Origin of the sequence: Arthrobacter sp. CAN_A1 (assembly GCF_015751665.1) — a bacterium.
GTDB lineage: Bacteria > Actinomycetota > Actinomycetes > Actinomycetales > Micrococcaceae > Arthrobacter_D.
Map to the genome: position 1 here is coordinate 396,466 of NZ_JADOUR010000001.1, position 111,490 is coordinate 507,955.

The 111,490-nt window shown below is 64.8% G+C and carries 119 protein-coding genes, 2 pseudogenes and 1 riboswitch (2 of these 122 running past the window's edge); of the genes and pseudogenes, 69 read left to right on the forward strand and 52 right to left on the reverse strand.

Annotated features, from left to right (window positions below; translation table 11 throughout):
• A protein-coding gene (locus IWX62_RS01950; protein WP_196839661.1) for a formate--tetrahydrofolate ligase crosses the window boundary here: on the forward strand, positions 1–89 show its end. Its footprint begins 1,603 nt before the window's first position; 89 of the gene's 1,692 nt are visible here — the last part of the coding sequence; its start codon lies beyond the left edge, outside the window; the stop codon is at positions 87–89.
• Between the two features lie 79 nt (positions 90–168).
• Here IWX62_RS01950 and IWX62_RS01955 read toward each other — a convergent pair whose 3' ends face one another.
• A complete protein-coding gene (locus IWX62_RS01955; RefSeq protein ID WP_196839662.1) occupies positions 169–1,254 on the reverse strand; it encodes an inositol-3-phosphate synthase in 1,086 nt (361 codons plus the stop codon).
• A 179-nt stretch (positions 1,255–1,433) separates the two neighbouring features.
• Between IWX62_RS01955 and IWX62_RS01960 the strand changes: the two genes are divergently transcribed.
• From IWX62_RS01960 to IWX62_RS02010, 11 genes are all read left to right on the forward strand, one after another.
• Entirely contained in the window at positions 1,434–2,879 is a 1,446-nt protein-coding gene (locus tag IWX62_RS01960) for a glycosyltransferase family 87 protein (RefSeq protein ID WP_196839663.1), read from the forward strand.
• Positions 2,876–3,964, forward strand: a complete 1,089-nt coding sequence (locus IWX62_RS01965; protein WP_196839664.1) for a lipid II:glycine glycyltransferase FemX — start codon at positions 2,876–2,878, stop codon at positions 3,962–3,964. The genes IWX62_RS01960 and IWX62_RS01965 overlap by 4 nt, the downstream gene beginning before the upstream one ends.
• Complete coding sequence (locus IWX62_RS01970) at positions 3,957–5,405, forward strand: phytoene desaturase family protein (RefSeq protein ID WP_196839665.1); 1,449 nt, start codon at positions 3,957–3,959, stop codon at positions 5,403–5,405. The genes IWX62_RS01965 and IWX62_RS01970 overlap by 8 nt, the downstream gene beginning before the upstream one ends.
• Positions 5,406–5,509: 104 nt before the next feature.
• Positions 5,510–5,689 (forward strand): CsbD family protein, encoded by a 180-nt coding sequence (locus IWX62_RS01975; protein ID WP_196839666.1) that lies wholly within the window; start codon positions 5,510–5,512, stop codon positions 5,687–5,689.
• A gap of 197 nt (positions 5,690–5,886) precedes the next feature.
• A riboswitch (glycine riboswitch) is annotated at positions 5,887–5,989 on the forward strand.
• Positions 5,990–6,145: 156 nt separating this feature from the next.
• Entirely contained in the window at positions 6,146–8,983 is a 2,838-nt protein-coding gene (gene gcvP / locus IWX62_RS01980) for an aminomethyl-transferring glycine dehydrogenase (RefSeq protein WP_196839667.1), read from the forward strand.
• A gap of 65 nt (positions 8,984–9,048) precedes the next feature.
• Positions 9,049–10,155, forward strand: a complete 1,107-nt coding sequence (gcvT, locus tag IWX62_RS01985) for a glycine cleavage system aminomethyltransferase GcvT (protein WP_196839668.1) — start codon at positions 9,049–9,051, stop codon at positions 10,153–10,155.
• 35 nt (positions 10,156–10,190) lie between these two features.
• Positions 10,191–10,574 (forward strand): glycine cleavage system protein GcvH, encoded by a 384-nt coding sequence (gcvH, locus tag IWX62_RS01990; protein WP_196839669.1) that lies wholly within the window; start codon positions 10,191–10,193, stop codon positions 10,572–10,574.
• Positions 10,571–11,899: a serine hydroxymethyltransferase gene (gene glyA / locus IWX62_RS01995; protein WP_333483142.1), complete on the forward strand. Its 1,329-nt coding sequence runs from the start codon at positions 10,571–10,573 to the stop codon at positions 11,897–11,899. Before gcvH ends, glyA begins: the two co-directional genes overlap by 4 nt.
• A gap of 8 nt (positions 11,900–11,907) precedes the next feature.
• Complete coding sequence (locus IWX62_RS02000; RefSeq protein WP_196839670.1) at positions 11,908–13,281, forward strand: L-serine ammonia-lyase; 1,374 nt, start codon at positions 11,908–11,910, stop codon at positions 13,279–13,281.
• 3 nt (positions 13,282–13,284) lie between these two features.
• Positions 13,285–14,097: a methylenetetrahydrofolate reductase gene (locus IWX62_RS02005; RefSeq protein WP_196839671.1), complete on the forward strand. Its 813-nt coding sequence runs from the start codon at positions 13,285–13,287 to the stop codon at positions 14,095–14,097.
• 133 nt (positions 14,098–14,230) lie between these two features.
• Positions 14,231–15,811, forward strand: a complete 1,581-nt coding sequence (locus IWX62_RS02010; protein ID WP_333483143.1) for a glucoamylase family protein — start codon at positions 14,231–14,233, stop codon at positions 15,809–15,811.
• Positions 15,812–15,832: 21 nt separating this feature from the next.
• On the opposite strand, the gene IWX62_RS02015 is transcribed toward IWX62_RS02010, so the two are convergent.
• The gene (locus tag IWX62_RS02015; protein WP_196839672.1) at positions 15,833–16,438 is read right to left on the reverse strand and encodes a TetR/AcrR family transcriptional regulator; all 606 of its coding nucleotides are present in this window, start codon (positions 16,436–16,438) and stop codon (positions 15,833–15,835) included.
• Between the two features lie 135 nt (positions 16,439–16,573).
• Here IWX62_RS02015 and IWX62_RS02020 point away from each other — a divergent pair, with 135 nt between their 5' ends.
• Genes IWX62_RS02020 through IWX62_RS02035 form a run of 4 tightly spaced genes read left to right on the forward strand, consistent with a single transcriptional unit; the run spans position 16,574 to position 20,885 of the window.
• The gene (locus IWX62_RS02020) at positions 16,574–17,845 is read left to right on the forward strand and encodes a sugar ABC transporter substrate-binding protein (protein WP_196839673.1); all 1,272 of its coding nucleotides are present in this window, start codon (positions 16,574–16,576) and stop codon (positions 17,843–17,845) included.
• Positions 17,846–17,847: 2 nt separating this feature from the next.
• Positions 17,848–18,795 carry a carbohydrate ABC transporter permease gene (locus tag IWX62_RS02025; RefSeq protein ID WP_196839674.1) on the forward strand — a complete coding sequence of 316 codons (948 nt, stop codon included), beginning with the start codon at positions 17,848–17,850 and terminating at the stop codon, positions 18,793–18,795.
• A 1-nt stretch (position 18,796) separates the two neighbouring features.
• Entirely contained in the window at positions 18,797–19,678 is an 882-nt protein-coding gene (locus IWX62_RS02030; protein ID WP_196839675.1) for a carbohydrate ABC transporter permease, read from the forward strand.
• A gap of 31 nt (positions 19,679–19,709) precedes the next feature.
• Positions 19,710–20,885 (forward strand): glycoside hydrolase family 1 protein, encoded by a 1,176-nt coding sequence (locus IWX62_RS02035; protein ID WP_196839676.1) that lies wholly within the window; start codon positions 19,710–19,712, stop codon positions 20,883–20,885.
• 137 nt (positions 20,886–21,022) lie between these two features.
• Here IWX62_RS02035 and IWX62_RS02040 read toward each other — a convergent pair whose 3' ends face one another.
• Positions 21,023–21,532 (reverse strand): adenylate kinase, encoded by a 510-nt coding sequence (locus IWX62_RS02040; RefSeq protein ID WP_333483144.1) that lies wholly within the window; start codon positions 21,530–21,532, stop codon positions 21,023–21,025.
• A gap of 118 nt (positions 21,533–21,650) precedes the next feature.
• Between IWX62_RS02040 and IWX62_RS02045 the strand changes: the two genes are divergently transcribed.
• From IWX62_RS02045 to rplI, 15 genes are all read left to right on the forward strand, one after another.
• Positions 21,651–23,333: an ABC-F family ATP-binding cassette domain-containing protein gene (locus IWX62_RS02045; RefSeq protein ID WP_196839678.1), complete on the forward strand. Its 1,683-nt coding sequence runs from the start codon at positions 21,651–21,653 to the stop codon at positions 23,331–23,333.
• A gap of 101 nt (positions 23,334–23,434) precedes the next feature.
• Positions 23,435–24,607, forward strand: coding sequence for an MFS transporter (locus tag IWX62_RS02050; protein WP_196839852.1), 1,173 nt, complete (start codon positions 23,435–23,437; stop codon positions 24,605–24,607).
• A gap of 98 nt (positions 24,608–24,705) precedes the next feature.
• Positions 24,706–25,698, forward strand: a complete 993-nt coding sequence (locus IWX62_RS02055; protein ID WP_196839679.1) for an ATP-binding cassette domain-containing protein — start codon at positions 24,706–24,708, stop codon at positions 25,696–25,698.
• Complete coding sequence (locus tag IWX62_RS02060; RefSeq protein WP_196839680.1) at positions 25,695–26,528, forward strand: ABC transporter permease; 834 nt, start codon at positions 25,695–25,697, stop codon at positions 26,526–26,528. Before IWX62_RS02055 ends, IWX62_RS02060 begins: the two co-directional genes overlap by 4 nt.
• A 106-nt stretch (positions 26,529–26,634) precedes the next feature.
• Entirely contained in the window at positions 26,635–27,393 is a 759-nt protein-coding gene (locus tag IWX62_RS02065; protein ID WP_196839681.1) for an ABC transporter ATP-binding protein, read from the forward strand.
• The gene (locus tag IWX62_RS02070) at positions 27,390–28,145 is read left to right on the forward strand and encodes an ABC transporter permease (protein WP_196839682.1); all 756 of its coding nucleotides are present in this window, start codon (positions 27,390–27,392) and stop codon (positions 28,143–28,145) included. The genes IWX62_RS02065 and IWX62_RS02070 overlap by 4 nt, the downstream gene beginning before the upstream one ends.
• A gap of 145 nt (positions 28,146–28,290) precedes the next feature.
• On the forward strand, positions 28,291–29,238 hold the full coding sequence (locus tag IWX62_RS02075) for an ABC transporter ATP-binding protein (RefSeq protein ID WP_196839683.1): 948 nt from the start codon (positions 28,291–28,293) through the stop codon (positions 29,236–29,238).
• A 2-nt stretch (positions 29,239–29,240) separates the two neighbouring features.
• Complete coding sequence (locus IWX62_RS02080; protein WP_196839684.1) at positions 29,241–30,104, forward strand: ABC transporter permease subunit; 864 nt, start codon at positions 29,241–29,243, stop codon at positions 30,102–30,104.
• A gap of 35 nt (positions 30,105–30,139) precedes the next feature.
• Positions 30,140–31,414 carry a sensor histidine kinase gene (locus IWX62_RS02085; RefSeq protein WP_196839685.1) on the forward strand — a complete coding sequence of 425 codons (1,275 nt, stop codon included), beginning with the start codon at positions 30,140–30,142 and terminating at the stop codon, positions 31,412–31,414.
• 7 nt (positions 31,415–31,421) lie between these two features.
• Positions 31,422–32,141, forward strand: coding sequence for a response regulator transcription factor (locus IWX62_RS02090; protein ID WP_333483168.1), 720 nt, complete (start codon positions 31,422–31,424; stop codon positions 32,139–32,141).
• 18 nt (positions 32,142–32,159) lie between these two features.
• On the forward strand, positions 32,160–33,440 hold the full coding sequence (locus IWX62_RS02095; protein WP_196839687.1) for a M18 family aminopeptidase: 1,281 nt from the start codon (positions 32,160–32,162) through the stop codon (positions 33,438–33,440).
• 169 nt (positions 33,441–33,609) lie between these two features.
• Positions 33,610–33,915, forward strand: coding sequence for a 30S ribosomal protein S6 (gene rpsF, locus IWX62_RS02100; protein WP_196839688.1), 306 nt, complete (start codon positions 33,610–33,612; stop codon positions 33,913–33,915).
• Between the two features lie 65 nt (positions 33,916–33,980).
• The gene (locus IWX62_RS02105; RefSeq protein WP_196839689.1) at positions 33,981–34,565 is read left to right on the forward strand and encodes a single-stranded DNA-binding protein; all 585 of its coding nucleotides are present in this window, start codon (positions 33,981–33,983) and stop codon (positions 34,563–34,565) included.
• A gap of 109 nt (positions 34,566–34,674) precedes the next feature.
• Positions 34,675–34,914, forward strand: a complete 240-nt coding sequence (rpsR, locus tag IWX62_RS02110) for a 30S ribosomal protein S18 (protein WP_005273147.1) — start codon at positions 34,675–34,677, stop codon at positions 34,912–34,914.
• Between the two features lie 18 nt (positions 34,915–34,932).
• On the forward strand, positions 34,933–35,382 hold the full coding sequence (gene rplI, locus IWX62_RS02115; RefSeq protein ID WP_196839690.1) for a 50S ribosomal protein L9: 450 nt from the start codon (positions 34,933–34,935) through the stop codon (positions 35,380–35,382).
• A 40-nt stretch (positions 35,383–35,422) separates the two neighbouring features.
• Here the strand turns inward: rplI and IWX62_RS02120 are convergent, their stop codons facing one another.
• Complete coding sequence (locus tag IWX62_RS02120; protein ID WP_196839691.1) at positions 35,423–35,920, reverse strand: hypothetical protein; 498 nt, start codon at positions 35,918–35,920, stop codon at positions 35,423–35,425.
• 630 nt (positions 35,921–36,550) lie between these two features.
• Between IWX62_RS02120 and dnaB the strand changes: the two genes are divergently transcribed.
• A complete protein-coding gene (dnaB, locus tag IWX62_RS02125; protein WP_196839692.1) occupies positions 36,551–37,933 on the forward strand; it encodes a replicative DNA helicase in 1,383 nt (460 codons plus the stop codon).
• A 3-nt stretch (positions 37,934–37,936) separates the two neighbouring features.
• Here dnaB and IWX62_RS02130 read toward each other — a convergent pair whose 3' ends face one another.
• The 8 genes from IWX62_RS02130 to IWX62_RS02165 form a co-directional block, all read right to left on the reverse strand.
• Positions 37,937–39,349, reverse strand: coding sequence for a DUF2254 domain-containing protein (locus IWX62_RS02130; protein ID WP_196839693.1), 1,413 nt, complete (start codon positions 39,347–39,349; stop codon positions 37,937–37,939).
• Positions 39,350–39,433: 84 nt separating this feature from the next.
• On the reverse strand, positions 39,434–39,787 hold the full coding sequence (locus IWX62_RS02135) for an iron chaperone (protein WP_196839853.1): 354 nt from the start codon (positions 39,785–39,787) through the stop codon (positions 39,434–39,436).
• Positions 39,788–39,807: 20 nt separating this feature from the next.
• Positions 39,808–40,107: a MoaD/ThiS family protein gene (locus IWX62_RS02140; RefSeq protein WP_196839694.1), complete on the reverse strand. Its 300-nt coding sequence runs from the start codon at positions 40,105–40,107 to the stop codon at positions 39,808–39,810.
• Positions 40,108–41,196, reverse strand: coding sequence for a WD40/YVTN/BNR-like repeat-containing protein (locus tag IWX62_RS02145; RefSeq protein ID WP_196839695.1), 1,089 nt, complete (start codon positions 41,194–41,196; stop codon positions 40,108–40,110). It abuts the gene before it with no gap.
• Positions 41,197–41,303: 107 nt separating this feature from the next.
• The gene (locus IWX62_RS02150) at positions 41,304–42,137 is read right to left on the reverse strand and encodes an ABC transporter permease (protein WP_196839696.1); all 834 of its coding nucleotides are present in this window, start codon (positions 42,135–42,137) and stop codon (positions 41,304–41,306) included.
• Positions 42,134–43,078, reverse strand: coding sequence for an ATP-binding cassette domain-containing protein (locus tag IWX62_RS02155; RefSeq protein ID WP_196839697.1), 945 nt, complete (start codon positions 43,076–43,078; stop codon positions 42,134–42,136). The genes IWX62_RS02150 and IWX62_RS02155 overlap by 4 nt, the downstream gene beginning before the upstream one ends.
• Before the next feature lie 48 nt (positions 43,079–43,126).
• Entirely contained in the window at positions 43,127–43,972 is an 846-nt protein-coding gene (locus tag IWX62_RS02160; protein ID WP_196839698.1) for a DUF4097 family beta strand repeat-containing protein, read from the reverse strand.
• A 79-nt stretch (positions 43,973–44,051) separates the two neighbouring features.
• Complete coding sequence (locus IWX62_RS02165) at positions 44,052–44,540, reverse strand: histidine kinase (protein ID WP_196839699.1); 489 nt, start codon at positions 44,538–44,540, stop codon at positions 44,052–44,054.
• Between the two features lie 90 nt (positions 44,541–44,630).
• Here IWX62_RS02165 and IWX62_RS02170 point away from each other — a divergent pair, with 90 nt between their 5' ends.
• Together IWX62_RS02170 and IWX62_RS02175 are read left to right on the forward strand one after the other, a co-directional pair.
• Positions 44,631–45,527 (forward strand): DUF4031 domain-containing protein, encoded by an 897-nt coding sequence (locus tag IWX62_RS02170; RefSeq protein WP_196839700.1) that lies wholly within the window; start codon positions 44,631–44,633, stop codon positions 45,525–45,527.
• 51 nt (positions 45,528–45,578) lie between these two features.
• On the forward strand, positions 45,579–46,250 hold the full coding sequence (locus IWX62_RS02175; protein WP_196839701.1) for a TetR/AcrR family transcriptional regulator: 672 nt from the start codon (positions 45,579–45,581) through the stop codon (positions 46,248–46,250).
• Here IWX62_RS02175 and IWX62_RS02180 read toward each other — a convergent pair.
• Positions 46,247–46,603: a hypothetical protein gene (locus IWX62_RS02180; protein WP_196839702.1), complete on the reverse strand. Its 357-nt coding sequence runs from the start codon at positions 46,601–46,603 to the stop codon at positions 46,247–46,249. The two genes, IWX62_RS02175 and IWX62_RS02180, sit on opposite strands and share 4 nt — an antisense overlap.
• Before the next feature lie 91 nt (positions 46,604–46,694).
• Here IWX62_RS02180 and IWX62_RS02185 point away from each other — a divergent pair, with 91 nt between their 5' ends.
• From IWX62_RS02185 to IWX62_RS02195, 3 genes are all read left to right on the forward strand, one after another.
• On the forward strand, positions 46,695–48,035 hold the full coding sequence (locus IWX62_RS02185; protein ID WP_196839703.1) for an MATE family efflux transporter: 1,341 nt from the start codon (positions 46,695–46,697) through the stop codon (positions 48,033–48,035).
• 123 nt (positions 48,036–48,158) lie between these two features.
• Positions 48,159–48,773 carry a hypothetical protein gene (locus IWX62_RS02190; protein ID WP_196839704.1) on the forward strand — a complete coding sequence of 205 codons (615 nt, stop codon included), beginning with the start codon at positions 48,159–48,161 and terminating at the stop codon, positions 48,771–48,773.
• 63 nt (positions 48,774–48,836) lie between these two features.
• Entirely contained in the window at positions 48,837–49,169 is a 333-nt protein-coding gene (locus IWX62_RS02195) for a hypothetical protein (protein WP_196839705.1), read from the forward strand.
• A gap of 6 nt (positions 49,170–49,175) precedes the next feature.
• Here IWX62_RS02195 and IWX62_RS02200 read toward each other — a convergent pair.
• Positions 49,176–50,073, reverse strand: a pseudogene (locus IWX62_RS02200) (IS5 family transposase).
• 149 nt (positions 50,074–50,222) lie between these two features.
• Here IWX62_RS02200 and IWX62_RS02205 point away from each other — a divergent pair.
• Positions 50,223–50,651 carry a DUF1761 domain-containing protein gene (locus tag IWX62_RS02205; RefSeq protein WP_196839706.1) on the forward strand — a complete coding sequence of 143 codons (429 nt, stop codon included), beginning with the start codon at positions 50,223–50,225 and terminating at the stop codon, positions 50,649–50,651.
• 157 nt (positions 50,652–50,808) lie between these two features.
• Here IWX62_RS02205 and IWX62_RS02210 read toward each other — a convergent pair whose 3' ends face one another.
• Positions 50,809–51,354 (reverse strand): CGNR zinc finger domain-containing protein, encoded by a 546-nt coding sequence (locus IWX62_RS02210; protein WP_196839707.1) that lies wholly within the window; start codon positions 51,352–51,354, stop codon positions 50,809–50,811.
• A gap of 85 nt (positions 51,355–51,439) precedes the next feature.
• Between IWX62_RS02210 and IWX62_RS02215 the strand changes: the two genes are divergently transcribed.
• The gene (locus tag IWX62_RS02215; RefSeq protein WP_196839708.1) at positions 51,440–52,408 is read left to right on the forward strand and encodes an EamA family transporter; all 969 of its coding nucleotides are present in this window, start codon (positions 51,440–51,442) and stop codon (positions 52,406–52,408) included.
• Between the two features lie 2 nt (positions 52,409–52,410).
• On the opposite strand, the gene IWX62_RS02220 is transcribed toward IWX62_RS02215, so the two are convergent.
• Genes IWX62_RS02220 through IWX62_RS02230 form a run of 3 tightly spaced genes read right to left on the reverse strand, consistent with a single transcriptional unit; the run spans position 52,411 to position 55,319 of the window.
• Positions 52,411–54,702, reverse strand: coding sequence for a heavy metal translocating P-type ATPase (locus IWX62_RS02220; protein ID WP_196839709.1), 2,292 nt, complete (start codon positions 54,700–54,702; stop codon positions 52,411–52,413).
• A gap of 51 nt (positions 54,703–54,753) precedes the next feature.
• A complete protein-coding gene (locus tag IWX62_RS02225; protein ID WP_196839710.1) occupies positions 54,754–54,978 on the reverse strand; it encodes a heavy-metal-associated domain-containing protein in 225 nt (74 codons plus the stop codon).
• Between the two features lie 29 nt (positions 54,979–55,007).
• Positions 55,008–55,319: a metal-sensitive transcriptional regulator gene (locus tag IWX62_RS02230; protein WP_196839711.1), complete on the reverse strand. Its 312-nt coding sequence runs from the start codon at positions 55,317–55,319 to the stop codon at positions 55,008–55,010.
• Positions 55,320–55,470: 151 nt separating this feature from the next.
• On the opposite strand from IWX62_RS02230, the gene IWX62_RS02235 reads away from it, so the two are divergent.
• The gene (locus IWX62_RS02235) at positions 55,471–56,103 is read left to right on the forward strand and encodes a DUF305 domain-containing protein (RefSeq protein WP_196839712.1); all 633 of its coding nucleotides are present in this window, start codon (positions 55,471–55,473) and stop codon (positions 56,101–56,103) included.
• A 54-nt stretch (positions 56,104–56,157) separates the two neighbouring features.
• Positions 56,158–56,802, forward strand: coding sequence for a DUF3105 domain-containing protein (locus IWX62_RS02240; protein WP_196839713.1), 645 nt, complete (start codon positions 56,158–56,160; stop codon positions 56,800–56,802).
• A 54-nt stretch (positions 56,803–56,856) separates the two neighbouring features.
• Here IWX62_RS02240 and IWX62_RS02245 read toward each other — a convergent pair whose 3' ends face one another.
• A complete protein-coding gene (locus tag IWX62_RS02245; RefSeq protein WP_333483145.1) occupies positions 56,857–58,404 on the reverse strand; it encodes an MFS transporter in 1,548 nt (515 codons plus the stop codon).
• A 62-nt stretch (positions 58,405–58,466) separates the two neighbouring features.
• On the opposite strand from IWX62_RS02245, the gene IWX62_RS02250 reads away from it, so the two are divergent.
• A complete protein-coding gene (locus IWX62_RS02250; protein WP_196839714.1) occupies positions 58,467–59,015 on the forward strand; it encodes a TetR/AcrR family transcriptional regulator in 549 nt (182 codons plus the stop codon).
• Positions 59,016–59,021: 6 nt separating this feature from the next.
• Here the strand turns inward: IWX62_RS02250 and IWX62_RS02255 are convergent, their stop codons facing one another.
• The 4 genes from IWX62_RS02255 to arsB are packed head-to-tail and all read right to left on the reverse strand — an operon-like array spanning position 59,022 to position 62,561.
• Positions 59,022–59,669: an arsenate reductase ArsC gene (locus IWX62_RS02255; RefSeq protein WP_196839715.1), complete on the reverse strand. Its 648-nt coding sequence runs from the start codon at positions 59,667–59,669 to the stop codon at positions 59,022–59,024.
• Positions 59,670–59,693: 24 nt separating this feature from the next.
• Positions 59,694–61,058: an FAD-dependent oxidoreductase gene (locus tag IWX62_RS02260; RefSeq protein ID WP_196839716.1), complete on the reverse strand. Its 1,365-nt coding sequence runs from the start codon at positions 61,056–61,058 to the stop codon at positions 59,694–59,696.
• Entirely contained in the window at positions 61,055–61,468 is a 414-nt protein-coding gene (locus IWX62_RS02265; protein WP_196839717.1) for an arsenate reductase ArsC, read from the reverse strand. The genes IWX62_RS02260 and IWX62_RS02265 overlap by 4 nt, the downstream gene beginning before the upstream one ends.
• Complete coding sequence (arsB, locus tag IWX62_RS02270) at positions 61,461–62,561, reverse strand: ACR3 family arsenite efflux transporter (RefSeq protein ID WP_196839718.1); 1,101 nt, start codon at positions 62,559–62,561, stop codon at positions 61,461–61,463. The genes IWX62_RS02265 and arsB overlap by 8 nt, the downstream gene beginning before the upstream one ends.
• Before the next feature lie 104 nt (positions 62,562–62,665).
• On the opposite strand from arsB, the gene IWX62_RS02275 reads away from it, so the two are divergent.
• Together IWX62_RS02275 and IWX62_RS02280 are read left to right on the forward strand one after the other, a co-directional pair.
• The gene (locus IWX62_RS02275) at positions 62,666–63,019 is read left to right on the forward strand and encodes an ArsR/SmtB family transcription factor (RefSeq protein WP_196839719.1); all 354 of its coding nucleotides are present in this window, start codon (positions 62,666–62,668) and stop codon (positions 63,017–63,019) included.
• Positions 63,020–63,345: 326 nt separating this feature from the next.
• Positions 63,346–63,894, forward strand: coding sequence for a dihydrofolate reductase family protein (locus IWX62_RS02280; protein ID WP_333483146.1), 549 nt, complete (start codon positions 63,346–63,348; stop codon positions 63,892–63,894).
• A 114-nt stretch (positions 63,895–64,008) separates the two neighbouring features.
• On the opposite strand, the gene IWX62_RS02285 is transcribed toward IWX62_RS02280, so the two are convergent.
• Complete coding sequence (locus tag IWX62_RS02285; protein ID WP_196839720.1) at positions 64,009–65,064, reverse strand: lactonase family protein; 1,056 nt, start codon at positions 65,062–65,064, stop codon at positions 64,009–64,011.
• Positions 65,065–65,111: 47 nt separating this feature from the next.
• Here IWX62_RS02285 and IWX62_RS02290 point away from each other — a divergent pair, with 47 nt between their 5' ends.
• The 4 genes from IWX62_RS02290 to IWX62_RS02305 all read left to right on the forward strand — a co-directional run bounded on the left by IWX62_RS02290 (position 65,112) and on the right by IWX62_RS02305 (position 68,497).
• A complete protein-coding gene (locus IWX62_RS02290) occupies positions 65,112–66,614 on the forward strand; it encodes a cryptochrome/photolyase family protein (RefSeq protein ID WP_333483147.1) in 1,503 nt (500 codons plus the stop codon).
• A gap of 194 nt (positions 66,615–66,808) precedes the next feature.
• The gene (locus tag IWX62_RS02295) at positions 66,809–67,060 is read left to right on the forward strand and encodes a hypothetical protein (RefSeq protein WP_196839721.1); all 252 of its coding nucleotides are present in this window, start codon (positions 66,809–66,811) and stop codon (positions 67,058–67,060) included.
• Between the two features lie 3 nt (positions 67,061–67,063).
• Positions 67,064–67,978, forward strand: a complete 915-nt coding sequence (locus tag IWX62_RS02300) for an FHA domain-containing protein (protein ID WP_196839722.1) — start codon at positions 67,064–67,066, stop codon at positions 67,976–67,978.
• A 9-nt stretch (positions 67,979–67,987) separates the two neighbouring features.
• Entirely contained in the window at positions 67,988–68,497 is a 510-nt protein-coding gene (locus IWX62_RS02305) for a 2'-5' RNA ligase family protein (RefSeq protein ID WP_196839723.1), read from the forward strand.
• Between the two features lie 203 nt (positions 68,498–68,700).
• Here IWX62_RS02305 and purB read toward each other — a convergent pair whose 3' ends face one another.
• Entirely contained in the window at positions 68,701–70,125 is a 1,425-nt protein-coding gene (purB, locus tag IWX62_RS02310) for an adenylosuccinate lyase (RefSeq protein ID WP_196839724.1), read from the reverse strand.
• Between the two features lie 182 nt (positions 70,126–70,307).
• Between purB and IWX62_RS02315 the strand changes: the two genes are divergently transcribed.
• A complete protein-coding gene (locus tag IWX62_RS02315; RefSeq protein ID WP_333483148.1) occupies positions 70,308–70,613 on the forward strand; it encodes a hypothetical protein in 306 nt (101 codons plus the stop codon).
• The gene (locus IWX62_RS02320) at positions 70,610–71,902 is read left to right on the forward strand and encodes a hypothetical protein (RefSeq protein WP_196839726.1); all 1,293 of its coding nucleotides are present in this window, start codon (positions 70,610–70,612) and stop codon (positions 71,900–71,902) included. Before IWX62_RS02315 ends, IWX62_RS02320 begins: the two co-directional genes overlap by 4 nt.
• Before the next feature lie 5 nt (positions 71,903–71,907).
• On the opposite strand, the gene IWX62_RS02325 is transcribed toward IWX62_RS02320, so the two are convergent.
• Positions 71,908–72,300: a phage holin family protein gene (locus IWX62_RS02325; protein ID WP_196839727.1), complete on the reverse strand. Its 393-nt coding sequence runs from the start codon at positions 72,298–72,300 to the stop codon at positions 71,908–71,910.
• 51 nt (positions 72,301–72,351) lie between these two features.
• Here IWX62_RS02325 and IWX62_RS02330 point away from each other — a divergent pair, with 51 nt between their 5' ends.
• The 5 genes from IWX62_RS02330 to IWX62_RS02350 all read left to right on the forward strand — a co-directional run bounded on the left by IWX62_RS02330 (position 72,352) and on the right by IWX62_RS02350 (position 77,398).
• Positions 72,352–73,491: a histidinol-phosphate transaminase gene (locus IWX62_RS02330; protein ID WP_196839728.1), complete on the forward strand. Its 1,140-nt coding sequence runs from the start codon at positions 72,352–72,354 to the stop codon at positions 73,489–73,491.
• A 119-nt stretch (positions 73,492–73,610) separates the two neighbouring features.
• Positions 73,611–74,777 carry a thiamine pyrophosphate-dependent dehydrogenase E1 component subunit alpha gene (locus tag IWX62_RS02335; protein ID WP_196839729.1) on the forward strand — a complete coding sequence of 389 codons (1,167 nt, stop codon included), beginning with the start codon at positions 73,611–73,613 and terminating at the stop codon, positions 74,775–74,777.
• Positions 74,778–75,752: an alpha-ketoacid dehydrogenase subunit beta gene (locus tag IWX62_RS02340; protein ID WP_196839730.1), complete on the forward strand. Its 975-nt coding sequence runs from the start codon at positions 74,778–74,780 to the stop codon at positions 75,750–75,752.
• Between the two features lie 8 nt (positions 75,753–75,760).
• On the forward strand, positions 75,761–77,116 hold the full coding sequence (locus IWX62_RS02345; RefSeq protein WP_196839731.1) for a dihydrolipoamide acetyltransferase family protein: 1,356 nt from the start codon (positions 75,761–75,763) through the stop codon (positions 77,114–77,116).
• 24 nt (positions 77,117–77,140) lie between these two features.
• Positions 77,141–77,398, forward strand: coding sequence for a hypothetical protein (locus tag IWX62_RS02350; RefSeq protein WP_196839732.1), 258 nt, complete (start codon positions 77,141–77,143; stop codon positions 77,396–77,398).
• Positions 77,399–77,405: 7 nt separating this feature from the next.
• Here the strand turns inward: IWX62_RS02350 and IWX62_RS02355 are convergent, their stop codons facing one another.
• Both IWX62_RS02355 and IWX62_RS02360 read right to left on the reverse strand, forming a co-directional pair.
• Positions 77,406–78,668, reverse strand: a complete 1,263-nt coding sequence (locus IWX62_RS02355) for an aminotransferase-like domain-containing protein (RefSeq protein WP_196839857.1) — start codon at positions 78,666–78,668, stop codon at positions 77,406–77,408.
• 79 nt (positions 78,669–78,747) lie between these two features.
• Positions 78,748–79,716 (reverse strand): LuxR C-terminal-related transcriptional regulator, encoded by a 969-nt coding sequence (locus IWX62_RS02360; protein WP_196839733.1) that lies wholly within the window; start codon positions 79,714–79,716, stop codon positions 78,748–78,750.
• 381 nt (positions 79,717–80,097) lie between these two features.
• On the opposite strand from IWX62_RS02360, the gene IWX62_RS02365 reads away from it, so the two are divergent.
• From IWX62_RS02365 to IWX62_RS02380, 4 genes are all read left to right on the forward strand, one after another.
• Positions 80,098–80,235, forward strand: coding sequence for a hypothetical protein (locus IWX62_RS02365; protein WP_196839734.1), 138 nt, complete (start codon positions 80,098–80,100; stop codon positions 80,233–80,235).
• An 85-nt stretch (positions 80,236–80,320) separates the two neighbouring features.
• Complete coding sequence (locus IWX62_RS02370; RefSeq protein WP_196839735.1) at positions 80,321–81,337, forward strand: lantibiotic dehydratase C-terminal domain-containing protein; 1,017 nt, start codon at positions 80,321–80,323, stop codon at positions 81,335–81,337.
• Positions 81,338–81,385: 48 nt separating this feature from the next.
• Positions 81,386–81,577, forward strand: coding sequence for a hypothetical protein (locus IWX62_RS02375; protein WP_196839736.1), 192 nt, complete (start codon positions 81,386–81,388; stop codon positions 81,575–81,577).
• Between the two features lie 100 nt (positions 81,578–81,677).
• Positions 81,678–82,697: a Gfo/Idh/MocA family protein gene (locus tag IWX62_RS02380; protein ID WP_196839737.1), complete on the forward strand. Its 1,020-nt coding sequence runs from the start codon at positions 81,678–81,680 to the stop codon at positions 82,695–82,697.
• On the opposite strand, the gene ald is transcribed toward IWX62_RS02380, so the two are convergent.
• Positions 82,698–83,807: an alanine dehydrogenase gene (gene ald, locus IWX62_RS02385; RefSeq protein WP_196839738.1), complete on the reverse strand. Its 1,110-nt coding sequence runs from the start codon at positions 83,805–83,807 to the stop codon at positions 82,698–82,700.
• A gap of 276 nt (positions 83,808–84,083) precedes the next feature.
• Here ald and IWX62_RS02390 point away from each other — a divergent pair, with 276 nt between their 5' ends.
• Entirely contained in the window at positions 84,084–85,295 is a 1,212-nt protein-coding gene (locus tag IWX62_RS02390) for a PucR family transcriptional regulator (RefSeq protein ID WP_196839739.1), read from the forward strand.
• 9 nt (positions 85,296–85,304) lie between these two features.
• Here the strand turns inward: IWX62_RS02390 and IWX62_RS02395 are convergent, their stop codons facing one another.
• A complete protein-coding gene (locus tag IWX62_RS02395; protein WP_196839740.1) occupies positions 85,305–85,706 on the reverse strand; it encodes a helix-turn-helix domain-containing protein in 402 nt (133 codons plus the stop codon).
• Between the two features lie 167 nt (positions 85,707–85,873).
• Between IWX62_RS02395 and IWX62_RS02400 the strand changes: the two genes are divergently transcribed.
• Positions 85,874–86,140, forward strand: coding sequence for a hypothetical protein (locus IWX62_RS02400; protein WP_196839741.1), 267 nt, complete (start codon positions 85,874–85,876; stop codon positions 86,138–86,140).
• A gap of 122 nt (positions 86,141–86,262) precedes the next feature.
• Here IWX62_RS02400 and IWX62_RS02405 read toward each other — a convergent pair whose 3' ends face one another.
• The 3 genes from IWX62_RS02405 to IWX62_RS02415 form a co-directional block, all read right to left on the reverse strand.
• A complete protein-coding gene (locus IWX62_RS02405; RefSeq protein WP_196839858.1) occupies positions 86,263–87,027 on the reverse strand; it encodes an SDR family oxidoreductase in 765 nt (254 codons plus the stop codon).
• Positions 87,028–87,073: 46 nt separating this feature from the next.
• Positions 87,074–88,090 (reverse strand): PHP domain-containing protein, encoded by a 1,017-nt coding sequence (locus tag IWX62_RS02410; protein WP_196839742.1) that lies wholly within the window; start codon positions 88,088–88,090, stop codon positions 87,074–87,076.
• 226 nt (positions 88,091–88,316) lie between these two features.
• On the reverse strand, positions 88,317–89,078 hold the full coding sequence (locus IWX62_RS02415) for an IclR family transcriptional regulator (RefSeq protein WP_196839743.1): 762 nt from the start codon (positions 89,076–89,078) through the stop codon (positions 88,317–88,319).
• A 208-nt stretch (positions 89,079–89,286) separates the two neighbouring features.
• On the opposite strand from IWX62_RS02415, the pseudogene IWX62_RS02420 reads away from it, so the two are divergent.
• Positions 89,287–89,765, forward strand: a pseudogene (locus IWX62_RS02420) (malate synthase A); the annotation flags it as partial.
• A gap of 75 nt (positions 89,766–89,840) precedes the next feature.
• Here IWX62_RS02420 and IWX62_RS02425 read toward each other — a convergent pair.
• The 7 genes from IWX62_RS02425 to IWX62_RS02455 all read right to left on the reverse strand — a co-directional run bounded on the left by IWX62_RS02425 (position 89,841) and on the right by IWX62_RS02455 (position 94,679).
• The gene (locus IWX62_RS02425) at positions 89,841–90,704 is read right to left on the reverse strand and encodes an ABC transporter permease (RefSeq protein WP_442859223.1); all 864 of its coding nucleotides are present in this window, start codon (positions 90,702–90,704) and stop codon (positions 89,841–89,843) included.
• A complete protein-coding gene (locus tag IWX62_RS02430) occupies positions 90,688–91,665 on the reverse strand; it encodes an ABC transporter ATP-binding protein (RefSeq protein ID WP_196839745.1) in 978 nt (325 codons plus the stop codon). The genes IWX62_RS02425 and IWX62_RS02430 overlap by 17 nt, the downstream gene beginning before the upstream one ends.
• Positions 91,662–92,813, reverse strand: a complete 1,152-nt coding sequence (locus IWX62_RS02435; protein WP_333483149.1) for a LolA family protein — start codon at positions 92,811–92,813, stop codon at positions 91,662–91,664. Before IWX62_RS02435 ends, IWX62_RS02430 begins: the two co-directional genes overlap by 4 nt.
• 290 nt (positions 92,814–93,103) lie before the next feature.
• Entirely contained in the window at positions 93,104–93,364 is a 261-nt protein-coding gene (locus IWX62_RS02440) for a hypothetical protein (protein WP_196839746.1), read from the reverse strand.
• Complete coding sequence (locus IWX62_RS02445; protein WP_196839747.1) at positions 93,354–93,650, reverse strand: hypothetical protein; 297 nt, start codon at positions 93,648–93,650, stop codon at positions 93,354–93,356. The genes IWX62_RS02440 and IWX62_RS02445 overlap by 11 nt, the downstream gene beginning before the upstream one ends.
• On the reverse strand, positions 93,647–93,949 hold the full coding sequence (locus tag IWX62_RS02450) for a hypothetical protein (RefSeq protein ID WP_196839748.1): 303 nt from the start codon (positions 93,947–93,949) through the stop codon (positions 93,647–93,649). The genes IWX62_RS02445 and IWX62_RS02450 overlap by 4 nt, the downstream gene beginning before the upstream one ends.
• Before the next feature lie 88 nt (positions 93,950–94,037).
• Complete coding sequence (locus IWX62_RS02455; protein ID WP_196839749.1) at positions 94,038–94,679, reverse strand: NUDIX hydrolase; 642 nt, start codon at positions 94,677–94,679, stop codon at positions 94,038–94,040.
• 60 nt (positions 94,680–94,739) lie between these two features.
• On the opposite strand from IWX62_RS02455, the gene IWX62_RS02460 reads away from it, so the two are divergent.
• Positions 94,740–95,540 (forward strand): MBL fold metallo-hydrolase, encoded by an 801-nt coding sequence (locus IWX62_RS02460; RefSeq protein ID WP_196839750.1) that lies wholly within the window; start codon positions 94,740–94,742, stop codon positions 95,538–95,540.
• Positions 95,541–95,556: 16 nt separating this feature from the next.
• Here the strand turns inward: IWX62_RS02460 and IWX62_RS02465 are convergent, their stop codons facing one another.
• Positions 95,557–96,018, reverse strand: coding sequence for a hypothetical protein (locus tag IWX62_RS02465; RefSeq protein WP_196839751.1), 462 nt, complete (start codon positions 96,016–96,018; stop codon positions 95,557–95,559).
• A gap of 796 nt (positions 96,019–96,814) precedes the next feature.
• Between IWX62_RS02465 and IWX62_RS02470 the strand changes: the two genes are divergently transcribed.
• Positions 96,815–97,645, forward strand: a complete 831-nt coding sequence (locus IWX62_RS02470; protein WP_196839752.1) for a DUF1206 domain-containing protein — start codon at positions 96,815–96,817, stop codon at positions 97,643–97,645.
• A 3-nt stretch (positions 97,646–97,648) separates the two neighbouring features.
• Here the strand turns inward: IWX62_RS02470 and IWX62_RS02475 are convergent, their stop codons facing one another.
• Together IWX62_RS02475 and IWX62_RS02480 are read right to left on the reverse strand one after the other, a co-directional pair.
• A complete protein-coding gene (locus tag IWX62_RS02475; RefSeq protein WP_196839753.1) occupies positions 97,649–98,410 on the reverse strand; it encodes an SDR family NAD(P)-dependent oxidoreductase in 762 nt (253 codons plus the stop codon).
• A gap of 8 nt (positions 98,411–98,418) precedes the next feature.
• Complete coding sequence (locus IWX62_RS02480; protein WP_196839754.1) at positions 98,419–99,417, reverse strand: acetamidase/formamidase family protein; 999 nt, start codon at positions 99,415–99,417, stop codon at positions 98,419–98,421.
• A gap of 103 nt (positions 99,418–99,520) precedes the next feature.
• On the opposite strand from IWX62_RS02480, the gene IWX62_RS02485 reads away from it, so the two are divergent.
• Positions 99,521–100,018 (forward strand): GNAT family N-acetyltransferase, encoded by a 498-nt coding sequence (locus IWX62_RS02485; RefSeq protein ID WP_196839755.1) that lies wholly within the window; start codon positions 99,521–99,523, stop codon positions 100,016–100,018.
• Positions 100,019–100,038: 20 nt separating this feature from the next.
• On the opposite strand, the gene IWX62_RS02490 is transcribed toward IWX62_RS02485, so the two are convergent.
• The 3 genes from IWX62_RS02490 to IWX62_RS02500 all read right to left on the reverse strand — a co-directional run bounded on the left by IWX62_RS02490 (position 100,039) and on the right by IWX62_RS02500 (position 103,977).
• Positions 100,039–102,090 (reverse strand): beta-galactosidase, encoded by a 2,052-nt coding sequence (locus IWX62_RS02490; protein WP_442859224.1) that lies wholly within the window; start codon positions 102,088–102,090, stop codon positions 100,039–100,041.
• 262 nt (positions 102,091–102,352) lie between these two features.
• Positions 102,353–102,991: an alpha/beta hydrolase gene (locus IWX62_RS02495; protein ID WP_196839756.1), complete on the reverse strand. Its 639-nt coding sequence runs from the start codon at positions 102,989–102,991 to the stop codon at positions 102,353–102,355.
• Positions 102,992–102,999: 8 nt separating this feature from the next.
• Complete coding sequence (locus IWX62_RS02500; protein WP_196839757.1) at positions 103,000–103,977, reverse strand: ring-cleaving dioxygenase; 978 nt, start codon at positions 103,975–103,977, stop codon at positions 103,000–103,002.
• A gap of 558 nt (positions 103,978–104,535) precedes the next feature.
• On the opposite strand from IWX62_RS02500, the gene IWX62_RS02505 reads away from it, so the two are divergent.
• The 3 genes from IWX62_RS02505 to IWX62_RS02515 all read left to right on the forward strand — a co-directional run bounded on the left by IWX62_RS02505 (position 104,536) and on the right by IWX62_RS02515 (position 107,950).
• On the forward strand, positions 104,536–105,333 hold the full coding sequence (locus tag IWX62_RS02505; RefSeq protein ID WP_196839758.1) for a hydroxypyruvate isomerase family protein: 798 nt from the start codon (positions 104,536–104,538) through the stop codon (positions 105,331–105,333).
• Between the two features lie 508 nt (positions 105,334–105,841).
• Positions 105,842–106,987, forward strand: coding sequence for a glycerate kinase (locus tag IWX62_RS02510; RefSeq protein ID WP_196839759.1), 1,146 nt, complete (start codon positions 105,842–105,844; stop codon positions 106,985–106,987).
• Positions 106,988–107,104: 117 nt separating this feature from the next.
• Entirely contained in the window at positions 107,105–107,950 is an 846-nt protein-coding gene (locus tag IWX62_RS02515; RefSeq protein ID WP_196839760.1) for an HpcH/HpaI aldolase/citrate lyase family protein, read from the forward strand.
• Between the two features lie 95 nt (positions 107,951–108,045).
• On the opposite strand, the gene IWX62_RS02520 is transcribed toward IWX62_RS02515, so the two are convergent.
• The 4 genes from IWX62_RS02520 to IWX62_RS02535 all read right to left on the reverse strand — a co-directional run bounded on the left by IWX62_RS02520 (position 108,046) and on the right by IWX62_RS02535 (position 110,251).
• A complete protein-coding gene (locus IWX62_RS02520; protein WP_333483150.1) occupies positions 108,046–109,128 on the reverse strand; it encodes a fatty acid desaturase family protein in 1,083 nt (360 codons plus the stop codon).
• A gap of 146 nt (positions 109,129–109,274) precedes the next feature.
• Positions 109,275–109,703, reverse strand: a complete 429-nt coding sequence (locus tag IWX62_RS02525) for a hypothetical protein (protein ID WP_196839761.1) — start codon at positions 109,701–109,703, stop codon at positions 109,275–109,277.
• The gene (locus IWX62_RS02530) at positions 109,693–109,884 is read right to left on the reverse strand and encodes a helix-turn-helix transcriptional regulator (RefSeq protein WP_196839762.1); all 192 of its coding nucleotides are present in this window, start codon (positions 109,882–109,884) and stop codon (positions 109,693–109,695) included. Before IWX62_RS02530 ends, IWX62_RS02525 begins: the two co-directional genes overlap by 11 nt.
• A 64-nt stretch (positions 109,885–109,948) precedes the next feature.
• Positions 109,949–110,251, reverse strand: a complete 303-nt coding sequence (locus tag IWX62_RS02535) for a hypothetical protein (RefSeq protein ID WP_442859225.1) — start codon at positions 110,249–110,251, stop codon at positions 109,949–109,951.
• Here IWX62_RS02535 and IWX62_RS02540 point away from each other — a divergent pair.
• Positions 110,244–110,393: a hypothetical protein gene (locus IWX62_RS02540; RefSeq protein ID WP_196839869.1), complete on the forward strand. Its 150-nt coding sequence runs from the start codon at positions 110,244–110,246 to the stop codon at positions 110,391–110,393. The two genes, IWX62_RS02535 and IWX62_RS02540, sit on opposite strands and share 8 nt — an antisense overlap.
• A 41-nt stretch (positions 110,394–110,434) precedes the next feature.
• On the opposite strand, the gene IWX62_RS02545 is transcribed toward IWX62_RS02540, so the two are convergent.
• Positions 110,435–111,049, reverse strand: a complete 615-nt coding sequence (locus tag IWX62_RS02545; protein ID WP_196839764.1) for a flavin reductase family protein — start codon at positions 111,047–111,049, stop codon at positions 110,435–110,437.
• Between the two features lie 9 nt (positions 111,050–111,058).
• Positions 111,059–111,490: the 3' portion of an SDR family oxidoreductase gene (locus IWX62_RS02550; RefSeq protein ID WP_196839765.1), read on the reverse strand. The gene runs 411 nt beyond the window's last position; 432 of the gene's 843 nt are visible here — the last part of the coding sequence; its start codon lies off the right edge, out of view; the stop codon is at positions 111,059–111,061.

The window sequence follows — 111,490 nt, forward strand, 5'->3', positions numbered from 1 at the left end:
CGGTCATGACTATGCCGGGCCTGCCCAAGGAACCTGCCGCGATGCGGATGGATGTCGACGACGACGGCGGCGCGGTAGGCCTGTTCTGACCGGCTTAACCACACCTGAGGGCCGACCGTGTGTGATGCACGGTCGGCCCTCAGGGCGGTGCGGAAGATTAGGCCGGTGTTAGCGGTCGAGTTCCCCGCGAATAAAGGCCTCCACCTTTTCGTGGGCAATATCGTCCGCGAACTGTTCCGGCGGTGACTTCATGAAGTAGCTGGATGCGGACAGCAGCGGTCCACCAATGCCGCGGTCCATGGCGATCTTCGCGGCGCGGATGGCGTCGATAATCACGCCCGCCGAGTTCGGGGAGTCCCAGACCTCAAGCTTGTACTCAAGGGAAACGGGCGCGTCGCCGAAGTTGCGCCCTTCCAGACGGACGAACGCCCATTTGCGGTCATCGAGCCAGGCGACATAGTCGGAGGGGCCGATGTGGACGTTGCGTTCGCCAAGGTCGGCCTGCACGTTGGAGGTCACGGCCTGCGTCTTGGAAACCTTCTTGGACTCAAGACGGTCTCGCTCCAGCATGTTCTTGAAGTCCATGTTTCCACCAACGTTGAGCTGGTAGGTGCGGTCCAGTGTGACCCCGCGGTCTTCGAAAAGCTTGGCCATCACGCGGTGGGTGATGGTCGCACCGATCTGGCTCTTGATATCGTCGCCGACGATCGGCACCCCGGCCGCAGTGAACTTGTCGGCCCACTCCTTGGTGCCGGCGATGAACACAGGCAGGGCGTTGACAAACGCGACCTTGGCGTCGATGGCGCACTGGGCGTAGAAGCGGGCCGCGTCTTCCGACCCGACGGGCAGGTAGCACACCATGACATCGACGTTGTTGGCCTTGAGCTCGGCGACGACGTCGACGGGCTCAGCGTCGGATTCCACGATGGTCTCGCGGTAGTACTTGCCCAGGCCATCGAGGGTGTGGCCCCGCTGAACCTTGATGCCGGTGGGGGGTACATCGGCAATCTTGATGGTGTTGTTCTCGCTGGCGCCGATGGCGTCCGCGAGGTCCAGGCCCACCTTCTTGCCGTCGACGTCGAATGCGGCAACAAACTCAACGTCATTGACGTGATACTTGCCGAACTCAACGTGCATCAGACCGGGGATTGACGCGGTGGCATCAGCATCCCGGTAGTAACGTACGCCCTGCACCAGTGACGCCGCGCAATTGCCGACACCAACGATTGCCACCCTAATGGGGTTAGTTCCCACTGTTCTCCTCTTGAATCACTTCTTATTGTCGACCCGCCGGATTTCTCCCGTAACGGACCGAGCAGCTAATCCAGTCTACTTCTTATTCTCAACACACGATTTTCCCGAAGCATTCCAGCTCGCTGATATATCGGCGAAATTCGGTGTCCACCCCCGTCGCTGATCGGTAGGCTTCAGGGATGGGAACCGGTCAGTCCCGGCGTCGGCCGGTACGCATTTCAGTGCCGTCGCGCGCTGACGCGTTGCTCCGGAACTTCACTGAACTGATCGGCGGACCCCTCGGGCGACGCACCAGTCCGGGCAGGATCGACCCTGGAACGTTCACCGTGGAGCGGGTGCTGGTCCTCCTGACCACCATCGCTGGGGCACTCTCCGTCCTCATCAAGAACCCGTGCAGGATTGAGGGATGGGCTGGCCCCGACCAGTACTACATGGCGTGCCACTCGCAGTGGCCCGAGGCCTTCAGCCAGCTGGGTGCGGGGACTTCCTTCCTCCAGTTGGGACACTCGGCGCTGACCGGTGCGTTTGCCGGCGCGACGGCGAACCTGGTCCCGGTGGGAAGCAGCCTGCGCTACTACGACCTCCACTCGGTGCTGGCTGTGGCAGCGTGGCTCATCACTGTGTGCGCGACCGTACGCATGAGCAATCGAAGGCCGTGGGACGCCGCCATGGTTGCGGTGGCGCCGATCATCATCGTCGCCGCATTTATCGGCTGGGACCTTTGGGCAGTAATGCTCGCGGCCCTCGGTATGCTGGCCTTCGCCCGCACCCGGTTCGCAGCAGCCGGTGCCTTTCTTGGCCTGGGCACCGCGATCGCCGGCTACCCGGTGCTGATCTTCGCAGCTGTGGCAGTCCTGGCGGTGCGCACCCGCGAAACCAGTGGTGCGATCATGACCGGGGCGGTGCTGGCTGCGACCTGGCTGGCTGTCAACCTTCCTTTCGCGTTGTCAGACCCTCAGGCGTGGGTGGCCCAGTTCGCTGGCCTCCCGAACCAGGGGGCGGACCACTCGTCCGTGTGGTCTGCCTACAATGCCCTGGCAGCCCGTGCCGGTGGCGTTGAACTGGACGCTGCGACCACCTCGGTGGTGTCAGCCCTGGTGTTCTCTCTCGCCTGCGCCGGCATCGCCGTCCTCGCACTATTGGCGCCCCGCCGGCCCCGGCTCGCCCCACTGGCGGTCCTCCTGGTAGGTGCGCTGAGCCTCACCGGCCAGGGATACTCCCCGCAGCACGCGATCTGGATGGTTCCGCTGGTGGCCCTGGCCTACCCGAAGTGGCGAACCTTCGTCACCTGGCAACTCTTCGAAGTGGCTCACTGGTGGGCGTTGATGGTCTACCTGGGCCGGGAGGCGAGCGGCGGGGCAGCCCAGAACAACATTGACCTTCCGTACTATCTATTGGCCGTGTTCGGACATATGTTGGCAACGGCATATATCATGTATCGAGTTGTGGAGGGCATCCTTGAGCCTGGGCAGGACCCGGTGCGGCGCCTCGATATCGACGACCCGCAAGGAGGCCCGTTTGACCGTGCCGCCGACCGCCGCGTCCCCAGCCGCCGCCACCTCGCCGCGACACGGCCTCGGGTACGCTTGAGCCGTCCCGCCACTGAACTGAAAGATCACCCGTGACCGCAGTCGCCCTTCGCTTTGAAAAAATCAGTACTGAAGATTTCGAGGCGCTGTCAGCTGCCCATCCGACGGTGGTGATCCCCCTGGAACAGACGCCCCAGTGGGCGGCTTTCGAGGCCAGCCGCGGTCGCACGCCGTACGGCATCTGGTCCTACTACGACGGGGCGACCCTGATTGCCGTCGCCAGTTTCCTGTGGAGCACGAGGCGATTCAGGAATTCACTGATCGTCGTCAACGGACCCGTCTGGTTCGCCGACTGTACCCCCGCTGCCGAAGCACGGCTGATGAGGACCATCCGGGGGCAATTCAATGCTGACCCCGGCATCAGCCCGCTGTACATCCGGCAGCAGGTACAACATCCGCAGGACCTCGCCACCGGGCCGCTTGAGCACGGGTGGTACGAGCGGGAGATCGTCGTCGACCTCACCCCCAGCGAAGCCGACATCTACAAGGCGTTCCGCCCCAACGCCCGCAACAGTATCCGCAGGGCGGAACGTGCCGGGGTCGAGATCCGCAGCATCGACCGGTCCGACTGGCGTGCTGTCTTCAGGAGCGACCTCTTCCCCATCCTTGAGGAGACTGCCGCGCGGGACGGGTTTACCAGCTTCGAATCCGCCTACTACGAGCAGCTGCTGGAACAGCTGGGCGACCACCTCCGGCTACTGGTGGCCTACCTTGATGGAAAGGCCATCAGCTGGCTCATCACCACCGAATACCGCGGGTATTCGGTCTACTACTTCGCGGCGAGTACCCAGGCCGCGAGGAAAATCTTCGCTCCCTACCTGCTGCTCTGGTGCGCCTTCAAGGAACTCAAGGCGGCCGGTAACCACAGCTGCGGGCTGACGGGCATAGTGAGCGAGAACTACCCGCAGCTCATCAACGTGACCACCTTCAAGCGAAACTTCTCCAGGAATGTGGTGGAAGTGCCCACCACCTACGACATTCCACTGAACCCACTGCGCTACCGGGCGGTCTCCGCCGCACTCAAGGCGCGGCGCACGCTGCCAACGATGGCCCGGTCAGCGGTCGCCTCAACCAGGGCTCGTGCCGCGTCACTGGTGCGACGGCGGAGCCTGGGTGACTGACGCAGCGGTAGTCGGAGCGGGGCCCAACGGGCTGGCCGCCGCCGTCGTTCTGGCCCGGGCGGGCCTCAGCGTCAGGGTTTACGAGGCGGCGCCCACTATCGGCGGCGGAGCCCGCACAGCGGAACTCGTTCCGGAGCATCTGCACGACCTCTGCTCAGCAGTTCACCCGATGGCTGTTGCATCGCCGTTCTTCTCCCAATTCGAGCTGAAACGGCGCATCGACTTTGCTGTTCCCGAAGTCTCCTACGCCCACCCGCTCGACGGCGGGCAGGCAGGCTTGGCCTACCGCGACCTTGACCGCACCGTGTCCGGCCTCGGTCAGGACGGCCCCGCCTACCGCCGACTGATGGAACCGCTGGTGCGGAACATCGAGGGCACCCTCGACGTTGCGTTGAACCACCTGCTGCGGGTTCCCCGTCATCCGGTGGCCGCGTTGAGATTTGGCGCGGCGGCGCTGGACCAGGGGACCCCCCTATGGAATCGACGGTTCAGCACCGACACCGCGGCCGCACTGTTCACCGGCGTCGCTGCGCACCCGGTGGGCCGCCTCCCGTCCCTCCCCTCGGCAGGGGCGGGACTGGCGTTGGGTGCGCTGGCCCACGCCGGCGGGTGGCCCATCCCGGTGGGCGGGTCGCAGTCAATCGCCAACGCGATGGCCGACGACATCCGTGCGCATGGAGGCGAGATTGTCACCGACCACACGGTCCGGTCGCTGTCCGACCTCAGCGGCGTGCCAACGGTTCTGCTCGATGTGGCGCCGCCCGCGTTCCTGGAGTTGGCCGAAGGCAGGCTGCCACACACCTATGAACGGGCGCTGCAGCGTTTCCGGTTCGGCGACGGTGCCTGCACGGTCGCGTTTATCCTCTCCGGGCCCGTGCCGTGGAGCAATCCCGGGGTGGCACGCGCCGGAACCGTTCACCTGGGAGGCACGCGGGCCGAGATCGCGGCCTCGGAGGCTCAGGTAGCTGCAGGGAAACACCCGGAAAGCCCCTACGTGTTGCTGTCCCAACCCTCACTGTTCGACCCGTCACGTGCCCCCGCCGGGCGTCACATCCTGTGGACCTACTGCCACGTGCCGAGCGGGTCGACCCGCAACATGGCCGACGCCGTCACCGCCCAGATCGAACGGTTCGCCCCCGGGTTCCGCGACGTCGTCGTGAGTTCCTTCACGACGACCGCGGCCGAGCTGGCACGCTCGAACGCCAACTATGTGGGCGGCGACTTCGGCGGCGGCGCCGTGACCCTCGGGCAGATGCTCGCACGCCCCGTGCTGTCCCCCTCGCCGTGGCGGACTCCCCTCAACGGGGTGTACCTCTGCTCAGCGTCCACCCCGCCCGGGCCAGGAGTGCACGGAATGAGCGGATTTCATGCAGCCCGGCTGGCCCTGCGCCAGGTGTTTGGGCTGTCCGTTCCAGCGCTTGGACTGTCACCCGGAAAATAGTCGGCAGCTTGACCGTGAGGAATCCGTGCTGGCGGCGTCTTAGAGGTGTCGGCACCGGGACCCCGTGCCGACCCAGCACTACCCACAGCAGAGAGAAGGACCTCATGAGCTTCATTGACAAGGCAAAGAACAAGGCCGAAGAGCTAGCCGGCAAGGCCAAGGAAGCCGTCGGCGACGCCACCGACAACCAGGACCTCAAGCGTGAGGGACAGGTTGACCAGGGCTCGGCCCACACCAAGCAGGCCGGCGAGAACGTCAAGGACGTTTTCAAGGGCGACAAGTAGTCCCTCGACTCAGGGGATCGGCCGCCACCGGCCGGTCCTTTGGTGATTAAGGCGCCGGAAGGGTCAACCAGGACCTCTCGGGTTACGATATCCACCCCGCCGGTCCAGGTTGCTCACCGAACACGGGGACGCAGTTTTTGGCGCTCGCACGCACCGCCTAGTAAGCTAGGTCACGATTCTCATAACTTCATAGCCCTTGATCTGCAGCGGGAGAGTACTTCCGTAGACACACACTCCGGCAGGCGCCGTAGGAGCAAATCCTCCCCAGGAATCTCTCAGGCCCAGTACCGCTGCGGCTAGGCAACTCTGGAAAGCAGGCGGACGGATCCTCGTCCTTCTCACCGACGGTGCAAGCAGGCGTGTAGTCCTGCGGAATCTCTCAGGTCCCATACAGAGCGGGGAGGAACTCACCACCGTCCGGGCGGACACCGCCCGGGCCCCATCAAGGGAGTTCCCATGACCGTTCAACCCCTCACCGAATCGACCTTCGCCGACCGCCACATCGGCCCCCGCTCGACCGACGCCGCCCAGATGCTCACCACGCTGGGCTACCCCAGCCTCGACAAGCTGGTCGAGGTCGCGGTCCCCGCGAACATCCGCTCCGTCGAACCCCTGAACCTCCCCGCCGCCCTGAGCGAGTCGCAGGTCCTCGCGCAGCTGCGCGCCATTGCCGGCAGGAACACGACAGCCGTCCAGATGATCGGCCAGGGCTATTACGACACCGTGACACCACCGGTGATCCGCCGCAACGTCCTTGAGGCCCCCGCCTGGTACACCGCCTACACTCCGTACCAGCCGGAGATTTCGCAGGGCCGCCTCGAAGCCCTCCTGAACTTCCAGACCATGGTCCAGGACCTCACCGCCCTCCCGATCGCCAACGCCTCCCTGCTCGACGAAGCGTCAGCCGTTGCCGAGGCCGCGCTCCTGATGCGCCGGTCCGGCAAGAACAAAGGCAAGACGGTGCTTGACGCTGACTGTCTCCCGCAGACAATCGCCGTCGTCCGTGGCCGTGCCGAAGCCCTCGGCTTCGAGGTCGAGGTGGCAGACCTCACCCAGGGACTGCCCGACGGCGACATCAACGGCATCATCCTCCAACAGCCCGGAGCCTCTGGTGCCCTTCGCGACCACCGCTCGCTGATCACGGCGGCACACGACGGCGGCGCCCTCGTCACCGTCGCCGCCGACCTGCTGGCGCTGACCCTGATCACCCCGCCGGGCGAGCAGGGAGCCGACATCGCCGTCGGCTCCGCCCAGCGGTTCGGCGTTCCCCTCTTTTTCGGAGGCCCCCACGCAGCGTACATGGCAGTCCGCAAGGGCCTTGAGCGGATGCTTCCCGGCCGGCTGGTCGGAGTGTCGAAGGACGCCGACGGCGCACCCGCCTACCGCCTCGCCCTGCAGACCCGCGAGCAGCACATCAGGCGTGAAAAGGCGACGTCAAACATCTGTACCGCCCAGGCACTGCTCGCCATTGTCGCCAGCATGTACGCGGTCTACCACGGCCCCGACGGCCTGAAAGCCATCGCCGAGCGGGTGCACTCGCACGCGGCCCGGCTGGCAGCCACGCTTGCCGACGCCGTCGCCGTCGTTCACGCCGACTTCTTCGACACGATCCTCATCAATGTTCCCGGCAAGGCCCAGGAGTTCCTGGCCAAGGCTGAGGCCGCAGGCATCAACCTGCGCCTGGTCGACGAGGATCACCTGGGCGTCTCCTGCGACGAGACCACCACCGAGGAGCACCTCGCCACCCTCGCCGAGGTGTTCGGTGTCGACCAGGTTGCCGAGCTGCCCGGCCCGGCAGCGGTCCCAGCCGACCTGGTCCGCTCCTCGACCTACCTGACCCACCCGGTGTTCGCGAGCCACCGCTCGGAAACCCAACTGCTGCGGTACCTGCGCCGGCTCTCCGACAAGGACCTGGCACTGGACCGCACCATGATCCCGCTGGGCTCGTGCACCATGAAGTTGAACGCCACAGTGGAGATGGAGCCCATCTCCTGGCCTGAGTTCGCCACTATCCACCCGTTCGCCCCCGCTCACCAGACCGAAGGTTGGCGCTGGCTGATCGAGGATCTTGAGGACAAACTCGCGGAAATCACCGGTTATGCCAAGGTTTCCATCCAGCCCAACGCCGGCTCGCAGGGCGAACTGGCCGGTCTGCTCGCCATCCGCGGCTACCATCTGTCCCGCGGTGACCAGGACCGCAACGTCTGCCTGATCCCCTCCTCCGCGCACGGCACCAACGCTGCGTCAGCAGTGCTCGCCGGGATGAAGGTCGTGGTGGTCAAAACCGCTGACAACGGCAACATCGACCATGATGACCTCTTGGCGAAGATCGCCCAGCACGCCGAGCAACTCTCAGCCATCATGATCACCTACCCCTCCACGCACGGCGTGTTCGAAGAAGACGTCCGCTGGGTCTGCGGTCAGGTGCACGACGCCGGCGGCCAGGTCTACATTGACGGCGCCAACCTGAATGCGCTGGTGGGCCTGGCGAAGCCGGGAGAGTTCGGCGGCGATGTATCGCACCTAAACCTGCACAAGACGTTCTGCATCCCTCACGGCGGTGGCGGACCGGGTGTGGGCCCGGTTGCGGTTGCCGGGCACCTCGCGCCGTTCCTGCCCGGCGACGCCGCCGCACCCGAGACCGGGGAAGCGGGAGTTCCTATCTCCGCCTCACGCTACGGCTCCGCTGGTGTTCTCCCGATCTCCTGGGCCTATGTGGCCCTGATGGGGGCGGAGGGGCTCACCTCGGCCACCGGCCATGCGCTGTTGGCCGCCAACTATGTGGCGGCCCGGCTGACCGAACACTTCCCGGTCCTCTACTCGGGCGAGAAGGGCCTGGTCGCGCACGAGTGCATCCTGGATCTGCGGCCGCTGACCGCTGCGACCGGAGTGACCGCCGAGGACGTCGCTAAACGACTCATTGACTACGGGTTCCACGCTCCGACACTGAGCTTCCCCGTGGCCGGGACCCTGATGGTGGAGCCCACTGAGTCTGAGGACATCGGTGAATTGGACCGGTTCATCGAAGCGATGATCGCCATCAAGGGCGAGATCGACCAGGTGCAGGCGGGCAAGTACACGCTGGAGCAGAGCCCGCTCCGGCAGGCACCGCACACGGCCCACGCTCTGATCAGTGACACGTGGGACCAGGCGTACCCCCGTGAACTGGCCGCCTACCCGGTCCGCACGCTCAAGCACAACAAGTACTTCCCGCCGGTCCGACGCATTGACGGCGCTCACGGCGACCGCAACCTGGTGTGCTCCTGCCCGCCCATCGAGGACTTCGAAGACTGAAGCTCGTCCCCGCGCGGCCGCCGGCCGCGCGGGTTGACCCTGGATACTCGATCGGAAGGATCACCATGACCAAGCAGACCGCCCTGTACGCCGAACATGAATTGCTCGGAGCCAGCTTCACCGACTTCGGCGGCTGGCAGATGCCCCTGAAGTACCGCAGTGAACTCGAAGAACACCACACGGTCCGCCGCGCAGCGGGACTCTTCGACCTGTCCCACATGGGCGAGGTGTGGGTCACCGGTACCCAGGCCGCCGAGTTCCTGAACTATGCGCTGGTGGGCAACCTTGCAGCGATCGCCGTCGGGAAGGCCAAGTACTCGCTGATCTGCACCGAGGACGGAGGGGTGATCGATGACCTGATCGTCTACCGTCGCGCCGACGAGCGTTTCCTCGTAGTCCCCAATGCCAGCAACGCCGACACCGTTGCGGCGGCCCTGCAGGAGCGCGCCGCCACCTTTGATGTGACGGTGGAGGACGAGTCGGAGAGCACCGCCCTGATCGCCGTCCAGGGTCCGTCCGCCGAGGCTATTCTGCTGGAGATCGCCGCTACTGGGTCACGTCAGCTCATCACCGACCTGTTGTACTACGCCGCCGTGGAGGTGGAACTCGCCGGACTGCAGGTCCTGCTGGCCCGCACCGGGTACACGGGCGAGGACGGCTTTGAGCTGTTCATCGGCAACACTGAAGCGGTGCAGTTGTGGAAAGCCGTCGCCGCGGCCGGAGCGCAGCACCAGCTCGCGCCCTGCGGGCTCGCTTCCCGGGACTCGCTCCGCCTGGAAGCGGGGATGCCGCTGTACGGCAACGAGCTCGGGCTGGACACCAACCCCTTTGAGGCAGGGCTCGGTGGGGTGGTCAGTCTGAAGAAGACCGACAACTTTGTGGGCCGGTCGGTGTTGGAGCCCCTCAAGGAAGCGCAGCTGAGGCGGAAATTGGTCGGATTGCAGAGTGCCGGACGCCGGTCGGCGCGCGCCGGGTATGACGTCGTCGTCGACGGATCAGTGGTCGGAACGGTGACATCGGGGCTTCCCAGTCCCACCCTCGGCTACCCCGTAGCAATGGCCTATGTTCAGGCCGAGCTCGCTGAGCCCGGCACCGAGGTGCAGGTTGACCTCCGTGGGAAGCCAGAGCCGTTTACGGTTGTCGCCACGCCGTTCTACCGCCGCCAGAAATAGCCAGACTTTACATACCCCGAAAGGTATATACCCACGTGAGCATCATTAAATCAGGACTCCGCTACTCCGCCGAGCACGAATGGATTGACACCCCGGCAGCCGGGGCAGCAACAGTCGGCGTGTCAGCCATCGCCGCCGATGCCCTCGGCGACGTCGTCTACGTCAGCCTTCCCGAGGTGGGCGACACGGTGACTGCCGGCGAAAGCTGCGGCGAGGTCGAGTCAACCAAATCAGTCTCCGACCTGTACGCCCCCGTCACCGGTGAGGTCACCGAGATCAACCAGGACGCCGTTGATAACCCCGGCATCCTCAACGAGGATCCCTATGGAGCAGGCTGGCTGTTCAAGGTCGACGTCGCCAGTGAAGGCCCCTTGCTTTCCGCCGAGGAATACGCCACGAAGAACGGGATCGGCGCATGAGCACCCAGACCCAGCTCGACACTATCGGGCACCTGAACGCCACCCTCGCAGACCTGGACCCCGAGGTGGCGCGCAGCATCGACGCCGAGCTCACCCGGCAGCGCAACGGACTCGAAATGATCGCCTCCGAGAACCACACGCCGGTGGCCGTCATGCAGGCGCAAGGATCGGTGCTGACCAACAAATACGCCGAAGGCTACCCGGGCCGTCGCTACTACGGTGGCTGCGAGCACGTTGACGTGCTGGAGCAGCTAGCGATCGACCGCGTCAAATCACTCTTCGGCGCGGGGTTCGCCAACGTCCAGCCCCACTCCGGAGCACAGGCGAACGCTGCCGTCATGCACGCCCTGATCAAACCCGGGGACACCATCATGGGTTTGAACCTCGCCCACGGCGGTCACCTGACCCACGGCATGCGGATTAACTTCTCCGGCCGGCTCTACAACGTGATTCCCTACCAGGTGCGACCCGACGATTACCGGGTGGACATGGACGACGTCGAACGCCTTGCCCGCGAGCACAAGCCGCAGCTCATCGTTGCGGGCTGGTCCGCCTACGCCCGGCAGCTCGACTTTGAGCGGTTCAGGAGTATCGCCGACGAAGTGGGCGCCTACCTGATGGTCGACATGGCACACTTCGCCGGTCTGGTCGCCGCAGGGCTGCACCCCAGCCCGGTGCAGCACGCCCACGTCACCACCTCCACCACGCATAAGACTCTTGCCGGTCCGCGCGGCGGGATCATCCTCAGCAACGACGCCGCGATTGCCAAGAAGATCAACTCAGCAGTGTTCCCGGGCCAGCAGGGCGGACCGCTTGAGCATGTCATCGCCGGCAAGGCAGTCGCCTTCAAGATTGCTGCCTCGACCGAGTTCAAGGAACGCCAGCAGCGGATCCTGGATGGCGCGCGGATCCTTGCGGACCGGCTCACCCAGCCGGACGTCGCCGAGCACGGCATTTCTGTGGTGAGCGGAGGCACCGACGTACACCTGGTCCTCGTGGACCTCCGCGACTGCGAACTCGACGGTCAACAGGCCGAAGACAGGTTGGCGCAGATCGACATCACCGTGAACCGCAACGCTGTGCCCTTCGACCCCCGTCCGCCCATGGTCACCTCGGGACTACGGATCGGTACGCCGGCTTTGGCCAGCCGTGGATTCGAAGCCACAGCCTTCACCGAGGTGGCCGACATCATTGCCGAGGCCCTCATCGCTCCGGCCGATGCCGACCTGACGTCACTCGCCCAGCGGGTTTCGGCGCTGGCAGCAGAGCACCCGCTGTACGCCGACGTCGTGCCATTCGGCGCGGGCACCCGGAACAACGGCTAAGGAACTCCATGCCCATCAGTGCGTTCGACCTGTTCAAAATAGGGATCGGTCCCTCCAGCTCCCACACCGGGGGGCCGATGACCGCCGCGTTCCTGTACACGGAGCTGGTGGAGCAGCGGGGCCTGGTGGAGGCGGTGCACCGGGTGGAGGTGGAGCTGTTCGGCTCGCTGGGGGTGACCGGTCACGGTCATGGCACCGTCAAGGCGGTCATCCTGGGGCTTGAGGGCGAGCGGCCGCAACTGGTCGACCCGGTGGCCGCCGGTCCCCGCGTCGATGAGGTGGCGCAGACCCGCCGGCTGCGGTTCGCCGGTCGCCGGGAGATCGACTTCGATCCTGAGGTAGACCTGATCATGCACCGGCGGAAGCGGCTCGACTTCCATACCAACGGGATGCGGTTCCACTCCTACGACGCCGACGGCGGGGAACTGCTGGTCCGGGACTACTTCTCCGTGGGCGGCGGATTCGTGCTGGATGAGGACCAGATTGGCGCTGACCCCGCCGCCGAGGCGACCGTCCCGGTGCAGCACCCCTTCAATACGGGCGAGCAGCTGCTGGAGGTGTGTGCCGCAAACGGGAAATCGTTCTCGGAGATCGTGATGGCCAACGAGCTGTCCTGGCGCACCGAGGCTGAAGTCCGCTCCGGCCTGCTCGACATCTGGGACGTCATGCAGGACACCATCCACCGCGGATCCACCACCGACGGAATACTTCCGGGCGGACTGGGGGTGCGACGTCGGGCAGCCACCCAGCTCCGGTTGCAGCAGAAGGCCGAAGATCCCAACGACAAGCTGAGCACCATGGAATGGGTGACCCTCTTTGCCCTCGCCGTCAACGAGGAAAACGCCGCCGGGGGCCGCGTGGTCACAGCACCCACCAACGGTGCCGCGGGGATCATCCCGGCAGTCCTGAAATATTATGTCGACTTCGTCCCGGGAGCCAACGACGACGGCGTCGTCCGCTTCCTCCTCGCGGCCACGGCCATCGGAGCACTGTTCAAGCAGAACGCCTCCATTTCCGGTGCCGAGGTCGGGTGCCAGGGAGAGGTGGGGTCTGCGTGCGCCATGGCAGCCGGGGCGCTCGCCGAAGTACTCGGCGGGACTCCCGAGCAGGTGGAGAACGCTGCTGAAATCGGGATCGAGCACAATCTGGGACTGACCTGCGACCCCGTCGGCGGGCTGGTGCAGATCCCCTGCATCGAACGGAACGCCGTCGGCGCCATGAAGGCGATCACCGCCGCCCGGATGGCCGTCCGGGGCGACGGGATACACCACGTCTCGCTCGATGTCGCCATCAAAACCATGCGGGACACCGGTGCGGACATGATGGACAAGTACAAGGAAACCGCCCGCGGGGGGCTGGCGCTCAACGTGGTTGAGTGCTGAGCGATGGCTGAGCGTGGCGGGCCAGTCCCGCTCCGGGTGGAAATCATTCCCGGTGCGGGAATTGTCGCGGCGCTGCAGCAGCACTTGCCGGCACCCGCCGTCGTCACCATCACCTGCCTCCCCCATCACGGAGCCGAGGAGACCATTGACCTTGCGGTCCGCCTGGCAGACCTCGGGTATCAGGCGGTGCCGCACCTGGCGGCCCGGTCCCTGACATCCCGCGGGCAACTCGCCGGTTTCCTCAGCCGGCTTGGGGCCGCTGGGGTCACCGACATCTTCGCGATTGCCGGCGACGACAGCTCAGCTGCCGGACCCTATGCGTGGAGCGGGGCGCTGATGGAGGATATCTCGTCGGTGGGTGCGGGTTCCTTCGCGCTGGGAACGGCCGCCTACCCGGAGGGCAGGCCCGGAGCGTCGGCTGCCGAACTCACCGACCTGCTCCTGGCCAAACAGGACCTGTGCTCCTGGGCGGTCACCCAGCTCTGCTTCTCCGGCCCGGTTCTGGACGCCTACGTGACCGGGTTGCGCGCCGCCGGCGTGACGCTGCCGGTCTGGGCCGGTGTGCCGGGTACCGTGCGCCGGACCAAGCTGATTTCCCTCGCCGCGCGCATTGGGGTGGGCCCGTCCCTGAAATTTGCCCAGCGGTCGTTGACCGGGGCCGGAGGTGGCTCGCTGGTGCGCAGTGTGCTGGCGCCGTCGTCGTACGACCCGGATCCGCTGATCCGATCGGTCCTCGACTCGGAACGCTTCGCCGGAATCCACGTGTACAGCTTTAACGACCTGGAACCGCTCGCCAGGACCTTCCCCCACCGTTGAGTCAACCCTTATGACCGGTTTTGGGCGCAAAAGTGGTCATATGTGGTGACTCGACGGGAGGGGGTTGGTTAAAAACCTTGTATGCGTAAGGTTTCTATGGAACCCTGAAGTTCATCCGAACAAAGGAGTTCCCATGAGGTTGCCCAACCTTCGAGATGTCCAGAGTGCACGGCCGGGAGGTCGACGTCGGACAGCCCTCGCGCTTGGAGCGGCCGCAGCAGTGGTTGCGCTGATCGCGCCCACGGCCGCGATCGCCGAACCCGGTGGCAAGAAGTCCGATCCGCTGAAGCAGTACGCTGCCGACACTTGGGCGTCGCTCGACGCAATGACCGACGAGACCACCGGCCTGCCCGCCGATAACATCGAGGGCGACCTCAGCACGCCCAGCGAGTACACGAGCCCGACCAACATTGGGGGCTACCTGTGGTCAACCATTGCGGCCCGAGACCTGAAGATCATCGACCGCAAAGAGGCAAGCGCCCGCCTGGCCACCACCCTCGACACCCTCGAAACCCTCGAGGTGCACGAGCCCAGCGGCATGTTCTACAACTGGTACTCGCCCACCGATGGCAGCAAGCTGACCATCTGGCCGGAAAGCGGCGACGTCGTCCACCCGTTTCTGAGCACCGTTGATAACGGGTGGCTTGCTGCGGCACTCAGGGTGGTGGCCGAGGCCGAGCCGCGGCTCGCCAAGCAGGCTGACGCGCTCTACGACACCATGGACTTCGGGTGGTACCACGACCTCAATGCGCGGGAGGGAGTGAGCCTCAACCGCGGCGGATTCTGGGATGCGCCGCCGGGGGACGGCTGTGCTGTCCCCGGCAACTACGGTGACGAGGGCCCCGACGTCTACTACACCTGCCACTGGTACGACACATCGGTGAGCGAGGCGCGGATCGCGACCTACCTCGGCATCGCCAATGGACAGATCCCGGCGTCCGCCTACTACGGGACCTACCGGACCATGCCTGACCGGGGCTGCGAATTCGGCTGGCAGGAGCAGAAGCCGACCGGTGAAACCCGCGAGTACCTGGGGGTCAGTGTCTTCGAGGGCGTCTATGAGTACCGCGGGATGAAGCTGGTCCCGGCCTGGGGCGGCAGCATGTTTGAGGCCCTGATGCCTGACCTATTCGTTCCCGAAGCCGAGTGGGGCAAGCGCTCGTGGGCGCCGAACCATGAGGCGACCGTCCGGTCTCACATCGAGCACGGCATGGACGAGGCGGAATATGGCTACTGGGGTTTCTCCCCGGCCAGCGACCCCTTCGCCTCCTACCGCGAGTATGGCGTGGAGGAGATTGGCATCAACAGCACCGGCTACGCGAGCGACGTCGAGAGTACCGACGTCGACAAGGGGTACGACGGCTGCCGCGAGGCCGCCAATCCTGATCCTGAGTTCGGCGACGGCGTCGTCACCCCGCACGCAGCGTTCCTTGCGCTGCCCTACGACCGCGAGGCGGTTCTGGACAACCTTGAGGGCATCAAGAACGATCTCGGCGCCTACGGGCCGGGTGGGTTTTACGACTCGGTGGCAGTGGGGAGCGGGACCATCGCCGAGCGGTACCTCAGCCTGGATCAGTCGATGATCATGGGTGCCATCCTCAACGAACAGAAGAAGGACAAGCTGAAGGACTACTTCGTGGACCGCGGGTTCGAGAAAGCAGTCCGTCCCCTGGTCGAGGCGCAGGTGTTCGGCACCGATCTCGGCGGAAAATAGGTTCGTCCTGGTTCCCGGCCCCTAACGGGCGTCGGGAACCAGGAAGTACCCACGGACAAACTCGTCGAAGACTCCGGTCATATCCACTGACTCGTCAAGCAGCCACTGTTGCTGTAGTCCGTCCATGACCGCGGCGATCAGCCGGGAGGCGTGGTGGACATCCAGGTCGCTGCGCACCAGGCCATCACGCTGCGCGTCGGCGAGAATTTTCGCTGTCTGCTCCGCCCGATCGGCATAGCGGGCGGCGAAGTACTCGTGGGCCGGGTGATCGCCGTTGGTGGCCTCGGCCGCTATCACCGTGTAGAGCGAGGTCAGCCCGGGCGTGGTCTGGTTGTAGGAGACCACGCGCCGCATCTGCTGCAGGAGGGTGTCTTCGGCGACATCGCCGGCCGCCTCCTTCACCCGCTCATCCCGCTGTCGGAGGACTTCGGTGAAGAGCTCTTCCTTGCTGGCGAAGTGATGCATCAGCCCGGCGGGGGTCAGGGCAACGCGCTTGGCGATCTCCCGCAGGGATCCGCTGTGGAAGCCGCTCCGCCCGAAGACCACCAGCGCGGCATCCAGAATCTCCTGCCGCTTGGCCTGGCCTTTGGCGTAGCTGCCGCGTTTCCGGTCCGGGGAGATAGTCATGAACAAAAACCTATCGCATGAGCGGAAATAAAAACCTTCCGCATGTAAGGTTTTTATGGTAGCTTTGCAACGAACTCCGGCAGCGAACCCCCTAATTCGTGCGGAGCTTTCCACACCACCACTGGAGGCAACACTATGAATCAATGGCGATCATGGAGCGCGGTAGCTGTTATCGGCGCGCTCGCACTGACAGGATGCGGACGCGAGGAGGGCGGCGACGCCGCCGCCGAAGCGGGGGCCGCAATAGATGACGCCCCCGCCACCGGGGAAGTGACCATCTGGGCGATGGGCAACGAAGGTGAAGTGCTCGACCAGCTGGCGTCCCAGTTTGAGGACGAGAACCCCGATGTCACCATCAACGTGACCCCCGTCCCGTGGGAAAGCGCCCACGACCGCATCGCAACGTCGATCGCCGGCGGAGAAACCCCTGATATCTCGATGCTGGGAACCACCTGGGTGGGCGAGTTCGCCGCCACAGGAGCACTGGAGCCGACCCCCGAGGGCCTGGTCGAGGAATCCGATTTCTTCGAAGGGTCCTGGGGTACGGCAGTGGTCGACGACGTCGCCTACGGTATCCCCTGGTACGTGGACACCCGCGCCATGTACTACCGCACCGATATGGCCGAGGCCGCAGGTGTGGAACCCCCCACCACCTGGGACGAATTCAAGACCTTCACCGAGGGACTGCAGTCCGAAGGTGCTGAGGTTGGCGTGTCACTGCCGCCCGGTGGGTTTGATTCCTGGCAGTACGTTGCACCCTTCGTCTGGCAGCAGGGTGGCGACATCATGAATGAGGACGGCACCGAATTCACTTTCGAGACCCCCGAGTGGAAAGAAGCCTTCGAGTACTACGCGAGCTTCTTCGAAGACGGGATTTCCGACCCAGTGCGTCTTGAAACCGGCGAAATCGAGCAGAAGTTCATTTCCGGTGAGGTGGGCTCATTCTTCAGTGGCCCGTTCCACGTCGGTCTCCTGGAGGAGCAGGGCGGAGAGGAATTTGCCGACATGTTCGACGTCGCCATGGTTCCCGGCGCCGCGTCACAGACCAGCTTCACCGGTGGTGGCAACCTGGCCGTGTTCAACGACAGCGAAAACCGGGATGCCAGCTGGAAGTTCGTGAGGTGGCTCGGCGAACCCGAGACACAGCTGGAGTGGTACGGCATTTCGACCACCCTTCCCAGTGTGCAGGCAGCCTACGAGGACCCAACTTTCGCCGATGACCCCAACCTGAGCGTCTTCGCGGCCCAGCTGGAAGATTCGAAGGCCCCACCGGCCATCCCCACGTGGGCACAGGTCTCTGCAGTGATCGACCAGGAACTCGAAAAGGTTACCCGCGGGGACACCACGGTTGATGAGGCGCTGGCCGCCATCCAGAGCCAGGCCGAAAGCATCGGGACGGGCCTCTAACAGTGGCTTCCGCCCCATCGGCAACGGCTGGCGACGCTCCGGCGCGAGAGCGTAAGCCAGCGCGCAAACCGCGCTCGCGCCGGAACCGCCAGACGCTCATCGCCTGGGGCTTCGCAGCCCCCTTCCTGATCCTCTTCATCATTTTCATGGCGGGCCCGATCCTGGCCTCGCTGGCGATGAGTTTCACCGATCTCACCACCCGGGATCTCCGCAACCCCTTCGGCGTGAACTTTGTGGGGCTCGAGAACTACATTGGGCTGTTCAACGACCCCCGGTTCGTTCGATCACTGGTGAATACTGCGGTATTTGTGCTGGTCGGTGTTCCGCTGACCATGGCCCTGGCGTTGCTGGTGGCCCTCGCCCTCAACAGCGGGATCGCCCGGTTCCGCACCATCTTCAGGGTGGGCTACTACGCTCCCGTTGTGACGAGCATTGTTGCTGTGGCCATCGTCTGGCGCTTCATCCTGCAACCCGATGGTTTATTAAATGGGTTTCTCGATGTCTTTGGAATCGCCGGGCCGAACTGGCTTGAGGACGAATTCTGGGCGCTGCCATCCCTGATCGCCATGGCGGTTTGGCGGAATATCGGCACCCTGATGGTAATTTTCCTGGCCGGCCTGCAGGGAGTTCCGCGGGAGCATCATGAGGCGGCAATGGTCGACGGCGCCAGTTCCATCCAGCGGTTCTGGAACATCACGCTGCCGGCCATGCGCCCTCCAATCCTTTTCGCTGCGGTGATCACGGGAATCGGATACCTGCAGTTCTTCGAGGAGGCCTACGTGATGACCAGCGGCGGACCGCTGGACGCTACCCTGTCCACCGCCATGTACACCTATGACCAGTTCGGGTTCGGCAACTACTCCTACGCTTCGGCGGCCAGTTACGTGTTGTTCCTGGCGATCGTCGTGTTGTCGCTGATCCAGTTCCGGCTGCTCGGAAAGAAGGATTGACATGGCAGTTTCAACTGTCCCGCCGATCGCGCTGGTCACCAAAACGCGGCCCCGCCGGTCGCCCATGCGGCAGCGGCCCAAGGTGTGGCTGTACGTGGTGCTTGTACTCGGCATGATCGCGATGATCCTGCCCTTCGTGTGGATGATCCTCGGATCCTTCAAGACGAATGCCGAGATCCGCCAGTATCCGCTGAACTTCTGGCCGCTTGAGCCCACCCTGGACAACTACACCGAACTGTTCGTGCGGCTGGATTTTGCCACTTTCTTCGCCAACAGTCTGGTGGTGGCTATTTTCGTCACCGCCGGGAACATCGTCTTCTCTTCAATGGTGGGGTACGCCCTGGCGAAGCTTGAGTTCGCAGGCAAGAAGGTTCTCTTCATCCTGGTCCTGGGAACCCTGATGGTGCCCGGAGTGGTGACCTTTGTGCCGCTCTTCGTCCTCACGGCGAACCTGGGGCTGGTGAATTCCTACCCCGGGCTGATCCTGCCCTTCCTGATCGCACCGCTGGGTGTGTTCCTGATGCGGCAGTTCATGCTGAGCCTGCCCGACGAGCTCATCGAGGCGGCACGCATTGACGGGGCCAGCGAGTGGAGGATCTTCCTCCGGGTCATCATGCCCCTGTGCGGGCCAGCGGTGGCCACCCTCACGATCCTTACCTTCCTGGCGTCCTGGAACAACTTCCTCTGGCCACTGGTCGTGGCCACCAGCGAGGACCGTTACACGCTCCCCGTCGCACTGGCCCTCTACTCGGTCGGTCAGAACGCCGCCGAGTACGGGCTGATGATGGCGGGCGCCGTCGTCGTCGTTCTCCCCATCCTTCTCATCTTCGTGCTGCTGCAGAAGTACTTTGTGCAGGGCATCGCGCTGACAGGCATCAAATAGCCGGCTGACGCCGGCGGAAAGTAGTCAACCTATGAACTTCCCAAACGGGTTTCTGTGGGGTGCGTCCACAGCGGCGCACCAGATCGAAGGCGGCAACGTCAACTCCGATTGGTGGCAGCGCGAGCATGGCCACCTCCCGGGTGCGCCGGTCGAGGCGCCGAGCGGGGACGCCGCTGACAGCTACCACCGGTACCGCGAGGACATGACTCTGCTGGCCGACGCTGGCCTGACGTCGTATCGCTTCAGCATCGAATGGGCGCGGATTGAACCCGAGGAAGGGTTCGTGTCCCGGGCGGCACTGGACCACTACCGCCGGATGGTGGCTACCGCCCTCGAACTCGGCCTCACCCCCATGGTGACCCTTCACCACTTCACCAACCCGATCTGGTTCGCCCGCGCCGGCGGCTGGAAGGATTCCGGGTCGGTGGAGCGCTTTGCACGGTATGTGGAGCATGCGCTGCCCGTGCTGGAGGGTGTGGACCTGGTCTGCACCATCAACGAGCCAAATATGGTGTCCGTACTGGCCGATCCTGAGCAGGGATTCCCGTCCGTGGGGCTCCCGGCTGGCAACCCCGAGGTCACCGCGAACCTCATAGCCGCCCACCGCCGGGCCGTAGAGATTCTCCAGGGCGCGGGCAAGCAGGCGGGCTGGTCGGTTGCCACCCAGGCGTATCAGGCGGAGCCCGGTGCTGACGGCGTCACCGAGGAGTACGGTCGCTCACGCGAGCATGTCTTCCTGGAAGCTTCGACCGGCGATGACTGGGTGGGGGTCCAGGCCTACACCCGGACGAAGGTCGGCGCTGACGGGCCACTGCCGATCGACGACGACGCCGAGCGCACGCTGACGGGCTGGGAATATTACCCGTCAGCTATCGAATACGGCATCCGCAACTCCTGGGAACGCAACGGTGTGCCCATCTACATCACCGAAAATGGCATAGCGACCGGCGACGACTCCCGCCGGATCGACTACACGCGGGGCGCCCTGGAAGGCGTGGCCCGCACCATCGCCGACGGTATCGAGGTACGCGGCTACCTGCACTGGAGCGCCCTGGACAACTACGAATGGGGTAGCTTCAAGCCAACCTTCGGCCTGATCGGCTGGGACGCCGAGACTTTCGAGCGTCATCCCAAGCCGAGCCTCGGCTGGCTGGGACGGGTGGCGCAGGCCAACTCGCTCGTCGAGTCCGCTCCGGTGTCCTCCTAGCCCTTCTCAGGTTCCCCCACCCCGTCCCACTTTGGGTTGAGTCAACACATATGACGTGTTTTCGCCGTGAAACCTGTCATATGTGTTGACTCAACCCTGGTGGTGGGGGTGGGGCAGAGTGGTTGGAGGAGCAGGCGTCAGTGGGAGTTGGAGGTGCTCTCGACCTGTCGGAGCCACCGTTCCAGGTCCCGTGGGCGGGTGAAGCGCAGCACCGGCACGTCGCCGTCGTCGATAAACTTCCGGATCCGCGCCCGCTTTCGGGGGAAGCTCTTGAAGTGCCACACCAGAATGGAGTCCCGGGCTACAGTCCTGCGCGCCGACTCCCGATTGCCGTTGCAGACCTCCGCCCCGCGGACCACCCGGCGAAGCGTGCGCCGGACCAGCCGCGACAGCGACACCCACCGGGCGTAGTCCAGGGCGACGATCAGTTCTGCGCGGGGGAGCACCTGGCCCGACCACTTCGCATAGGCGGTGTCGAGGACCCAGCGCTCGCCGGCTGTCAGGCTGCTCGCCAGCCGGGCCTGATCCTCCGGATCGCGTTCGGTCCACCCGGGCAGCCACCCGATCTGGTCATCAGCCGACAGCTCGGGGAGGCCCGTCGCCGTCGCGTACCGGTGGGCGACGGTGGACTTCCCTGCCCCAGTCACCCCATAAAAGAGGACTCTTTGTGGCCGAACTGGAGTAGCAGCACTGGTCATCGGTTCATCCTGCCACGGCCGTGGGGTGGGTGGGGGCGGGTTTGCCCCCGGATGACAGACTTAAGCCGTGGCTCATCTAGATGTTTCCAACATTGACTACTTTCTCTCCGACGGACGGCAACTGCTGAACGCCGTCGGCTTCAAGGTGGGCGACGGGCACAAAACGGCCCTGATCGGCCCCAACGGCACCGGAAAGACCACCCTGCTGCGCATCATCGCCGGGGATATCACCGCCGACGAGGGTGCAGTCACCCGCTCCGGCAACATGGGCATCATGCGTCAGTTCGTGGGGCAGGTCCGGGATGAAACAACGGTCCGGGATCTCCTCGTGTCTGCCGCACCGCCGGTGCTCGCCAAGGCCGCGAAAGCGGTCGACGACGCCGAACTCGCGATGATGGAGAACGACGACGAACCCACCCAAATGCGCTACGCCCACGCGATCACCGAGTGGGGTGATGCCGGCGGGTACGAGCTGGAAACCACGTGGGACGAAGTCACCATGGCGGCACTCGGCGTGCCCTACGCCCGGGCGCAGTACCGTGCGTCTTCGTCGTTGTCAGGCGGTGAGCAGAAACGGTTGGTGCTCGAGGCATTGTTTTCCGGGCCGGATGAGCTGCTCCTCCTCGACGAACCGGACAACTACCTCGACGTCCCCGGCAAGCGCTGGCTTGAGGCGAAGCTCAACGAATCCAAAAAGTCAGTCCTGTTCGTCAGCCACGACCGGGAACTCCTGGCGAACGCGGCCACCCGCATCATCACCCTGGAGCCGGGGGCGCTCGGCGCGTCGAGCTGGATCCACGGGGGCGGTTTCGAGAGCTACCTGCAGGCCCGCACCGACCGGAACCTGAGGTTTGAGGAACTTCGCCGGCGCTGGGACGAGGAGCACCTCAAGCTCAAAGAGCTCGTCAATATGTACAAGAACAAGGCAGCGTTCCGGTCCGACATGGCCAACCGGTACCACGCGGCCCAGACCCGGCTGGCAAAGTTCCTCGAAGCAGGTCCGCCCGAGGCGATTCCGATCGAGCAGAACGTCACCATGCGGCTCAAAGGCGGACGTACGGCCAAACGTGCCGTCGTCGCGCAGAAGCTTGAACTCACCGGGCTGATGAAGCCATTCAGCACGGAGATCTGGTTCGGTGACCGGGTCGGAGTGCTCGGTTCCAACGGCTCGGGCAAGTCCCACTTCCTGCGACTGCTGGCCAGCGGCGGCACCGACCCGGAGAAGGAACACGAACCCGTCTCCGAGGTCAGCATCGCTCCCGTGCCCCATGAAGGGACGGTGAAGCTCGGCGCCAGGATCAGACCAGGGTTTTTCGCGCAGACCCACGTCCGGCCCGACCTGCTGGGCCGCACCCTCCTGGACATCCTGCACCGCGGCGACGACCACCGGTCGGGACTGCCGCGGGAGGCGGCGTCGGGCGTCCTGGACCGCTATGGCCTGGCCGGACAGGCCGAGCAACTCTACGACTCCCTGTCCGGCGGGCAGCAGGCCCGGCTGCAGATCCTGTTGCTGGAACTCTCGGGCGCGACACTGCTGCTACTCGACGAACCCACGGACAACCTCGACCTGCACTCAGCCGAGGCCCTCGAGAAGGCCATCGACGCCTTCGAGGGGACCGTGCTGGCCGTCACCCACGACCGGTGGTTCGCCCGCAGCTTCGACCGGTTCATGGTCTTCGGATCCGACGGCAAAGTGTACGAAACAGAGGAACCGGTCTGGGACGAGGGCCGGGTGCAGCGGGACCGCTGAACCCGTCCCGCCCACCTGTGTCCAAGGCAAAGTGACCGCTGTAGACCGTCCGCGGCGATTGCGCATACGGTTTACTGGTGCAAACTAATGTGACTCCTGCAATGTGGGCGACGTTCGCCGTCTTCGGGCTCAACGGCCTGGTCTTCGCCAGCTGGGCGGCCCGCATCCCGGCGGCGTCCTCGACGCTCAGCCTCAGCGACGGCCAAACCGGGGCACTCCTGTTGGCCGCGGCGGCTGGATCGGTGCTCGCCCTTCCCCTCGCGGGAAGCGTCGCCGGCCGGGTAGGAGTTGCCAACACGGTCCGGATCGGGGGCGTCGTGTCGGCTCTGGCTGCCATGACCATCGCCGCTGGATTGACGACGACGTCGGTCCCCCTCACCGCGGCCGGCCTCTTCCTCTTCGGGATCGGCGTGGCCCTGTGGGACGTGGCGCAGAACATTGAGGGTGCCGACGTCGAACACCGCCTGCGCCGAACCATCATGCCCAAGTTTCACGCGGCATTCAGCGGCGGAGCTTTTGTCGGAGCGATGGTGGGCGCCGGACTGTCGCTGCTCGGCGTCGACCTGTCCTACCACCTGCTGGGAGTGACGGCAGTGGTGCTGGTGGTGGCCCTTTGGGTGCCCCGCTACTTCCTGCCGGAAATCTCCCACGCGGAGGCGCACCCCGACAGTCCCCAGCCCGGCCGGTTTGGCGCCTGGCTGGAACCACGGACCTTGCTGATCGGGCTCGTGGTGCTGGGTGCGGCGCTCACCGAGGGTGCAGCGAACGACTGGGTCGCCAAAGCAACCGTTGACGGGCTGGGATCCAGTGAGGCCACCGGCGCCGTGATGTTCGGCGTGTTTGTAGCGGCAATGACTCTCTTCCGGTTTGTGGGCGGCGGCCTGATTGACCGCTACGGTCGGGTCAGGGTGCTACAGATCAGCCTCGGATCGTCGCTGGTCGGTCTGCTGCTCTTCGTCTTCGCCCCCACCGTTCCACTCGCTGGCGTCGGCGCAGTGCTCTGGGGGGCGGGTGCAGCACTGGGCTTCCCGATGGGCATGTCTGCGGCGGCCGATGAGCCACGGCACGCGGCCGCCCGGGTGTCAGTGGTTTCCACCATTGGTTATATGGCCTTCCTCGCCGGCCCGCCCCTGCTTGGGTTCCTCGGAGACATCGTGGGAATCCGCAATGCACTGCTGGTGGTGGGGGTGGCGGTGCTCGCCTCGTTCCTGGTGGCGCCGGCCGCCGCCGAGCGCCGCATCGAAGTGGATCACCCGGGAACCCCTGTCAGCTGAGCCCGAGTCGGGTAAACGGCGACGTTCAGGACTAGATCAGGTCAAAAGCTGTCCTCGATTGTTACCTGCCGTCATTGCCGAACCATAAGCTTGGTCGCATGACAATTATTGAGGCCAGGGGTCTGAAAAAGACCTATAAGTCGAAGAGCGGCCCCGTCCATGCGCTGGACGGGTTGGACCTGCTGGTGCCCCAGGGCACCGTCAAGGCGCTGCTCGGTCCCAACGGTGCAGGCAAGACCACCGTTGTGAAGGTCCTGACCACGCTGATTCAGCCCACCGAGGGTACGGCGTTTGTCGACGGCATCGATGTGCTCTCAAACCCCCGGGCCGCCCGTCGCATCATTGGGGCGTCAGGGCAGTATGCCGCGGTCGACGAGAACCTCACCGGATTCGAAAACCTAGAAATGGTGGGCCGGTTGTACCACCTCGGCGCCAAGACGGCGAGGCGTCGCGCCCAGGAGTTGATCGACCAGTTTGAGCTCACCGAGGCCGGCAACCGCCCGGTCAAGGGTTTTTCCGGCGGTATGCGCCGCCGGATCGACCTCGCCGGCGCGCTGGTCATTAACCCCAAGATCCTCTTCCTCGACGAGCCCACCACGGGCCTCGATCCGCGGAGCCGGCTGGCTCTCTGGCAAATCATCAAGAACCTGGTCAATGACGGCACCACCCTGCTGCTCACCACCCAGTATCTCGAGGAGGCCGATCACCTCGCCGACGATATTGCGGTCATCGACGGCGGCAAAGTCATTGCCGAGGGCACCTCCGATCAGTTGAAGGCGCAGATCGGTGGGCATCGCGTGGTTGTGGCACTTATTGACGAGGCGGACGCCGGCACCGCCAGCGAGATTCTTGCCCGCCACGGTGAGGGCGAAGCCCGGGTGTCCAGCGACCGCCGTAGCGTTGAAGTAGCCGTCACTGACGGTCCCCGCGCCCTGCAGTACGTGCTCGCGGATCTCGGACAGGCAGGTATTGGGCTGCACGACGCCGGGATGCGTCGTCCCACCCTCGACGATGTGTTCCTTAAGCTGACGGGTCACACCGCCGAACAAGAGCAGGACGCCGACGCAGCCGAAATGGAGAAAGCCAAATGAGTGTCCTCACCAAGCAGACCTACGAGAGCATCGGTACTCCGGCCGGTCAACTGCTTTCCGATGGGTGGATTGCCACCCGCCGGAACCTGATCAAGATCAAACGGGTACCCGAGATCCTGGTCTTCACCATCCTGCAGCCGATCATGTTCGTGTTGCTGTTCAGCCAGGTGTACGGCGGGGCAATGAATGTCTCTGACTACACCAACTTCCTGATGGCGGGTATTTTTGCGCAGACGGTCATCTTCGGGTCAACATTTTCCGGAGCCGCCATGGCACAGGACCTCAAGGATGGCATCATCGACCGGTTCCGCACGCTGCCCATGAGCCCCGCTGCGGTGCTGATCGGCCGCACCAACGGTGACCTCGTCATCAACAGCATCTCGATGCTGATCATGATGGGCACCGGCTGGATCGTCGGCTGGCGGGTCACCACCTCGGTCTGGGGATTCCTCGGCGGCGTGGCAATTCTGCTCCTCTTCAGCTACTCGTTCAGCTGGGTGATGGCTTTGCTGGGCATGAGCGTGCGTAGCCCCGAGGTCATCAACAACGCGTCCTTCATGATCCTGTTCCCGCTGACCTTCATCTCCAACGCGTTCGTTCCCATCCACACCATGCCGGAGGTGCTCAAGAACATTGCGGAGTGGAATCCGGTCTCCGCCCTGGTGGAGTCGGCACGGCAACTGTTCGGCAACACCAATCCGGACTTCCCGCCGCCCACCGCCTGGACGTTGGAGAACCCGTTCATCACCATCTTTGTGGGGATTGCGCTGATGCTGCTGATCTTCGTGCCGCTGTGCATCAGGAAGTTTGAGTCAATCAGCTCCCGGTAAGGGCTGAAAGCTCCAGAAACGGCCCCCAGGGTCAGGATTGCCGGTTCTGCCCGGCCATCCTGACCCTCCGGGCAGTTTCTGGGCCAGATGAAGGTCAGGAGCCATCATGGCACCGCAGCAGACCGGTCGGCGCAGCGCCGTCGAGGTTTCAGCCCTGACCGTGACGCGCGCCAAACGTGATGTCCTGAAGGACGTCAACTTTAGCGTTCCCGCAGGCCGGATCACCGGATTGCTCGGGCCCTCGGGCAGTGGGAAGACCACGCTGATGCGGACCATCGTCGGCGTGCAGCGCATCACCTTCGGCACCGTGTCGGTCCTGGACCGGCCCGCCGGCGACCCAACCCTCCGCCGCGAGGTGGGCTACATGACCCAGGCCCCCAGCGTGTATGCCGACCTCACCGTCGAGGCCAATGTCAGCTACTTCGGGGCCATGCACGGCAGGAAGCGCACCGATACTACCGAAGCGCTCGCCGCCGTCGGATTGACCGAGCTCGCACGACGCAAGGCATCGGACCTTTCTGGCGGCCAGTTCAGCCGCGTCTCCCTGGCCTGCGCCCTGGTGGCAGCGCCACGTCTGCTCATCCTCGACGAGCCGACCGTGGGCCTGGACCCGGTCCTCAGGGTCGACCTATGGCAGCGTTTCGCCGACCTCGCCGCCCATGGCACCACCCTGTTGGTCTCCAGCCATTCGATGGAGGAAGCCGCGCGCTGCGATATCCTCAGCCTCCTCCGCGGCGGCCGCCTCCTCGCGCACCTCACCCCCGATGACCTGCGACGACAGGCGGAGACCGACGATCTTGAGGCAGCTTTCCTGCGGCTCATCCGTGACGCCGAATCCGACTCCAGTGCAGGGGGCGCGGCGTGAATCCCCGGAGTCTGCTCGCCACCGCCCAGAGGGTGCTCCGACAGCTCCGGCACGACCCGCGCAGCGTCGCGCTCATTCTGGTGGTGCCGGGCCTCCTGCTCGCCCTGGTGTATTTCCTGTTCCAGAACGAGACTGTTCCGGCCGGGGCGCCGAGGACCTTCGACCGGGTTGGCCTGATGATGCTGGCCATTTTTCCCTTCGTGGTCATGTTCCTGGTCACCTCCATCACCATGCTCAGGGAACGCACCTCGGGAACCCTCGAACGGCTGCTGACCACCCCGATGCACAAGGCTGACCTGCTGTTCGGCTACGCCCTTGCCTTCTCGCTGATGGCAGCCCTGCAGGCGATGGTTGCCACCGGGGTGGCCTACTGGATTTTCGACCTGGACATCGCTGGCAGCCCCGCGTTGGTGGTGCTGGTGGCTGTGGTCAATGCAGTGCTCGGGGTTGCCCTGGGCCTACTCTGCTCTGCGTTTGCCCGCACCGAGTTCCAGGCAGTGCAATTCATGCCGGTGGTGGTGGTGCCGCAGATCCTGTTGTGCGGGTTGTTCGTGGCCCGCGACCGGATGAACGAGGTGCTTGAGGCGGTCTCCAACGTGCTCCCGCTGACCTTCTCAGTCGATGCGCTGCTGGAAATCGCCGCCCATACCGACGCCACCCAGGCCATGTGGAATGACGTCCTGGCCCTCGCGGTCATCGTGCTTGCTGTGCTGACCCTCGCCTCGTTTACCCTGCGCCGCAACACGGCGTAGACGGAGGAATCCGGCTGGTCCTCATCCGAAAGGTGTACCGGGAGGAGCCAAACATCATCCCAAGGAGCGGCGACCGGGCGGACAGCAGTCCGTAGGGTAGAGGAAGGCCCAGCAACGGGCACCACGCAATTTTAAGGACGTAGCCATGATTGAGGCACAAGGCCTGGCGAAGCGCTATGGCTCCAAGACAGCAGTGGACCATGTGTCATTCACAGTCCACCCCGGCAAGGTCACCGGTTTCCTCGGCCCCAATGGTGCCGGCAAGTCGACCACCATGCGGATGATCGTCGGACTGGACAACCCTTCCGCCGGGAACGTGACCGTCAATGGCAGGCGTTACTCCGAACACCGGGCGCCACTGCGTGAAGTGGGCGCCCTCCTCGACGCGAAAGCCGTCCACACCAAACGCACCGCCTACAGCCACCTGCGCGCCATGGCGGCAACCCATGGCATTCCCAACAGCCGGGTCAAGGAAGTCATCGAAATGACCGGGCTGGGCCCCGTCGCCAAGAAGCGCGTCGGTGGGTATTCCCTCGGTATGGGCCAACGCCTCGGCATTGCGTGTGCCCTGCTGGGCGACCCCCACACGGTGATCCTGGACGAGCCGGTCAACGGACTTGACCCCGAGGGCGTCCAGTGGGTCCGCCACCTCGCCAAAGGCCTCGCCGCCGAAGGGCGCACCGTGTTCCTGTCGTCCCACCTGATGTCGGAAATGGCACTGACCGCCGACCACCTGATTGTGATTGGGCGCGGGCGGATCATCGCTGACGCTCCCATTGAGCAGATCATCTCCGATCAGGGCCAGACCCGCACCAGGGTCCGCACCGACAACCCAAGTGAATTGATCCGCGCGCTCGCCGGCGACGGCGTGACGTCGAAGCAGCTGGAACCCGAACTACTTGAGGTCACCGGAGCGGATTCCCACCGGATCGCCCGCACAGCACTTGACCACCGGGTGCTGGTTTACGAACTGACCCCCTTGCAGGCGTCCCTCGAAGAGGCGTACATGCAGCTCACCAACGACTCAGTCGAGTACCACTCGCATGACCTCCCGCAGACAGCTCAGGCCGCCGGCGTCGGGGAAGGAAAGTAGCCATGTCTCACACAGCAGTCACAGCGCCGCCGCGCCGTACCACCCAGGGCAGTGGCGTGAACTTCATGCGGGTCCTGAAGTCGGAATGGATCAAACTCGTCACCGTCCCGTCCACAGTCATCATGCTGTCCATCACGGTGGTGGTGATGATTGGGCTCGCCGCCCTCTTCGCCTGGCAGACCACGGTGCTGCTGGATCTTCAGGGGGACCCGGAGATGGCCGCGCAAATGCAGGGAGCGCCGGACGCCACCTCAATCACCAACACCATCCCAGGCTCCGGGCTGATCTTCGGACAGCTACTCATCGGTTCGCTCGGGGTGGTCCTGATCGCCTCCGAGTGGGGCACGGGAATGATTCGCTCCACGATGGTCGCCGTCCCCAAACGTATTCCTGCCCTCCTCGCGAAGCAGCTGGTGTTCGCCGTCGTGGCCTTCGTCGTCGGCGCCGGCTCCGCACTGGTCAGCTACCTCATCGCACAGCCCATCCTTACCCCCTCGGAACTCGAGTTCGGGCTGGCTGACGAGGGAGTGTTGATGCACATCATCAACACCGGGTCGGTGCTCGCACTGATGGCCGTGATCGCCATGTCGATCGGCACCCTGCTCCGCAACACGGCTGGCGGCGTCGTCACGACCATCGGCTTGCTCCTGATCCTCCCGATCCTCGTCGCCACCCTCCTGGCGGGCATCGCCGACTGGGTCCCCGACGCCGCCCGTTTCCTTCCCAGCAGCGCCGGTGAACAGATGGTCGCCATCACCATCGCAGACGGCGCACTCGACCAGTGGCAGGGTGCACTGGTGCTCGGCGCATGGGCCCTGGTGATGCTGGCGGTTTCCCTGCTGGTCACCAAGAAGCGGGACGTATAACCAGCCCGTCCATACCGGACAGATAAGCTCACTCCATGAGTGAAAAAGCCTTGGTGGAGGGGGCGGTGGAGCGAACGGCCGCCGTCTCCTTCACTGAGATCAACGCGAGACGGCTCGGTCCGTTCCGCCGCTATTTCCGCAGCCACCCCCGGGTGACCGACGCCCTGGTGGTCCTGGTCTATCTCGCCACCAGCTTGCCGCAGGCGATCGTCGCCACCGTCATGTTCGATCAGTGGTTGGCCCTGATCCCGGTCGTCACGGCGGGGGTGGTCCTCTTCTGGCGCCGGGATCGCCCGTTGATTGTCCTGGGTGTCCTCGTGGGTCTGGAATGGATCAGCCTCTTCACCTCGGAGGGCCAGGCCAGCGTGGGGATCGGTGTGTGGTTTGCGCTCTACGCGGTGGCGGTACGGCATCCCTTCCGCATTGCCCTCTGGGCCCTCGCCGGAGCGGCATTGTTCTCCATCGCCCCCCTCTGGTTTGTCGACGCATTGTTCGTCGAAGAGGCGCCCTACCTCATCTGGATCGTTATGGGCTTCGTCCTGATGTGGTACTTCCTCGCGATCGGGTTCGGGGTCACCACCCGCCGGGACCGCCAGCATGAGACGGCCCTGCGCGACTGGGCCATCCGCAACGCCGAACTGGCGTCAGCGACCGAACGCAACCGGATCGCCCGGGAGATGCACGACGTCGTCGCGCACTCCCTGTCCGTGATGATCGCGCTTTCCGACGGGGCCGCCGTCGTGATGAAGCGGGACCAGGACCGCGCCCGGGAGGTGCTTGACGAACTTTCGACCAGCGGACGGACGGCGCTCGCCGACATGCGCCGGGTGCTCGGGGTGCTGCGCGAAAGCCCCGACGCCGCACCCCGCGAGCCCCTCCCGGCCGCCGGGTCGCTGTCAGCTCTCCTCGACGGGTTCCGGGTGGCCGGGTTACCCATCCGCCTGGGGCTCACCGGCCCGGGCCTGCCCGACGACCCTGCCTTCCACCTCACCGTGTACCGCATCATCCAGGAATCCCTGACCAATGTGCTGCGCTACGGCAAGAGCGTCACCACCGTCAACGTGGCGATCACCCGTACCGGCACCCTGGTCAGGGTACGGGTGTCCGACGACGGCCGCGGCAGTATGGGCCCGGTGGTCTCCGTCGGTTCGGGGCAGGGAATTGCCGGAATGCAGGAGCGGGCCTCCATCTACGGCGGGACTGTTACCAGCGGTCCGGGACCCGAGGGTGGGTGGGTGGTTGACGCACGCTTGATGATCCCCGAGGACCAATCCACCACCAGGGGAGCGCCATATGTCCGAAGTGCCTGATCAGCTGATGGCCGATGAGCCTACCGCCGGCGAGCCGCCGACCAGCGACCCCATCAGAATCCTCCTCGTCGACGACCAGCCCTTGCTGCGCATGGGGTTCCGGCTCATCCTCGAGGGTGAAGACGGCGTCGAAATCGTCGGCGAAGCATCCAACGGCGCCGAAGGGGTGCGGCTCGCGGCGTCACTCACGCCGGACGTCGTGTTGATGGACGTCAGGATGCCCATCATGGACGGAATCGAAGCGACCCGGCTCATCACCGGGTCGGGATCCTGCGCGCGTATCATCATCCTGACCACCTTCGACCTTGACGAGTATGCGTTCGCGGGACTTCAGGCTGGTGCGTCAGCCTTCCTCCTCAAGGATGTGGGCCCGGATGAGCTGGTTCACGCGGTACGGGTGGTTGCCAGCGGTGACGCTGTCGTGGCTCCGCGGGTGACCCGCCGGCTGCTGGAAACCTACGTGCGGTCGCTGCCACCCCAGGCGGCCCCACCGCCGCCCGATCCGCTGCTGGAGGACCTGACTCCCCGGGAACGGGAGGTCCTGGGGGCCATCGCTGAAGGGCTCTCCAACGCTGAACTGGCCCACAAGTTCTTCCTCTCCGAAGCCACGGTGAAAACCCATGTGCGGCGGATCTTCACCAAGCTGCACCTGCGGGACCGGGTGCAGGCGGTGGTCTACGCCTACGAATCGGGCCTGGTGGTCCCCAGCCAGGGGCAGGACTACTGAGGTTGTAGGCTCGATTCCATGACCGCCCTTCAGCACATCACCGACCTCGGTGCCTACATCGGCTCCTCACCGTCCAGTTTCCACGCCGCAGCCGAAGGCGCCGCCCGGCTGGAGGCCGCCGGTTTTGTCCGGTTGGACGAAGCCGACGCGTGGGCCGCGGGGGCGGGCAAATTCCTGGTGGTTCGCGACGGCGCGCTCATCGCCTGGGTGACTCCTGCTAACGCCTCACCTCTCACGGGGTTCCACATCCTGGGAGCGCATACCGATTCGCCCGGGTTCAAACTAAAGCCGAAGCCGACCACCGGCCGGCATGGCTGGCTGCAGGCCGGCGTCGAGATCTACGGCGGCCCACTGCTTAACTCGTGGCTCGACCGGGAACTGGCGCTCGCCGGCCGGTTGGTGACCCACGACGGCGTCGAACACCTCGTGTCCACAGCACCCCTCCTGCGGTTCCCCCAGCTTGCCATCCACCTCGACCGCGCGGTCAACGACGGTCTCACCCTGGACAAACAGCAGCACATGAACCCTGTCTGGGGGGTCGGCAATCCCCGGGACGAGGACCTCCTGGAGCTGTTGGCAGCCTCGGCAGGGATTGCTGCGGGCGACGTCGGTGGGTACGACGTCGTCGTCGCTGACACGCAGGAGGGTCGAGTTTTCGGCGCCGATGGGGCGTTCTTCGCTGCTGGCCGGCTCGACAACCTGTCCTCAGTGCATGCCGGATTGGTTGCGTTGATCGCCGCGGGCGCAGCACCGGGCACTGATGGGCCGATCGCCGTGCTGTCCGCGTTTGACCATGAGGAGGTGGGAAGCGCTTCGCGGTCCGGGGCCAGCGGTCCGTTCCTGGAGGACGTACTGCACCGCATCTCGGGTGGGCTGGGCGCGGACGCCGAAGAACGCCGACGGGCACTGGCCGTCTCCTTCTGCGTTTCAGCCGACGCCGGCCACGCGGTGCACCCCAACTACGCTGAACGGCACGATCCGGCGAACCGCCCCATCCTCGGCGGCGGTCCGCTGCTGAAGATCAATGCCAACCAGCGGTACACCACCGACGCTCCCGGTGCAGCGTATTGGGCGCGGCTGTGCAGCGAAGCTCAGGTGCCGTACCAGGAATTCGTTTCCAGCAATGTCATGCCCTGCGGTTCCACCATCGGCCCGCTGACCGCGACCCGGCTCGGAATCAGGACCATCGACGTCGGCACCCCCCTGCTCTCCATGCACTCGGCTCGTGAACTGTGCGGCGTTGAGGACCCCCACTGGTTGGCTCGTGCCGCCGAACTGTTCTTCACGTCCCCCGCGTAGCAGGTTATCCACACGGTTCGGCCGGGCCCGGAATCTCCGGTAACATTGGTAAGTCTGCGCTGACACTGGTGCCCGGAAGGGGAACCAGGGGTCAGGCAGGCCAACGCAAACAGAACCTCCTGTTACGGAAAGACCGTGACCGTTTAGCCCAGAGGAGGTGGGTTCACAAATGCGTGCATATGAATTGATGGTAATCATCGACCCCGATGTCGAGGAACGTACCGTTGAGCCTTCGCTCGACAAGTTCCTGAATGTCGTCCGCAATGGCGGCGGCACCGTAGACAAGGTAGACCTGTGGGGACGTCGTCGCCTGGCCTACGAAATCAAGAAGAAGGCTGAAGGTTTCTACGCTGTAGTCAACTTCACCGCAACGCCGGCGATCGCTGCCGAGCTTGACCGCCAGCTGAGCCTCAACGAGACGATCATGCGTACCAAGATCATCCGTCCCGAGGAGCAGAAGGTCTCGGCCGAATAGTTTCGGCCTAGCTTCACAGTTTAGGACCAGGCCCACCACAGTGGGCTGTGACAGTAGGAGGCACCATGGCAGGCGAGACTCTCATTACGGTCGTCGGTAATCTCACCAGCGATCCCGAACTTCGTTTCACCCCGTCAGGCTCGGCCGTGGCCAATTTCACCATTGCGTCGACGCCGCGGACCTTCGACCGCCAGTCCAACGAGTGGAAGGACGGCGAAACGCTGTTCCTTCGCGCGTCGGTATGGCGTGAAGCGGCAGAGAACGTCGCGGAAACCCTGACCAAGGGAACCCGCGTCGTCGCTCAGGGTCGTCTCAAGTCACGCTCGTATGACACCAAAGAAGGCGAAAAGCGCACCGTCATGGAACTTGAGGTGGACGAGATCGGTCCATCCCTGCGCTACGCGTCAGCCAAGGTCACCCGCACCCAGCGCTCAGGCGGTGGCGGCGGTAGTGGTTTCGGCGGCAACAGTGGCGGTAACAGTGGCGGCGGAAACAACTCCAACTCAGGTTGGGGTGGCGGCCAGCAGGGTGGTCAGCAGGCGCAGCAGCCGGCTGACGATCCGTGGGGCGCACCCGCGGGAGGCAACTCCTCCGGGGGTAATTCCTCCGGCTGGGGCAACGGCCCGGACTCGTCCGAGCCTCCCTTCTAACCCTTCTTTACCGGCAGGACCGCTCCGCTTTCGGCAGCGGCAACCCGTCAAGTAGTTCCCATCCCGCAGAATCGTTCTGCGGGCTCCACCAGACATAAGGAGCACCACGATGGCTAAGGCTGAACTTCGTAAGCCCAAACCAAAGTCCAATCCCCTGAAGGCCGCTGACGTCACAGTCATCGACTACAAGGACGTAGCGTTGCTGCGTAAGTTCATTTCCGATCGCGGAAAGATCCGTGCCCGCCGCGTCACCGGTGTCACAGTGCAGGAACAGCGCAAAATTGCGCAGGCAATCAAGAATGCCCGTGAAGTTGCCCTCCTGCCGTACTCCGGCGCAGGCCGCGGTTAAGGAAAGGAACCCAACCCAATGGCAAAGCTCATTCTGACCCATGAAGTAACTGGTCTTGGTGCTGCAGGCGACATTGTCGAGGTCAAGAACGGTTACGCACGTAACTTCCTTCTTCCTCGCGGCTTCGCGCTCACCTGGACCAAGGGCGGCGAGAAGCAGGTCGAGTCGATCAAGGCCGCCCGTGTCGCCCGCGAGCACGCAACGCTCGAGGACGCACAGAAGCAGGCAGCTGCTCTTTCCGCCAAGCCGGTCCAGTTGACCGTCAAGGCCGGGGAGTCCGGACGCCTGTTCGGCACCGTCAAGGCCGAAGACGTGGCGAAGGCCGTTGAGGCTGCTGGCCTCGGCACCATCGACAAGCGCAAGGTAGAACTGCCCGCCCACATCAAGTCGGTCGGCACCTACCAGGCAAACGTCCGCCTGCACGACGACGTCTCAGCAGTTATTGACCTGAACGTCGTCGCCAACTAGTTTCGGCGCGCGCTTCACGTACGGCTCAAGGGACTCCCGCCTAGCGCGGGGGTCCCTTTTTGCTGTCCGCGGGCTTCTCCTGGTCCGCTTCCTGTGCCGGCCGGTCCAGCTGCTCCGCCAGGTGGAGAGCGAACCCCGGGCTGGTCATCAGCGCCTGGACGCGATCCAGTGTGCTCTGCTGCGGATCCCGCATTGCAAGCTGATTGGCGCGGAGAGCCTCGCTCGCGGCGTCGGCGCCCTCCTGCGTCGGGGAGGGGTGCGGGCGGCTTGGCGGCGGTGCAGGAGCCTCCTGCGTGGCGCTGGCCGGCGCCTGCTGCGATGCAACAGCTGGTGAGGTCCCGGTAGCGGTTTGCGGCGATGATCGAGCGGTCGTTGGCCCTGGCGGCGTGGGCAGAACTGGCTGCGCCGTGTGAGGGACCAGCGGGGCCATTGGGGCGCCGTCCCGTGGTCCCCGGTCCCGGCGAGAGATATAGCTCAGCGCGCCGCCTGCCAGTAGCACGCCGGACAGCACTCCCACGGCAAGAAGCTGCAGGTCCATACGATCGCCTCGGTTCGTGGTCGTCCGCCCAAGGTTGGTTGGCCACCAGTATCTCACCGCCCTACGTCGCTCTGGAATTGTTCTCCGGCTGAGCGAAACGGAGCCGCCCGAACATTCCTGGTCGCGCATACATCGATCGGAGGGGCCAATGAGGGTGCAGTCGTCGGTATATAGGCCGGTCGGAGGGCCCAGAGGCAGGTGCGGTGCGTGACGGATTGGGCGCTCAGGCTGTGGATAGCAGGTGAATAACTCGCCCCGTAGGCCTTCATGGAGCATCTGTCAACACACAAGTAGAGCATGAACGTTGGGTGGCCGAAACATTTACTCCACAGGTCTTTGAGGGTATATGTGCAGGTCAGGGCTGTATTGGCTGGATAAGTATTTCGTTATCCACACCCTTGTCCCCATCCTGTGCACAAGACACGCCGCGTTATCAACAGCCAATCCACAGGGCCTGTGGATTACGCGCTTGGCAGGATGCAGCTTCGGCACTACCGTGGCGGAGTATCCCAGACGCTAAAACTGTCAGAGCCCGGTGATAAACCTCAGTTATCAGGCCGGATACGACCAACCACGACGATCTGTCGGAGCTGGTTCCCGGGGTAGGTAACTGGAAGAGAGAGTGCAGCGGTGTTCCTCACGCATGCAGATTCAAAAGAGGACACCCGGTCCCCGGAGTTCACCCGAACCCCGCCGCAGGACTTGGTCGCCGAACAGTCAGTGCTCGGCGGAATGATGCTCTCCAAGGATGCCATCGCCGACTGCGTCGAGGTGTTGCGGGGCGTAGACTTTTACCGTCCCGCCCATGAAAGCATCTACGAGGCCGTCATCGACCTCTATGGCCGCGGAGAACCTGCCGACGCCGTCACTGTGTCCGATGAACTCACCAAACGGGGAGAAATTTCACGGATCGGTGGTCCGGCCTACCTTCATACCCTGATCCAATCCGTGCCGACGGCCGCGAACGCCGGGTTCTATGCCGAGATTGTCCGCGAGCGAGCGGTGTTGCGCCGTCTCGTGAATGCTGGCACCAAGATTGTTCAGCTGGGCTACTCGAATGACGGCGAGGTGGACGACATCGTCAATGCCGCCCAGGCCGAGGTGTACGCGGTAGCCGAACGTCGCAGCGCCGAGGACTACGTTGCGCTGAAGGACATCATTGAGAGCACCGTCGACGAGATCGAATCGGCGGGTCACCGGGGCGAGGGCATGACCGGCGTGCCCACCGGCTTCTTCGAACTCGACGAACTGACCCAGGGCCTCCACGGCGGACAGATGATTGTTGTGGCAGCACGACCAGCGATGGGTAAGTCGACCTTCGCCCTGGACTGGGCCCGATCGGCAGCGATCAAACACAACCTGACCACCGTGTTCTTTTCCCTGGAAATGGGCCGCAACGAGATTGCGATGCGCCTGCTGTCCGCCGAGGCGACGATTGGGCTGCAGGATCTGCGTAAGGGCACCATCAAGGACGAACAGTGGGGCAAGATCGCCACCACCATGGGGCGGATGAACGATGCGCCCCTGTTCATTGACGACAGCCCCAATATGTCCCTGATGGAGATCAGGGCCAAATGCCGGCGGCTGAAGCAACGCCACGACCTCAAATTGGTGGTGCTGGATTACCTGCAGCTGATGTCCTCGGGCAAGCGCGTCGAGTCCCGTCAGCAGGAAGTTTCGGAGTTCTCCCGTGCGTTGAAGCTGCTGGCGAAGGAGCTCAACGTGCCGGTGGTTGCTCTCTCGCAGCTCAACCGTGGGTCCGAGCAGCGGACCGACAAACGCCCGATGGTCTCCGACCTTCGCGAGAGTGGTTCGATCGAGCAGGACGCCGACATGGTGATCCTCCTGCACCGGGACGACGTCTACGACAAGGAATCTCCGCGGGCCGGCGAAGCTGACGTGATTGTGGCCAAGCACCGTAACGGTCCCACCAAGACCATCGTCGTTGGGTTCCAGGGCCATTACTCCCGGTTCAACAACATGGCTGTCGACGGCGGCGGCGGCGGGTTCTAACCGCTAACTGGCTGCCGGCGGCTCTGTGTGACTACTGGTGACTGAAGCCCTGGGCGACCACACGCCTTCCAGGGCCCGCTCGACCTCTCCAGCTCGCCGGCGGAGATGACTCGTCACTGCTGGCGGATGGGACTCCTGCTGGACTGCCGAGGCGACCCGATGAAGCTGCTCGCGAACGGCAGGCTTATCTTCCTTATCGGCGGTCCAGGCAACCTCCTGCAGCAGGCTGAGAATCCGATCAATCACCGCCGGATCGGAACTTCCGTAGAGCACTGGCTGATCGAGAGTGAGGTTCAGGAGGGTGGCAAAATCCGGTCGGTGAAGGATTACCCGAACCTGCCCGTCGTCGTCGCGCAGTACCCGCGTTCCAAGTTCGCGTTGGGTGAGATCGCATAGCAGGGCTGAGGTGTGGCCGAGCACGTGGATCGCTGTGGTTGGATCGTTGATGCCAGGGGACAACGCCTTGGCCGCGACATCGATGAGCTGCCGGAATCCGAAGGCAACATCCTGTACAGCGGTCCGTTCGAATCCGGTGGTGAAAGTGGATGATACGTCCTTGAGGAACTCTTCCAATGCCTCATCGTCCATGCGTGGCGCTCCGCTTCGGACCCAGCCCACGGCGGTAGGAATGCCCTTCACCAGCGACGAGCCGACGGAGGAGTCCACTCTCACGATCGCCTGGTGCTTCACTGCCGCGTTGAGTAGGCGTTCCTCATCGATCCCGGTCAGAAACCCTGATCGGGCGGCGCCCACGAACACAGCGGAGTCGGGGGCGATAGGAAGCACAGGGCCTGGGGAGCCCCGTTGATCTGGGAAGACCCGACTGATAGTCGCCGCCGTCTCTCCGTGGACCTTGCGCATGATGGTCTCCGCCCTAATTTCCCGGGCCAGGTGAGCGAGGAAGAACACCAGCCCGATGATGCTCGCAATCGCGAGTAGGAAAGCAAGCGTCACCGCCAGATGAGGGACAAATGGTTCTTCATTGTCGTACCCCGAGCGAACCGTCCTCAGAACGGTCAGCGCGTAAGCGAAGGTTCCGAGGAACAGGGCCAGCGTGGCGTGCACCACTCGATCGCCTGTGAAGGTTCGCAGGAGGCGGGGGGAAAACTGGCTGCTGGCCAGTTGAAGGGTAACGACCGTGAGGGAGAAGGTCAGCGAGGTTGCGGTAATCAGTGAGCCAGCGGTCGCCTCGAGAATGGCCCGCGCAGCATCGGGGCCACCGCCAATCAGGAGATTGGACACAGGCTCCGGCAGGTCGTCACCTACGGAAGCGTCCACCATCGGCAACCAGACCCCTAAGCCGATCGCTACCAGCACCGCAAAGGCTGGCAGGGGCCACAGCTGCGTCCGTAGCGTGTCACTGGCGGCCCGCAGGCTGCCGCCAATCCTGCCAGCTGGGCTCGAAGGCTTGCTCATCGTTGGTACGGCTCCTTGCTGGTGTGAGGGGATACCAGCTCAGCCTAACCAGACTGGACCGCCGAATCGGTGTACCCGGGGCCATTATTCGGCGAATCCGTAAATTTCGGCCAACCGCGCCCCCACGATCTGCTTCACGACCTGGTCTGGCAGGGGACGCTCCGGCGTGAGGCGGACGGTTCCCTTGGACACCGAAAACCCTTCGAGGTCGCTTCGGACCAGGGTGATCGCCGCCGGTGAAAACGGGTGGACCGACAGGTGCCTGGCGCTGGCAGTGACGCCGATCAGCGGTTTACCGTCGACCTTCAGTACGGGCATTCCGTAGCTGACCCCCGCTACCGCGTGGGGAGCTTCCGCCCGGGCCAGGGCGATGACCCGCTCAAGGCAGGAACGCTCAGGCTCGCTGACCGCTGCAAGAGCTACATCGACAGCATCCAGGTCAGCACCTCACCTTCCAGCTACCCGCCGGCGACCGACTGCACGATCATCACCTCAGCGCCGGGCGGGACCGGCGTCGAGAGCCCCGCCAACTGCCGCACATCCTCCCCGTCGACGTACACGTTGACGTATCGACGGAGGGCACCCGTCTCGTCGCGGATGCGGCGGGCGAATACCGGATACCCGTGGTGCAGATTGTCGAGGAGTGTCGCCAGCGGTAGCGGGGCCGCCGTCGCAAGGGGCACCCGAGACCGGTCCCCGATCAACGGCCGCAGCAGGGCGGGGATCAGGACTGTCACCGTGTCTGCGGGGGCTTCCATCTAGGAGCCGACGACGGCGGCGGCGCGGACGCACAAAACGTCCGGTAGGTGGGAGGCGACCTCGGCAAACGTGGCGCCTTCATCGGCGCTCGCGTAGACGGTTCCGCCCCGGGTGCCGAAGTACACACCGGCCGGTTCGAGCGTATCCACGCCTGCCGCATCCCGGAGCACAGCGTTGTACTCGCCCTCGGGGAGACCCTGATCGAGGCGGGTCCAGGAGGCTCCGGCGTCGTCGGTGCGGTGCACGGCCAGCTTCGCGTCGGGTGGGATGCGTTCACCGTCGGCCTTCAGCGGGATAACCCAGGCCGTGCCGGTGCGGTTCGGGTGGGCGAGCATCACGAAACCGAAATCGGCGGGCAGCCCCTCGGCAATGGATTCCCAGGTTTCGGCACCGTTGTCCGACCGGTAGACCCCGTGATGGTTCTGCGCGTACAACCGCTTCGGTTCAACCGAGTCCCGCGCGATCTTGTGGACACATTGACCGAATTCGGGGTTCGGGTCGGGCATGAAGTAGGCCGAAATGCCCTTGTTCCTCGGCGCCCAGGAGGTACCGCCATCGTCGGACCGGTACACGCCCCCGGTGCTCATTGCCACATGGACCGTGTCGTCCGCGGGGCTCGGAACCACCGAGTGGGCTGCTGCGCCGCCGAAACCCGCACCCCATTCGGAGCGGTGCGGGTGATCCCACAACCCACGATTCAGTTCAAAATGCCCTCCGTAGTCGGTCGACCTCCAGACGGAGATGGGTTCGCAGCCCGCCCAGACGACGCCGGGGCGCCCAGCGGAATCCGGTTGGAGCTGCCAGATCCGCTCGACGACGGCTCCGTCGCCTTCGGAAAACTTGATAGCGCCCTCCTCGGGTTCGGACCAGGTGGCGCCCAGATCGTCGGAGTAGACCACTGTGGGACCCCAATGAAAGGACAGGACCCCTACCAGGATCCTGGTGCGTCCCTCACGGGTATCGATTCCCACGCTGGCCACTTCCTGCATCAGGAAGTGCGGTTCGGACAGCGTCCAGGACTGCCGGTCGGTGCTGGTCGCGAGCCACAGGCCTTTTTTGGTGCCAATGGCCAGGAGTGTTGTCGTCATAGGGTCCTCGGTTCAGGGGAGAACTGATGTGAACACTGTAAACAATGGCACAGCCGCGAAATCCTGTATATAGACGGTAGGTCGCGGCCGGGGTTGCCGGCTGCGACCTAGCGCACCGACTTCCGCTCGTAGATTGCCATCGCCCAGGCATACCCGGCGGCGGTGATCACGGCGCACCAGCCGAGGGCCAGGCCAAGGTTCCAGCCCAACTCAGTGCCGAGCAACAGGCCCCGAAGAGCCTCAAGGAACGGGGTGAACGGCTGGTATTGGGCAAACCACTGCATCCAGTCGGGCATCGAGGCGGTGGGGACGAAGCCGCTGCCCAGGAAGGGCAGGAAGGTCAACAGCAGGGGCCAGTTGCTGGCCGTCTCGACCGACTTCGCCTGAATGCCCATCGCCACGCCCAACCAGCTGACCGCGAAGCTGATCAGTGCGATTACCCCGGCGGCGGTAGCCCACTCAAGGGGACTGGCGGTGGGGCGGAAGCCAATCAGTAGCCCGACGCCGAGCACCAGCGCGACGGCGATGATCGCCTGCAGGGTGTTGCCGAGCACGTGACCCGCGAGGACGGCGGCCCGTGGGATCGCCATGGTACGGAACCGGGCGGTAATCCCCTCGGTCATGTCCATGGCGACGGTGGTCGCTGTGCCACCGGCGCTGCCCGCGATCGTCAGCAATAGGATGCCGGGCAGGACATAGGAGACATAGGCTTCCCTCCCGCTTGCCGGATCAACCCCGGGCAGGCCTGCTCCGAGGGTCCCGCCGAATACGAACACGAAGAACAGCAGAAGCACCACCGGTCCAACGATGGTAAACACCGACAGGCCGGGGTAGCGCACCATGTGCAGGAGGTTGCGGCGCAGCATGGTGATTGCGTCAGCGACGACATGGGACTGTCGCCTGACCTGCTGGCGCGCCGGTGGGTGAAGGGTGGTGCTCATGGGGTGGATCCTTTCGTCTCTACCCGGGAGGTGAGGGCGAAAAACACGTCGTCAAGGTCCGGGGTGTGGATGGTGAGGTCGTCGACCTCGAAGTTGGCCTCGGCGAGGCGGTTCAGGAGCACGCGGAGGGCGCCAGGACCGCCGTCGCTCGGCACGGTAAGGGTGAGCCCGGGCTCGTCGCTGAGCGATCCGTTGAGCATGAGGGCGGCAGAATGCAGGGTAGTGGAGTCAGCGAAGCGGAGCCGGACGTGCCCGCCCGGGACAAGCCGTTTGAGTTCGTCCGGTGTCCCTTCGGCGACGGCGCGGCCACCGTCGAGTACCGCGATCCGGTGGGCAAGCCGATCCGCCTCCTCCAAGTGCTGGGTGGTGAGCAGGACGGTGGTGCCCTCGGCCACCAGGGTGCGGACGATGTCCCACATGGTGTGCCGGCTGCGCGGGTCCAGCCCGGTGGTGGGCTCGTCGAGGAAGATGACCCTCGGCGTTGCCACCAGGGTCATCGCCAGATCGAGGCGACGCCGCATACCACCGGAGTAGGTGGCAAGGGGTTTGCGGGCTGATTCGACCAGGTCGAACTGCTCGAGGAGTTCGGCTACCCGGGCTCGCGCCCGCTTGGCGCCAAGGTGCCGCAACCGCGCCATCAGGTGGAGGTTCTCCTCGCCGGTAAGCAGGCTATCTACGGCAGAGAACTGGCCTGTCAGACCAATGGCGGCGCGTACGCCGTCGGGATCCCCAACGACGTCGCACCCCGCGACCGACGCTGTGCCGGCGTCCGGGCGGATCAGGGTGGAGAGGATGTGAATGGTGGTGGTCTTGCCGGCACCGTTCGGGCCGAGCAGAGCGGTGACGGTGCCCTCGGTGACACGGAGCGTGAAGTCGTCGAGGACGACCTTGTCGCCATAGGATTTCCGCAGGCTATCGATGGAGATTGCTGGAGTCTTCATGAGTAGTTTCCTCATCGTCGACGGGCACCCCGGCTGGAGGCGCCCGGGTTATCGGGCGCGCTGGATGGAAATGTTGCCGCCGTCGAGCCGGGCTCGGACGGCGACGGTCGGCTCTGAGGGGGCGGGTGCCCGGTCGCCGGAGAGCTCATTGCGGACGTGGCCCCGTTTCGATGCCAGATCGAGCCAGGTGGCGACCCCAGCCCGCACCCCGATGGTGACCTGCCCGAAGGCGCTCTCCACCGCGACGTTGCCGGTCGAAATCTCGCCCAGGGTGATGCTGCCGTAAGCGGTCTTGGCGGTCACCGAGCCGAGAGCGCGGGTGAGGTCGAGGTCCCCATAGGAGAGCTTCGCGTCCAGTTCACCGCCCGACTCTCCGACGGTGATCGCTCCATGGGAGGCCTTGAGGATCGAATCTCCGCTGATGGTGCCGACCCGGATCTGGCCGTGGTCGGCTGTGATCTCGGCTCCGCCATCGACGGTTCCGATCACCGCATTGCCGTGCCCGGCGCGGAGCCACAGGTCGCCGGTGGCATCGAGGTCGACGGGGCCCATCGAGTTTTTGATCCGGGTGGCGCCGAGCCGGCCGATGGTGCAGACACCGCCCATCGCCACTTTGGCGGTGAGCCTGGACCCGGCCGGCAGCTCGATCAGCAGGTCGACCGATTCATTGGACCCGATCACGCTGAAGCGGGGCTTCGGGCCGTTGACTGTGAGGCGGGCGCCGTCGAAGTCGACGGTGGTCTCCTCGGCGCCCCGGCGGTCCACCGCCTTGTCCGGGTTGGTCGCCGACACGGTAACCACGGTGTCGGCACGGTCGCTGGCTACGACGTCGAGCAGCCCGATCTGCAGGTTGATGGCGAGGTCGATCGCGGAGGGGGTGGAGTAGGTAGGCATGCTGGTGTGCTCCCGGTGGTGGGCGTGGTTGAGTTACCCCGCGGGTGCGCGTGGTTGATGAAGGTGGTGGGCTGCGAGGCTAGCGCGCCCAGCCAGCGAAGTTGTCGCCGGTGCGCAGGACGCGCTGCGCTGACCGACGTTGCTTGGGTTGGAGCGCGGCCGCAACGGCGCGCACCAACCAGGTGTTGACTGACAACCCATCGGCCGCTGCAGCGTCATCGACCCGCGCTTTAAGGGCGTCAGGTAACCGAAGGGTGGTGCGGGAGGTGCTCGCGTCATCCTGTTCCACGGCAACGGCGGGCGAGTCGTCCGCCTCGACGTCGACGGTGGGCAGGGTGATGACAAACTCGACCTCGCGGCCTCGAAGCCGAAGGTCAACGGACCCCGGGGCCAGGTCCCGGGTGATCTCGCTGGCCGCCGCCGACAAGGCGTCCAGCAACACGAGCCGTGTTGCTGCATCAAGTCCGGCAGCGAGCCGTTCGGCCACCGCGCGGGTGTCCTCGGAGCCGCTCTCCGAGGCGTCCGCAAGGTGGCGTTGCAGGTCGCTGACGTACTGTCCCAATTCCATACCACCATAGTGACACCATTGTGGTGTCACGTCAAGAAAAAGTGGTGTCATCTCCGTGGGTGGTCGATTGTCCACCGGTAGGCTGGAAGGATGGCCATCTACATCGACCCCCCGCTCTGGCCTGCGCATGGGACCGTATTTTCCCATCTGATCTCCGACCTGTCGGTCGCTGAACTTCACGCCTTCGCCGCGGCGGCGGGGATTCCCGAGCGGGCGTTCGACGGCGACCACTATGACGTCCCCGCCCGCCGCTACGACACCCTGGTGGCCCTTGGTGCTCAGGAAGTGGACGGCGGAACCCTGGTCCGCATCCTGATCGGCAGCGGCCTGCGGATTCCAGCCCGGCATCGGACGCAGCGGCTGCGTTGGACCCTTCTCGCCCGGTGGAATGTGGTGCTACCCGCCGAACCCGTGTTGAGCGAACAGCTGATGGACCGATGGTCTGAGACTCACCGAAATTACCACACGCCCATCCATCTTCTCGAGGTTCTCGAGGCGCTCGATCTCCTCTTCGCGCCGGACGACGCCGCCGACCTCCGGCGACAGGTCCGGCTCGCCGCCTGGTTTCATGACGCCGTCTATGAGGGTGCCGCCGGTGCGGATGAACGGGCTTCGGCCGCCCTGGCCGAGGAGTTGCTGGCGGGTCTGGTGCCCGAACCCGAGGTGTCCGAGGTGGTGCGGCTGATCCTGCTCACCGCATCGCACCGTCCTGAGCCGGGGGACCGGGCAGGAGATCTCCTGTGCGACGCGGACCTGGCCGTTCTGGGACGGCCGATGCTCGGATATGGGCAGTATGTGGCTGCCGTGCGGAAGGAATACTCCCACGTATCGGATGGTGACTTTGCGGCTGGCCGCGCCGACGTCGTCCGCCGCCTGCTGTCGATGGACCCGCTGTTCCGCACTGAGACAGCGCAGCTCCGTTGGCTGGACGCGGCCCGCACCAATCTGACGAATGAGCTGCACTCTCACGCCCAGCCCACCCCATGACACACTTGTGTACAGTGTTCACTTTCGTCGTTGAGGAGAGGCCAGGACCCCGTGACCGAGCAGCCAGCCCCCCGCACCACGTACCGCCATGGTGACCTGCGGCGGGCACTGGTTGAGGCCGGAACCGAGCTGGCGCGTGAGGGTGGGCCGGCCGCGGTTGTCCTCCGCGAGGTGACCCGCCGGGCCGGGGTGACGCCGAACGCTGCCTACCGCCACTTTGCTGACAAGGGCGCACTGCTGCGGGCTGTCTCGTTGGCCGCGCAATCCCGGCTGGCGGCGGCCATGGAGGAGGAGCAGTCAGCCCTCCCCGATCGCGACGACGGCGCTGGCGGTGCTGACGACGACGCCCCCCACAGCGCTGCGGCACTCGCTCAGGCGAAGCTGCGCGCAGTGGGCGCCGGTTATCTTCGATTCGCCCAGGGCGAGCCGGGACTGTTCAGGACGGCGTTCGCGAATCACGTGGATCTGCGGGATGCAGCCGTCGAAGAGTCGGCGGGGCCCCACGGCAGGACGCCGTTCCAACTGCTGTCCGATGCCCTCGACGACCTGGTGGACAGCGGGGTGTTGGAGGCCAGCCGGCGCCCGGGGGCCGAGCTTGTTGCCTGGTCCGCCGTGCATGGGCTGGCCATGCTGGTGATCGACGGCCCGCTGCGGGGACTCGACGCCGCAGCGCGGCTCAACGCAGCACGGCGCTTGCTGGAGATGGTGGAGCAGGGAATCTAATCCCGCTTGTGGCCGGTGTTGTTTCCCATGTGGTTGGGTGGGCGGTCCATCCACTCCTGGCGGTTGGTGTACCCCTGGGTGGGCCGCTGCCGGGTAATTTCATCAGGGTCGTCGCTGCCATAAGTTCGGGTGGTGTTGAGGCTCTTGCGCCGGATCACGTAGCCGCTCGCCAGCAAGGCGATCGCAACCACGACCAGCAGGGCACCGATGCCAAGGGTCAGTCCGGCACCGGAGGGGACCGGATTATCGAGGGCGGCGGCCCGCGCGAAATCCGAGATGCCCTGCGGGATGAAGAGGGTACTCAGGAAGAAGGAGAGAAGACCCCCGATATAGAACCAGATTTCCTTTTTCATGTGTGCTCCCTGTGCGCCGTCGTGCCTCACTCTTCAGCCTAGCGGACGTCCACGATGGCCCGCGGACTGTCGGGAGCAGGCATAGGCTGGCATGGTGAGCAGCACCCTTCCCGATACCCGCGAGCTGAGCCGGCGCATCCTTCACCTCGCTGTGCCGGCGCTTGGCGCCCTGATCGCTGAACCCCTGTTCCTGCTCGCCGACTCGGCCATCGTGGGGCATCTGGGTGTCGACGAGCTGGCAGGGGTGGGGCTGGCGTCCACAGTGCTGCACACCGCCGTCGGGCTCATGGTTTTCCTCGCCTACTCCACCACCCCCGCTGTGGCGCGGTTCCTCGGTGCCGGACGTATCCAGGACGCGGTGGCTGCGGGCCGCGACGGTATCGGTCTGGCGCTGGTCCTGGGAGTGGCGCTCTCCACTGCGGGGTGGATTCTCGCGCCCGGGCTGGCCTCGCTGATGGGCGCGGACGGGGAGGTCCATACGTTCGCCGTTGACTATCTGCGCTACTCCATGCCGGGGCTCACCGCCATGCTGGTGGTGCTCGCCGCCACCGGGGTGCTGCGTGGACTGCAGGACACCAAGACGCCGCTTCTGGTGGCCGGCGTCGGGTTTGCCGTGAATATTGGGCTGAATTTCTTACTGGTCTATGGGCTGGGGCTGTCGGTCGCAGGATCGGCCCTGGGTACCAGCATCACCCAGTGGGGGATGGCAGCCGTCTACCTCGTCATCGTCCTCCGACTCTCCCGCAGGAACCGGGTGCCCCTCCGGCTGTCCTGGCAGGGGTTGCGGGCGACGGCGCGGGTGGGCTCCTGGCTGATGCTGCGGACCATGAGCCTGCGGGTCGCCATCCTGGCTACTGTGTATGTTGCGACGGCGCAGGGTTCGGTTTCCCTTGCGGCGCACCAACTGGTGATGACCATTTTCATCTTCCTCGCCTTCGCTCTCGACGCCCTGGCCATCGCCGCGCAGGCGTTGATCGGTAAGGAGCTCGGTGCCGGGGACAAGCCGTTGGCGCAGGCGCTGACTCGGCGGATGATCCGGTGGGGCCTGGGGTTCGGTGTGATGACCGGCGCCCTCCTGGCCTTGGCGGCCCCGTTTGTCGGCTGGATCTTCACCACCGATCAGGACGTGCAGGCTGCGCTCGCGGCCGGGCTGTTTGTTCTTGCAGTGTCCCAACCCGTGTGCGGTCTGGTGTTTGTCCTGGACGGCGTCCTCATCGGCGCTGGCGACGCCCGCTACCTGGCGATCGCCGGCGTCGTGAACCTCCTCCTGTACCTGCCGCTGCTGGCCTGGGTCTTCACTGCCGACCTGGCCGGTCCGGCCGGCATCGTCTGGCTCTGGCTGGCGTTCGGCGTCGGCTACATGGCCGCGCGGGCTCTGACCCTGGCATGGCGGGTACGCAATGATCGCTGGATGGTGATTGGCGCTCACTAGGGTCGGGCGGGACGTCGGCCCCAGGGTCCCCGGGTTGTACAGCTGTCCCTCTTTTGTCGCGGGGATAAACTGGGAGTTCTGGACTGACGTGACCAGACCGTTTCGAACCGGAGGTTTTGCGCAATGGGTGCCGCACCACACGATGTGACGGTCCAGCCGCCTCATAACCCGCTGGACCAGGCCGCGGCCGTCTGGCCGCCGCTGCTGTTTCGGGCCGTCGTGGCTGCAGCGTATGGCGCACTGACCATCTTCTGGACGCAACCGTCAGTGCAGGTGGCATCGATAGCGGGCGGACTGTACCTGCTCGGGCTTGCCGCCTCGGCGGTCTGGATGGAACGGGCGATCGGCCTGCGCGATAGTGCTGACCGGTGGGTCGTGTGGATTGCGCCCGGCTTCCTGCTGTCAGGTGCCGTTCTCAACCTCTGGATCCACACCGATGCCATGTTCGCCCAGGTAGGGGCTCTCGTCCTGGTGATCGCCGGCGCGGTGGACCTCTATGTGGGAATCCGGCAACGCCGCACCACCGTCGTCGGGAGGGATCTGATCGCCGTCGGTGCAGTGAGTGTCGCCACCGGGCTGCTGCTGCCCCTCTTCGAGGGTGCGGGGGCTCACGCCCTGCTGGGGGTCACCGGCGGTGGCGCGGTGATCACCGCAGTCGTCCTTGCAATCGCTGCATTCGGGTATCGCCATGACGTGCGTCACTCTGCCCCAGCTGGCCCCGCCGACCCCGTAAACTAGGAGCGGCAGTATTTCTACCCCTCGTAGAAAAATCTGCAGCTGCAATTTTCCCAAGGAGTAACAGTGTCCAAATCGGCCAGGGGCGTCAAAGGCCCCCTCATCTTCTCAGCCGCCCTTGCGGCAGTAGCCGGCATCGTGGCGATGGTCGTCTCCACCGGCGGCGGCACCCGGGAACTGCGGGTTGACCTTGGCATCACCGCGGCAGGGATCGCCTTCATCGCGTCGCTGGTGGTATGCGCAATGCTCATGATGACCGAGAAGCCGAACGCAGACCATCTCGGCAAAGGGACCGGAATTAACCGGTCGTCGTCAAAGATCCCCGGCGGCGCAGGCAACGTTGACAAAGACGGGAAACCCAAAGGGTCGCCCCGCGGCGGCCAAGACAGCACCCACTAATCAGGACTAGGGCGTGTCTCCTAATTCGTTGAGCCAGATGGTTATCGCGCGGAGCACGACTCCTCCGCGGTAGGTGAGTGCGAGTTTGTCGTAGCGGGTCGCGAGACCGCGCCATTGCTTGAATGTGTTGAATGAACGTTCAACGACGTTTCGGCGCTTGTACGCCTCTTTGTCGAGGCCGATGGGTCTGCCGCCGCTGCGGCCACGGCGTTTCCGGTTTGCTTCCTGGTCGGAGCGTTCCGGGATCACTGCCTGGATACCACGGCTGCGCAGCAGTTCCCGGTTCGCCTTGGAGGAGTATGCTTTATCGCCCAGCGCGCGGTCCGGCCGCGAGCGGGCTCTGCCCGGGCCGATCCGGGGAACATGGAGTGAATCGAGCAGGTGCAAGAACATCGGGGAATCACCGCCCTGCCCCGGCCCGATCAGCATGACCAGTGGCCGCATTTTCCCATCGCACAGGTGGTGGATCTTCGTGGTCAGTCCGCCTCTGGAGCGCCCGACCGCATGGTCAGGGGGTTCGTCGAGCAGATTCGTGTAATTCGATAGCTCCCCCTGTGGTGCGGGGAAGGTTGGTTCCGTGCTGGTGGGCGCGGTTCACCGTGGAGTCCACGGAGACCTCCCAATCGATCATCCCGGCCGCGTCGGCCTCGGCCAGAAGCCGGGTGTGGATCTTGTCCCAAGTGCCATCGCCGCTGAAGCGGCGGTGCCGCTTCCATACTGTTTTCCACGGTCCGAAACACGCGGGCAGATCCCGCCAGGGCACCCCGACACGAAACCGGTAGATGATGCCCTCAACGATCAGCCGGTGGTCACCGAACGGTCGCCCGCGGCATCCATCCGAACTCGGCATCAAGGGTTCAATCCGAGCCCATTGGGCATCGGTCAACGTGGCTGTGCGCGACATCCCTCCAGCATTCCAAAAAGATCAGAAACCATTTGGGAGACACGCCCTAGGTCGCCCGCAATCCCCACTTCCCGCGGTGACAGCGGATTTCTGCAGTGACGGTCTACACTTTCAGCTGACCGAATACTTCAGCCAGGAAGAGGCGCAGCATGATTCCGGAGATCAACATCTGGGCGGTGCTCGTCGCTACCCTGTCCACCATGGTGGTTGGAACCATCTGGTACACGCCCAAGGTATTCGGCAACTACTGGATGAGGGTCGCCAAGGTTGACGTCAGCGGCGACTCCCGGGACGCCGTCAAACCTATCCTCATCACCGTGGTGGTCAGCCTGATCAGTGCCTGGGTGCTGGCCGGCAGCGCCGCGATCGCCCAGGATTTCTACGGCGGAAACTTCCTGGTCAATACGCTGATCACCGCGGTCATCCTCTGGGCGGGTTTCACTGCCTCCCGGTTCATCACTCACGACGCGTTCGAGGGCCGGCCGGCCGGGTTGACCCTCCTGAACTGTGCCCATGAACTGGTCACCTATCTGGTGATGGCGCTCATCATCGGACTGTTTGGCATCAGCGGGGCCTGAGTCCGGGCTGCCAGGTTCTCCCGGCCCCCAACCCCGGGCTGGCTGGACCTCTTGCGGCCAAGAAAAGTGGTTTGACCGCACGCACACTGTTGGGTAACAACTAACGTGCGGGTGCCCCACTATGCTGCGCCGGTGTGGGCCGGTCGGGTGAGTTGGTCTAGCCGCGCACCGCTTTCCGGGCGCGATACGCCTTGACGTGCGCCCGGTTCGCGCAGTTCCCGGTATCGCAGTACCGCTTGGAGCGGTTGCGGCTCAGGTCCAGCACGACGGCGCTGCAGTCGTCCGCCGCGCAGATCCGCAGGCGGACCATTTCGTGGGTCCTGATGACGTCAACCAAAGCCATCGCCGCCTCGGTGGCCATCCGGTCTTCGAGAGGAGCATCGGGGTCGGTGGCGTGCAGGTGCCAGTCCCAGTGATCGTGGCGGACCAGGCGGGGGAGGGCGCTCGCGTCGCTCAGGATCCGGTTGACGTGCGCGACGGCGTCGTCCTCGGATGACGTCCAGACCTCCTCCAACTCTGCCCTCAGCCGCACCACGGCGGCCAGTTCGGCGGAGGTCCGGGCACGCGACCCGGAAAAGTCCTGTTCGATGAGGAAGCGGTCGAGGTCTGCCAGGGTGCTCATCTGATCCGGTTCCTCTTTCCCCGTGTTGATGAGCGCGGCAGCGGAGATCAGTGCAACTTCTGTGTCATAGGCAAAGGCCATGTTGACTCCTGACGATATTCGGGTCTACTGTCACTACCATAATCTTATTTTGGTCATGACACTAACGCGCGCAGAGGAGCACGGCATGAAGAATGGTGCGGCAGCGGGCCTGTGGTTCGCGGTCATCTCGGCGGCGGCGTTTGGCGTATCGGGCCCATTCGCCAAGTCCCTGCTGGAGATCGGGTGGAGCCCCGGTGCAGCCGTGGGCGTGCGCATCGGCGGGGCCGCTCTCGTGTTGCTGATTCCGGTGCTGATCGCCCTGCGCGGGCGCTGGACAGCTCTGCGCGGGAGTGCGCTGACCCTGATCATTTACGGTGTGACAGCGATCGCGCTCTGTCAGTTCTTCTACTTCAGCGCAGTGCAGCGGATGTCCGTCGGAGTTTCCCTGCTCCTGGAATACCTGGCGCCGGTGCTGATTGTCGGCTGGCTCTGGGCTCGCAGCCGTCACGCCCCACGCCGCCTCACCGCCGCCGGCTCGGTAACGGCCATGGTGGGGCTGCTGCTGGTGCTGGACCTGACCTCGGACGAACGGCTCGACCCGATCGGCGTCCTCTACGGACTGGCCGCCGCGGTCTGCCTTGCGGTGTTCTTCCTGATGTCCGCCCGCGCCAACGACGCCCTTCCGCCCCTGGTGATGGCGGGCGGCGGCATGGTGGTGGGCGCAGCAGCCATCGGGGTGATGGGACTGGTGGGCATCATGCCCTTCACTTTCGAATTGCGCGATGTGACCCTGGCCGGATGGGAGACCAGCTGGCTGGTGCCCGTGCTGGGACTGGTGCTGATCTCCACGGTGGTGTCCTACTTCACGGGCATCCTCGCTGCCCGCCAGCTTGGCTCAAAGGTGGCCTCTTTCGTGGGACTCACCGAGGTGATGTTCGCAGTCCTGGCCTCCTGGCTCATGCTCGGCGAGCTACCCGGCCCGATCCAGCTCCTCGGCGGACTACTGATCGTCGGAGGAGTGGTGATGGTCCGCGTTGACGAGTTGCGCGCACCGGCGGACGGGACCCCGCCGCTGAACCGGGCCAACGACGTCGAACCCGTCCCCCTGCCGTAGCTCTAGCGGCCGAATCGACGCAGCCGCAGCGAGTTAGCCACCACGAGCACTGAACTGGCGGCCATAGCTGCACCCGCGACCATCGGGTTGAGGAACCCCAGTGCGGCCACCGGGATGCCGATGGTGTTGTAGAAGAACGCCCAGAACAGGTTGGTCTTGATTGTGCTGAGGGTCTTCCGTGACAGCTCTATGGCCTGCGCCACCTGCTCCAGGCTGTTCCCCATCACCGTCAGATCGGCTGCCTCGATGGCAACATCGGTGCCTGAGCCCATGGCGATCCCCAGATCCGCCTGGGCCAGGGCGGCAGCGTCGTTGACTCCGTCGCCAGCCATCGCCACCGTGGCCCCCTCGGCCTGCAGCTTTCGAACGGCTTCCACTTTGCCCGCCGGAAGCACTCCAGCAAGCACATCATCAGGAGCAATTCCCACTTGGGCCGCCACGAGGTGCGCCACCGAGGCGTTGTCGCCGGTCAGCAGGATGGGCCGCAGCCCTAGTTCCTTGAGTCGAGCGATGGCAGCGGCCGAGGAGTCCTTTACCGTATCCTTCAGCGACACCAGCCCTGCTATGCGGCCGTCCACGGCCACCCAGACGGCGGTGGCCCCGGAATGCTGTTGATCCTGCAGTGCTGACAAGTGTGCGTCGGTGACAGTGACCCCGTTCTCCTGCAGCCAGCCGGACTGTCCGGCGAGTACTGTGACTGGCAGCCCGCCGTCGTCGACGATGCCACGCACTCCACCACCGGCGGAGCTGCTGAACCCGGTCACCGCGGGGTGGCCTGGGGCTGCTGCGGCGATCGCCTGGGCAATCGGGTGCTCGCTGGCGGCCTCAACCGCGCCGGCCAGGGACAGGATGTGGTCCCGATCCAGTGCATCGAATGCGACGACGTCGGTGACCGCGAGCTTGCCGGTAGTCACGGTGCCGGTCTTGTCCAGCACAATGGTGTCGACCGTGCGGGTGTCCTCCAGGACCTGCGGTCCACGGATCAGGATGCCCAGCTGGGCGCCACGCCCCGAACCGGTGAGGAGCGCCGTCGGTGTGGCGAGCCCAAGCGCGCACGGGCACGCGATCACCAGGACGGCGACGGCGGCGGTGAACGCCGATTGCAGGTCCCCGGTCAGGATCATCCACGCCACGAAGGTCAGGACGGCGATGGCCAGCACGATCGGCACGAAGACGGCGCTGATTCGATCCGCCAACCGGGCGATAGGGGCCTTGCCGCTTTGCGCCTGGCTGACGAGCCGCCCCATCTGGGCCAGTGTGGTTTCGCTGCCTATCCGTGTGGCGCGGATCACCAGGCGTCCCGAGGTGTTGATGGTGGCACCGGTGACGACGTCGTCGATTCCCACCTCCACCGGCATGGATTCGCCGGTGAGCAGAGACGTGTCGACGGTGCTGGCGCCGTCGACCACCACCCCATCGGTAGCAATCTTCTCGCCCGGCCGCACCACAAACTCATCCCCATGGACCAGCGATTCGGCGGGCACCTTAACCTCCACCCGGCGCCCGTCCTGGTCGCGGAGAACCGTTGCATCCTTCGCGCCAAGGCTCAGCAAGGCCTTGAGGGCCTCGCCAGCCCGCTGTTTGGCATTCGCCTCAAGGTAACGCCCCAACAGCAGGAAAGTGACCACCACTGCTGCCACCTCGAAGTACAGCGCGTGGTCACTCATGGCCATGCCCGCGTGTTCGGTGATGGTCGGGTCGCTGAACAGTTGCCAGGCCGAGAAGAGGAACGCGGCGGTGACGCCGATGGACACCAGTGTATCCATCGTCGACGCGAGGTGGCGGGCGTTGATGGCGGCGGCCCGGTGGAACGACCACGCGGACCAGGTGACCACCGGAAGAGCCAGGGCGAAGACGACCCAGCCCCAGTGCGGGAACTGCGCGGCGGGGACCATGGAGATGACCGCGACCGGCACAGTGAGCAACGCTGCGACGATGAGCCGTGGCCGTAGCTTTGCAGCGGATCCGCCGTGCGCCATGTGGTCGGAGCCGCCCGGATGGGCGCCTTCGAGGGCTGGATCACCCGACGCCGAATCCGGGGTGCTGTGCGCCTGATGCTTGAGCTGTGCGGTGTAGCCTGTCGCCTGCACGGTGTCCACCAGGTCCTGGTCCGAAATGTGTTCCGGAGCCCTGACGGTGGCGGTTTCGAGAGGCAGGTTCACGCTGGCTTCGACGCCGTCGAGTTTCCCCAACTTGCGTTCCACCCGTCCGACGCAGGACGCGCAGGTCATGCCCTGGATGTCGAGTTCGACAATCCGGGTGGCGGGGGTGGTTTTCAACTGGTCGGTGCTCATCGCATGTCCTTGGGGGGGGGGGTACTAAGGGGTGGGGCCGGGTGGCTCTGCTCAGGCGTCGGCGGCGACAACCAGGTAGCCGGCCTCGGCTACGGCCTCGCCGATCTGCTCGGGGTCAAGGTCCGACGCCGACGTGACGGTGGCGGTGGAGACGCCGCCCTTGTTGAGGTCGACTGAGACGTTCTGGACGCCGTCAAGGGTCAGGATTTCTTCGGTGACGGAGTCGACGCAGTGGCCGCAGGTCATGCCCGAGATGTTGATGATAGTGGTGCTCATGGTGGTACTCCTTGGGGTGAAGGGACGGGTTATCTCAGCAGGCGGCTGATGGCCGCCGAGGCTTCCTGGACTTTTTCCTGGACAATGTCTGGGTTGCCGGTGAGCTGGGATTCGTTGGCAGCTCCCACGACGCAGTGGGAAATGTGTTCCTCGAGCAGGCCGATGCTGACCGCATGCAGCGCCTTGTTGATCGCTGATACCTGGGTGAGGACATCAATGCAGTATTTGTCCTCCTCGATCATCCGGGCGATTCCGCGCACCTGACCTTCAATGCGTCGCAGGCGCCGGAGATAGGCATCCTTATCGGCCGTGTAGCCGTGTTCGGTCATGGTGTCGGTCATCGGGTCCTCCTCGTTCTCCCTCGAACATATACCCCCCACCCGTATAATACAAGTACCCTAGGGGGGTATCTTCCGGGTCACACAGGGAACGCTGAGGCTGATGCAATACGTTAGAGATGTTGAAATGACCGAAGAACAGGAAAACAGGTAGATGACGCTGCACCTCGAGACGTGGCAGAAGCGCGTGCTCATCGGCCTGGCCGGAGCGCTGGTCGTCTGCCTTTTTGTTCTGACCTTCGTGGCTGGTCGAATCGGCACCGGCCCACAATACCCGGCCACCACCAGTGCTGATGCTGGATTCGCCCGCGACATGCAGGTGCACCATGCCCAGGCAGTGGAAATGTCACGACTGGTCCGTGACCGCACCGAGGATGAGGTGGTCCGGACCATTGCCTACGACATTGCGATGACCCAGCAGCACCAGATCGGCCAGATGTACGCCTGGCTGGAAGAGTGGGGTCTCCCGCTAAGTTCAGCCGCTCCCAGCATGGCCTGGATGGCGGGATCCATGGACCACCACGACGGCGGGACGCTGCGCGATAACGGGTTGATGCCCGGGATGGCCACACCGGAGCAGATAGCTGATCTGACAGCTGCCTCAGGCGTTGAGGCGGAACGCCTGTACTTGACCCTGATGATCACCCACCACGAGGCCGGCGCCGAGATGGCGCAGGCGGGCACTGAACTGGTCCAGGAGCCGCGGGTCAGGGTGGCCGCAGAAAAAATGGTGGCTGCCCAGGTGGCTGAAATAACCGCCATGGAAGACATGCTGGATGAGCTGTAGCACCACCGACGGTACATTGGTTTCAATCACACTTACTGAAAAAGGATTCACGCGTTGAACAAGAAGCGAGCCCAGGACAATGCCGACCGCCAGGCGCGGCTGAAGGCCATCCAGTCCAAGCAGCGGGCCGGTGACCGCCGGCGCACCACGTTGATCCTCGGCGGAATCGGTGCTGTTGTGATCGCCATCATCGTTGCCGTGACCATTGTTATTGTCGGTCAGGTGCAGGAAAACCAGCGGATTGAAGCGCTCGCCAGCCAGCCGATCGAGGGTGTGCAGGAATTCGAGGATCTCTCCTTCAACCACACCGAAGCTCCGGTCGAATATGAACAGTCACCTCCCGTAGGTGGCGATCACAACCCCATCTGGACCAACTGTGGCGTGTACACCTCCGAGATCCCCAACGAGAACACCGTGCACTCAATGGAGCACGGTGCCGTCTGGATCACCTACCAGCCCGATCTTCCGCAGGGCGAGATTGACACCCTCACCGACCTGGTCGGCTCGAGCGGCTATGTGGTGCTCAGCCCCTACGCCGATCAGGAATCTCCGATCATGGTGAGTGCTTGGGGCTTGCAGCTTGGCGTCGATTCAGCCGCTGATACCCGGCTTCCGGTGTTCCTTGAGCGATACATCCAGGGTGAGCAGACCCGCGAGCCGGGCGCCGCCTGCACCGGCGGAATCACCCCCGCAGCCTAGTCGTCCCGGAACGGGACGGACCGAGCCTGCGGCGTGCGGGATCCGTAAGGATTCTCACGCGCGTCGCAGGCTCCACAGGGCCAGCGCTGACGCGAACACCATGAGTGCGGCGCCAATCCCTGAAGTGAGCACCACACCGCTATCGAAGGCGTGGTACGCCGACTCCAGTAGCTGACTGCCGCCGTCGCCGGGCAACTGCGCGGCCATGTTAACGGCGCCGCCCAGCGTTTCAGTTGCGGTGGCGGCCTGCTCCGGGCTGAGCCCGTCCGGCAGCACCAGGTTGCGCTGGTAGGAGGCGAGCAGCACGCTGCCCAGCAGCGCCGTGCCGAACACTGAACCGACCTCGTAGGCGGTCTCGGACACCGCCGACGCGGCGCCCGCCTTCTCCGCGGGCACGGTCGAAAGAATCAGGTCGTTCGAGACCGTCTCCGACGCTCCGACACCGATGCCGAGCAGCATGAACGCGACCAGCAGGATGCCGGCGGATCCACCCTCTCCGGTGACCGCAACGAAGGCATACGCCGACGCCGACAGGAGCAGTGCGATCGGCACCACGGTGCGCGGGGGAACCCGACGCACAATCGGGACCACCGCCAGACCAGCGATGATGGTCATCACCAGCCCGGGCACCAGAACCAGTCCGGCGTTCAGGGGGCTGAGCCCCAGCACCAGCTGCAGATGCTGTGAAACGAAGTAGATGAACCCGACCAGCGAGAAGATGGCGAGCAGGTTCACCAGCACCGCACCGGTGAATGCGCGCACCGTGAACAGTCGTACGTCCAGCATGGGGTTGGACCGCCCCAGTTGGCGTCGGGTAAAGGCAGTCCCTGCGGCCAGGCCGATGACGACGGCGGCAACCGTCACCAGCACTGAATCGCCCTTGGCGAAGTTCTTGATCGCGAAAACGATGGGCAGCATGGTGGAGACCGACAGGACGATGCTCAGGTAATCCACGCGCCCGGGGTTGGGGTCCTTCGATTCCGGAACCAGCACGGGGGTCAGTGCAAGCATCAGGATGAGGACCGGTACGGCCAGCAGGAACACCGAGCCCCACCAGAAGTGCTCGAGCAGCGCTCCGCCAACGAGCGGTCCCATGGCGGCACCCGCGGAGAAGCCGGCGGCCCAGATAGCGATCGCGAGGCGGCGCTGATTGCGGTCCGTGAAGATGTTGCGAAGGAGGGAGAGCGTGGAGGGCATCAGCATGGCGCCGAACACGCCGAGCCCCACCCGTGAGGCGACCAACAGCTCGGCGGTCGGCGAATAGGCAGCGGCAATCGAAAAGACAGCGAACCCTATCGCGCCGATGATGAGCAGCCGACGGCGGCCAAAGCGGTCGCCTAAACTCCCCATGGCGACCAGGAGCCCGGCGAGCACCAGGGGGTAGCTGTCAATAATCCACAGCAGTGTTGTGCCGCTGGTGTTGAACGCCAGGGAGATGGCGGGGGTGGCAAAAGCGAGCACTGTGTTATCAACGGCCACCAGGAGAACGGGCAGCATCAGGACGGCGAGTGCCGTCCATTCACGCCGGCCGGCCCGGGTGGGCACGGGGTCGAGGGCTGGCGCTCCGGTAGGTGGGCCGAGAACGTACGTCGAGTTGCTCATGGCTCCCAGACTATACCGTCCAGCCGGTACAGTAAAGTAGGATGCACCGTTACGATGAACACATGGCTAGTTCCAAAGAGCGCATCCTCGACAGTTTCGAGAACATCCTCATCAACGACGGCGAACGGGCCGCCACCATGGAGGCGATTGCTGCGGCCGCCGACGTCTCCAAGGGGGGTTTGCTGTATCACTTCCCGTCGAAGGAAGCGCTGGTGGATGCTTTGGGGGAGCGGCTCCTCACCCTCTCGGCAGTCGATCGCGAGTTGATGACCGCTGACCCCGAAGGGCCGGCCCGCTATTACGTCAGGACCTCGGTCTATGAGGACAGCGCGCTGGATCGGGCGCTCGTGGCGATGGCACGCCTGGCTCAGCAGGGCCACCCGAAAGCACAGCAGAACTTTGCACAGATCCAGGCTCTGTGGCTGGGTGCGCTCGAGTCGTCGTTGGGAAGCCGCTCGGTGGCCAGAGCCGTGAAGCTGATGGGTGACGGGCTGTACTATGACGCGGCATTCTTTGCCGGCAGCGGCGCCAACCAGGAGTTCGGCAACGAGATGGAACAGCTGCTGGAGTTGGTGGACCTCCTGCAGGAGCCTCGCCGCAGAGGAGCCTAGTCCCCCTTAGCGGTCCAGTAACTCGGCGGCCAGCTTGCGGATTCGTCCGTCCAGGTCGATCCGTACCCGTTCAACCCCGGCCGGATCGAGATCAGCTGGGTCTTCGACCTGCCAGTCCTCGTATCGCTTCCCCGGGTAGATGGGGCAGGTGTCTCCACACCCCATGGTGATGACGACATCGGCCGCACGCACCACGTCATCGGTCAGCGGCTTGGGGAAGTCGGCATCGAGATCAATCCCGATTTCCTTCATGGAGTCGACCACATGGGCGTTGAGGTGTTCTGCCGGCATTGAGCCTGCGGAACGGACATTGATGCGACCCTCGCTGTAGTGCTTGAGCAGCCCAGCGGCCATCTGTGAGCGGCCTGCGTTCTGTACGCACACGAACAGCACTTCGGCTTTGCCGCTGGGACGGATGCCCTGTGCGTGGGCGAGCGCGTTGAGCCGGTCCTCAGCGAAGTGCTTGGTGATCGAGGCCAGGTAGGTTTTGATTTTCGCGGTCCGGGCGAGCGCTGTGTACGACTCAAAGACGTACCGATCCACCATCTCCGGGGTGAATACGCCGTCGAATCTGCTGGCCAGTTCACCGCTGATCCGGTGTAGAACGTGTTCGTCGTTGATCAATCCGGGCATTGGGGTGGGTCGGGTGGCCATCTTTACTCCTGGGTGGTCGCTTGTTTAGTAGCCGGGATCGTTGGAGCGGCCATGCACCGTTCCGGTCGGGACGCCGATGGTCACCAGCTGGGGCGTGCCGCAGCAGCTATCCGCCTCGTCTGTGAGGTCGGGTGCTGGCGCGTCACAGGAGCCACCCAGGTCGGTGCTGCAGACTCCGGTCTCCGGGAGTTCCAGCCGCACGTCCGCGGCCGCGGCAGTATCGCCAGCTATCGCCGCGACCACCGACCGCACCTGTTCGTAGCCGGTGGCCATCAGGAAGGTGGGCGCACGGCCGTAACTCTTCATCCCGACCAGGTAGAAGTCCTTATCGGGGTGGGCGAGTTCTTTCGCTCCGTGCGCCTGGACTGTTCCGCAGCTGTGGAACTCAGGGTCGATAAGCGGTCCGAGCGCGCGCGGCGCCTCGACCGCTGGGTCCAGTTCCAGGCGGATTTCGCGCAGGATGCCAAGATCCGGACGGAAACCCGTGGCTGGGATCAGGACGTCGACGTCAACCGAGCCGTCGGCGGTGTGGACTGTCAGCGCGTCTCCGGCAGTGAACCCGGTGATCGTGAACGAGGTCCTCAGCTCCACGATGCCGTCTTCAACCAGTTTGCGCAGCCGGGAGCCGAGCTGGCCCCGGGCTGGTAGGCCGTCAAGGTCTCCTCCTCCGTAGAGGCGGTCCGCGGAACCGGTACCGCGAACGGCCCAAATAATGGTCGTATCTTCGGATGCCCGGGCTACCTGTCCAAGGGCAATCAGGGTGTTGGCCGCGGAGTGACCGGCACCCACCACCATCACCCGCTTGCCTTCGAACGTCTTCCGATCGTTGCCTGTCACATCAGGCAAGGGGTGGGTGATGAAGTGGTGGGCTTCGGTTTCCCCGTGGGCGGGGAGCCCGCCCTGGCCGAGAGGATTCGGCTGGTCCCAGGTTCCGGAAGCGTCGATCACCGCGCGGACCAGGTGGTCTTCGACGCCGTTCGGCCCGTGGGACCGGACCAGGAACGTTTGGGTGTCGCGGCCGTTGGTACGCGTTTTGTCCATGCCCTGACGGGTCACCGCGATGACGCGGGTGTTCAGCCGCAGCGTTTCCGCGATAGCGGGCACTGCGGCGAGCGGCGCCACGTAGTTAGCGACCAGCTCGGAGCCGTACGGCAGAGCCGTTCCCCGTGGGGAGGCCCAACCGGTGGGCTCAAGCAACCGGCGGGCGGCGGCGTCGACGTTGAACTGCCACGGCGAGAACAGGCGGATGTGGCCCCAGGCGCTGATAGCGGCGCCCGGCGTCGGGCCCGCTTCGAAGATCATGGGCTGCAGGCCGCGCTCGAGGAGGTGGGCCGCTGCGGCGAGACCGATCGGTCCCGCTCCGATGATGGCGACTGGGAGCACGCTCATGCTGGGAGTAACTCTGCGATCAGGGCCTCCACGCGGCCTTTGATGGTGTCGCGGATCGGCCGGACGGACTCGACGCCCTTGCCGGCCGGGTCTTCGAGCACCCAATCCTCGTACCGTTTCCCCGGGAAGTAGGGGCATTCGTCGCCGCAGCCCATGGTGACGACGACGTCCGAGTCCTTCACGGCGTCGTCGGTCAGGACCTTGGGGATTTCAGCTGACATGTCGATGCCGAGCTCACGCATTGCTTCAACCGCCGACGGGTTGATCGAATCGGCGGGCTGGGACCCAGCGGAGCGGACCTCGATTCGGCCCTCGGAGAGTGTGGTCAGGAAGGCGGCGGCCATCTGCGAGCGACCAGCGTTGTGGACGCAGACAAAGAGAACCGAGGGTTTGGTCAGTGAATCAGACATGTGAGTTTTCCTTCGCGAGTGGGAGGGGATCGGTGGTGAAGAAGCGCTTCCTTGCCCACAGCGCCACATAGACCAGTGCAACAAGAACCGGAACTTCAATCAAGGGTCCGACGACGCCGGCCAGGGCTTGGCCGCTGGTGACGCCGTAGGTGCCGATAGCGACGGCGATCGCCAGCTCAAAGTTGTTGCCGGCGGCGGTGAAGGCGAGGGTGGTGGTTTTGGCGTAGCCAAGGTTCAGCAGCTTGCCGATCACCATGCCCGCCGTGAAGACCACCAGAAAGTAGATCAGGAGGGGCAGGGCAATGCGGGCGACGTCGAGCGGCCTGGCGAGGATTTCATCACCTTGGAGGGCGAAGAGGATCACGATGGTGAACAGGAGCCCGTAGAGGGCCCAAGGGCCCAACCTGGGGAGGAACGTTCCCTCGTACCAGTCGCGGCCCTTGGTGCGCTCGCCGATGGTGCGGGTCAGGAACCCGGCCAGGAGCGGTATGCCCAGGAAGATGAGGACGCTGATGGTGATGGCCCAGAAGGAGAAGTCGGCACTGGTGGTCGGCAGGCCCAGCAGGCCGGGCAGTCCCTGGAGGTAGAACCACCCCAGCGCCCCGAAGGCGAAGACCTGGAAGACCGAGTTGATGGCAACGAGAACGGCCGCTGCCTCGCGGTCACCGCAGGCGAGGTCGTTCCAGATCATCACCATCGCAATACACCGGGCCAGGCCCACGATGATCAGCCCAGTACGGTACTCGGGCAGGTCGGGGACGAAAACCCACGCCAGGATGAACATGAAGGCGGGGGCGGCGACCCAGTTGATCACCAGGGAGGTGATCATGAGCTTCCGGTCCTTGATCACCGCTCCGGTTTGGTCGTAGCGGACCTTGGCGAGCACCGGGTACATCATCACCAGAAGGCCGAGGGCGATCGGTAGTGAAACTGAGCCGATGGCGAGCGAGTCAAGCGCTCCGGCCATGCCGGGAATGAACTGGCCGAGCGCGATGCCCACCACCATGGCGGCGATGATCCAGACCGGGAGCAGCCGGTCAAGGGTGGACAGTTTGCCGGTCGTCTCTTCGGCGGGAGGGGTGTGAGTACTCAAGGGGCTCCGTTGAACGGGGTGTACGTCGTAGATCGATGATTGTCGATGCCTGAAAGTATTGTTCAAGACATCGACAAATGTCAATGTCAGTGCATAATGGATGGATGACTTCAGCAGCGACCCTTACCCCCGACGCTCTCGCCGCCTGCTGCACGCCCACAGGCGAGCCCGCGATGTCGGAGGATACGGCGTCGTCGCTGGCTGCCCAGTTCAAGGCGATCGCTGATCCCAACCGGTTGCGGATGGTGTCAATCATCTCCGCTAGCGAGAACGCCGAGGCATGCGTCTGCGACATCACGGAACCCTTGAACCTGGGGCAGTCGACGGTGTCGCATCACCTGAAGATCCTCGTAGATGCGGGCGTCCTGACCCGGGAAAAGCGGGGAGTGTGGGCGTATTACTCCCTGGTTCCTGGCGCGCTGGACAGCCTCGCCGGGGCGCTGACCGGCCGTCCCTGACCCACTCCGGCCCCTCCGTCCCCACTCTCGCGACGCCACCCCCTTCGCCGAACAGTGAGATCAGGCGACCAAATCGCGCCCTGACCCACCAGATCTAACTGAGCGGCGGAAGCGGCGGAAGCGGAAGTCCGTCCTCCGAGGGTTTCGCTGTAGAAGGTTCTGGCTGCATCGATATCGTCCACAGAGAATCCGCTGAACGCGTTGGCGGTATCAAACCTAGCTGGCTCCTGCCCGGTGGTGACCCATGTGTACGTCGTCAACATTGGCATAGGTGGAGAAATTGCAACAGGGCTAGACTGCCAGAAACGGTTGGAGTGGAGGACCACGTGGGTAGTCGCCATTGGCAAGGGCATGCCTTCATGGGGATGAGCGTTGACGGCATGATTGCCCGGGCCGACGACGATCTCGACTGGCTCACCGGCAGCGGCGACGCCGACGAACCGGAGGCGGCGGGGTTCACCGCCTTCATGCGGTTGGTGGACCACCTGGTGATGGGCCGGAGCACCTATCAGATCGTCAAGGCCTTTGACGAGTGGCCCTACGCTGAGACCAAGGTCCTTGTCCTCAGCACCACTCTCGATACTGCCGATCCACAGGTGGAGGTGGTGAGATCATTCGAGGAGGCGCTGACAAGGCTCGACGACGACGGCGCCCGGCACGTCTACGTCGACGGCGGCCGGACGGTACGCACTTTTCTGGCTGAGGGACTCATCGACACCCTGACCCTGACCCGGGTTCCGGTGCTCATCGGCGACGGGAAGCCCCTGTTCGGCTCACTTCCCGCGGATATCCAGCTCACCCACGAGCAGACGACCGTGCTGGCCGGCGGCGCCGTCCAGACCCGCTACCGGGTGGGTGTCCCCCAGCACTCCTGAGGCGAAACCCTGCTGGCACTGCCCAGGAAAGTTGCAGGGCCGCAGGTTAGCGGTGGCGCAACCACTAACCCGCGGTCCCGCCACTCATCTGCTCCCGAGGGCTCCTCCAGTTGGCTAGTCCAGGAGCGAGAATTCGATCCAGCGCGGACCGGAGGAACAGACATAGCTGCCATGCTCCTGCAGGCGCCCGCTCTGCGGGTCGATCCGGTACACCGTCAGCTGGTCGGAGACCTCACCGACCGCCAGCAGGAACCCGCCGGTCGGATCAATGTTCATCCCGCGCGGCTGAGCCTGGGTGGCGGTGGTATCGATCAGGGAGAGCCCGCCATCGGGTGCGACAGCGACGACGGCGATGGTGCTGCTGGATCGTTCGGTGCTGTACAGAAAGCGGCCGTCGGGGGACACCTGTAATTCCGCGCACCAGACGGCATTCGCCGCCGGATCCGGTCCGGTCCCGTCGCGGACCCGGCCCGGTACGAGGTCCAGGGAGGGTGCGATGGAGGAGATCCGCTGCTGCTCCGTCAGGGCGCCGGTCTCGGGGTCCCGGGTGTAGGCCGCAATCTCCCCCGACAATTCGTGCAGCGCGTAGAGCATGTCTCCGGACGGCGAGAAGCGCAGATGCCGTGGGCCGCTCCCGGCCGGCGTGGCCAGCTGGCCGCCGTCACCCAGTGCCCCGGTGACGGAATCGACCGGCCACCACGCAATCAGGTCATCGCCCAGGGCGGTGGCATACACAAATCTTCCATCGGGGCTGCTGATTATGGCGTGGGCATGCTTCCCGGGTGCCGCTGAGGACGCGGTGGCGGGGCGCATCCCGCCGTCGTCGTCAAGGCTCATGACGCTGACCAGGTGGTCGGTGTAGGAGGCGCCCAGCAGGCTGCTGCCCGAGGGGTCAACCCCCAGATAAGCCATCCCGGCGATCAGCTCGGCATCGCCGCGCGGCGTGAGGTCGCCGGTGCTCCCGTCGACGGCGAGTGAACGGACCGTGGGCGGGGTGGTCGCCAGTGCCGCGTACAACAGGCGGTGCCTGGGGTGCATCGCAAGGCACTGCACCTTCACGCCCAGTGGCACCGACTGACCGGGATCGAGCCTCCCGGACTGGGCGTCCAGCTGGAAGGTGTCAATGCTCTGGCCGTCGGCGCAGGCAACATGAACGGCGAATCGAGTCATACGCTTCACCCTAGCAACCGGACGCGGGGAGCCGGCGATGTGGAAGCATGGCAGCGGTGCTGAAGCGCGGCACGCAGGATGAAGGAGACGCAGTGCACGTTCAGTTGGTTTTCCCCCACCAGCTCTTCGAGGAGCACCTTGTCGCGCCCGCAACGCACCGGTTCATCCTGGCTGAGGACGATCTTTTCTTCCGCCAGTACCGCTTCCACCAGCAGAAACTGGTGCTGCACCGGGCCAGCATGCGCCACTTCGCGGACCGTCTCACGGACGCCGGGTACACCGTCGATTACCTCGAAACCTCGGCGACCACCGCCAGCCAGGACCAACTGCATGCCCTGCTGCAGGCCGTCGGGGCCACCCAGTGCAGCTATTACGACGTCGTCGACGACTGGCTGGAGCAGCGGCTCACCACCACCCTCAGCGGCCTCGGGCTGACGGCGCAGGTGCTCACCAGCCCCGGTTTTCTCCTCAGCATCGAGGACCTTCGCGGCTATTTCACCAACACCGGCTGGCGGATGCAGAATTTCTACGAATGGCAGCGCCGTCGGCTGGGAATCCTGGTCGAACCGGATGGCAGCCCGGTGGGCGGCCGCTGGAGTTTCGACGCCGACAACCGGAAAAAGCTGCCCAGGGGGTTGGCCGTTCCGGACCTGCCCGTGTTCGACCCCACCGACGACGTGCGGGACGCCATCGACTGGGTCAAGCGGGATTTCCCCGACAATCCGGGGATCACCGGGACCTTCAACTGGCCGGTCACGCACCAGCAGGCGGCCGGCGCCCTTGAATCGTTCCTCAATGAACGGTTTGCCCAGTTCGGTCCCTACGAGGATGCGATCTCCGCGCCGGACTCGTTCCTGTTCCATTCGGCGCTGAGTTCCAGCATCAACCTCGGCCTGCTCAGCCCGCTTGAGGTGGTAGATGTGACCCTTGACCACGCGGGCCGGCATGACACACCGATTGCCAGTGTCGAGGGGTTCATCCGGCAAGTGATCGGGTGGCGCGAGTACATGCGGGCTTCCTACGTGGTGCGCGGCCGTGAGATGCGCACCAGCAACACCCTCGGGTTCGACCGGACCCTGGCGGAGGGATGGTGGACTGGGGAGACAGGTCTGGAACCGGTCGACGTCGTCATCAAACGGATCGGTGACACCAGCTACGCCCACCATATTGAGCGGCTGATGGTGCTCGGCAACGCGATGGCGCTGCAGCGGATCCACCCGGATGCCGTCTACGAGTGGTTCATGGCGATGTTCATCGACGCCTACGACTGGGTGATGGTCCCCAATGTGTACGCCATGAGCCAGTACGCGGCCGGCAGCATGATCACCACCAAGCCCTACGTGAGCGGGAGCAACTACCTGAAGAAGATGGGCAACTTTCCGCCCGGCACGTGGCAGGAGAGCTGGGATGCCCTGTACTGGCAGTTCGTCAGCGATCATCGCCAGATGTTCAGCTCGAATCCACGGTCCTCCATGATGGTCACCCTGTACGACAAGTTTGACGACGCGAAGAAGCTGCGTCTTCGGGAGGAGGCAGCGCGATGGTTCTGAGGGGACAGCGCCGCCCTGAGGCGCACATGTTCAGGAACGGGAAACGCGGGAAATGCAGACTATGGGCAATAGCTTGGTGAGCTATTGGATCCCGGGGGTGTTGCCGCTCGGGGTGGCGTACTAAGGTTGGATTGTTAGCGTCAGACGGGTAGAGGGCGTCTGTCATAGTGCACACTCCAACGAAGGATTCACTCATGACCGAAAACATCTCCCCAGCCAGCCAGGAGCCCCACAACATCCGCGATTGGGCGGACCTCGCCGAGGAGATGTGGACGTACCTGACCGGCAAGGGCGCTGCGGTGAACTACAGCTTCATCGACATGACAGTTGAGGTGCCCCGGGACATTGGGCCCGACGCCCCGCGCGCCACGTGGAAGCTGAACGGAACCCTGCGTGTCACGACCAGTGACAATGATGCAGCGGGTTCCGATACCCACCGCAGCTGAGTCGTGGCAGCGAAAATCCGGTTGGAGATCGATCTCGCCTTTTCGATGACCGAATCAGCAACACCGGATCACACCCCTTCAACGATCAACGGAACGGTGACCGCCGACGGCTCGACGGTCGAAGTGTTCGTCGACTCACCCGAGGCGTTCGGCGGGAGTTCCACGCCGTCGCTCGACGCCGTCAGGGAGTTGGCGAAAGCACTTGCCGACAAGGGAGTTGCCGTGTCGATCACCGGGCCCAAGGGTAACCTGGTGAGCCTCGGAGCGGTTGAAGTTTCCCGGGTGCAGCGACTGTTGACCCGGTCCCCGCACATCCGACTCGGGTCTTTGAGCGCCCTGACGCCGATGGCCAAGAGTGTGCGCGGCGCCGGTAAGGCCGATACGCCGGGCTTACTGCCGCCGTCGACTCCGTTTCCGCTGGTCCCCACCGTCAACCGTAAAATCCGCCGTCGGGTGACCACCACCCACCACACGCCCGGTAGCGGGCGCGCCCGGCTGATCTTTGTCCAGGACTCGGCAACGTGGAACGGCCAGGTTCCGCGGGAGTTCAATCTGGGGCCCGTGACCACCACGATTGGCAGCGGGCCCGACGTCGATCTGGTCCTTCCCGGATTGGACGTCGTCCATGCCGAGGTGCAGCATAACGACGCAGACGAGTACGTCCTCATCCCGCACGGGCCGGTCAGCGGCAGCGTCAACCCAACCGGACCATCGGTGCTGAGGACCGGCGCCCGGATCCAGTTAGGGCAGTGGTGCCTCGCCTATTTCCGCGAGGAATATGCCGATCATGGGCGGCCGTTCGGGGGGCGAAGCGGAGGGGAGCTGGCGTACCAGCGCCCACAGTTCGATCCGCGGACCGGCAGAACCGAGGGTGACGGCTCCGAGGGCGTCGGGGACTTCCGCCGGCGACCTCGCTGACAGGGTCCAGTGGACAGCATCGAGCTGCTCCTTGACGATGTTTCGGAACAGTTCATCCGCGCTGAATGGAATGCCCTGCTCGCGGCTGGCCTGCCGAGCCGTGCCTCTCACAACTCCCCGCACAACCGGCCGCACATCACCCTGATCGCCGCACCGGTGATTACCGGCGACCGGGACGGGGAGCTACGCGAACGCCTGAGCCTTCCCCTGATGTTTTCCTGCGCCGGGCTGCTCCTGTTCGACGCCGGACGGCGCGGGTTCGTCCTGGCCCGGCAGGTGATCTGTAGTCAACAACTCCTGCACCTGCATCAGGCGGCGCACGACGCCGGGAACGTTGACGGGCCCGTGAGCACGTCGCTGCCTGGGGCATGGGTTCCGCACATCACCCTCGCTAACTCGATCAGCACGGAGCGCCTGCCGGACGCGCTCGCGGTCCTGAGCGGCTCTGCGCCGCAAGGCAGCGTCACGGGGGCGCGGCGCTGGGACAGTCGGGCGAAGACCATCACCCTGCTGGGGTAGGACCTGGTGGCATCCTCGGTCAGCTCAGTAGCCAGGCGATAAGGATCAGGGCTGGCACGGCCAACGCCGATGCCAGTAGCCTGCCAGAACGCCGCTCACAGAATCCTCCAGCCGCAGTTGATGATGGGAGTGACGGCCAGACCAGCGCAGGGTTTTAGCGGTGTCTGCCCGCGTCACTGCGGGGGGTCGTTCGGTGAGTGAGGCTAGTCGAGGTGGTCGACGAGCTGCTCAGCGATGCCGGTGTAGGTCGCCGGTGTGAGGGCCATCAGCCGGGATTCGGCCTCCGGGGAAAGCCCCAGCCCGGAGACGAACTCCTGCATCCTGGCCGCATCAACGCGCTGTCCACGCGTCAGTTCCTTGAGCCGTTCGTAGGGGTCGTCCATGCCCGGAACTCCGGCGATCCCCTCAGCCCGCATGACCATCTGGACCGCTTCACCGAGCACTTCCCAGTTGGTGTCGAGATCCGCCGCCAGAACTGCAGCAGCGACGTCGAGCCGGTCAAGTCCCTTTGCCACATTCGACAGGGCGAGGAGGGAATGACCAAACGCGACACCTATGTTGCGCTGCGAGGAGGAATCGGTGAGGTCGCGCTGCCACCGTGAGGTGACGAGCGTGGCACCGAGCACGTCGAGGAGGGAGCAGGAGATTTCAAGGTTCGCTTCGGCGTTCTCAAACCGGATCGGATTCACCTTGTGCGGCATGGTGGAAGAACCGGTGGCACCTTCGACAGGAACCTGCGCGAAGTACCCGATGGAGATGTAGCTCCACACATCGGTGCAGAAGTTGTGGAGGATTCTGTTGAAGCGGGCCACGTCGGCATAGAGCTCGGCCTGCCAGTCGTGGGATTCGATCTGGGTGGTGAGCGGGTTCCAGGATAGCCCCAGTCCTTCGACGAAGCCCTGCGACACCCGCTGCCAGTCGGCGTCGGGAACCGAGGCATAGTGGGCTGCGAAAGTGCCGGTCGCGCCATTGATCTTGCCCAGGTACTCGGTGCCTTCGATGCGTTTGAGCTGCCTGTCGAGGCGGTGAGCGACGACGGCGAGCTCCTTGCCCAGGGTGGTGGGGGTGGCAGGTTGGCCATGGGTGCGGGACAGCATGGGAACTGCAGCGGACTCCCGTGCCATCCCGGCGATCTGACCGGTCAACGATCGGGCAGCCGGAAGCCACACGTTTTCGACGGCCCCCTTGACTCCGACGGCGTAGGACAGGTTGTTGATGTCCTCGGAGGTGCAGCCAAAGTGGACCAAAGGTTTGAGCTCGGCGATGCCGAGATCGGGGAGTCGCCGACCGATAAAGTACTCAACCGCTTTCACATCGTGCACTGTGACGCGTTCCAACTCGGCGAGCTCGGCGACTGACTCGCCGTCGAATCCGGTCACGATGGCACGCAACGCCACCTCCTGGTCGGAAGTGAGAGGGGCGGTTCCCGGCAGTACAGCGTTGCGGGTGAGGTGGATCAGCCACTCCACCTCAACGTGCACGCGGTCCCGGTTGAGGGCCGCCTCGGAAAGATAGTCAACCAGCGGTGCCACGGCCCCGCTGTACCGGCCGTCCAACGGTCCGAGAGTCAGCGGAAGGCCCGACGGGGTTGAAGTCGACGCGAGATGCACCCTAGAAATATCAGCCATACCACCGATCATTTCATGATCCGGCTGATGCTAGCTGTCGGATGACCTTTCCTCCCCACCGTAAGGCGCACTGTGCCTGCACACATACGGGTCACACCAGCCCGGGGCGACCGGGCCCGGGGGTAGCGTTCACGGCAATAACCCTGCGGTCCAGGACCGGCAGGTCGCGACAGCCAGGAGGAATGGTGACGACGGTGGCGGACTGGTCGTGCGAACCCTGGGCGGTGGACAGTTCAACTGCCGCCGCACTCAGCTCCCATCTGTTGCGCCAGGCAGAGCTGGTGGAGGAGATTGCCTCCCGGCTGGCGGGAGGCGGCGCACTGGAGTGGGATTCACCGGCCGGGCGAAACTTCGGCGAATATGTGCTTGCCCAGGCGGTTGGGGTGCGGCGGGCAGGGGGTCTGCTGCGGGAGGCCGCGGCACAGGTGGGGTCGTTTGCCTTGGAGCTCAGGAGCCTTGAATACAACGCCCTTCGTGAACAGTTGTGAGTACCGCTGCGGACCTGACCCCTATCGGGCCGCCATCCGACCCGGAACCGGGTGGCATCACGGTGCGGGGCGGGGTGGGAAGTATCCGCTTCCAATGGGACGAGCTGCGGCAAGGATCTGTCCGGCTGGGGCTCCTGGCGGACGAGTTGAGGGAGGCCCTGCACTTCTGCGGAGACCTGCAATGGCGGCTACAGCTGCTTCTCAAGGGGCAGGAGGCCGCGGTGCGGGGCGCCGGGGACGCCGCGGTTGCTGCCATGGACACAGCCCGGATGGCCCTTGGCCGCAGTGATGATGACCTGCGGGACACCGCCCAGCGGATCGAATGGTGCAGGCTTTCCTATGAGAGTTCAGAAGCCCTCACCCAGCTGGCCACCGCGGCAGCCCGGAAAGCTGTGGGGGAGATCGAACGCGGCCTGCACCGGGCCATCGATCTAGCCAACGCGGGCAATTTCGCCGAGCCGGCGCCGATCAGCGTGGAATGTGTGTCGGCACCGGAACGGCTCACTCTGGACGGGTCGGTACCCGCCCTGTTGCAACGGGTCGACGCCGTCAAGGCTGAAGGCCCAGGAGTCTTCGAGGTGCTGAAGGTGCAGGGCACCGGTGGCCCGGTCTACGTGGTGGTGCTTCCTGGCACGCAAGGCTCCAACCCCGCAGCGAGCAGCAACCCCTTCGACCCAACGGGCGTGGTCGAGGCGGTGCACCACGACAGCGTCTTCGTTGCTGACGCGGTTCGTCGCGCCCTCTCCGACGCGGGAGCCAGACAGGGGGACAGCGTGATGATGGTCGGTTACAGCCAGGGTGGAATGCACGCAGCGAACCTGGCGCAGGATCAGGGCATTGCCGATGACTTCAACCTGCAGCTCGTTCTCACTGCAGGTGCTCCCACCGGACGCGAACCCTCCGGCGGCGGGACGTCCCTGCAGCTGGAACACGCCGATGACTGGGTGCACCAGGTGGACGGCACCCCGAACTCCGACGAGCGGGACAGGGTGACGGTAACGTTGCGAAACCCGGTGGCAGAGGTGCAGGACGGCGACGAAGGCCTCGGTGCTGCGCACAAGCTGGGCACGTATCTGGACGGCGCTGAGGCGGTGGAATCCAGCGCCCATCCGTCGATCGTCGCATCGGTGGGCGTGCTGAGGGCGGCAATCGGAGTCGGAGCCTCGGCGGAGCGGCACGTGTTCAGGGCCCAGCGGCGGCTGCCGGCCGGTGGGGCGAAACCAGGGACAGGACGCCAGGCCCGGGTCCCAGGCATCACGCGGGTTCCTGAGCCCCGGCCGGACCGTTAGGCCCGCTATCGGCGGGTGCCGGTGAGGGATCCGGCCACCATCGAGACAACGCTGATAATGAGTGAGCCGAGAACCGCCGACCAGAAGAAGTCGTCAACCGAGAACTGGATAGGGGTGAAGGACGTCAGCCAGGCGGTGAGCATCAGCATTCCCGCGTTGATGACGATGGTGAATAGCCCGAGGGTGAGGATGGTGAGCGGCAGGGACAGTAACGCGACAATAGGCCGCACCAGGGCATTGACGATGCCGAACACGAGACCCACAAAGAGGTAGGAAAGGACCACTCCGGTCGTGTCCCCGGTGGATGAGGCGGACCCCACCTCGATGCCGGGGAGCAACCAGGCAGCGACAAAGAGCGCCAGCGCATTGATCAGGATGCGGACAATGAACTTCAGCATCCCTCAATGCTGTCATAAGGGTCCGCTCCTGCCCAGCGATAAGCTGGAGCCATGACTACACCAGAGCGCCAGGGCGACGACGCCGGGGCACAGGACCTTCCCATTCATCCCCGCAGCGTGCTGGGCCGTCTGCCCCGCTATGCGGCAGGCAAACCTCCGGTCGTTGTGGAGGGTCTGCAGAGCTATAAGCTCTCCTCCAACGAGAACCCGCTTCCGCCGCTCCCGTCGGTGCTGGCAGCAATCGCGTCCCAGACGCACATCAACCGGTACCCCGACCCGATGACCAGCGCCCTGCGAACGGCCCTGGCATCGTTTCTTTCAGTTCCCGCCGATGACATTGTGGCCGGCGCGGGAAGCCTTGGCGCCCTGAACCAGGTCCTCGCCACTTTTGCGGGCCAGAATGACTATGACGCAGCCGACGAGGTGATTTACCCCTGGCGGTCCTTCGAGGCGTACCCCATTTGTGTTGGACTGGCTGGCGCCGCAGGGGTGCAGATCCCGCTGAATCAGGACGGCACCCACGACCTTGACGCAATGCTGGCGGCGATCACCGACCGCACCCGCGTCATTCTGCTCTGTACCCCGAATAACCCAACCGGGCCCATCCTCACGGAGGCCGCCGTCAGCGCGTTCCTACAGCGCGTGCCGGCGCACATCGTGGTGGTGATTGACGAGGCCTATCAGGAATTCGTCAGGGACACGGACGCCGTGGACGGGCTCGCCATGTACCGGGAGCACCAGAACGTTGTGGTGTTGCGCACGTTCTCGAAGGCTCACGGCCTCGCCGGGCTTCGCGTGGGCTACTCCGTCTCGCAGCCGGAGCTGACCCAACACCTGCGGGTCAGCGCCGTGCCCTTTGCTGTCTCCCAGATCGCTGAACAGGCGGCAGTGACGTCGCTGGAGCACTTTGACGAGGTCGCGGAGCGCGTCCAGGGCATTGTCGATGAGCGCACCCGGGTGGTTCAAGGCCTACGCTCCCTCGGCTGGACGGTCCCGAACGCCGAGGGGAACTTTGTCTGGCTGGCACTGGGAGAACGGACGCCTGAGTTCGCGGCGCTCGCGGAACAACGGGCGCTGTCGGTCAGAGCGTTTGGCGTCGAAGGTGCCCGGGTAAGCATCGGAGAGCCCGAAGCGAACACCCGATTCCTCGAACTTTGCTCAACCTACGGCAGTGGTCCGGGAGTCTCATAGAACGTCACAAATGGGCCGCACACGATCGCGTGGCTAGTGTGGACTGAGTACATGCAGAAGAGGGCATGTCCCAGTAAAGCATTCCATCTGGGGTATATATCGACGGTAAGGAAGTACCCATGGACGTTGCGCAATCGACTTCCGGACTTGACCTGGACAGCGGCTCACACGGACGGGATCCCTCACAAGACGTTCAGGAAATGGTCCAACTGCTGACCGAGGACGGCCTCCTGGTTCCGGAGTCCCGGTTCAGTGCCTACGCTCCCGACCCGTCGACCTACGAGGGCCTCTACCGGGACATGTACCTAATCCGGCGGTTTGACCAGGAATCGACTGCTCTGCAACGGCAGGGCCAACTCGCCCTGTGGGTGCCGCTCACCGGCCAGGAAGCCGCCCAGATCGGTTCGGGTCGGGCGATGCAACCAGCGGACTATGCGTTCCCGACCTACCGGGAGCACGGGGTGGCGCTGACCAGGGGTGTCGATCTCCCCGACGTGCTGCGACTGTTCCGCGGCGTGACCAACGGCGGCTGGGATCCCCGGAAGCACAACTTCCAGCTCTACACTCTGGTCCTGGCAGCCCAAACCCTGCACGCGGTTGGCTACGCGATGGGTATCCAGCGCGATCGTGCAGCCAATCCCGCCACCCCGGCGGCGGCCTCGGTCGCCTACTTCGGCGATGGCGCAAGCTCGGAGGGCGACGTCCACGAAGCGATGGTTTTCGCCGCCTCGTTCAATGCCCCGGTGGTGTTCTTCTGCCAAAACAACCATTGGGCCATCTCGGTTCCCTCTGACGTCCAGACCCGGGTCCCCCTGGCACATCGCGCAGCAGGCTATGGTTTCCCCGGCATCCGGGTCGACGGAAACGATGTCCTCGCCGTCAACGCGGTGACTGCCTGGGCGCTTGACCATGCCAGGCAGGGCAGGGGCCCCGTCCTGATCGAAGCCTTCACCTACCGGATGAGCGCCCATACCACCGCCGATGACCCCACCAAATACCGCGCATCGGCTGACGAGGAGCCCTGGGTGGCCCGCGACCCGCTGCTCCGGCTGGAGACCCATCTCCGGGCCAATGGCACCGGGGACTCCTTCTTTGAGTACCTTTCGGCGGAGGCCGACGCGCAGGCGACGCGGCTCCGCAGCGCCGTCCTCGCCATGGAGGCACCCGACCTGAGCCAACGTTTCAACACTGCCTACACCGAACCGCATCCCTTGGTCCAGGAAGAACTGCGGCTCTGGCAGGACTACGAGGCCGGTTTCGTTGCAGAGACCGAAGGGGGCAACTAGATGCCGGTCATGACAATTGCCAAGGCCATCAACGAAGGGCTCAGAGCTGCTCTGGAGACAAGCCCGGCCACCCTGCTGATGGGCGAGGATATTGGTGCCCTTGGAGGCGTCTACCGGGTCACCGAGGGGCTGAAAGCCGAGTTCGGAGCGGACCGCGTCGTCGATACCCCGCTGGGTGAATCGGGGATCATCGGGACAGCGATCGGGTTGGCCCTGCGGGGTTACCGCCCCGTCTGCGAGATCCAGTTCGACGGTTTCGTTTTTCCCGGCTTCAACCAGATCACCACCCAGCTAGCCAAGATGCATGCCCGCAGCGACGGGATGCTGCGCGTCCCCGTGGTGATCCGGATTCCCTATGGGGGTGGCATCGGCAGCGTTGAACACCATTCCGAGTCCCCCGAGGCCCTCTTCGCCCACACCGCGGGGTTGCGCATCATCACCCCGTCGAACCCGCAGGATGCCTACTGGATGATCCAGCAAGCCATCGACTGCGACGACCCGGTGATCGTGTTTGAGCCCAAGCGCCGCTATTGGCTCAAGGGTGAGGTCGATCTGACCACGCCACCGGGGAATCCTTTCGCCGCCCACGTCCTTCGCCAAGGAACTGACGCCACGGTAGTGGCTTACGGGCCGCTGGTCCCGGTGGCGCTCGCCGCTGCCGCTGCCGCCGCCGAGGACGGGAACAGCGTCGAAGTGATTGACCTCCGCTCGGTGTCGCCCATGGATTTCGACACCGTCACCGCGTCAGTCCAAAAAACCGGGAGGCTGATCGTGGCCCACGAAGCGCCAACCTTCGGTGGAATCGGCGGCGAACTCGCCGCCCGTGTCTCGGAGCGCGCTTTCCTTTCACTGCAGGCACCCGTGATGCGTGTTGGCGGCTTCCACCTGCCGTATCCGGTAGCCCGCATGGAAGAGCAGTACCTACCGGACATCGACCGCATTCTCGAATCCCTCGACCGCGCCCTGGCCTACTAGAGGAACCCATGACACTGAATACGTTCAATCTCCCCGACGTCGGTGAGGGTCTCACCGAAGCCGAAATAGTGCAGTGGAAGGTCAAGCCCGGCAGTGTCGTGGCGATCAACGACGTCATCGTCGAGATCGAAACCGCCAAGTCACTGGTTGAACTGTCCTCCCCCTACGCCGGCGTCGTCGCTGAACTGCTGGCCACGGAGGGTGAGACGGTCGACGTCGGCTCGGCCATTATCTCGGTCGCTGACGGCGACGATGACGTGCCGGCGCCGCAGATGCCCGGCGAACTGTCGACACCACCCTCCACTCCGACCCCAACCGCGGTCCAGCCCGACTCAGCGGTTACCCACCCTGGCGAACCGGGCCCCCTGGTAGGGACCGGGCCCAAGGCGGACGCAGTCAAGCGCCGGCCGCGGCGGTCGAGCACCGAATCGGTCATGCCCGCGACCACTGCCCAGCCCGTGACCACCGAATCGGCGCCGCTGCCCTCCCGGGTTCTCGCCAAGCCGCCCGTCCGGAAGGCTGCCCGCGACCTCGGAATCAACCTCGCCGACGTCGAGGGGACCGGCCGCTCCGGTGAAGTCACCAAACGGGATCTCCTGAGCTATCAGGCCCAACGGGACGCCGAACAGGACGGAGCAAATACGTTCTGGGATGCGGCACGGAAGCCTCAGGAGCAGCGGATCGAGCGCGTGCCGGTGAAAGGTGTACGGAAGGCGACGGCCAAAGCTATGGTCGAAAGCGCCTTCTCTGCGCCACACGTCAGCATTTTCGTTGACGTCGACGCGTCACGCACCATGGAATTCGTCAAGCGGCTTAAAGCTTCGCGGGACTTCGAAGGAATCAAGGTGTCACCTCTCCTGATTCTGTGCAAGGCGGTGATCTGGGCTGCCGCCCGCAACCCGTCGGTCAACGCCACCTGGGCGGGTGATGAAATCCTGGTCAAACACTTCATGAACCTGGGTATCGCCGCAGCCACCCCCCGGGGGCTCATGGTCCCGAATATCAAGGACGCGCAGAACCTTTCATTGAAGGAGCTCGCCGTCGCCCTCAATGAGCTGGCGACCACCGCCCGAGCGGGAAAGACACAGCCAGCACAGATGCAGGGCGGTTCACTCACCGTCACCAACATCGGTGCTCTCGGAATCGACACGGGTACGCCGATCATTAACCCCGGGGAGGTTGCCATCGTCGCGTTCGGCACCATCAAGCAGAAACCCTGGGTGCTGGACGGCGAAGTGATCCCACGCTGGATCACTACCCTCGGGGGATCGTTCGACCACCGGGTGGTCGACGGCGACCTCAGCGCGCGCTTTATGGCCGACGTCGCGTCCATCCTCGAGGAACCCGCCCTGCTCCTCGACTGACGGCGTGCTCTAGGCTGGGACACTATGGCAAAAAACCCTAGACAGCGCCCCACTCCCGTCCGCCCGGGCAACAGCCGCGCGGACAACGAAAGCACGAACCCGGCGTCCGCCGGCTCCTACCTGAAGCGGCTGCTGCCCATGCTGCTGGCCGCCTTCATCGGGTCAAGCCTGCTCCAGCTCCTCTTTCCCGAGCTGAACTTTGTTGTCCGGCTGCTGATTCTTGCCGTCCTGTTGCTGGCCGTCTCCGTGGTTCTGGACCGGTTGCGCACCCGCAACCGGTAGGTTCCGCTTACGCATGGTTGGCCTCGATCGCTTCCCGCAGGATCGGGGCGAGCCGCTCGACGCCCGTGACGATGTCCTCACTGGAAACGGCGCTGAAGGCAAGCCGTAGTTTGTTCGACGGCTCATCGGACGGAGTGAACGCGGCGCCTGGGATGAACACCACACCAGCGTCGATGGCCTTGTACAACAGCGGGTAGGTGTCGATCCCCTCGGGTAACGTGACCCAGACGAAAAAGCCGCCATCCGGCCGTGTCCAGGTGACCGACGGCGGAAGGTGCTCCTCCAGGGCGCCCAGCAAGGTGGAGCACCGCTCGCTGTACAGGGCTCGGGTCGTCTCAAGATGCCCCAGCCAGTCGTAGTCGCTAAGGTAGGCCGAAACCAGCATCTGCGTCAGCGGAGACGGGCAGAGGACCACAGCTTCGCAGGCCAGGTAAAACCGCCGGTGCAGGTGCTTCGGGACCAGTGCCCACCCCAGTCTCACGCCGGGGGCGAAAATCTTGGAGAAGGACCCCAGGTAGATGACGTCGTCGGGGTTGCCTTCCCGCATCGGGGTAAGCGGTTTGCCATCGAAGCGGAGTAGCCCGTAGGGATTGTCCTCAAGGACCAGGATGTTGTTGGCCTTGCAGATGTCGACGATGCTCTGGCGGCGGCTGGCTTTGAGGGTGATTCCGCTGGGGTTGTTGAAACTCGGGATGGTGTACAGCGCCTTGATGGTGCGGCCATCGGCCTGGAGCTCGGTAATCCGCCGCTGCAACTCCTCGGGGACCAGACCGTCGTCGTCCATCGCCACGGCCTGGACGTCCACCTGGTAGGCCTCGAACGTGTTCAGGGCTCCCACATAGGTGGGGTCCTCGCAGAGGATCACGTCGCCTGGGTTGCAGAAGACCTTGGCCGCGACGTCCTGGGCGGACTGCGACCCGGTGGTGATCACCAGATCTGCTGGATCGGCGTCGGTGATACCTTCGGCCGCCATCACCTCGCAGATCTGGATGCGGAGCTTCTCCATTCCCTGACCGCCGCCGTATTGCAGTGCCTCCAGGCCGTGCTCGGCAACGATTCGCTGCACGGTGTCGCCGAGTTCCTTCAGCGGGAGGGACCGCAGGTAGGGGCTTCCCCCCGCGAGCGACACCAATCCGGGCTGAATCGAAATGTCGAAGACATCCCGCACGGCCGACTGTTTGATGTTTGCGGCCCGCTCGGAGAAGAGCGCCTCATGCCGGTGGGCGGAGTCCGTTGCGCGCAGCAATGCGACTTCGGTCTCGGCAGCCATGGTGGTCGGGTCAAGTTTTGCCTGTGAGTTCACTCACGCAGTCTATGGCAGGGGTTAACTAATGAGCAACGGGTGTTGCCTAGATCCAGCCTGCGTCGCGGGCCTTGGCTCCGGCCTGGAAGCGGCTGTCCGCTTTCAGGGTTTCCAGCATCCAGGCAATGTGGCGGCGGCAGGTGCGGACGTTGAGGTCGAGACGCCGTGCAATCACCTCATCCGAGTAGCCGGCGGCCAGTCCTGCGAGGATGGCCTGCTGGGTTCCGTTGAGGGGCGGGGCAGAGTCTTCCTCCACGGGGAACGGGTCGGCAAATTCCCAGGTGAAGTTGAAGACCTGAATGAAGACATTCACCAGGTTGGCGTCGCGAATCATCATCGCCGCTTTGTCGCTGCTCGTCAGTTGCCGGGCCACGACCGCTAGTTTCCGGTCAAAGATGAGCATCCTGAAGGGCACCGACGGGAGGGTGCGGAACTCGCCGCCCCCCGCGGCGATCGCCTTGACCGCCTTGCGGGTCGGCATGTGGTCGCGGGTGCTGAGGTCGTAGAGATTTCGGCGGCTCACACCTTGCTTCAGTAGATCCAGATCCTTCCTGACATTCTCTTCCTGAAAATCGGCATTCGCACCAGTCCCGGGGACGGCCATCAGGACCTGCTCCGAGACATCACGCCCGTATTCGATCAGGACACGCTGGATCAGGTGTGGATCCTCAAGAACCTCGACCGAAGCACTCGAAATGACCTCCCGCCGAGCTTCCAGGTAGAGCGGAACCAGTCCCGAGAGCTCACGACGCTTCGTGCTGATCCGGCTTCTCAGGTCCTGGACCTGCCGCTCGTCGGCGTCGACCAGGTCAGCCAGTGCGACGTCGGGCGAAATGGCAACATAGGCGTCAGGATTGGCTGCATGGGCGCTCAGAAGTTTCCGTTGGGTGAGCTGCTCCATCGCAGCGTCGATATCCCTGAGCGTGTAGCCGAGGGCTTCCGACACTCCCTGCCGGGTCCATCCTGGATGGGCGACGGCGTAGCGATAGAGCTCCAGGCATAATCCGTCAAGCATGAACATTCCTCCCCGGCATGGCGGCACGCCTGAGTGAAGCTTACCGATCCGTCGTGTCATCGGGTGCTTTAGTGTTGCATAGCGTCAGAGCAGGCAGATCGGCCTTTGTAAAAACATGACATGTCCACTTTATGACAGGGCTGCCTACCGCTGGTGCAGGGTTGCTTCCCGGTAAGCGTCCTCCCACGTCAGGCCCGGTTTATCGGGTCCACCGCGTGACGTCCCGTGTAGTAAACCCACCCCGGTCAGTCCTCTTAAGGCCATGTCCTGAACAGGGCGGTTATCTGGCTGGACAGGGGTGGAGTGGTCGGCTCATTGTTGGACTGTCGGCTCCACTCGTGCCGGCTCAGCACCATTTGCAGCCACTCGAAGGGGAATCTCGTGAAGAAGATTGTCGGCGCAGCAGCCGGACTTTTGATAGTCATCGGCATCGTCGCTCCCGCCAGCCCGGCACTGAGTGCCGGAAACTGGGAGTGGCCCAAGACAGTGGTGGCTCAAAACTGGGAGTGGCCAAAATAACTTGCTGTTGACGCCGGTCCAACCGGCGGCAACGGCACACAGCTCGCCCCAGTGGCGGTGACCAATTATCCGGAAGGAGAGTGCCATGAGTCAGCTGACTGCAGTTCGAAACGCCTCACGAACAGCTAGCAGCGCTCAATGGTGGCACCTCTCGATCTTCACCGGTGGCTTCGATGTAGCGGACGGCATCATTGAAGACCTGGTCACCCCACTGGCGGCGCAGGCTCAGTTACTGGGCACGGGCCGCTGGTTCTTCACCCGGTGTGGAGAACCAACGGTCGCCCAGATACGACTACATGTCCTCGCGAGCCCCGCAGTAATTGTCAGCCTCCAGGACTTTCTAAAGACGCTCCGGCGGAAGACCCAGGGCGCGGAACCGGTCAATCAGGACTCGGGCAGTCTCGCCCAGCTCAGTCTGACCCACCCCACCCTTGCCGAGCTGACCGTGCGCGAGCAGCTGTCGCTGCCGTTCAATGGCTCGGTTTCGACGATCCCGGAAACCGACACCGGCCGGCAGCTTGAGGCGGACCTGGTGAAGTACGGCGGTGTTGAAGGTCTGCAGCTCGCCGAGGAAATCTTTGAGCTGTCCTCCGAACTCGCCGCGTGGGCCAGCCGCCGTTTCCCAAAAATGCACAACCGCTCCGCGTTCGGAGCGCTCATCCTTTTTGACTCAGCGCGCAGCATGATGAAGGGGCCGCGGTCCGCCAGCTGGCCCGACCGGCGGCGGATTTCCTGGGATTTCTATTGGGACAGCCACCTTCGAAGCTGCACCGCCGAGCTTGGCCCCCGCGCGGCAGGCGTCCGGGAAGCCCTCACTACGCAGGTGGGCGCCCGAATCCCTGCCTTCCACGGCCTGATGGCCGCCACCGCCGCGGAATCCGCAGCCCAAAACTGGCGACGCCGGTGGTCACGCGCGGTCGACAACTACCTGTACCGCGCCGACAGGGCGCGGATCAGCCGCAGTGCCCAACACCTGACCGTTTATCAGGCGCACATGACCCTGAACAGGCTCGGCTTTACGGCACGTGAGGAAGCAGTTCTCGGACTCTATGCCCGGTCGTGGAGTATCGAACGCGAGGCATCGTCCTACCACCAGAACTAGGCGGGACGGCAACCGACCAGCAGGAAACCACGGAAGGATTTGATCACCATGGCGGCAACCAACGATGTCATCTTGGCCAGCAACGTCCGGGAGCTCAGCGAAGCCCTAGGGTGCTCGCCCGACACCCTGGAGGACATGCGCGATCTGGGAGTCCTCGCGTCCCGTGGCGAGCTGTGGGAAGTGGGTCCGGCCCGGGATTACCTCCGCGATGCCGCCTGGGCTGACAGTCTCTGGTCCTGACCCAAGCCTGGTGCGCTGCCCCGCTGTACCTCTTTGTACCGTGACCCTCCTCTGGATTGCGACGCCGGTTGGTTGGGGCCCCGACCGGTAGGCTGAGCGCATGACGACAATCCGCACAGCAGTCTTCGGTTATGGTCTCGGCGGACGCGTGTTCCACGCTCCCTTTATCCACACTGATCCCCGGTACTCCCTCGATGTCATCGTCACCTCCGACCCGGCCCGGAAAGCTGAGGCGGAGGTGCGGTATCCCGGCGTTCGCGTGGTACCGACGGCTGCCGACGCGCTGGCCCTGGCCGCTGACCTTGACCTCGCGGTCATCAGCACCCCGCCCGCCACTCACGTCCCCCTCGCCGAAGCCGCGCTGGAAGCTGGACTCGCCGTCGTTGTCGACAAGCCCTTCGTCGTTGACACGGCGGACGGCCGTCGCCTGATCGAGCTGGCTCGATCGCGCGGGAGCGCCCTGAGCGTCTTCCAGAACCGCCGGTGGGATGGAGATTTCCTGACCATTCGGAAACTTATCGCCGACGGCACCCTCGGCACAGTGCGCCGGTTCGAGTCCCGGATGGAGTCGTTCAAACCGGCGGTTTCGAAGCCCTGGAAGGGGGCAGCGGCAGGCGACGGCGGCGGCATCCTCTACGACCTGGGACCGCACCTGATCGATCAGGCGCTGCAGCTCTTCGGGCCGGCCGAACTGCAATACGCGGAACTAGCTGCGCATCGCGGCGACGGGGGACCTGACGACGACGCCTTCCTGGCCCTGCGGCATACCAGCGGCACGATCAGCCACCTCTGGATGAACGCCCTGGCGCCCCAGGCGGCACCGCGGTTCCGGGTGGTCGGTTCCGAGTCGGCGTACTCGAAGTGGGGCGTCGACGTGCAGGAGCCGTCCATCGTGGCCGGGATGCTGCCGACTGATCCCACCTATGGTGTGGAGGACGAGCTGGCCTGGGGACTTCTGGGGTTCGATGCCGCCGCCACCAAGGTCCGCACCGAGAAGGGCGCGTATCCGGAGTTCTATCAGCTGATGGCGTCAGCGGTGCTCGATGGAGCTCCGGTACCGGTTGATCCGCAGGACAGCCTTGCTGCCCTGCAGATCATCGAGGCCGCCCACCGGGGCTGATCAGACCAGTTCCCGCCAGCCGGCGAGGGGCAGACCATGCGCCTCGGACACCGAACGGTGTGCCACCTGACCGGCGGCGATATTCAGGCCCTGGGCCAGGGCAGCGTCGGACTCGAACGCTGCCCTGACGCCCCGGTTGGCCAACGCAACCGCGTACCGGAGCGTTACGTTGGTCAGCGCGTAGGTTGACGTATTGGGCACAGCGCCAGGCATGTTGCCGACGCAGTAGAACAGCGAATTGTGCACCACGAACGTGGGGTCCTGGTGTGTGGTGACATGTGAGTCCTCGAAGCAGCCACCCTGATCCACGGCGATATCCACCAAGACGCTGCCTGGCTTCATCCGTGAGACCATCTGGTTGGTGATGAGCTTGGGTGCGCGGGCACCGGGGACCAGCACGGAACCGATGACGAGGTCCGCGTCCAGGATGGCCCGCTCAATCTCGAAGGCGTTCGAGGCGATGGTCTTCACCCGTCCCGCGTACAGGGCGTCGAGTTCCCGCAGCCGTCCGATGTTGATATCGAGGATGGTGACCTCTGCGCCGGTTCCGACGGCCATGGCTGCCGCGTTGGTGCCGGCAACCCCTGCCCCAAGAACCACGACCTTGGCGGGCCGCACCCCGGGAACGCCGCCCAGGAGCAGCCCTGGGCCGCCTGCGGGGGCGGTCATGACCTGTGCCCCGACCTGCACCGACAACCTTCCCGCCACCTCGGACATTGGTGCGAGGAGCGGCAGGGCGCGGCCGTCCTGAACCGTCTCGTAGGCGATCGCCGTCACTCCCGACTCCATCAGGGCCGTGGTGAGTTCCGCCTCGGCGGCAAGGTGCAGGTAGGTGAAGAGAATCAGACCGGCGCGGAACCGGTGGTATTCCTCGGCGATGGGCTCCTTGACCTTGAGCACCATGTCAGCCCGCGCCCACAACTCGTCGGCTGACTCGACGATTTCCGCCCCTGCCGCCGTGTACTCGTCGTCGGTGATGTTCGAACCGGTTCCAGCACCCCTCTCAACGAGCACAGTGTGACCGGTAGTGCAGAATTCATGCACCCCCGAGGCAGTGATGGCTACGCGAAATTCGTTGTTCTTGACTTCCTTAGGAACGCCGACGATCACGGGGTTCTCCGTTCACTCGTTGAGATGCTGAGGGAGGCTTGTGGCCCGACTCCCAGCCTACGGACCGTTCAGGACGCAAGAACAGGAGTCCAGTGACCGCATTCCGCTCAAGGGTGGACCGAAGAGGCTGCTGTCCCAGCGGATCGCCGGGATACACGGCGCCTGCGGCATGTGACCTGACTCACTAGCACAGATCCAGGAACCATCGAAGTCGACAACTGTCGATCTTTTGCGCATCAATTGTCGTCTCGCCGTCACCGCCATTAGCATGAAGCGATGCAGGCAGACGGGGTGGACACAGCGGTGGAGACCATCGCCGCCCAGCTGAACCGGGGTCTCTCCCTGGAGGATCTGGACGGTGTCCTGCTGGCGTACAGCAGTCACCAATCAGCGGCGGACCGGGTACGGGTCAACTTCCTGCTCAGCAAGAAGGTGCCGCAGGACGTCAGTCAATGGCAATTGCAGCACGGTATTGCAACGGCCGTCAGGCCGGTCGTTCTGCCCGCTAACCCGTCGCTCGGGATGCTTGGCCGGGTTTGTGTTCCGCTGCTGGTGCGCGGGTTCCGGGTGGGTTACCTCTGGGTTCAGCAGGACTCGGAGGAAGCGACACCCCAGGCCATCCTGCGCCAGCTCCCCGGCGTGCGCGGTGAGCTGGATCGGCTGGCGTCCCTCCTGCTGGAGGGCAACACTGCAGCGTCCGAATACCGCCGCAAACGGGAGAGTACGTTCCTGGCTGCGTGTGACGGAACGCCAGGGGGTATCGACGAACTTGCCGGCTGGTCGGAGCTCCACAACACAGCTCCGTGGCAGGTGGCTGTTCTCCTCGCGCGGGGCGAACTTCCGGGACCGTTTGACCCGCAGGCGAGCCTGTTGACTCACCGTACTGCGGCCCTGCAGGCGACGGTGGGGGTGAGGTCGGTGTTGTTCAGCGCCGGAACCCCTACGGTCGCTGTCCTACTCCTGACCGGCGAGGGAGGGGCGGGGGGATACACCGAGATTCTCCGACGATACGACCAGGAACTTGCCAAACGTGAAGGCGGCGACGCCGGGACGGCCCTCCTGGGTCTCAGCGAGCAGGTCCCGGATCTTCGGGACTTGCCGGGAGCCTTCGCCCAGGCCCGCCAAGCCGTTCAGGCCAGTGCGGTCGACGGGGGGCTGGGACCAGTCACCGACTACCGGGCCACGGGGTGCTACCAGTTCCTTGCTGCGGGTGGCTGGAAACTGACGTCAACCAAGTCGGTCTACTTTGCTGAGCTGGAGGAACACGACAAGAATGCCGAGCTCCTGCCGGTCCTTGAGCTGCTCTACGACAAGAACGGATCGGTTCAGGATGTGGCGACGCAGCTTCACCTGCACCGCAGCAGCGTCTACAACCGGCTCTCCCGCATCCGGTCAATCATTGGTGCTGACCCACTCAACGGGCAGGTACGCCTTGAGCTCCATCTTGCGCTCAAGGCACGGAAATGGTCGCGTCGCCCGAGGATCTAGCCCGCCCATTTACTCGGGGACTATTTCCTTTACCCGGCCGCCCTTCTCCGTTTTCTGTGTGGCCAGCCAGTCAGTAATGTCCTGGGATTTAATCCGCCGGTGTGTTCCTCGATATTCCACCGGGATAACTCCAGCATCGGTGAGATTCCTTAAATAAGTGGGAGAAATTCCCGCCGCGGCCGCTGCCTGCGACGTGCTGAGCGTCTCCGCGGCTGACGCGGTGGTGACCGCGTCGCCGGCGGCAAACCGGAGGAGGAGGTCAACTACAGCATCGCGGGCGCCCGGCGGCAGCTTCACCGCTGTCCCGTCGACAAACACCGTGACGTCGTCATTCTCGGCGAGAGCCCGCCGTAAGGACGTCGCCTCGCCGGCCGGCAGGGCCTCGGTGGTGAGGGGAATACGGATGACCATTTCTCTATTCTGCCAAAGTTTGTCAAAAGTGGAACATTCAACCGAATTCTTTTACACCCTCGTAACACCTATCCCTTCCGCAAATGTTGTGGCGGGACTAGTGTGGGGGCACCTCATTAGAGGCAGGATTAGCAGCGCTTGAAATATCACTGGCTGGAGTGATTCCCATGGCAATATTTAATCCCTACGAATCTGATCGAACTCGTGCGCCCGCTGGCGCTGTCAGGGAACGCGACCCCGGGTTGCCGTGGTGCACTGCGTGTGACACCGGCGAGTTCCTCATCTACGAGGATTTCGTTCCCGCCCGGCTGGCAGCCAGGGAGGACGAATCTCATGCCGCCTGCGTCAGCTATTCCTGTTCGGTCTGCGGTAGGTTCAACGGGCACGAGGTTCCTGCACTCTGGAATCCCCCCAACTGGTTCTGGTACTCCTGATCGGGTCCCCGTCTGCCAAGTATTGCCCCAACCGCAGGAAAGTGGTGGTTCCACAGCGAACGTGCTGCCCGGCTACTTTTCTGCGCCCACTAGCCTCGCCTTTCGTCTAGCCCCGCCCTTTGTCAGCCTCGTCCGACGAAAGGCATCCCGCTGGCGGTGATCAACAGCGAGCCCACCGACGCCGACGCCGGTAGCTGAGCCATCAGGAGCACCGCACGCGCCGCCTCTTCCACTGGGAAGGTGGGCTCCGGGCGGCGCGAACCGTCAGCCTGCAGGGCGCCACCGCTGACGCCGATTGTTTCCATGAGCTGCGTGTGGGCGTTCCCGATGTCGATTTGCCCGCAGGTGATGCCGAACGGTCGGCCGTCCAGCTCAATTGACTTGGTGAGACCGGTGATCGCGTGCTTGGTGGTGGTGTAGGCCACCGACAGCGGGCGGGGCGTGTGAGCGGAGATGGATCCATTGTTGATGATGCGTCCGCCCTGCGGGTGCTGGGCCTTCATCAGCCGGACGGCGGCCGCTGCGCAGAGAAAAGCTCCGGTGATATTGACGGCAACGGTATGCGCCCACTCCTCGGGGTTGACCTCGTCCACCGCCCCGGCTGGTCCAAAGACCCCCGCGTTATTGAAGAGGACCGACATGGCGCCGAGTTCCGTTGCGACGTACTCAAACAGGCGTGCGACGTCGTCGGGCCGGGTCACATCGGTCGGCACCACGTGGGCCCGGGGATGACCGGCCGCCGTCTCCTCAAGAGCGGCCCGCCGCCTGCCAGCAAGCACGACGTCGAACCCCGCCGTCAGGAACTGGCGCGCCACCGCCCGCCCGATGCCCGAGCCGGCGCCCGTCACGACGGCGTTGCCGGGGTGGGTGCTCGCTGTGGCGTCCATCTGGTTCTCCTGGGTGGCGGGTTCGGTGTGCAGGACGGCCGGCCGCCTAACCATTGGTCAACCAGTCGAGCAGCCGTTCCTCGGGCCAGGTGGTGATGATCCGGTCGGCGGGTACGCCGTTCGCTTCGGCCCGTTCAGCTCCGTAGTGCAGGAAGTCCAGCTGGCCGGGCGCATGCGCATCGCTGTCGATGCTGAAGAGACAGCCGGCGTCCAACGCCAGCTGGATCAGGTCATCCGGCGGATCCTGTCGTTCCGGTCGGGAGTTGATCTCGACTGCGACATTGTTCTCGGCGCACGCGGCGAATACCACTGCCGCATCAAACTCCGACGGCGGGCGGGTGCCGCGTGCTCCCTGCACCAGACGGCCGGTGCAGTGGCCCAGGATGTTGGTCTGCGGCTGCCGGATGCCGCCGAGCATCCGCCTTGTCATCGTGGCGCGGTCGGCGCGCAGTTTCGAGTGGACACTGGCGACGACGACGTCGAGCCGCCCCAGCAGGTCGGGGGTCTGGTCGAGGGTGCCGTCCTCGAGGATGTCGACTTCGATCCCGGCGAGCAGCCGGAACCCGTCGGCGTCGTCATTGAGCCGCTCCACCAGCCCGAGCTGTTCAGTCAGACGTTCGGCGCTGAGCCCATTGGCGATAGTGAGGTTCGGTGAATGGTCAGTCAGGGCGAGGTATTGGTGGCCGAGCGTCTGGGCAGCCTGAGCCATGAGGTGGATGGGACTGCCACCGTCCGACCAGTTGCTGTGGCTGTGCAGGTCTCCGCGAAGCTGCTTCCGCAGGGACTGGCCGCCCGTAGTCAACGGCTCAGCTGATTGCTCTCGGAGTTCGGCGAGGTAATCGGGAACGGCGCCCCCCACTGCCTGGGACACTACCTCGAAGGTGCGGGCGCCGATCCCCTTCATCTTCTTGAGCCGACCGTCCCTGGCCCGGGCCAGGAGGTCAGCGGCGGAGAGGTCCTCGAGTGTCTCGGCGGCGTTGCGGAAGGCTTTGACCTTGAAGGTAGGCGCTGCCTTGCGTTCGAGCCAGAAGGCTATTTCGTTGAGCGCGTCGACGGCATCCATACTCCACCTTACAAACATCCTGGGTGACACTGCTCGTTCGCGACGTCGGGCTGTGTGCCTCGGTCTCGCGGAGGCGCTCAAATCCAGCCCTCGAACATCCCGGTGGTCCCAACGAAGGCCAGGGTTCGGCTAATGCGGGAGCCAGTGGGGTCCACCGGACCGGGAGGTCATCGAGGATGATACTCCGCGCAGCACATCCCGTGAATCCGGGACGGGCCGGACGCGGTCAGGTGGTGACGTTCAGCTCATCGGCGATGGACCGGACCGCCGCACGGAGCAGGGGGACAGCCTTTTCAGCGAAACGCTCATCGACGCGGGACGCCGGACCGGAAACCGAGATGGCGCTCGGTGTCGGGGCGTTGGGCACCGCCATGGCGAAACATCTGACCCCCAGCTCCTGCTCCTGCTCATCAATCGAGTACCCGCGCTCGCGGATGAGGTCCAACTCGACCAGCAGGTCCTCGATGGTACTCAGGCTCTTGTCGGTGGGGGTGGGCATGCCGGCACGGGCAACGATGCTGCGGACGGTGTCGTTGCTCAGTTGCGCGAGGATGGCTTTCCCGACGCCGGTGTCGTGGGTGTGGGCACGGCGGCCCACCTCAGTGAACATGCGCATCGAGTGGGGGGAGGGCACCTGGGCGATGTAGATCACCATGTCCGAGTCGAGAACGGCCATGTTCGAGGTTTCCCCGAGGCTATCCACCAGGTGCTTCAGCTGCGGACGGGCCAGGGCGCCGAGCTGCTTGTTCGCGCCCTCGCCGAGGCGAATCAGGCGGGGGCCGAGCGCGTAGCGGCGGTTGGGGAGTTGCCGGGCATAGCCCTTGGCGACCAGGGTGCGCAGCAGGCGGTGGATGGTCGGCAGTGGGAGATCTGTGGAGGAGGAGAGTTCGCTGAGGGAGACTTCACCGCCGGCGTCAGTGATGAGTTCGAGCAGCTCGAAAACCCGCTCGACGGACTGCACTCCGCCGCCAGCCGCTTTCTCAGCCATGTGACACTCCCAGCTCTTGAGCTTCCGTTGGCAGTCTTCGTCTGCGATAGGAAACCATTTTCTGACTATCCTACTTTCCACTGAGTGGAATTGGGAATCCAATGAGCTTGCGATTCCATCTGTCAGATAATTTTATCCATAATATGAAATCGGGTAGTGAAAGAGTTTGCATCGCACCTTCCCGTATCGCAGTCGCAGCAGCGGCTACCGCCGCGTGGAAATGACCGGTCCGGCGTCACCTGCCAAGATGGCTATCAACGCCCTGGACTCGGGCGCCAAGGTCTGGCTCGACGACCTTGGGGATGCAAGTGCTCCCACTTGGCACAACGTCATCGACGCCCAGCTGAACCTGTTCGACGCCGCCCGCGGTCAGCTCAGCTACACCTCCCCTGAGGGCAAGGAGTACGCCCTGCGCACCGATGTGCCACTTGCCGTTGTCGTCGCGTGTCCCCGCGGCTGTGGAATGACGTGTTCGTCTTTGCCCAGGACTATGTCGGGGTACTCCAGGGGTCGGTCCGTGCGACGGTTCTGATCGAGACCATCCCTGCGGCGTTCGAAATGGAGGAGATCCTGTTCGAGCTGAAGGACCACGCGTCGGGCCTGAATGCCGGCCGCTGGGACTACCTGTTCAGCATCATCAAGTACTTCCGCGACGGCGGCAGCGCCTTTGTTCTGCCCGGCAGCGCCCCGAGGTCGAGGTGACCGCCGCGCAACTGCTCGACGTCGCGGCGGCTGCCGGAGGCCGAGGGTTCCCGGCAGCCCTCAAGCGAGGACATCCCGCGAGGTGAACCTGCCGTAGGCGAGTGCGCCGAACACCAGGACATAGCCGGACTGGAGGAGGGCGTTCGCCGCGAAAGACGACCACTCGATCGGCTGCCGGAGCAGGTCGGCAAAGCCGAACCAGTAGTGACTCAGGAGCCAGGGATGGAGCACTTCCAGCTGGGGAAGCTGGCCCACCACCTGGGAGACCACGGAGACCACCACGGTGGCTGCCATTGCGCCGACCGGCACGTCGGTGAGGGTCGAGATGAACAGGCCAATGGCGCACAGGCCGGTCAGTGACAGGGTGACATACGCACAAATCAGCCCCGACCGCAGCAGGGACTCGCCGATGCTCACGGTGTCGCCGGACAGCAGGGTCACTGGTCCCACCGGGAAAAGGGCAGCGCCGATCAGCGTGCCAGCCAGGACGACGGCGAGCGTCGCGGCCAGACAGAAGACCACCGCTCCTGCGAGCTTGACGGCGAGAAGCCGCCCACGGCCCACCGGGGCGACCAGCAGGTAGCGCAGCGTCCCGGTGCTCGCTTCGCCGGCAATGGTGTCACCCGCCACCACGCCCACCGTCAGGGGCAGGAACAGCGGAATCGCCACAGTAATGGCTGCGACGGCCACGAACAGACCGTTCTGGGTGATCTGATCAAGGAATGCGGGCCCTCGGCCGGTGGGTGGACCCGACGTCAGCCGGACGGCCACGGCAATCAGGACGGGGATCGCGGCGAGGGCCAGGAGCAGGGCCCAGGTGCGCCGACGCCGGAACAGGATTGCCAGCTCGGAGGCCATGAACACCATCCCCGAGGCGGGGCGTTGGCTGGCCCGCTGCGCTGGCTCGTTACTGGACAACGTCAAACCCTTCCCCGGTAAGGGACACGAAAAGCTCCTCTAGTCCCACTTGGTCAACGGCAAATCCGGTCACCCGCACGTTGCCCGCAACGAGGGCGGCGACGATGGTTTCGGGTGGCACGTGGTCGGCCAGCGGCGCTGTCACGGCTGACCCCAGATGCGGTGTGTGACGGGTGGGCGTCGACTCCATTGGCTTGAGTCCCAGGCCGGTCAGTACCCGCCGGCAGTCCGCCGGGTCAGGGGTCAGCACCTCGATCCGGGTTTCCCCGGCGGCGCGCAAGTCGCTGAGCGCCCCCTGGGCGACGAGCTGGCCCGCCCGGAGGACTGCCACGTGGGAGCAGATCTGTTCCACTTCGGCCAGCAGATGGCTGGAGACGAAGACCGTGGTGCCTTCGGCTATCAGCGAGTGGACCAGATGACGCACCTCACGCGTTCCCTGCGGGTCGAGCCCGTTGGTGGGTTCGTCGAGCACAATGAGGTCCCGATGGGTCAGCAGTGCATTGGCGATCCCCAGCCGTTGCTTCATCCCGAGAGAGTAGGCCCCCACCTTTTTGTCAGCTGCCTGGGACAGGCCCACCCGTTCGAGCGCCCGGCTGGTGCGGGCGCGCCGGGTCGACGGGTCGACCAAGCGGTCCGCGGCGTCGAGGCGGTGCAGGTTGGCGCGGCCCGACAGGAACGGGTAGAAGCCCGGACCCTCGACCAGTGCTCCCACCCGGGGGAGCACCTCGGGGAGGAACCGGGGGATGCTGCGGCCCAGCACCTCGACGTCCCCGGATGTTGCCGAGGCAAGTCCCAACAGAATGCGGATCGTTGTGGTCTTGCCGGACCCGTTGGGGCCGAGGAAGCCGAAGACCGACCCCTTTGGCACTGACAGGTCAATGCCGCCCAGGACAGTCTGCCCACCAAATCGTTTGGTGAGGCCACTGGTCTGGACGACCGGCCCCTCCAGGAACGTTTCCTTGCTCACTCGCCGTCGGCAACTGCCTGGAGACGGTCGGCGGGCACCGATCCGACCAGAACCCGCCCGTCATCGGTCAGGAGGACGTTGAACAGGCGGGTCTGGAGGAGGTGGCCGCCGTCGACCGGGGTGCCCAGCTGATCGATCATGCCGGCCACGGCCGGATCAGCGGTGGCGGAGTTCCCGGCGGGGAACTCGGTGACGGTCGCCCACCCGGTGCCAGTCGCGCTGGGTTCAGCAGCATCGGTGGGTTCGGCAGGATCAGTGGGTCCCGGAGTGTCCTTGGCCTGTTTGTCGGCTGTGCGGTGCTGGGCCTCATCCGGCGCCTCGGTCACCGTGGCGCCGTCCGGCGGGGTGAAGTCGAAGGTCCCGGCTGGGGGCGCTTCGAAGGAGATGTTCGTGTAGGCAATGCTGAACGCCGGGGTGGATGCGCCGGCGGCGGCGACGCTGACCGCGAGCGGGAGCCCCGTCTCGGCGTCGACATCGATGGTGATCGACTCCATCAGGGTGTCTGCGGCCCGAGGGGTAAGAACCAGCTGGTAGGCGGCACGTCCGGCGACCATCCGGTCCGATCCGACTGCTACCTCGGTGGACGGATCGGCCTTCTCCAGGAAGAGGGCGGCGAGCCGATCCGGCGTCGGGACGTCAGAGAGCTGTTCGGCTCCCTGGTCGTGGTCCGGAACAGTTGAGTGGACCGCCGAATTTTCTTCCGAGTCGTAGAACCACAGATCGGCGCCGTTGAGGATGATGTTGCGTTCGGCCATGTCGTCGAGCACCTGCACGCGGGCCTGCGACGGTCCGTCGAGGTAGATCCTGGCCGTGTGGGGCGCGGTAAGCATCTCCAGGGCAGTGCTTTCGGGCGTCCCCGCGGCGGGGCCGTCGGACCCTGTTTCCGCCCCGGGGGCTGGGCTGATGGCTGCGCCGCCGGCCGCTCCGCCGAGCAGGGACAGGTCGGGGAGCCCAAGGTCGGAGGTCTGTTCAACGGTGCCGGAGAGCGCGTCGACCGAGTGGCTGGCCGCGAGCTCCAATACCTCGGCGGCGCTCAGATCGGGGAGATCCACCGCAGCGTTGGCGGTCAAGGGGACCACGAGAGCCCCGGCTCCAAGTACACCGGTGATCGCCACGGCTGGCATCCAGTTTCGCCACGTACGGGTCATGGTCTCTCTCCCTTGATCAGCTTGCGCCGCAATCAGAACGGGTACCTCTGGACAATACTCCCGTTTCCTGTGAATTCGATCTGAATATTCCCGTCCGCACCACCTGCTAAGGCCCCGCGGTACCCCAGCGACCGCGGGACCCGTCCCATGGCGGGACGCCGCACCTGTCGGAAACGGCGACCCACCGGGGCGGAATGCCGGGGTTAGACAGTTGGCGTGCGCTGACCTCGGGCACGTTCTTCGGGACGGAACAGATCCGTGCCTAACGTCTAGTTCAGCTAGCGGGGCCCTCAGCGGCGTCGTGCACCCATTAGATAGCCCAGCACCCCCGCGCCGACGGCGGTTCCCATGACCAGCAAGGCGGTGCCCAGCGGCCGGGTGAAGGCTCCGGCGCTGAAGGGGGTGTGAACGACGCCCGGAGGTGAGCCGACCCCGGCCGCGACGAGATCCGACCCGACGGCGATCAGCACTCCCACCATCAGGAGGCCAAGGCCCACCAGCAGGATGACTGTTGGTCCGCTGATCCTGGACCGCTTCACCTCATTGGTCATTGGCTGACTCCTTGCCCAGCCGTAGGCCAAGAGCCGTTGCACTCACCAGGAGGCCGCCCACCAGCAGGACCCCGCCGCCGATGGCGAGACCATCGGAGAAGGAGAACTCGCCGTCGAGCGCAATGACGAGGTCTGAAGAATAGGCAGTGCTCGCTTCTGCCTCGGGACCCGGGAGTTGCAGCACGATCGGGGTGACGCCGAACAACAAGGACACCCCGCCGAGGATCAGTACCGCCGCCACAACGAGAAGCCAGCCGGCGGCCGGCCGGATGGTGGAGGAACTCATGGCGCGCGCCTGCCGCGGAAGAAGCCGAAGGCCCCGGCGATCAGGACCAGGCCCAAGCCAGCAAGGCCCAGGCCGAAAATCTCGCCCGCGGTCGGCCCCGGGAGCAGCACCGCGTCCGACAGCGGCGCATAGGCGAACCAACCAAACTCGACTGGCGGTCGTGTCACGGCCGCGGTGATCAACAGAGCAAGCCCGACGACGGCTGCACCCAGCCCGCCCGCAAACACCTTCTGAGTACGGATCCAGTTCACAGTTCCCCCATCGACGCGCCGCGGCAGCAGCGACCCTGATCCAGACACTACTGCCTCCCGGCCCTAAAGAGTCGAACCTGTGAACGGGAATTGCAGCACGAACAGACGACGTGACCCAGGGTGGCGGGATGGGCCGCTACAGGCTACCCACCGGGGAGATCCGGCGCGGTACCCGCAGTACCGCGTCGAGGGCCACCGTTAGGCTTCCCGGCAACGAGGCCAGCTCGACCAGGAGCTCCTCGGTGGGTCGCATCAACTCGACCCGGCCGTCGGCAGCCCGGGTGAGAATGTCCTTCACCGGGGCCCAGTGGGACGAATCGGCCTCCGTGGTGCGATGTTGCGGATCGTGCGTGGGCGCGAGCACGGTCAGATAGAAGAACGTGTCGAAACGCTTGCTGAAGCTGGTGGGGGTGATCCAGTTGGCCCACGGTGTCAGGTCCGCAGGGGTCAACACCGCCCCCGTTTCCTCCTGCACCTCCCTGACCGCTGCGGCCAATAACACCCCTGATGCCTCCGACGGGTCGTTCCAGCCACCGGCCGCAACGCTGGTCTCCCCCCAGCAGCGCGCGTGGGCCGCGAGCAGAGCCTTGGGGGCCGGGTGGGTGCGCGCCGCCTGATGGTCGACGTCGTCCACCCGACCGCCTGGAAACACCACGGCTCCCGCAGCGAAGTCCATGCTGTGCGAGCGGTTCTGAATGAAGATCTGGTCGCCGCGCAGCATCAGGACACTGACGGCCAGCCGGGGAACCGCCGGGTCTGGGCTGGGGGATGTCCTCATGCAGCGCACTCTATCGGACCGGGGCGGCAGCGGAGGGGAGCAGGTCGCTAAGGTAGACGCATGCCAAGCCCCACTGACTCCGGCCTGATCACCAGCAGCGCCCTGGCCCGGTACCGGCTCGCGCCCAACCCGGGCCCCATGAGCCTGGAGGGCACCAACTCCTACGTTCTCGCGGCACCGGCCGGGGGAAGGGGTCGCCGGCCGGTGGTCATCGTCGACCCCGGCCCCCTGGACGAGGAGCACCTGGCCGGTCTCGCCAGCGCCGGGCCCGTTGAGCTGGTCCTCATTACGCACCGCCACCGCGACCACACCGAGGCCGGTGAGCGCTTTCACCAGCTGACCGGTGCTTCGGTGCGGGCAATGGACCCCGCACACTGCCACGGGGGAGATCCTTTGGTCGACGGTGAAGAGATCACGGCGGCGGGTGTTCGCATCAGGGTTCTCGCCACCCCGGGGCACACTTCGGATTCGGTCTGTTTTCACCTGCCCGACGACGGCGATACCGGGTCCGTCCTCACCGGCGACACGATCCTGGGCCGCGGCACCACGATCATCGACTACCCCGACGGACGCCTTGGCCCGTATCTCGACTCGTTGGCGAAGCTGAACGCGCTGGGCCGGGCTGTTGTGCTGCCCGCCCACGGGCCGGTGCTGCCGGATCTGGCGGCCGTTTCGCTGGCCTACCGGCAGCACCGGGATGAGCGGCTGGACCAGATTCGCGCGGCGCTCGCCCGCGTCGGGGCCGGTGCTACTGTGCAGGATATTGCCGACCTGGTCTACGCCGACGTCGACTCCTCGGTCCGCCGTGCCGCTGAGGCGTCGGTGGCGGCTCAGCTGGACTACCTGAGCAACCCCGGTTAGACGATCGGGTGGCGGATTACCTGAAGATGCGCGGGCGGCCCGACTGCTCCGGGACCCGTTCCGCCATGCGGTAGGCGGTGCCGCCGTCGTGCCGCTTGAATTCCAGCAGGTGCAGGAGGGACGCCAGGCAGAGTGCTATGCCGGCCATCTCGAGGGTCTCCTCGATCAGGACCAGGGCGAAGAAGTGCCAGGTCATGCCGTTGTTGTTGATCCAATAGCCCCCGATGGTCTCGACGACGACAGCGCCTGCGACGAAGGTCGCGCCCGCCAGAATGATCCCGTTGCGGACCGAGGGGGGAAGCGAGAGCACTAGCCTGAGCAGGAGAAGGACCAGCACCGCGGCGATCGCGATGCCGGGAATGATCCAGGTGAAGCCGACCTCGAACGGCAGCAGCAGGGCAATCCGGCCGCCGATCAGATCGAGACGCTCGTGGAGTTCGAGGGTTTCGTCGAGGGAGAAGAAGACGCACGCTGGCAAACAGCCACCACGATTTCCGGAATCGTGGTGCTTTGCGGGCGAAGTAGCCGGCGACCACTCCGGTGAGGATCCATAGCCCGGCGCTGAACCAGGTGGGCACGTTGATTTCCCGGCCGACATCGAAAAAGTAGAACCAGAAGTGGATTCGCTCAAAGTTCTCGGGCGTTGAGAAATGGATGGCCAGCCACAGGGCACCGCTCAGAAAGCTCAGGATAGTGACGGGGATGGCGAGGACCAGGGCCGACTTGATCAGCCGGATACGCGTCCAGTCATCGGCTGGCGTCGCATTGATGGACGGATCCTCGACGTCGAGTGGATCCGCCTTGTCCAAGGAACTGCTCATAGCTTCCCCCCCCTGATGATCGACGCCCGTTGCGTCGTTGCCAGCTTAGGGATGCTGCATGAGACGCAGATGAGAGACGCCGTGAACATCCCATCTACGAAACGGCACGCCCTGTGCCGGCCGCTCGAGGCGCGCTACCGCCGTCGCAGGCCCTGACGGTAGCACCGCGGTTTATCGGTGGGCGGCGAACGCCGTAGAGAAGCCTGGCGATTGCCCTTGACATTGACGAGGTGGAGGACCGCTGGGGGAAGGGGACGTACGCGCAGGGTGATGCCTGGTGGCAGTCGAAGTCCGAGGCCGAGAAGGCTCCGTTCGCTGTCGAAGGAGTATGAGGTGGGGCGCCGGAAAAGTGGCGGGGACGCAAACGAGTGGTGGGGCAACCACTTTGCTGCGGCCCCGCCACTATCCTGGGGCCAGTAGGGTGGAATCACCGGCCGAAAACGAGGAGCGTTGATGTCCACCGAGGAGACCAGCAGGCCCGAGACCCTGGCCGACGCAGCGGAGGAGCTCTCCGACACCGTGGCGCTGGACGTCGTCGCCCGTTTCGGGTTCGCAGTCCTGGCGGTGGTGCACATCCTGATCGGCGTCGTCGCACTGCAAATCGCTTTCGGTGGGACCGGGCAAGCCGAACCGACCGGCGCGCTGGAGCAGCTGGCAACCGGCATCGCTGGCCCATGGACCATGTGGGCATTTGCAATTGGCTGCGCGGGTCTCGCCCTGTGGCAATTCAGCGAATCTACCCTTCGCGCCCGCCGTTTACCCGTGGGAAAACGCCTGGCCAAGGCCATCTCGTCCGGGTCTCTGGTTGTCATCTACGGCAGCATGGCCCTCACGATGGCGCGGTTCGCTATCGGGAACGAACCGGATTCGAGCGAGTTCACCAGGGACTTCACGAGGTCGATGATGGCCCACCCGCTGGGCATTTCTGTGGTTCTTGTGGTGGGCGGAACCGTGCTCGGAATCGGTTGCTACTTCGTGGTGAAGGGTTTGCGGCGATCATTCAGGCCGGAGTTGCAGCACTTCGAGAACTCGCGCCGCGGCGCAGTCATCGATGCGCTAGGGGTGGTGGGTCACGTGGCCAAAGGGGCCGCCCTGATTCTGGTGGGCCTTCTATTTGCGGTTGCCGCCCTCACCAACCGGCCGTCCCAGTCAACCGGTCTGGACGGCAGTCTCAAGGCGCTGCAGGACCACCCGTTTGGCGACGCGGTACTGGTTGCGATTGCTGTGGGACTGATCTGTTACGGAATCTTCGCCGTGATTCGCGCACGGTTCGGGCGGATGTAGGGGTCAGAACTGGATTCCCCGGGACAGGCCGCCATCCACCAGGATATTGGCTCCGGTGGTCCGGCTGGATCGGGGGCTAGCCACGAACACCACTGTGTCGGCGACCTCCTGCGGCGTGCCCATCCGGTGCGTCGGGTTCAGGCCCATAGCCATGTTGTACAGCTCAGGATTCCCCTGTTCAATACTTTGCCACACGCCGCCCTCGTGGAAGGTGTTGCCGGGGGAGACCGTATTGGCCCGGATGCCCTTCTCCGCTAGTTGGAATGCCAGGCCCGCCATGTAGGCGATGAGGGCGGATTTCACGGTGCCGTAGGGGCCGGACGCGAAGTCCACCTCGCGGCCGGAAACGCTCGATATGGCGATGATCGACGCTGCGTTGCTCTGCTCAAGGTGTGGCAGCGCCGCTTTGACCAGCCGGACCGTTCCCATCAGGTCCACCCTGAGAGAAGCTTCCCAGGACTCGTCCGTGTCCGGAATGGCGAGCGCACTGACGTTGCTCACCACGATGTCGATTCCGCCGAACATCGACGCCGCATCAGCAACCCAGCGGGCGACGGCGTCGGCGTCCCCCATGTCCATGGTGGTCCCGGACACGCGGCCGGCGCTGCCCGCTAGGGCTGTCTCAGTGGCGTCGATCTCCGCGTCGTTCCGTGCGCAGAAGCCCACATTCGCGCCCTCAGCAGCGAAGGTCTCAACGATGGCGCGGCCGATGCCCTTGGTGCCACCGGTGACCAGGACAGTGAGGCCGCTGAGTTGTAGGTCCATGGTTTCTCCTAAAGTTTCTGGCTGCGGCGCCGCAGCTCATCATGTATTCCGTCAAAGGCATGGACTCGGGGGAACAGCTCTTTGGCTGCCTTGATGACCACGCTGTAGTTGGCATCCACGGCGTTGGCGATCGGCGCCAATGCGGTCTGGGTGAGGAGTTGGTACGCGTCCATCTGATGCAGGCCAAACAGGCCCTCGAACCAGCGGACCATTTCGACCTGCCCGATCCGCCAGGAATCCTCCATCGGACGGGAAGACCCGACTGTCATCCAGTGAGTATCACTTTCCAGTCTTGGCCAGGCCGGCGCACCACCTTTGATCAGTTCAACAATAATCGTGGAGTTCATGGCACCTTCGACGGCTGTGCCGCACGCTTCGCCCTCACCTTGCCGGTAGTGGCCGTCCCCAATCGAAAACAAGGCACCCTCGACATTGACCCCCAGATAGACGGTGGTCCCCGCTTTCACTTCGGGGGAGTCCATGTTGCCGCCAAACCGCTCGGGGACCAGGGAGGATCTCACCTCACCGCCTGGCGGGGCGACCCCGATGGTGCCCAGCATTGGTTCAAGGGGCAGTGCCAGCTCAAAGCCACTGTGCCGGGCCTGGAATCCTACGGTTTGCCGCGCCGTATCCACATGGTAGATCCAGGTGGTGTCTGGTAGCGGTTCCTGCAGGAATGCTGTCCGGTCGGTGCTGGTGAGACCGCCGAAAAAGGGGATGGTGGCCGACGCGCCCCACGACCGGGCCGGGGTGAGGTCAACGATGTGGATCGCCAGGGTGTCACCGGGCTCCGCCCCCGCCACATAGAAGGGGCCGGTCTGCGGGTTGACGAACCGGAGGTCAACCTTCTCGCTGGAAAGATCATCGACGCTGGTCAGGGCATGGTTGAAGGCGTCCTCGGACCATAGCTTCATAACTGTGCCCGGCTGCACTGTCATGACCGGCGCGGCGCCCCCGAAGGTATAGACAAGCTGATCCCGGCGCGGAGTGTATTCAACGGCATCCATCTCTGGATGCTATGTCGGGGGTGCGGTGCTGACAAGGGCCCCCCTCCCTGTTGACTCAATCCGGGGGTAGGGGGCCGCGGACCGGCCCGTGTACGTTGGGGCTATGCCAGTACTTGGAGCGCTCGTTCTTAATGACGGGTCAACTGTGACCCTACGGCGGGCGGATGCTGACGACGTTCCGGCGATAGTCGCGCTGCTGGCTGACGACCCACTGGGCTCGTCCCGTGATGGGGTCAACGACGGCGAGTCCCTGCAGCCCTACCTCAGGGCCTTCGCCGCGATAGACTCCGACCCCGCCCATCTGCTGCTGGTAGCGGTGAGCGTCGACGACGCCGTCGTCGGGACGCTGCAACTCACGTTCCTGCCCGGACTAGCTCGTCGGGGCTCCCTACGCGCGCAGATCGAGGCAGTCCGTGTTGCCGTCAATCATCGATCTGGTGGCTTGGGGTCAGCACTGATCACGTGGGCGATCGACGAGTCTAAGCGCCGGGGCTGTTCGCTGATGCAGCTCACCACGGACAAGTCCCGCACCGACGCCCACCGATTCTACGATCGGCTCGGGTTCACGGCGTCGCATGAAGGGTTCAAGCTCGCCCTCTAATCGAGGGGTCCAGGGGGCGGTCAGGTGGCCCGTGGTTGCCGGATGACGCAGACTGCCCCCGGGGGCAAGGCGCTGCCAGCGACGGTTTCATTTCCGGAGAGGAGATCATGCCCGGCGGACGGGACGGTCGTGGCTTCGTCGGTGTGGTTGATGACAAAGATGAACTGCTCGGTGTCCGATACCCGGGTAACGGTTTCGACGCCGTCGGGAAGGGTGAAGTGGGGCCTGATCCTGGCGGTTTCGAGGATGCCAGTGAGGTAGGACGCCAGCCCGTGGGAATCCAGTCGAGTGGACACATACCAGGCCGCGCCCTTCCCATACTCGTGACGGGTGAGGGCAGGTTTGCCCACCGCGGGGCCGGTGGCATATCGGGCTTCGACGGCGGCGCCGTCCAGCACAATGTCCTCGGCCCAAACGTCGGCGGTAGCGCCGTTGTCCAGGATGATTGACTCCGATGCGCGAAGCGGTAGCCATTCGGTGACGGTCAGGCCCAGGATCCTGCGCAACTGCCCGGGGTAGCCACCGGCGGGAACACTGTCGCGCTCGTCGACTATTCCCGAGAAGTAGGACACCACGAGCTTCCCGCCCCGGGACACGTAGCTCTCAAGGTTGTCCCGTGCGTGATCGGAGATCGAGTAGCTGGCGGGCATGAGCACGACGTCGTAGCCGTCGAGGTGGTGTTCAGGGTGTACGAAATCGACGGTAATTCCCAGATTCCACAGCACGGTGTAGAACGCTTCGATGCGCTCGCGATGGTCCAGGTCCTCCGAGGGGCGCCACTCCAGGTCCTGGGCCCAAAAGGATTCGATGTCCCACACGATGCCCACCCGCGCGTCGACCCGCGTCGAGCGGACGGCTGATAAGGATCCGAGGGAAGCTCCCAGCTGGCCCACTTCCCGCCAGATCCGTGATGAGGTGCCGTCGTGGGGCAGCATGGCCGAATGGAACTTCTCAGCTCCGAAGCGTGATGCCCTGAACTGGAAGAACATGACGGCGTCCGCACCGCGGGCCACGTGGCTGAGGCTGTTCCGGGCCATCTCCCCCGGCCGTTTGGCGATGTTGCGGGGCTGCCAGTTCACCGCGGACGTGGAGTGTTCCATCAACATCCATGGGCGTGATCCGGCGAGGGAACGGGTGAAGTCAGCATCCATCGCGAGCATGATGTGGTTATCCAGGCGCTCGGCGGCGAGGTAGTGGTCATTGGCCACCACGTCCACTTCCCTGGCCCACTTCCAGTAGTCCACCGACGGGCAATTGGTTGCCATGAAGTTGGTAGTGATGGGGGTGTCAGGGCTGAAGGACCGGATGATGTCCCGCTCCAGGACGTAGCACTCCAGCAGCGCGTCGGAGGTGAAACGTTGGAAGTCCAGTCGCTGGGATGGATTCACCACCGACGCTGACGTCTTTGGTGCGTCAATTTCGTCCCAGGCGCCGTAGCGTTGCCCCCAAAAGGTGGTGCCCCACGCTTCGTTGACTAAGTCGAGGGTGGCGTACTTGGCGCGCAACCAGGTCCTGAATGCGGCAACTGACTGTTCCGAGTAGCAATCGCTGACGGGTGCGCCGTACTCGTTGTGCACATGCCACATGCGGACCGCCGGGTGGGAGGCGTATCGTCGGGCCAACTCGGTGGTGATCCTGGCAGCGCAGGCACGATATTCAGGCGAGCTCGGGCTACCCATCCCACGGGACCCGCGCCCCAGGGTCACCCCGTCGCGGGTTATCACGCGAGCCTGCGGATACTTCTTCCAGAACCAGGCCGGCGGCGCAGCGGTCGGGGTGCCCAAGTCGACGTCGATCCCGGCATCGGCAAGCAGGCTCAGGATGTCGTCCAGGAAGGAGAAGTCGAACTCGCCCTCGCGGGGTTCCAGCAACGCCCAGGAGAAAATTCCGATGCTGACCAGGTTGATCCCGGCCTCACGCATCAGTGCAATATCCTCAAGCCAGATTTCTCGAGGCCATTGTTCGGGGTTGTAGTCGCCGCCGTAGCGGAGCGCTGAGGTGCCTCGCGGCCAGCTCCGCATTTCCACCTGGGCGTCGGGTGAACCGGCTGGCGGCTGTTGATCCTGCGACATGAAATGTACCCCTTCGACGGTGTGCGCTCTTAGTCTGGCACGGAGCAAATAAGTTCCCCCAGCCAGTCCCCGCACTGGTGGGGGCGGGCATGCTTTCCGTCCTGCTCTTCCCCCTGATCGGTCTGCTCCTCCTGGCGCCCGGCCCGCCACAAAAGGATCTATCCGACAGCACGCTTAAGCAGTGATTGAGTCGACACTTATAGCGGGTTTCCGACCGGAAACCCGCTATAAGTGTCGACTCAATCCGTTGGTGGGTGGGACGCTAGGGAGTGATCGCGGCCGCACGGGAGCCGATCCAGGCCTCCGCGCCGTCCACCTCGGCGGGGTGCACGCCGTGTCCACCCTCCCGGACAGACTGACTGACCTCGGATCCCGCGCTGTCCAGAAAAGTCTTGAGCCGCGTGACGCTGTCCAGTGGTGCCATGGCGTCAGACTCGCCGTTGAAGAGTGCGACGGCGCTGCCCGACAGATCGACGTCGACCGTCCGGTCACCCAGCGGGTACATCCCGGAGAAGGCGACGACGTCGGTCAGCACCCGGGGATGCAGGAGGACAGTAGCCAAGCCGATATTCGCTCCGTTGGAGAACCCCACGGCAATGACCTTTCGATCGCCCAGCCCGTAATGCTCCCGGGCCCAGCCGATGAAGTCGGCGACCTCACCCGCGCGGCGGACGACGTCGTCGACGTCGAACTGGCCCTCACCAAACCGGCGGAACCAACGGTTCATCCCGTGTTCCTGCACCGGGCCCCGAGGGGAAAGGTAGCCGGCGTCGGGCGCGAGCCGCTGGGCCAGGGGAAGGAGGTCGTGTTCGGTTCCGCCCGTGCCGTGGAGCAGGAGCAGCACAGGGGTGTCCTGCGCTCCCGACTCGTAGAGATGCGGCCAGTGGTGATCGGTGGTCATCCGGGCTCCTAGCTGAGGAAGGTGGCGATGGACGGGTTGTTCTCGACGGGCACGTTGATCTTGGCGACCGCGTGCGAGATGGCTTCCCGGTTGGGTTCGAGCCATGGTGGCAGCTTCAGTGAGCGGCCCAGTTCGAGGAGCGGCTCGTCGATATCGAACCCGGGAGTGTCAGTGGCGATTTCGAGCAGGGTCCCACCGGGCTCCCTGAAGTAGATCGACGTGAAGTACTGGCGATCCAGGATGGCCGTGACGGCGTAACCGCGTTCCGCCAACTCCTGGCGCCAGAGCTCTTGGGTAGCTTGGTCCGGCACCCGAAAGGCGATGTGGTGCACGGTTCCGCCGGCTACGAGGCCGCGCTCGCCACGTTGGTCGGTGACGATGTCGACGACGGTTCCCGGCTCGCCTGCGTGAGTGCTCAGCCGGTATCTGCCGTCAGTTTCGCTGAGGATGTTCATGCCGAGGTCGCGGGTGAATGTTTCGAGGCTGGCGGCGGGGTCTTCGACGGTAAGTACCGACGAGTGCTGGCCGCGGACTGCGTATTCGGCCGGGACCGAGGCGGAATCCCACGGGTTTCGGGGGTCGGAGAGCGACGACGCCACGAGGTCGATCTGCAGGCCGTCGGGATCGCGCAGCGACAGGCGCTCTTCCTCGGACGAGGCGCGGGCGATGGTCGAGTCAACCCCGATGGCCTTGAAGTGGTCCTGCCACCAGCCGAGACTTCCCTGGGGGACGGAGAACGCGGTGGTGGTGGACTGGCCGCTCCCGATCCGTCCACTACGGATGCCTTGCCAGGGGAAGAAGGTCAGGAGGGAGCCGGGATTTCCTGCTTCGTCGCCGTAGTAAAGGTGATAGGTGCCGGGGTCGTCGAAATTGACCGTCTTCTTGACCAGGCGCAGACCCAGTCCCTTGATGTAGAAGTCAATATTCTTTTGGGGGTCACCTGCGATTGCGGTGACGTGGTGGAGCCCTTCGGTTTGTGCGGTCACAAGTTCCTCCTCGGTTAAACCAGCACGGAACGCCAGTATATACATGCAAACGCATGCACTCATAGCTTTGTTCCCCGTGCCGGTTCACTGGAGTTGTCCACACGCCCGCCGGGTGGTGGCGAATACGAGCCACCTGTCGGCATCGCCCGGTGAGACTCTTGCCTCGGACACGCTTCGATCCTTACGGATACCACTGCCTGAATAGCAGGTACGTGTTCCCAGTCGTCTGGGCGATTATCGGCTGGACTTTGCGTGGCGGGAGTTGAAGGCCGCGCTCGAGTTTGACGGCAACGTCAAATATTTCAACTATGAGCCCACTTATACTGTGCTCTTTGAAGAGCGACGGCGCGAGAAGGCGCTGGTCGAGCTGCGCTGGACCTTTTTGCGGATCGAATGGGCCGATCTCTTTAGGGAAGCTGAACTCAGGGAACGAATCCTGGCTCCGAGGGCAGGTTCTGTGACAAATCTGTTGACGGACCAATCCCAACCAGCCTACGACTCCATCAGACAGAAGCATATTTCCACATTACGAAATTATGAGCCAAGTCAGGATCACCCATGACGTACACAGTGAACTGTTCAATCCTCCTCACTGAATTGCCACTGCTGGAACGGCCGGCCGCTGCGAAAAGTGCCGGATTCGATGCCGTGGAGTTTTGGTGGCCGTTCCCCACCTCGACGCCCTCTTCGACAGAAATCCAGAGGTTCGAGGATGCCATTTCCGAAGCAGGAGTCCAGCTGACCGGTCTGAATTTCAACGCCGGAGACATGCCCGGTGGGGATCGCGGCCTAGTGTCGTGGCCGAGCCGCAGTGAGGACTTCCGCGCCAACCTGCCGGTGGTCGTTGGCGTCGGGAAGCGGACGGGCTGCAAACACTTTAATGCCCTCTACGGCAACCGGGTCGAGGGGGTGAGCGCCGAGGAACAAGACGCTCTGGCCATCGACAACCTCGTCCTTGCCGCCAACGCTGTCGCCGCGATCGGCGGAACCGTCCTCCTGGAGCCGGTCAGTGGGGCCGACCGGTACCCCTTGAAGACCGCGCAGGACGCCCTGGATGTCATCGCGGAAGTACAGTCCCGGGGCGCCGCCAACATCAAACTTCTTGCCGATTTCTACCACCTGTCAGTGAACGGTGACGACGTCGGCTCGGTCATCGAGGCCCATGCCCAGGACTTCGGGCATATCCAGATCGCCGATGCCCCCGGCCGCGGCGCACCCGGTAGCGGAGACCTCCCGTTGACCGACTGGATGGAGCGCAGCCGCGCCCTCGGCTACCAGGGAACGATCGGCCTGGAGTACAAGACCCCCTCCGCAGAGGCATTCACCTGGGTCACCACCGCAAGCGTCAAAGATTAACGTGATCAATGAGCGTGAGGCGCTCGCCGACGTCGGAGACCGACGTGCCGACGACGGCCCAGTCCCCACGCTCTAGCGCCTGCCGCATCCACCCCGCCCAGAGGTGAGTTTTGGCGGGCCGACAACTGGCTAGGCCGCCAGAGTTTGCTGCGATAGTTGCCGCCAGCGCAGACAATGTTCGACGGCGTACACGGGTTGAGGAGGGTGACCTCCGCCCGGGAGGTGATGCGTACCCCTGGGTCGCCTCGGTGAGACCCCCCTTCAGGGCGTGGACGTCGTCTCCGTTAAGTACCCCGTACTGGGGGACTCCGTCCATTGCTGGCAACGAGTGCCTCTTTATTAATGTGCTGGTGGCGGTGATGAAGGCTTCTCTAGCTCCAGTGCCCGACTCCAAGATCAGACCGGGCCGCCTTCCTCTCTTGTTCAGTCCTCGTACCCAGCCTTGACAGGAGCACCGCATGACTCGACGTAGCAGGGTTCGCCGGACCACCAGTGATGTAATGGCCGTATGCGCATCGTGATTGCACCGGACAAGTTCAAGGGGTCGCTGTCCGCCCCAGAGGTCGCCGACGCCGTAGCCGCCGGACTTCGCTCGGCAGTGGGCCCCGAGACCGTCCTGACAATCGACCAGGTGCCAGCCGCCGACGGCGGTGAGGGGACCCTCGACGCCGCCGTCGCCGCCGGCTTCTCCCTCCACATCACCACGGTGACTGGGCCAACTGGAGAACTTCTGGAGGCGCCCATCGCGATCCGCGGCACCCAGGCGGTCATCGAGATGGCGCTCGCTTCCGGCCTCGCAGTGCTGCCCGGCGGTACTCTCAACGCCCGCGGCGCCACCAGTCGCGGCACGGGCGATCTGATCCGCTTCGCCCTCGATCGCGGCTGTACCGACATCATCCTCGGGGTGGGCGGCAGTGCCAGCACCGATGGCGGGGCGGGCGTGCTGGCAGGGTTGGGGGCCAAGCTGTTCGACGACGACGACGCCGACCTCCCACCCGGCGGCGCCGCCCTCGCGTCCCTCGCCCGGATCGATCTGACCAACCTGGACCCGCGCCTGGTCACGGCCAGCATCACCCTGGCGTCCGACGTCGACAATCCGCTCCTGGGTGCCACCGGTGCGGCAGCGGTGTTCGGCCCGCAGAAGGGCGCCACAGCTGCCGATGTCGAGGAACTCGATGCGGCCCTCACCCGGTTCGTCACAATTCTCGGGGCAGCGGGCCCCGCAGTCGATGAGGTGGTCACCGCGCCGGGTGCTGGCGCGGCAGGAGGCGTGGGCTTTGCGGCGCTCGCCGTCCTGAACGCGCGCCGGCGGCCGGGCATCGACGTCGTGCTGGAGTTGACCGGATTGGCCGGAAAGCTCCGCGACGCCGACCTGGTGATCACCGGCGAAGGAAGCCTTGATGAACAGAGCCTCGGCGGCAAGACTCCGCTGGGCGTGGCGAATGCTGCCGCCGCCGCGCGGGTCAGGGCTATTGCAGTATGCGGCAGGACAGTCCTGACCCCTGAGCAGTTGGTCGCCGCGGGATTCGAACGCACGTTCGCGTTGACGGATTTGGAACCCAACGTCGAGCAGTGCATTGCCAACGCAGGGCCTCTGCTCCAACAGCTAGGGCGGGATATCGCCGCCCACCTGGGGCTGGTGCAGACGAGGTAGGGCAATCAGGTTCCGGGTGAGGACCCGCCGCGTTCACCAGGGTTTTTGTTCGTAGTGTTTCCGACGCCTACGGTGCTGCGGTGGATTATGGCTCCAACGGTTCAGTAGTGTTCTGGTATGGCTTCCCTACGAAACAGCCGCGCTGCTGCGCTCCCCGCCAAGCTTTCCCGCTCCTGGCTCCTCGCCTCGGCGGCATCCGAGGCCAACTTCGCCCCCGCCCTCACCTCGGAGGCGGACTCGGTGGTGTTCGACATGGAGGATGCGGTGCCGGCCGATGGCAAGGCGGAGGCGCGCGAGCGGGTGGTCGAGGCGCTCTCTACCGGCATGACCGCGTGGGTCAGGGTCAACGGTATCGAAACCGACTTCTGGGCTGATGACCTGGCGGCACTCTCCAAGGCCCCCGGGCTGCGCGGCGTCATGCTGGCCATGACCGAGAAGCCCGAGCAGGTCACCCACACCGCGATGCGGCTTCAGGCCGGCACTCCGGTGCTCGCCCTCGTCGAGTCGGCGCTAGGCATTGAGAATGCCACCGCCATCGCCAGCGCGCCCGGCACCTTCCGGTTGGCGTTCGGCGTCGGTGACTTCCGCCGGGACACGGGAGCCTCCGACGAGCCCATGGCGCTAGCCTACGCACGCTCCAAGCTGGTGGTGGCGTCCCGGGTGGGGCAGCTCCCCGGCCCCATCGACGGACCGACGGTCGGCGCGCTGGGAGACACCCTGCTGGAAGCCTGCAAAGTGACCGCCTCGATGGGAATGACCGGGAAGTTGTGCCTCCTGCCGGACGCCACCGACACGATCAACAGAGGCCTCTCACCGAGTGCCTCCGAGATTGTGTGGGCCCACGAACTGCTGAGTGCGCACGCCGCAGGAGCAGTGGTGGGAGACGGCTCCTACCTGCCCCGGCTGGCCCGCGCACAGAAGATCTCCTCGCTGGCCGACTCCTACGGACTGTGGAACGCCTAACCCGGCATCCCGACACACGAAAACTGCCCTGCGGGTCAGGTTTGCTGCGAGAACGCGGCGGGTCTGACCTGCAGGGCAGTTTCTTCGTGCCAGGACTACTGGTGCCGGTATTTGTTGACCATGGGGCAGTCGAAGGGGTCGCGGGCTGCTAGTCCCACCCGGTTGAGGTAGGAGACCACGGCACCGTAGGACGCGGCGACGCCGACTTCGGTGTAGGGGACCTTGAGGCGTTCACAGTGCTCGCGGACGATCAGTGCGGCCTGGCGTAGGTGTGGGCGCGGCATGTCGGGGAACAGGTGGTGTTCGATCTGGAAGTTCAGGCCGCCGAATGCGTTGTTGACAAAGGATCCGCCCTTGATATTCCGCGAGGTCAGGACCTGCTTCTGAAAGAAGTCGAGCTTGCTGTTCTTCGGGATGATCGGCATGCCCTTGTGGTTGGGGGCGAAGGACGCGCCCATGTAGATGCCAAATACGGCCATCTGGACGCCGACGAAGGCAAACGCCATCCCGACGGGCAGGAACCAGAACAGCACGCCGAGGTAGGCGCCGAACCGCATCGCGAGGAGCGCGAGTTCCACCCAGCGTCCCTGGACGGCGCCCGGGCGGAACAGGGTGCCGATGGACTTGGCGTGCAGGTTCAGGCCCTCGAAGGTGAGGAGGGGGAAGAAGAGGTAGCCTTGGCGGCGGGTGATCCAGGCGTGGAACCCCTTGGCTTTCGCTGCGTCTTCCTCGATGAAGGAGATGGTATCGATCTCAATGTCGGGGTCTTTACCCACCACGTTGGGATCGTTGTGGTGGCGGGTGTGTTTGTTCATCCACCACTGGTAGCTGATGCCGACGACGCCGGCGGCGAGGATGCGCCCGGACCAGTCGTTGGCGCTGCGGGTTTTGAAGATCTGCCGGTGGGACGCCTCGTGGGCGAGGAACGCAATCTGGGTGAAGACGATGCCGAGCACCGCAGCGATGAGCAGCTGGAACCAGGTGTCTCCGAGGAGGGCGAACCCGGTCCAGGCCGCACCCATGGCCAGCGCCAGGACAGCGAAGACGGAGACGTAGAAGCGGCGGCGGCGGTTCAGCAGCCCTTCTTTGCGTACCTGCTTCAGCAGCGTCGAGTAGGAGGCGACTATGTCGTTCGGCTTCGAAACGCGCACGCTACGGCCGGTAGTTGTAGTACTCAAGGAGTGTCCCTGCGTTGGTTTCTGCCCCCAGCAGACGAAGGGATGCTAAACCCGCGGATACCCGCAGCTTATGTGAGCTACATGTATGCAGCCTGTAAATATGCGCCACGTGGCATAGGTAGCCTGGGCTGGTTTCGCGGGTTGCCTCAGTTCCTGCGGTTGATCGCGGCGAACGCGACGGCTCCTCCCAAAACCTGCGCGAGCAGCAGTAAGGCCAGGACCATCTCCACGGCGACCCCAAAGCCCACGGCTATCGCCGCGAGGGCGGTCAGCGGGAACGATAGGAGTCCGAGGACTGCCAGCGATCTGGTGAGGACGGCGTTGTCCCTCTCATCACCGGTCTGGGTCCAGGCCCGTTCGAAGGTGGTGGTGTGCGCTGGTGTCCGGGTGATCCGCCACAGTCCGATCAGTGCCGCGACAATACCGAGGGCACCGCCGGCCAGGAGACCGAAACCCATATTTCCCGGCCCGTATTGCTGGAGCAACAGTCCGGTGGTGATGAGGAGGGCCAGTCCGATCATCACGCCGCCGAATGCCATGGCCTTCTGTTGTGGGGTGTACGTCCTAGTCGACATGGAAAATCTCCTCTACGGTGCTGCGGAAATGGCGGGCAATGGCAATGGCCAAAGGTAGAGAGGGGTCATAACGACCGGTCTCGATGGAATTAATCGTCTGCCGCGACACATTCAGGAGTTCGGCGAGCTCGCGCTGGGAGATGCCGGTGGTTCGCCGGAGTGCACTGAGTTCGTTTCTCATCGGTGACCCAAGAGGTCAAGCAGGCTTGTCATGTAGACAAGTGTGCTTGACACGCCGGCGGGTGTCAAGCACGCTTTACTTTGCAGGGATTGCGAGGAGCTGGGGGAGCTAGGGACTGGGCTGGCCCAGGGCATGGCTGGCCCAGGGCATGGCTGGCCCGGTCGGCTGCGGCCTTGACTACGGGCCCCAGTCGTTCGACGTCGTCGACTCCGATTCGCTGGGTAGGGAAACCCAGCTTGAGCGCTGCTGCGAGATCGCCGGTGTGCCGGAACGCTGGCACGGCGATGGATCCCACGTCGCCGTGACGTTCACCGAAGGCGGCCATTTCGATCAGCTCCTCGGTGGTGGACGTGAGCCCCATGTCCACCAGTGGCGCGCTCCTGATGGCCAGCGCACAGCCCAAGGACGAGCGCATGTTCTTCAGGGCCCTGCTGCTCTGGGCAATCGCGATGATCGGGATCGTGCCGGTTGCGGTGTGGTTCCTCTTTGTCCAGCTGGGAATTGGATAACCCAGCCATCAGCCTGGTCAGGGCGCTTCCGCGGGACCCGTTTAGCCGCGGAAGTGCCCTGGCCATTCATCGACGGGGATGCGTTTGATGCGCTGCACCGCTCCCGTGGTGCCCCATTCGTCGCGGCCCAGCCGTGACAGGGGTTTGAGGCGTTCCATCAGCGGATGGGTGCCGTCCAGGACTTCCTCAGCCAATGCTGCGTGAGTCACCTCGCCGAAGACGACAAAGCAATCACCGACCGGCTGCACCAGATGCAGCGTGCACTCCAGTGCTACCGGCGACTCAAAGACGCGTGGCACCGCGACGGTACGGCTCGGCTCGCGGGTGAGGCCAGCGGCGTCGAACTCACTGACCTCCCGGGCGAAATTGGTGCCGGTGGCGTTGATCTGTTCGAACAGCTGCTCCGGTGCAAAATTCACCACAAACTCGCCGGTTTCTTCAATGTTCCGCAGCGTATCTTTCCGGCCCACTGACGTGAAGGCGATGATCGGCGGGTGCACCGACGCGACGGTAAAGAACGAGTGCGGGGCGAGGTTGTCGGCCCCCGCTGCTGACCGGGATGACACCCAGGCGATGGGCCGGGGCACCACAGTCGCGGTCAGGAGCCGGTAAAAATCCTGCGCCGATGTGTCGTCCCTGCTGAAGTCTCTACGCATGTCCCGAGCCTAGCTGGCGTCTCGAAGAACCTCGGCAAGGCTCATCGCCCGCCGTCCGGTGAGGTCCTGAACCGTCGTCGTTGTCCGGGCAACCTCCCCGGCCGCGATCGCGGTATAGGTGCTGACCCAGGCGTCGAGCTGCCAGCCGGGCACGCCGAAGTGTTGCCGGGAGGCGTAGGCTTCCTCGACCGTCTCGGGTTCATAGCTGATGGTCCTGCCCGTTTCGGCGGTGATGATCGCCGCGGCCTCCTCGAGGGTCAACGCCTCCGGCCCGGTCAGCTCATACGTCCGGCCCGCATGTGCTGCTGGATCCTGGAGGACGACGTCGGCCACCCGTGCTACGTCGGCCCTAGCCACTCCGGCCACCCGGCCGTCCGCGGCGGGACCGCGGATGGCACCGCCGTCGTCGGCCAGGAACGGCAGGATGTCGAGGTACAGGTT

Coding starts and splice junctions, on each gene's coding strand:
- IWX62_RS02460 (WP_196839750.1), top strand. CDS start 94,740: ATGCCAAGCCCCACTGACTCCGGCCTGATCACCAGCAGCGCCCTGGCC.
- IWX62_RS02225 (WP_196839710.1), bottom strand. CDS start 54,978: ATGAGCACCACTATCATCAACATCTCGGGCATGACCTGCGGCCACTGC.
- IWX62_RS02180 (WP_196839702.1), bottom strand. CDS start 46,603: ATGAAAAAGGAAATCTGGTTCTATATCGGGGGTCTTCTCTCCTTCTTC.
- IWX62_RS02335 (WP_196839729.1), top strand. CDS start 73,611: ATGGACGTTGCGCAATCGACTTCCGGACTTGACCTGGACAGCGGCTCA.
- rpsF (WP_196839688.1), top strand. CDS start 33,610: ATGCGTGCATATGAATTGATGGTAATCATCGACCCCGATGTCGAGGAA.
- gcvP (WP_196839667.1), top strand. CDS start 6,146: ATGACCGTTCAACCCCTCACCGAATCGACCTTCGCCGACCGCCACATC.
- IWX62_RS02515 (WP_196839760.1), top strand. CDS start 107,105: ATGGCTTCCCTACGAAACAGCCGCGCTGCTGCGCTCCCCGCCAAGCTT.
- IWX62_RS02345 (WP_196839731.1), top strand. CDS start 75,761: ATGACACTGAATACGTTCAATCTCCCCGACGTCGGTGAGGGTCTCACC.
- IWX62_RS02525 (WP_196839761.1), bottom strand. CDS start 109,703: ATGTCGACTAGGACGTACACCCCACAACAGAAGGCCATGGCATTCGGC.
- IWX62_RS01975 (WP_196839666.1), top strand. CDS start 5,510: ATGAGCTTCATTGACAAGGCAAAGAACAAGGCCGAAGAGCTAGCCGGC.
- IWX62_RS02395 (WP_196839740.1), bottom strand. CDS start 85,706: ATGGTCATCCGTATTCCCCTCACCACCGAGGCCCTGCCGGCCGGCGAG.
- IWX62_RS02160 (WP_196839698.1), bottom strand. CDS start 43,972: ATGCCTACCTACTCCACCCCCTCCGCGATCGACCTCGCCATCAACCTG.
- IWX62_RS02340 (WP_196839730.1), top strand. CDS start 74,778: ATGCCGGTCATGACAATTGCCAAGGCCATCAACGAAGGGCTCAGAGCT.
- IWX62_RS02245 (WP_333483145.1), bottom strand. CDS start 58,404: ATGAGCAACTCGACGTACGTTCTCGGCCCACCTACCGGAGCGCCAGCC.
- IWX62_RS02145 (WP_196839695.1), bottom strand. CDS start 41,196: ATGACGACAACACTCCTGGCCATTGGCACCAAAAAAGGCCTGTGGCTC.
- rpsR (WP_005273147.1), top strand. CDS start 34,675: ATGGCTAAGGCTGAACTTCGTAAGCCCAAACCAAAGTCCAATCCCCTG.
- IWX62_RS02190 (WP_196839704.1), top strand. CDS start 48,159: ATGGGTGCCGCACCACACGATGTGACGGTCCAGCCGCCTCATAACCCG.
- IWX62_RS02030 (WP_196839675.1), top strand. CDS start 18,797: ATGGCAGTTTCAACTGTCCCGCCGATCGCGCTGGTCACCAAAACGCGG.
- IWX62_RS02440 (WP_196839746.1), bottom strand. CDS start 93,364: ATGACCAATGAGGTGAAGCGGTCCAGGATCAGCGGACCAACAGTCATC.
- IWX62_RS02230 (WP_196839711.1), bottom strand. CDS start 55,319: ATGACCGACACCATGACCGAACACGGCTACACGGCCGATAAGGATGCC.
- IWX62_RS01960 (WP_196839663.1), top strand. CDS start 1,434: ATGGGAACCGGTCAGTCCCGGCGTCGGCCGGTACGCATTTCAGTGCCG.
- IWX62_RS02055 (WP_196839679.1), top strand. CDS start 24,706: ATGACAATTATTGAGGCCAGGGGTCTGAAAAAGACCTATAAGTCGAAG.
- IWX62_RS02355 (WP_196839857.1), bottom strand. CDS start 78,668: ATGGCTGCCGAGACCGAAGTCGCATTGCTGCGCGCAACGGACTCCGCC.
- IWX62_RS02000 (WP_196839670.1), top strand. CDS start 11,908: ATGCCCATCAGTGCGTTCGACCTGTTCAAAATAGGGATCGGTCCCTCC.
- IWX62_RS02010 (WP_333483143.1), top strand. CDS start 14,231: ATGAGGTTGCCCAACCTTCGAGATGTCCAGAGTGCACGGCCGGGAGGT.
- IWX62_RS02085 (WP_196839685.1), top strand. CDS start 30,140: ATGAGTGAAAAAGCCTTGGTGGAGGGGGCGGTGGAGCGAACGGCCGCC.
- IWX62_RS02495 (WP_196839756.1), bottom strand. CDS start 102,991: ATGACCACCGATCACCACTGGCCGCATCTCTACGAGTCGGGAGCGCAG.
- IWX62_RS02480 (WP_196839754.1), bottom strand. CDS start 99,417: ATGGATGCCGTTGAATACACTCCGCGCCGGGATCAGCTTGTCTATACC.
- IWX62_RS02065 (WP_196839681.1), top strand. CDS start 26,635: ATGGCACCGCAGCAGACCGGTCGGCGCAGCGCCGTCGAGGTTTCAGCC.
- IWX62_RS02205 (WP_196839706.1), top strand. CDS start 50,223: ATGATTCCGGAGATCAACATCTGGGCGGTGCTCGTCGCTACCCTGTCC.
- IWX62_RS02505 (WP_196839758.1), top strand. CDS start 104,536: ATGACGTACACAGTGAACTGTTCAATCCTCCTCACTGAATTGCCACTG.
- IWX62_RS02185 (WP_196839703.1), top strand. CDS start 46,695: ATGGTGAGCAGCACCCTTCCCGATACCCGCGAGCTGAGCCGGCGCATC.
- IWX62_RS02380 (WP_196839737.1), top strand. CDS start 81,678: ATGACGACAATCCGCACAGCAGTCTTCGGTTATGGTCTCGGCGGACGC.
- IWX62_RS02400 (WP_196839741.1), top strand. CDS start 85,874: ATGGCAATATTTAATCCCTACGAATCTGATCGAACTCGTGCGCCCGCT.
- IWX62_RS02090 (WP_333483168.1), top strand. CDS start 31,422: ATGGCCGATGAGCCTACCGCCGGCGAGCCGCCGACCAGCGACCCCATC.
- IWX62_RS02370 (WP_196839735.1), top strand. CDS start 80,321: ATGAGTCAGCTGACTGCAGTTCGAAACGCCTCACGAACAGCTAGCAGC.
- IWX62_RS02250 (WP_196839714.1), top strand. CDS start 58,467: ATGGCTAGTTCCAAAGAGCGCATCCTCGACAGTTTCGAGAACATCCTC.
- IWX62_RS02155 (WP_196839697.1), bottom strand. CDS start 43,078: ATGAAGACTCCAGCAATCTCCATCGATAGCCTGCGGAAATCCTATGGC.
- glyA (WP_333483142.1), top strand. CDS start 10,571: ATGAGCACCCAGACCCAGCTCGACACTATCGGGCACCTGAACGCCACC.
- IWX62_RS02275 (WP_196839719.1), top strand. CDS start 62,666: ATGACTTCAGCAGCGACCCTTACCCCCGACGCTCTCGCCGCCTGCTGC.
- IWX62_RS02360 (WP_196839733.1), bottom strand. CDS start 79,716: ATGCTTGACGGATTATGCCTGGAGCTCTATCGCTACGCCGTCGCCCAT.
- IWX62_RS02405 (WP_196839858.1), bottom strand. CDS start 87,027: ATGGACGCCACAGCGAGCACCCACCCCGGCAACGCCGTCGTGACGGGC.
- IWX62_RS02255 (WP_196839715.1), bottom strand. CDS start 59,669: ATGGCCACCCGACCCACCCCAATGCCCGGATTGATCAACGACGAACAC.
- IWX62_RS02235 (WP_196839712.1), top strand. CDS start 55,471: ATGACGCTGCACCTCGAGACGTGGCAGAAGCGCGTGCTCATCGGCCTG.
- IWX62_RS02215 (WP_196839708.1), top strand. CDS start 51,440: ATGAAGAATGGTGCGGCAGCGGGCCTGTGGTTCGCGGTCATCTCGGCG.
- IWX62_RS02005 (WP_196839671.1), top strand. CDS start 13,285: ATGGCTGAGCGTGGCGGGCCAGTCCCGCTCCGGGTGGAAATCATTCCC.
- IWX62_RS02220 (WP_196839709.1), bottom strand. CDS start 54,702: ATGAGCACCGACCAGTTGAAAACCACCCCCGCCACCCGGATTGTCGAA.
- IWX62_RS02150 (WP_196839696.1), bottom strand. CDS start 42,137: ATGAGCACCACCCTTCACCCACCGGCGCGCCAGCAGGTCAGGCGACAG.
- IWX62_RS02510 (WP_196839759.1), top strand. CDS start 105,842: ATGCGCATCGTGATTGCACCGGACAAGTTCAAGGGGTCGCTGTCCGCC.
- IWX62_RS02350 (WP_196839732.1), top strand. CDS start 77,141: ATGGCAAAAAACCCTAGACAGCGCCCCACTCCCGTCCGCCCGGGCAAC.
- IWX62_RS02035 (WP_196839676.1), top strand. CDS start 19,710: ATGAACTTCCCAAACGGGTTTCTGTGGGGTGCGTCCACAGCGGCGCAC.
- IWX62_RS02455 (WP_196839749.1), bottom strand. CDS start 94,679: ATGAGGACATCCCCCAGCCCAGACCCGGCGGTTCCCCGGCTGGCCGTC.
- IWX62_RS02415 (WP_196839743.1), bottom strand. CDS start 89,078: ATGGCTGAGAAAGCGGCTGGCGGCGGAGTGCAGTCCGTCGAGCGGGTT.
- IWX62_RS02050 (WP_196839852.1), top strand. CDS start 23,435: ATGTGGGCGACGTTCGCCGTCTTCGGGCTCAACGGCCTGGTCTTCGCC.
- IWX62_RS02295 (WP_196839721.1), top strand. CDS start 66,809: ATGACCGAAAACATCTCCCCAGCCAGCCAGGAGCCCCACAACATCCGC.
- IWX62_RS02170 (WP_196839700.1), top strand. CDS start 44,631: ATGGCCATCTACATCGACCCCCCGCTCTGGCCTGCGCATGGGACCGTA.
- IWX62_RS02105 (WP_196839689.1), top strand. CDS start 33,981: ATGGCAGGCGAGACTCTCATTACGGTCGTCGGTAATCTCACCAGCGAT.
- IWX62_RS02260 (WP_196839716.1), bottom strand. CDS start 61,058: ATGAGCGTGCTCCCAGTCGCCATCATCGGAGCGGGACCGATCGGTCTC.
- IWX62_RS02545 (WP_196839764.1), bottom strand. CDS start 111,049: ATGCGTAGAGACTTCAGCAGGGACGACACATCGGCGCAGGATTTTTAC.
- IWX62_RS02410 (WP_196839742.1), bottom strand. CDS start 88,090: ATGGATGCCGTCGACGCGCTCAACGAAATAGCCTTCTGGCTCGAACGC.
- rplI (WP_196839690.1), top strand. CDS start 34,933: ATGGCAAAGCTCATTCTGACCCATGAAGTAACTGGTCTTGGTGCTGCA.
- IWX62_RS02165 (WP_196839699.1), bottom strand. CDS start 44,540: ATGGAATTGGGACAGTACGTCAGCGACCTGCAACGCCACCTTGCGGAC.
- IWX62_RS02315 (WP_333483148.1), top strand. CDS start 70,308: ATGGTGACGACGGTGGCGGACTGGTCGTGCGAACCCTGGGCGGTGGAC.
- IWX62_RS02330 (WP_196839728.1), top strand. CDS start 72,352: ATGACTACACCAGAGCGCCAGGGCGACGACGCCGGGGCACAGGACCTT.
- IWX62_RS02375 (WP_196839736.1), top strand. CDS start 81,386: ATGGCGGCAACCAACGATGTCATCTTGGCCAGCAACGTCCGGGAGCTC.
- IWX62_RS02120 (WP_196839691.1), bottom strand. CDS start 35,920: ATGGACCTGCAGCTTCTTGCCGTGGGAGTGCTGTCCGGCGTGCTACTG.
- IWX62_RS02530 (WP_196839762.1), bottom strand. CDS start 109,884: ATGAGAAACGAACTCAGTGCACTCCGGCGAACCACCGGCATCTCCCAG.
- IWX62_RS02435 (WP_333483149.1), bottom strand. CDS start 92,813: ATGACCCGTACGTGGCGAAACTGGATGCCAGCCGTGGCGATCACCGGT.
- IWX62_RS02210 (WP_196839707.1), bottom strand. CDS start 51,354: ATGGCCTTTGCCTATGACACAGAAGTTGCACTGATCTCCGCTGCCGCG.
- IWX62_RS02490 (WP_442859224.1), bottom strand. CDS start 102,090: ATGTCGCAGGATCAACAGCCGCCAGCCGGTTCACCCGACGCCCAGGTG.
- IWX62_RS02080 (WP_196839684.1), top strand. CDS start 29,241: ATGTCTCACACAGCAGTCACAGCGCCGCCGCGCCGTACCACCCAGGGC.
- IWX62_RS02140 (WP_196839694.1), bottom strand. CDS start 40,107: ATGGAAGCCCCCGCAGACACGGTGACAGTCCTGATCCCCGCCCTGCTG.
- IWX62_RS02445 (WP_196839747.1), bottom strand. CDS start 93,650: ATGAGTTCCTCCACCATCCGGCCGGCCGCCGGCTGGCTTCTCGTTGTG.
- IWX62_RS02470 (WP_196839752.1), top strand. CDS start 96,815: ATGTCCACCGAGGAGACCAGCAGGCCCGAGACCCTGGCCGACGCAGCG.
- IWX62_RS02075 (WP_196839683.1), top strand. CDS start 28,291: ATGATTGAGGCACAAGGCCTGGCGAAGCGCTATGGCTCCAAGACAGCA.
- IWX62_RS02265 (WP_196839717.1), bottom strand. CDS start 61,468: ATGTCTGATTCACTGACCAAACCCTCGGTTCTCTTTGTCTGCGTCCAC.
- gcvT (WP_196839668.1), top strand. CDS start 9,049: ATGACCAAGCAGACCGCCCTGTACGCCGAACATGAATTGCTCGGAGCC.
- IWX62_RS02015 (WP_196839672.1), bottom strand. CDS start 16,438: ATGACTATCTCCCCGGACCGGAAACGCGGCAGCTACGCCAAAGGCCAG.
- IWX62_RS02060 (WP_196839680.1), top strand. CDS start 25,695: ATGAGTGTCCTCACCAAGCAGACCTACGAGAGCATCGGTACTCCGGCC.
- IWX62_RS02540 (WP_196839869.1), top strand. CDS start 110,244: ATGTCCACCAGTGGCGCGCTCCTGATGGCCAGCGCACAGCCCAAGGAC.
- IWX62_RS02290 (WP_333483147.1), top strand. CDS start 65,112: ATGGCAGCGGTGCTGAAGCGCGGCACGCAGGATGAAGGAGACGCAGTG.
- IWX62_RS02390 (WP_196839739.1), top strand. CDS start 84,084: ATGCAGGCAGACGGGGTGGACACAGCGGTGGAGACCATCGCCGCCCAG.
- IWX62_RS02020 (WP_196839673.1), top strand. CDS start 16,574: ATGAATCAATGGCGATCATGGAGCGCGGTAGCTGTTATCGGCGCGCTC.
- purB (WP_196839724.1), bottom strand. CDS start 70,125: ATGGCTGATATTTCTAGGGTGCATCTCGCGTCGACTTCAACCCCGTCG.
- IWX62_RS02485 (WP_196839755.1), top strand. CDS start 99,521: ATGCCAGTACTTGGAGCGCTCGTTCTTAATGACGGGTCAACTGTGACC.
- IWX62_RS02325 (WP_196839727.1), bottom strand. CDS start 72,300: ATGCTGAAGTTCATTGTCCGCATCCTGATCAATGCGCTGGCGCTCTTT.
- IWX62_RS02095 (WP_196839687.1), top strand. CDS start 32,160: ATGACCGCCCTTCAGCACATCACCGACCTCGGTGCCTACATCGGCTCC.
- IWX62_RS02130 (WP_196839693.1), bottom strand. CDS start 39,349: ATGAGCAAGCCTTCGAGCCCAGCTGGCAGGATTGGCGGCAGCCTGCGG.
- IWX62_RS02285 (WP_196839720.1), bottom strand. CDS start 65,064: ATGACTCGATTCGCCGTTCATGTTGCCTGCGCCGACGGCCAGAGCATT.
- IWX62_RS02475 (WP_196839753.1), bottom strand. CDS start 98,410: ATGGACCTACAACTCAGCGGCCTCACTGTCCTGGTCACCGGTGGCACC.